The organism is Phyllobacterium sp. YR531 (genome assembly GCF_000282595.1).
Classification (GTDB): Bacteria; Pseudomonadota; Alphaproteobacteria; order Rhizobiales; family Rhizobiaceae; genus Phyllobacterium.
Genome location: NZ_AKIZ01000019.1, coordinates 1 through 115,343 on the forward strand (window position 1 = coordinate 1; position 115,343 = coordinate 115,343).

Consider the following 115,343-nt stretch of genomic DNA (forward strand, 5'->3'; position numbering starts at 1 on the left):
CCAAAGCTGTTGGATAAGTTTCGTGATTTATTTCAGGACGACTGTTATGCGCGGTTCGCCCTTCGACAAGCTCAGGAGGGCTCACCATGAGGAGGGTGGGATGGGGGCAGGGAGACCCGATTTGCAACGGTGGCGACAATCTATGCAATCGACATACCTTCCTCATGGTGAGCCCTCCTGAGCTTGTCGAAGGGCGAACCACGCACCAAAGAAATGCGAACCCGCCTAAACTGGTCGAAGGGCAGACCATCCATAGGGCATATACCTACTTTTTACTGAGCAATGCCACGGCTTCTACGTGCGATGACCAGAGGAACTGATCGATTGGCACAACGCGATCGATCTTGTACCCGCCTTTGACGAGGATGCTCAGATCACGGGCCAGCGTAACGGGATTGCAGGAAACAGCGGCCACTTTTGAAACAGACGATTTCGCGATCTCGATTGCCTGTGCTTCAGCACCGGCGCGCGGGGGATCAAAAACAAGACCATTAAACGGCGCAAGTTCTCGCGCCAAAAAAGGTCTGCGGAACAAATCGCGTCGCTCCACGCTGACCGGCTTCAATCCCTGCACATACCGCACACTGCGATCAATCGCTGCAACAGCACCCTGATCATTTTCGACAGCGTGAACGGAAGATTTTTCAGCGATTCTGAATGCAAAAGTGCCCGAGCCGCAAAACAAATCCAGCGTCTTCTTGGCTTTGGCGAGATGTGCTGTCACCAGATCGCACATGGCCTCTTCCGCATCCGCAGTCGCCTGCAGGAAGCCGCCCGGCGGTAGAAAGACCGGCACTTTGCCAAAGTGTACAAGTGGCTTTCTAGGTTCAACGATGATCTCCCCTTCGAAAGAGAGCCGTGCAAAACCTTTTTTGATTACCAGTGCCGTCAGAGCCTGCCGCTTAGCAGCGTCAGGGGCACCACATCCGGATGCGGTGATGTCGAGCCCGGACGCAGTCGATGTCACCGTCAGCTTGAACGGCTTCATTCCTCCGCCCAAAACTGCCACAAGGTCTCGCAAATCATCAAGACGGGAAACGATTTCCGGCACGGTAATCGGACATTCGGCAATATCGATAAGTTCGTGGCTGAGATGCCTGTTGAAGCCGAGCACGGCTCCCCGCTCGCTGGTGCGCACTGCAAAAACGGTGCGGCGACGCGTTTCCGGAAGGCATGGCACCAAGGGATCAAGCTTGAAAACCAGTCCCCTGCCGCCCAGCGCATCCTGAACCAGCGATCTTTTCCATTCCTGATAGGCGCTATCCTGCCAATGCTGCAATGTGCACCCGCCGCACTCCTCGAAGTGCCGGCACGAAGGAGCAACACGCTCCGGCGAAGGCTCCAGAAGCGCCATCATCGTCGCACGGCCATTTTCAAGCGCTACATTGGCGACCTCACCCGGCAGCGAAAAGGGCACATAAGCGCTTCCAGCAGCCGTGGCAGCAATGCCATCGCCACCGGCGCCCATCCGTTCAATTATTACGCGCGTGCTCATTGATATGTCTTTTCAGTTTTTGCTTTTAATGCCGGCAAGAAGAAATTCGCGATTGCCGTCACCACCCTCTATGGGTGAAGGGCAAAGCCCTAGTGCTTCCCAGCCCGGCAATTGATCCAGCCAGTCTCTTAGATCATTTGCAACGCGAATCCCATCCTCTGGATTGCGCAAAATGCCGCCCTTGCCAATTGCCTCCCGTCCAGCTTCGAATTGCGGCTTGACCAGCAGCACACAATGAGCACCTTTTTCTGCCAATTCGAGTGCGGGTGGTAAGGCCAGCTTCAGAGAAATGAAGCTCACATCGGAAACCACAAGGCTCACTGGCATCCCAACCAGATGATCACGCGTCAGGGTACGCGCATTGAGATTTTCAAGGTTGGTAACTCGCGGCTCAGCCTGAAGGGTTTGATGCAATTGACCAGACCCTACATCAACCGCAATCACATGTTGCGCACCTCGTTCAAGCAAAACCTGCGTGAAACCACCAGTTGACGCACCGATGTCCAAAGCCGTTCCTGTAACCTTGATCGCAAACTGATCCAGTCCTGCAATGAGTTTCAAGGCGGCGCGGGAAACATAGGCGCTTGCAGGATCGTCCACGGCGATCGCTGCCGTCTCCGCAATCGGAGCGCCGGGCTTGGTGAATACAGCTCCATCAACCTTTACGGTACCGCGCACAATTGCATCCCGTGCCCGCGAGCGCGTGGCAAAAAGGCCCTTTTCGACGAGAAGTTGATCGAGCCGCATCAGCCGATCTCAGGCACGGGCCGGCGCAACCATATAATCCCGTCCGAGCGCCCCAAACACCGCTTGAACTATGCCGGCACTGTCGAGACCAGCACGAGCATAAAGAACCTCTGGCTTGGCATGATCCAGATAAATATCCGGAAGCACCAGTGTGCGGACACGCAGGCCATGGTCAAGAAGACCATCGCGACTGAGGAAATGGAGGACGTGGGAAGCAAAACCACCAATAGCTCCTTCTTCCACAGTCACCAACACTTCGTGTTCACGAGCTAGACGGCGTATCAAATCCTCGTCCAGCGGCTTTGCGAAGCGTGCATCAGCCACAGTTGTGGAAAGACCTGACGCGCTGAGCTCATCAGCGGCTGTCAGACATTCGGCCAAACGCGTACCAAATGACAATAGAGCAACTTTGCTGCCCTCACGGACGGTGCGTCCCTTGCCAATTTCGAGAATGCTCCCGCGTTCAGGCAGTTCAATGCCAATTCCATCACCGCGCGGATAACGGAAGGAAATCGGACCTGCATCATATTCAGCTGCGGTACGCACCATGTGACGCAGCTCGGCTTCATCCGAGGCCGCCATGACAACAAATCCTGGAAGGGCTGCAAGAAAGCCCGTATCAAACGAACCCGCATGCGTTGCTCCGTCTGCACCGACAAGTCCTGCGCGGTCAATCGGAAAACGTACCGGCAGGTTTTGCAGGGATACATCGTGCACGACCTGATCGTAACCACGCTGCAGGAAGGTAGAGTAGATTGCCGCGAAAGGCTTCAGCCCCTCGCTGGCAAGTCCGGCGGCAAAAGTAACCGCGTGCTGTTCTGCAATCCCCACATCAAATGTGCGGTCGGGAAAGACTTCACCAAACAAATCAAGTCCCGTGCCCCCCGGCATGGCGGCAGTGACAGCGACGATCCTGTCATCATGGCGCGCTTCTTCTATCAGGCTGGTCGCAAAAATCTTGGTATAGCTTGGCGCATTTGCAGGTGGTTTTGCCTGCGCGCCGGTGATCACATCGAACTTGTTTACACCGTGATATTTATCCGCAGATGCTTCGGCAGGAGCGTATCCTTTGCCTTTCTGTGTCACCACATGAATAAGGACAGGGCCATCCATGGTGTCACGCACATTCTTCAGCACCGGCAAAAGATGGTCCAGATTGTGACCATCGATAGGACCTACATAGTAAAATCCCAGCTCTTCAAACATGGTGCCGCCAGTCCAGAAGGCACGGGCATATTCTTCCGAGCGCCGCGCCTTTTCCTGCAGAAATTTTGGCAATTTCTTGGCTAGCTGCTTTGCTGTTTCGCGGAACGAACGATAAGCTTTGCCTGAAACGAGCCGCGCCAGATAGGCACTCATGGCTCCCGTGGGCGGCGCGATAGACATATCATTATCATTGAGGATCACGATAAGCCGCGCGTCCAGTGCACCCGCATTATTCATCGCCTCATAGGCCATGCCTGCTGACATAGCTCCATCACCAATCACAGAGACGACATTGCGCTTGATGCCGGCAAGATCACTTGCGACGGCCATGCCAAGCCCAGCTGAAATCGAAGTCGAGGAATGCGCGGCCCCGAAAGGATCGTAGTCACTTTCGCTGCGCTTGGTGAAACCGGAAAGACCACCCTCCTGTCGCAAGGTACGAATACGCTCACGGCGGCCGGTCAAAATCTTGTGCGGATAAGCCTGATGACCAACATCCCAGATAATGCGATCATGCGGCGTGTCGAAAACATGGTGCAAGGCAACCGTCAGTTCGACAACGCCCAGCCCGGCACCAAGATGCCCGCCAGTTGTCGATACCGCGTCGATCAGCTCTGTCCGAAGCTCTTGCGCCAGTTGTGGCAGATCGGATTCCGGCAAAGCTCGTAGCTCCGAGGGAATATTCACACGATCCAACAGTGGCGTTTCAGGCTTCTTGTTCACTATCCAAATTCCAGTTTCAAATTCTAAAGTCTACCGGATGGGCGTTGTCCTAGAGCAATTTTCAGAGACCGGCAAGCAGACGGGTTAACGACAGCTCACGTCAATTTTCAGGCAAGGGTATAAACTCTTCCTCGTCGCCGGGCACGATATCAAAGCGGCCAGTCCGCCATTCCTCTTTCGCCTGCTCGATACGTTCTTTTGAAGAGGAGACAAAATTCCACCAGATATACCGCTTCGAGGACAAGGTGGCGCCGCCGAAAAGCATGAAGTGTGCGCCTTCGGGTGCAGAGATAATAATTTCGTCGCCGGGCCGGAACGCCAGGAGGCGATCTGCAGGAAAAATCTGGCCTGCAATCTCAACCGGTCCATCCAGTGTGTAAATGGCGCGCTCTTCTGCAGCATGTGCAGGTATCTGGATATGCGCGCCGGGCTGCAGGCGAATATCCACATAAAGCGTTTCCGCATGCTGTTTTACCTTAGAGCTTGCGCCGTGGAACTCACCCATGACGACGCGCCCGTTAAAGCCTGCCTCTTCCAATGTTGGCAGTAGGCCTGCTTCCGTATTTGCAAAGGTTGGATCAATCTCTTCCAGATGATCCGGCAGCGCAAGCCACGTTTGCAAACCCGAGATGGGCAATGGCTGGGTGCGCAATTCTTCCGGGGAACGCTCGGAGTGAACGATCCCCCGACCGGCTGTCATCAGATTCACGTCGCCGGGCTTGATGACCATTTCCGTTCCCAGACTGTCGCGGTGGCGTATATTGCCATCGAACAGGTACGTTACGGTCGACAAGCCGATATGAGGATGCGGACGGACATCCAGCGGATCGGTTGGGCGCAGAATCGCCGGGCCCATGCGGTCAAAAAATATGAATGGCCCGACCAGACGGCGCTTTGCCGTGGGCAGCGCGCGGCGTACTTCCAACCCGCCAATATCACTGGTGCGCGGTATGATCAGCGTTTCGATAGAATCGACGGCGATGGCATCGCCGGGTTCGGGATCGTTGCCGGGGAAAAAGCTCATAAGGCACAGCTCCAGACTGTTGAAGCCTTACCATAACCGCAGACGGACAAGCTGAACAGAGCGCCCTGATGTCACTCCGGATCGAGCGGCTCGGTTCCTACAGGCTGGCCATCGCGGCCCAGCTTGATCTTCTCCACCTTGTCTTCAGCGGATTTCAGCAACGCATCGCAATGCTTTTTGAGGGCTTCGCCGCGCTCATAGATACGGATCGATTGTTCCAGCGGAACATCGCCGCGCTCCAGATCATCAACAATCTTTTCAAGCTGATCGAGCGCCTGTTCGAAGCTCATGGCAGCGATATCGGAGTTATTGGGTGTATCGGCCATTGGTCATCCTTCCATCAAGCGTTTGATATGAGCACCCGCTGAGAGCGACATACCCTTGAGGTCGTACCCGCCTTCAAGAAGGCTGACAAGCCGGTTTGATGCGTAGCTCCCAGCTCTTTCCATCAGCTTGCCGGTTGCCCAGTCAAAATCATCCTCATTCAGATTTATTTCTGCCAATGGATCGCGATGATGTGCATCAAAGCCAGCAGAGATAATGATCAGCTCGGGCTGGAAAGCGTCGAGCGATGGCAGAATACGAGTGTTGAACGCCTCGCGGAAGTGATCACTGCCAGTGTCCGGATCAAGTGGCGCATTGACGATATTACCCGCACCCGTTTCACTTTTGGCACCTGAACCCGGATAGAGCGGCATCTGATGCGTAGAACAATACAGCACGGACGGGTCTTCCCAGAAGATGTCCTGCGTACCATTGCCATGGTGCACATCCCAATCGACAATAGCGACCCGCTCGACCCCATGCAACTTTTGCGCGTGACGGGCGGCAATTGCGGCATTGTTGAACAGGCAGAAACCCATGGCCTTGTCACGTTCAGCGTGATGACCCGGTGGTCTTGATGCCACAAATACGCTGTCTGCCTTACCTGTAAAAACATCATCAACAGCCGCGTTTGCAGCCCCGATGGCCGTAAGGGCGGCTTGCCAGCTTTTTGGGCTGACGGTTGTATCCGAATCAACCCTCGTTAGCCCCGCTTCCGGTATCGTCGCACGTACACGTTCCAAATAGGATTCGGGATGAGCATAAAGAATGGTCGCTTCATCACCCATCGGAGCTTGGACCCGGTCCAATCCGTCAAACGCGCTATCACTCAAAACCTTGCCGAGTGCACGCAAGCGATCTGGCCGTTCGGGATGTCCCGCAGGCGTCAGATGTTCAAGATAGATTGGGTGGGTATAGAGACGTGTGACCATGAGCACTCCCGGCAACAAATACGAAGGGGCCATGCAAATCTGCACAGCCCCTCTCAACTATACAAGTACCAAACTGCGAGTTTTATTTTTCAGGCCTGTTCCAACGCGTGAGCCAGATCCGCAATCAGGTCGTCTGGGTGCTCAATGCCGATGGACAAGCGGATAGTTGAATCGAGCACCCCAATACGCTGGCGGACATCAAGCGGCACGCCGGAATGAGTCATGGTTGCCGGATGACTGGCCAGCGATTCCGTACCGCCAAGACTGACCGCCAGCTTCAATATCTGCAATGCGTTGAGAAATTTAAAAGCTGCTGGCTGCCCGCCGCGAATATCAAACGAGAATGTCGAGCCAGCACCCGTGCATTGTGCGGCAAAGGTTTTACCCAGCGGCGATGACGGGTCATGGTAGGGCAGATAGTGAATTTTCTCGACCTTGGGGTGATCGCGCAAAAAGTCAGCGATTGCCAGCGCATTGGTATTGGCTTTTTCCATGCGGATGCTGAGGGTTTCAAGCGAACGACCCAACATCCAGCAGGAGTGCGGATCAAGCTGCGTGCCGATGGCACCACGTAGGGCCTTCACCTGTTTCATGACTGCTTTGGAGCCGAGGGCAGCGCCTGCGATAAGATCAGAATGGCCGCCGACATATTTGGTCAACGAGTAAAGTGAAATGTCTGCGCCATGTTCGATTGGACGCTGAAACACCGGGCCGAGCAAAGTATTGTCGCAGGCGATGACAGGACGGTGCCCCTGCTGCTGCCCAATCACTTCTGCAATACGGCGGATCATCGCAACGTCGACGAGGCTGTTGGTGGGATTGGCGGGAGTCTCGATGAGAATGACCGAAACCCGTCCCTTTTTCATAGCTTCATCCGCCGCGCTTTGAACTGACGCTTCGTTGACACCGTCCGCAAAGCCGACAGCAGCGACGCCCATATTCAGGAAGGTCTTGGCAAGCAGAGTTTCCGTACCGCCATAAAGCGGTTGTGAGTGCAAGACTGCATCCCCTGGACGGACAAAGGCCAACAAAGTTGTCGCTATTGCCGACATGCCGGACGAAAACAATGCGCAGCTTTCCGTACGCTCGTAGACAGCAAGCCGGTCTTCGACAATCTCGCTATTGGGATGGTTGAAACGAGAGTAGACCAGACCCGCACCAGTACCTGCTGGCGGTTCGCGCCGGCCTGAGACGAAATCAAAAAAGTCCCGCCCCTCTTCTGCTGACTTGAAGACAAATGTGGATGTGAGGAATACGGGCGGCTTCACCGCCCCTTCGGACAATTCTGGATCATACCCGTAGTTCAGCATCAGGGTTTCCGGATGCAATTCGTGATTACCGATACGGGTCTTTGAAGGATGTGGTGCAGTCATAATGCTTCCTCGCTAAGCGTGGCGTTCGCGGCGAGGTTATAGCAAAGCTGGCGACTATTCCTTGCAAATATGCTGCCAGCTTCGCAATTCTACGAAAGTTTAAATGATATCGGTTTTGGTGATCTGGATGCCAAAGCCTTCGAGCCCTACATAATGGCGCTCACGCGAGGCCAGAAGCCGGATCGATGTTATTCCCAGATCTTTCAATATCTGCGCACCAAGACCAATCTGCCGCCATTCTTCGTCACGCACGCGCGCTTCCGCATGGGCCTCGCGCTCTTGCAGCGAAGCACGATTGCGATCATCTTCACGCCCAACCCCGACAGAGCCCTCGCGCAGATAAACAATCACTCCGCGCTTCTCCTCGGCAATGCGCTTCATGATGCTATCCAGCGTGTTGCGCGTGCCGAAAACATCACTGAGCACATCTTCGCGCTGCAGGCGGACAGGCACGTCTTCGCCATCGCGAATATCTCCATAAACGATGGCGGCGTGGTGCATAGGCTCCCATGGGAGTGCATAGGTGATGGCTTTTGCAGTTCCTGCACAAGTATCGATTTCGTATTCGCCAATACGTTCGATCAGCGTTTCCTTGCGCTGGCGGTAGGCAATGAGATCAGCGACCGTAACCTGTTGCAGATTATGTGTTTCGGCAAAGCTCGAAACCTGTGGTCCGCGCATCACGGTTCCATCATCGTTCACCAATTCACAGATTACGCCCACGGGCGGCAGACCGGCAAGTTTACACAAATCCACTGCAGCTTCCGTATGCCCGGAACGCATCAAGACACCGCCTTCACGCGCTACCAATGGGAAGATGTGGCCCGGCCGGACGAAATCCACAGCGCCCGCATTGGGGTTTGCCAGATTGCGGGCAGTCAGCGTGCGATCTTCGGCAGAAATGCCGGTCGTCGTGCCGTGCTTATAATCGACCGTTACGGTAAAGGCCGTGGAGTGCGGCGCATCATTATCGGCTACCATGGGCGCAAGATTCAGACGCTTGGCATGTTCCCTGGTCATTGGCGTGCAAACGATGCCCGATGTATGACGCACGATGAACGCCATCTTTTCCGGCGTGCAGTGAACTGCGGCAACGATCAAATCACCTTCATTTTCGCGACCGTCATCATCCATGACAACGACAATTTCACCACGTTCGAAGGCACGAAGTGCATCGACGACCCGCTTCTGATTATAGGCCATGGACCAATCCTTTGATTAAATGCGGCCGGTCTGGCCGCGATGTCTGAGATAATGATCTGCAATTGCACAAGCAACCATCGCCTCGCCGATTGGGACTGCCCGTATGCCAACGCAAGGATCGTGCCTGCCCTTGGTCATCACATCCACCTGCTTGCCCTCGGCATCAATGCTTTGGCGAGGTGTGAGAATCGATGATGTTGGTTTCACTGCAAAACGAGCGACGATTGGTGCACCGCTGGAGATACCACCAAGAATGCCGCCTGCGTGGTTTGAAAGAAAAATGGGATTACCATCATTGCCCATACGCATTTCATCAGCGTTTTCCTCGCCGGTCAGCGTTGCCGCATGAAAACCATCTCCGATCTCGACGCCTTTGACTGCGTTGATCGACATGAGATAGCTGGCAATATCCTGATCAAGCTTTGCATAGACGGGCGCGCCAAGACCTGCGGGTACGTTTTCTGCTATCACCTCAATGACTGCACCAATGGACGAGCCAGCCTTGCGAATACCGTCAAGATAAGCGGCGAATGTATCCACCGAACCGGGGTCTGGCGTGAAGAAGGGGTTATTGTCGATTTCTTCCCAGTCCCAGCGGCTGTGATCTATCGAATGGACGCCCATTTTGACCAGCGCACCGCGAACGACAAGTCCGGGAACGACTTTACGGGCGATCGCTCCGGCAGCGACGCGTGCCGCAGTTTCGCGCGCGGACGAGCGCCCGCCACCGCGATAGTCGCGAATGCCATATTTGACGTCATAGGTATAATCGGCATGGCCGGGCCGATATTGCCGGGCGATATCCCCATAATCCTTCGAGCGCTGATCGGTATTCTCGATCATCATCGATATGGGCGTACCGGTCGAAATCATCGTGACGCCGTCGTCCTGAAGCATCACACCGGAAAGCACACGCACCTGATCGGGTTCGCGGCGCTGCGTCGTATATTTCGATTGCCCAGGTTTGCGCTTGTCAAGATAAGCCTGAATTTCGGCTTCGGTAAAAGCAATGCCGGGGGGACATCCATCCACGACACAACCAAGTGCAATTCCGTGGCTTTCACCCCAAGTAGTAACCCGAAAAAGATGACCGAATGTATTATGCGACATGAGCCTACCCGTCTTTTTATCAGGGGGTTTTATGAGCGTTTACACCTGCGGTCAAACCCGTCTCTGAAATTCCTTCATTCATGACAAAAAAAGCAATTGTTTTGCCACAAATGAACGGTCTAACTTGACTGATTGACCGGTCGATATTGATTTGAAGGAAATCTCAAATGCGCTTCTTCGTTGCAGCATTCATGTTCGTCGCTTCCCTGTTTCCAGTTGGCGCGCTGGCCGACGATGCCCAAGGAACGATCACCAAAATCGACGAAGACAATTCCACGATCACACTGGACGATGGCAAGGTTTATAAATTGCCGGGCGAGTTTGATCTGAGTGTCATCGAACAGGGCATGAAAGTGACTGTGATGTTTGACGTGGTGAACAAGGAACGTTTCATCACTGATATTGAAGAAACAACCGACTAAACGATTGTTACATCCAGGTCAGCTTACCGTTTTCAAGCCGGAGAATATGATCTTGCGTAATGGCAAGGTTTGCAGCGTCGTGTCCATCAAGACCATTGATCATCTGGAAGATGGTTCGCAGGCAGCCGCCATGGGTGACGCAGACGGTCGGCCCTTTTACTTCGGATAACCAGCTGGCAACCCGTTTTCCGAGGATTGCATAGCTTTCAGCCGTGGCGCCCGGTGGAACGAAGTTCCATTTGTCACGCGCCCTCGCCTCGACCAGTTCCGGAGTCTTGGCAGCGATATCTTCAATCATGAAGCCCTGCCAGTCTCCAAAGCTCACTTCCATGAGCCGTGGGTCAGTCCGGTAAGCATGGGGATCCACACCCATTCGAGTGCGTATGCGCTCCATCGTTTCCCGCGTACGCCGCAAAGGACTGGCCACGAAATCAAACCCCTCGCCGTCACCGATAAGGGATTTCATCAGATCGCCATTGCGGTCGGCCTGAGCACGGCCGCGCGCATTGATGTCGATGTTTTCCTGGCCCTGAATGCGTTCAGACACATTCCAGTCCGTCTCGCCATGACGCGAGAAATAGATAATCGTGTCAGGCAAATTCACTTTGGGATTAATCCTTGACGACTGATATGTCCGGAGCATCGACGGCCTTCATGCCAACCACATGATACCCGCTATCAGCATGATGTATCTCGCCCGTGACAGAGCGCGACAAATCCGAGAGGAAATAGAGCCCCGCATCGCCAACTTCTTCAATTGTGACGGTACGGCGCAACGGTGCGTTGTATTCGTTCCATTTGAGGATGTAGCGGAAGTCGCCTATGCCGGATGCAGCCAGTGTCTTGATTGGACCAGCGGAAATCGCGTTGACGCGAATATTGTCCGGGCCAAGGTCGACAGCCAGATATTTTACACTTGCTTCGAGAGCCGCTTTTGCAACGCCCATGACATTGTAATTCGGCATGACTTTCTCTGCGCCGTAATAAGTCAGCGTAAGAATAGAGCCACCATCGGTCATCAACTTCTCAGCACGTTTGGCAACTGCCGTGAGCGAGTAAACCGAGATCAGCATGGTCTTGGTGAAATTTGCTTCCGACGTGTCGACATAACGGCCAGTCAGTTCATCCTTGTCGGAGAAACCAATCGCGTGAACCAGAAAGTCAATCTTGCCCCAATGCTTTTCGAGCGCTTCAAAACACGCATCAATTGTCGATGCGTCCGAAACGTCGCAATGGCCGCACAAGAAAGCATCCAGCTCCTGTGCAAGCGGCTCGACACGCTTCTTCAGCGCATCGCCCTGATAGGTGAACGCAAGTTCGGCGCCGGCATCGTGTGCTGCCTTGGCGATACCCCAGGCGATCGACCGATTGTTGGCGACACCCATTATCAGGCCGCGTTTACCCTGCATCAAACCAGTTTTGGCGGTCATATACCAACCCTTCATGAGACTTATGATTGTTTTGCGGTATCGCACAGCCCGCGCCGGGCTTCAAGCACACTGTCACCCCGGATTTGGTTTTTCAGACGTCAGATTGGCGTAAAAATGCCTCCAACGCCGGATCGCCCTCCTCTGGAAGCATGATCCGGACATGCGCAAAAAGGTCACCGTGGCTGTCAGGTTTTTTGGGCAAACCCTTGCCTTTGAGCCTTAAAACGCGGTCAGAACTAGTCCAAGGCGCAATTTTCATCGCTACGCGACCACTTAAAGTTTCAACTTCCTGTCTCGAACCGAGTGCCGCGTCGCGCAAACTTACGGGCAACTCCACATGGAGGTCTCGACCCTCTACGCGAAATTTAGCGTGCGGTTTGAAGCGGACTGTGACCAAAGCGTCACCCGATGTCCCGCCCGGAACAGCCTCACCCTGTCCTTTAAGGCGAATCGTTTGTCCATTTTCAACTTGTGCGGGCAGCTTGATGGCCAAGCGTTTGCCATTCGGAAAAACCGCTTCAACCTTGTCAGCACCTGCGGCCTGTTCCAGTGTCACATCAATCGTGGCCTGAAGATCAGCGCCCTTGCGCGTGCTCCCGCGGCGCGCACCACCCATGCCGGCAGTCTCACCAAAAAGGCTACTCAGAATATCTTCTGCTCCGAAACCGGAAGTGCCGCTGCGAAATTCGAAGTTGCCCGGACGTTGCCGGCCACCGAAACCTGCAAATGGATCGCCACCGCCGCCCGAGAATCCCTCGAATCCCTGCGGAGCGCGCTGCTTGCCTTCATTGTCAATCTCGCCGCGATCAAACTGACCCCGGCGATCCTTGTCGCCGACGATTTCATAAGCCTGATTAATTTCAGAGAATTTTGCCTGCGCCTTTGGATCGTCCTGATTTTGGTCGGGATGGTACTTTTTGGCGAGTTTGCGAAACGCCGATTTTATTTCGTCTGGTTTTGCCGTTTTGGCGACGCCCAGCACGGTATACGGATCGCGCATGTGAGTGCCTTTCCTCGCGACATGCGAACAGGTTGTCAGATTGCTTTTTGCCTATATGGGCTTAAATAGGAAGAAATTCCAGATTTTTAACGCAAAAATGAACAATGACGTTCAGATTTCTTTGCTACATTGGTGCAAAGGACTTCAGCGCCCACTGTCCGCCATTCTGCATGCAGGTCTCGCCCTTATAGAGCATCACTCCGTCAAACGATTCGCGCGATGTCTGGAATTCGCGGCAAAGACCAGCTTCGTCCTTTTTTTCTGCAATTGCAGTGATCGTGCCCTGACTTCCGGTTTCCGGATTGGACCAAGGCAATGGCTTATTGCCCCACTGCGTGAAATTGAGGGCCGAAACAATGTTGCGGATCGTGTTCTGATCGGAGGAACTCTTGGTATCCACCTGCTGTGCAGGACTGACCGAACCGGTTATGGTCGCCTTGTCGGGGACAGCTTTTTCGATGCTGAAATCTTTCATTGCGCAGCCCGAAAGCGCACAAAGAACAACAGCGACGGCGAGGCCGGTAAAGGCACCAAAACCTTGCTGTTTTTTTGCAACGAACTTCTTGCTATCGGATTGTAGAAACGCCAAACACATATCTCTCTTTAACAAGGTCAATTCGAAATGACTATGGGACTATGGATTAAATGAAGTTAACAACAGATGACTTCACTGAAAAATCTGAACCATTCGCCCTCTTCGACGAATGGCTCGGCGACGCGGTAAAAACGGAACCCAATGATCCCAACGCTGTGGCCCTTGCCACTGTCGACAAGGATGGACTGCCCGATGTTCGCATGGTTCTGCTCAAGGGTTTCGATAGCCAAGGCTTTGTTTTCTATACTAATTTTGAAAGCCAAAAAGGCGTCGAGATACTAGGCTCCATGAAAGCGGCAATGTGCTTTCACTGGAAAACATTGCGCAGACAAGTTCGCGTACGGGGTCCAGTCGAGGTTGTCAGTGACGAGGAAGCCGATGCCTATTACGCAACACGTCCGCGCGGCAGCCGTATCGGAGCATGGGCTTCAAAACAGTCCCGCCCACTGGAGAGCCGCTTTGCCTTGGAGAAGGCGGTGGCCGAATATACGGCCCGCCACGCAATCGGTGAAATCCCTCGTCCTCAATACTGGTCCGGCTTTCGTATCCGCCCGACATCGATAGAGTTCTGGCATGACAGACCCTTCCGGCTGCACGATCGGGTGGTGTTCAGCCGCGCGACGCCGGAAGCGGATTGGGGCAAGGAAAGACTCTATCCCTAGATTTCAGGGTTTCTTCCTCGAGAAGAAATTGACCATGGCATTGCGGGCCTCCTCGGCCTGCAACCGCTCGCTGAAGTGCTTTGCCTCAAGCTGCATGCGTTCAACTACCGCTTCGCGCGGCATACGCAAGAGATCGCGGGTTATCCGCATCGCTTCCGGTGGCTTGGCAGCAATATCGGCCGCAGCTTTCAGAACAGTCGCCTCAAGATCGGCAGCCTCGACGATCCTGTAAATAAGCCCGGCATCCTTTGCTTCCGCCGCGTTCCATCCATCGCCATTGGCGAGAAAAGCGAAGGCGCGTTGCGATCCCATCAAGGCGGGTCCCAGCAAGCTGGAAGCCGCTTCCGGTACAAGCCCGAGATCGACAAAAGGCGTCTTGAACAGGGATTGCGGTGTCGCGAATGTCAGATCGCAATGAAAATGGATCGTCGATCCAATGCCTATCGCCAGACCATCGACACCAGCAAGCAATGGCTTTGTCGAATTAGCCAAGGCTATGAGGAAATCGAACACTTCTGTGCCCATCTGGCCTGACATTGCAAATGCCATGAAATCCTGCAGGTCGTTGCCCGCTGAAAAAGCTCCAGGGGTGCCAAAAAACACATTCGCCCTGATTTCTTTGTCGCTATCGCTCTCAACCATAGCTTTGGTCATGGCGGCGTACATGGCACGAGTGAGCGCATTTTTCTTATCTGGACGATTAAGGCGAATGATCTGGACAGCACCTTGCCGTTCGACCTGAATATGTTCTGACATAAAGCTTTCCTTACAGACTGAGAGCCGCGCGCGCGCCGAGCACACTTGCAGCGCCATTAATAACGCGATCTTTCAAAGCAGCAGTTTCGCCAAGAAGGTTCTCTGCAAAATATCGCGCCAAAACCTTGTGGCGGCTGTCGCTGTCAGCCAGCGCACCTTTTGCAAGATATGTTGCACCTGCAGTTAAACCGAAAAGCCGCAAATATGGCGTCGCACCCGCCAGGGCTTCGCTGATGTGCCCATTTGCCAAGGCATCCCGCAACCAATCGCCAGTGCTTTCCAAATCGTTCAATGCAGATTGCAACCGGATTGCGGTCTCTCCAAAATCCGAATTATTCGACACAGCAACAGCATCGGCGATTGTACGAAGCTCGCCAATATAACCCTTGATGTGTTCACCGCCACCCAAAGCCAGTTTGCGTTGGACAAGATCAATAGCCTGAATGCCGTTTGTGCCTTCGTAAATCGGCGCAATGCGGGCATCGCGCAGAAACTGGGCTGCTCCGGTTTCCTCAATAAAGCCCATGCCTCCATGAACCTGTATGCCGATTGACGCGACATCTACGCCTATATCTGTTGAAAAAGCCTTCGCAACCGGGGTCAGCAAATTTGCCCGATCCGCCCAGTGGCGAGCCTCATCAGCAGTGCCGGTCCTTGCCATGTCCAACGCATGCGCACAGGCGTAGGAAATCGCGCGGGCTGCGCCTGTCAGGCCCTTCATCGTCAGCAGATTGCGTTGAACGTCGGGGTGTTCGATGATAGGGCTCATGCCTTCACCAGTCCACCCCGGCGCGCGCATCTGGCGACGCTCACCGGCGTAGGTCAGCGCTTTCTGATAAGCAGCTTCCGCGACGGCCACGCCCTGAATTCCTACCGCAAGACGGGCATTGTTCATCATGGTAAACATGCAGGCCAGCCCGCGATTTTCTTCACCAATCAGCCAGCCGATTGCACCGGGTTCACGACCTTTTGCAAAACCGTCGCCGTAAATCATCGTGCATGTCGGGGAGCCATGGATGCCCATTTTGTGCTCAATACTACTACAGAACACATCATTGCGTGCCCCGAGGGAGCCATCATCGTTGATGAGAAATTTCGGCACAAGAAACAACGAAACGCCTTTGGTTCCGGCTGGGGCGTCGGGCAGGCGTGCGAGAACCAGATGGACAATGTTGTCCGTAAGATCATGCTCGCCATAGGTAATGAAAATCTTGCTGCCGAAGATGCGGTAGGTGCCATCGTCAGCCCGCTCGGCACGCGTACGAAGCGCTCCGACATCTGAGCCTGCCTGCGGCTCGGTCAGGTTCATCGTGCCCATCCATTCGCCGGAAACCAGCTTCGGAAGGTATTTGTTCTGCAACTCTTCCGTGGCATGCGCTTCGAGCGCTTCGATGGCCCCGAGTGTCAGCGTCGGCCCGATGCCGAACGCCATGGAACCAGAGTTCCACATTTCAAAAGTCGCAATAGCGAGCATCATCGGCAGGCCCTGCCCACCAAACTCTTCCTTGCCGGTTAAGGCATTCCAGCCTCCCGAAATCCATTCCTGATAAACGTCCTTCCAACCCGGGGGCATGGTAATGGCAGCGTCTTTCAGCGGGGTGCCGTGTTTGTCACCAAGCTGCAGCAGAGGAGCAACGCGCGATGTTGCAAATTTCCCTGCCTCTTCAAGGATAGCATCCACCAGATCATCGGAAAGATCGCCAAAGCGGCCCTGCTCCACAGCAGCAGCCAAACCAGCGACGTTTTTCAAAGTATGGGCGATATCCTCGACAGGCGCGCGATACATACACAGTCTCCTCATCCGGTAATGCGACATGACATTGCAACCGCTGGGTGCCTAAAGGCAAGAGGATTTTTACGTAAACGTAAGTATTGGTCGGTTTTATATAGCTCTCCCATAGTGTTAAGAGGAAAAATATTTGATCAAAAGTGGAATTTATTCAGCCTGCCAAGCCAGAATCCTATCGCGCAATCGAGAATCTGCGCATTGCAAACAGACCTACCCAAGCGCCAAAACTGCAAAAAACGAGGAACACCCATCCGGATAAAGCTCCAGCATGAACGCCGGAGAGGAGTACACCCACTGTGCAGCCCAGCCCAGTCATGGCGCCCCAGCCCATGAGGATTCCCCCCATACTTCCGCGTATCACATCCCGCAGCGTTGGCCGTTTCGGCTGAAATTGCCCCGCACCGAAAGCGGCAGCAAAACTTGCAAGTACCATCCCGAGCACGAACAGCCCATTTGGTGAGAATACAGTATTCTTTATGATCGTCGCACATCCACGCAATGTATCGAGGCCCAAAAGCGTATCCGGTATGACAGCCGCCGCCGTTCCCGCAGTGCGAACAATGCTTCCAAGTTCCGCAGTAACGCCAAGTGGCGCGATGCGTAAAAATGCAAAAGCCGAAATGAGTGCCACGAGAATCCCCACGGTGATGGGTGGCCATCGCTCAACGAAGACTGCCTTCATCGCACTCGCCAGATCAATAAAATCACTCTGGGCAGTATGCCGTGCTGAAGCCAGTTTAAGCGCAATTACGGCGAGGAAGGCACAAACTCCAAGGCTAAGCGCGATTGTTGCTGGATAGCCGATGGAGTGCGGCAGCCAGACAGATGGGGAATTTGCGACCGATGCCAAGTATAGCGGATTCCATGTCATAAAGCCTATCAGAAACCCGATTGCCGCTCCCCCCAGCGCAAATGGCGACACAGGCGATCCTTCACCCAATCTGTATATATGCGCGGAAAGACACGACCCGGACATAGCCATCCCCAAACCAAACACAAATGCTGCAAGCCCAAGCACAGGACCAACGGGACCTATATGAGCGTTAGGTGGTAGACGACCTAATATGGGCACCGGCACCCAAGCCATCATCACGATGTGGTAGAAAACAACGCCTGCTGCCAAGGCTACGAGAATAGCGATTACACCCTTGGGATCACGCTGCTCTACAAGATCGCGAAAGTTGCAAAGAAAACAAAAACGGGATCGCTGCAGGACGATGCCGAATGCAGCGCCTGTCAACAAAGAGAAAGCAAGGCTCCTCCCACCCTCCAGCCCTGAAATGCTGTTGGCCAAATATGCCAGGCCAAAAAGAATCAACAGGGGAACAATGACGCGCGTACTGAGTAAATTCATTGATCAACTCTCGTCAAAAAGCAGGCGATGTTCTCGCCTGCTTTGATCTGATGTCGAAATCCCGAGCTTATTTACCCGTCCAAACTGTCCCGGAAACGTTGGTAATCGGGACACCCACGGCATTGCCATATTCCGTCCAGGAGCCGTCATAGTTTTTCACATCGTAACCAAGGATACGCTTCAATGCGAACCAGGTGTGCGAAGACCTTTCGCCGATACGGCAATAGGTAATGACGGGTTTCGAGCCATCAATTCCCTTTGCCGCATAGATGGCTTTGATTTCATCAGGTGATTTGAATGTTCCGTCTTCCTTGACGATTGTTCCCCATGGCACGTTTACCGCGCTTGGAATGTGACCTGCACGAAGTGACAACTCCTTCACACCTTCCGGTGCGAAAACCTTGCCGGAAAACTCATCCTTGGAACGAATATCTATAAGGTGATGATCGTTTTTGCCTTCAGCAACTGCCAGGACATCGGTAAATCGTGCTCGAAGCTTATTGTCACGTTCCGGCAACTCCAGTTTTGTAACCTTGAACTCGGAAGTATTCGTTTCCAAAGGAAGTCCCTTGGCTTCCCAAAGCTTACGACCACCGTCCAGTAATTTCACCTGATCCCCAAGACCGTAAACGTCGAAAACCCACGCGCCCCAAGCGGCAAACCAATTGTTGTTGTCGCCATAAAGAACAATGGTCGTATCCTTATCGATACCCAATGACTGCAATTTTTCCTGAAATTTTTCACGTGTAGCAATATCCCGCCTAACGGGATCGACAAGATCCACATGCCAGTTGAGATTGCCTGAGCCGGGAATATGTCCGCGTTCATAAACACCGGTATCGACGCTAACCTCAATCACCCTCACCGAAGAATTCTTGAGATTGTCCTGCAGCCATTCCGCAGTGACCAAAGGTTCTGATGCTTGCGCTGTGGCCGCCAAAAGCAGTCCACTTACGAATATGAAAGCCTTATAAAACCGTTTCAAAACTGCTCTCCTTGATTAAATGATCTCGCTCGTATCTTTGCGAAAGAGGACAGCCGTTAAAAGAAACAAAACTCCAAATTTCTGGCGCACGATAAAAATCATCAGGTATAGATAAGGCGAAAAGCGATAAAACCGCTTTGGTTCATGCGGATGTAATAGTTATACCTTCAATATCAAATCTGGATTCACTTGAAATACTTACATCAATTTGGCGCTGAACCAGACCTAATCCGCAGCTTCTCCAATACGTCATGTCCGTATCAACACTCTGTTAACATTAACGCCATGTTAACCCAATGACGCCACCATCCTCATTGGTATCCAAACAGCATTCCCTTACGAGGCAGCATATTGAATATCCGGCGATCCACATTTGCTTTTGCAGCAATCCTGTTGGGATTGTGGTTCAGCAGCGGTGCGCATGCGGCTTCAGAATTTGCCACACCCTGGTCAAATAAAGCCCGCGCGATAGTGCTTGATGGATACGAGCATAATTCGTTCAATCTTGCTGAAATCGTCAAAGATCCCCGCATAGCAGCTTTCATTCACAAGGGCTCGGATGGTCTGCCCGCCAATTACCATTGCAAGCGCATCACTGATGCTACGCAACAGGAATTGTGCATGCGCATCTGGCGCAATTATGCGGTTTCGCGGGAGCTTTATCAGACCAGGCGAACCTTGGCCAAAGCTCTTGGGCTTAAATGGGGTGCATATCATCTTGGCCGCCCCGGCAATCCGATAGAACAGGCCAATCACTTTATCGATTATGCCGAGCCAAGCGATGACGAGCTGATCGCAATCGACATTGAAGACAATGATCCCGAACGTTTCATGTCATTACAGGACGCTCAGACTTTTGCCGAGCAGATCAAGTTGCGTACGGGCAGGTATCCGGTGCTCTATACCAATGGCACAACGGCGAAATATATTGCTGACAGGCGACTAGAGTTTCCGACTCTATCCCGCCTGCAGCTTTGGTACGCGCGATATGAGGCAGACATTGCACCGCATTTTCCAAAAGGGAACTGGCAGGATTACGCACTGTGGCAATTCACATCACAAAGCAATTGCACCAAACAGCGCTGCCCCTATAGGCCCGTAGGAACCAATCGCGACATTGATGTCAATGTTGCTGACATGACTGTGGCGCAGTTGAAGAACGCATGGCCGTTGGGAGAATTGGTGCGCGCGCTTCCACCGGAAAACCTGCCTATGCCCGGCAACCGCCCTTACCCGCAAGATGATGTGATCATGGCCGCGGCAGAAGTGCCTCTGGTTGATTACCGGGCACTTTGGGAATTGGCACAGACAATAACAACAGAGAATTTCATTGCCGGTATCGGTCAGCTTTTTGTTCCTGCGGATATCGACATGACCATGACAGCTTCTGTCGAAAAGCCACAGAACAAATTCTTCGCATCGGAGAAGTTACAAGTTGTAACGGTCACGCGAGGCTTGAAACAAACAGTTCAACAGTTGCCTTGGTCACCTTTGGCTGCCCCCGTCAAACATTGCGTCGCCAGTCGATAGATTAGCCGCGCTCCCGCTCAATTGCCCGCCAGCCAATATCGCGGCGGTAGAAGCCTTCGGGCCAATCAATCTTCGCGATTGCCGCATAGGCTGCATTTTGCGCCAGCTGAACGGTTTTTCCGCTGGCAGTCACATTCAACACGCGTCCACCATTGGCGATAAGATTGCCGTCTTTCAGTGCCGTGCCCGCATGGAAAATTTCCACGGAATCGTCGGCAGCAATTCCATCGATGCCTTTGATGATACTGCCCTTCTGCGGGGAAGCAGGGTAACCCTTGGCAGCCATTACGACCGTCAACGCCGGATCATCATTCCACCGCACTGACATCTGATCCAGTGCACCATCGGCAGCGGCTTTCAGCAACAGGAGCAGATCGTCTTTCAAACGCAGCATCAGAACCTGCGTCTCCGGATCACCGAAGCGCGTATTATATTCGATCAGCTTCGGACCGTCCCTGGTGATCATAAGCCCGGCAAAAAGCACACCGCTGAACGGAGCACCTATTTCAGCCATTCCGCGCATGGTCGGCTCGATCAATTCGCGCATGGTTCGATCAATGATTTCCTGGCTCATGACAGGTGCAGGCGAATAGGCGCCCATGCCGCCCGTATTAGCGCCGGTATCGCCATCGCCGACACGCTTATGATCCTGAGCTGTGCCAAAAGGCAGGGCTATTTTGCCATCGCAAAGACAGAAGAAACTTGCCTCTTCTCCGTCCAGATATTCCTCGACAACGACTTCCGCGCCAGCTCCTCCAAATACACCTTCAAAGCAGGCATCAACCGCATCCAGCGCGTCCTGAATCTCAAAGGCTACAACAACGCCTTTACCCGCTGCCAGTCCATCGGCTTTCACAACGATTGGAGCACCCTGCTGCCGGACATAGGCTTTAGCTGCATCCGCCTGGGTGAACCTTTGATATGCGCCCGTAGGTATATCAAACCGGGCGCAGAGATCCTTGGTAAAACCCTTTGACCCCTCAAGACGCGCTGCCGCTTTCGATGGACCAAATACAGATAATCCTCCAGCACGCAGATCGTCCGCAATGCCGGCGACCAGTGGCGCTTCAGGACCAACAACCACAAAATCTATCGAATGCTCTTTGCAGAAAGCGAGAACCTGCGCATGATCGGATGGATCAAGGGCAACACATGTTGCCACATTGGCAATACCGGGATTGCCCGGCGCGCAATAGAGTTTTGTCAGAGCGGGCGATGCAGCCATTTTCCATGCCAAAGCATGTTCGCGACCACCGGAACCTATCAGCAAAACATTCATCGAAATTCCGCTCCAAGAAACAATTATTGCCGTGTCGGTATGGCCTTGAGGCGCAAGGGTCAAGCACGCAATAGAAATTTGCCCTGAAAATACGCACAGAGTGCTTGACTGCGCCCGTCGTCGCTGCAAGGTCAAATCATGATTACGGAAAAAGATGATGTTCAGTCGCGGCAGGCCCGTGGCCGTGTGTTCGATGCGCCTTCGGGACATTGGGTCTATCGCACCTTGCCAAACTGGCTCTGGCCCTATGCACAATTGGCGCGCTGGGACCGGCCAATCGGCTGGTGGCTTTTATTGTGGCCTTGCTGGTGGGCAACCGCACTCGCGGCTACGGCAGGTGCGAAGGTTGGCGATGCGATTTGGTCGGTCCTACCCTCGCCCTATCATCTTGTGCTTTTTCTTGTCGGCGCAATCGCCATGCGCGGTGCCGGCTGCACCTATAATGATCTTGCCGATGAAGACATAGACAATAAGGTCGCGCGCACCCGCTCACGCCCCCTGCCATCGGGTCAGGTGACCCGCAAGCAGGCTAAAATCTTTCTTGTGCTGCAGGCATTGGTCGGGTTGGCGGTGGTCGTTCAACTGAACTTTTTCACCATTGTACTTGCCATCGCATCGCTGGCTATAGTTGCCATCTATCCTTTCATGAAACGTATAACGAATTGGCCGCAATTTGTGTTGGGGCTAGCGTTTTCATGGGGCGCACTGGTGGGATGGTCTGCTCATTTCGGTTCACTGGACTGGCCTGCAGTTCTGCTTTACGCCGGATCAATCCTTTGGGTCATCGGCTATGACACAATTTATGCCCATCAGGACAAGGAAGATGACGCGCTGGTCGGGGTACGCTCCACGGCACGGCTGTTTGGCAGCCGCACACGGGAAGCGCTGATGGTGCTTTATGGCGGAGCGTTGGCGCTGTTTCTGGGCGCCTTTGCCGTGGCCGAAGTCCCTATGCCTGCCGTTGCCGGTCTGTTGGCAGCAGGGGCGCATATGTATCGTCAAATCATGACCCTCGACATCGACAATCCGGATGAATGCCTGAGGCTGTTTAAATCGAATACTGTTGTCGGATGGCTGATCTTTCTCGGTCTGGTGGGTGGTGGCCTCTGGACTGTGGTCAAACCGATGTTTTGACAATGGCAGGGCTATTTCGAGCCCTGTGCAATTATTTCTTCGCCACTGATGACCAGACGCAGGCCGAGATCGCCCATCTTCCGGCGGGCAAGAAAGCGTGGGCGGCGACGGCGTGGTTCCCGACCCTGACGGCGTGGTGTCGGCGCGGAGACGGCAACAGGCCCGATGCTGTGATCAAGCTGGCGGGCGACACCATCTTCTTCCACCATCATCATCGGCAGCTTGAACATTGACGACCAGGCACGCCAATCGGCAGCAATGTCATTGAGATCATGCGCGACAAGCAATGGCACCGAAAGATGCGGGTCCGTATGCATGAGTTCCAGAGTGACAGTAATGTCGCCTGCATCATCTTCCGTTGCGCGTGCGGTAACACCGCGAAAAGCACAAGGCGGAAGAGCAAGGGAGACAGGCAGGTTACTCGTTGGCAGAATACGCTTCACCACCGCACCGCGTTCGTGCAACGTGAAGGTGATGTCACCACGGTCATCGCGCGTGGCATAGGTTACTGTCTGTGGCAGGTGGAATGGGTCAAGCCGGAATTCCCGACCTGCCCAAACCGGCTTTACTCCGGCTTTGTTCATTTGACGCCTTCTGTCGGTCCTGAGAGCCGGTTTTCCGGTCTTCTCTGATTTTTATTTCCCTGTAAGGACGGACCATTTTCTGGTCTCGTTAGGGACACAGTAGCGCCAACTTTCCCAATACCGCTTAACGAACTGGGTTAACTCTTTCTGATTAGACTAAATGGTTATCGAAACCCGACCAGCCCCAAGACTTTGGTAAGGTGGATGAACAAATCATTGCGATTTCAGATAACTTTCCCGGGGTTCATAATGCCTGCCGGATCAAAGGATTTCTTGATGCGGCGCATCAGATCAAGCGCCACAGGAGACTTGGTTTCAGACAGCTCTTGCCGTTTCAACTGACCGATCCCATGCTCTGCCGAGATCGAGCCATTATAGGCCCGAACGATGTCATGAACGCTTTTATTGACTTCCACCCAGCGATCAAGAAATGCCTGCTTGTCGGCGCCAACAGGCTGCGAAATATTGTAATGCAGATTGCCATCACCCATATGGCCGAACGAAACAATACGGGCACCTGGAATGAGAGCGAGGACCGCCGCATCGGCCTCCTTTATGAAATCCGGAATTCTCGCGACAGGCACGGAAATATCGTGCTTGATTGAGCCGCCCTCCGGCTTCTGTGCGTGAGACATGGCCTCGCGCATATGCCAGAAAGATTTTTCCTGCGCGGTGCTCTCTGCAATGGTCGCATCATCGACCAGACCTGCTTCGAATGCCTCGGTCAGAATTGTCTCGATGGTCTCACGCGCATCTTCTGCGGAACGGGATGATGAGATATCGAGCAGCACATACCAATTATGAGGCTCCTGCAAGGGATCACGTACGCCTTCTGTGTGGGCGACTGAAAACTCGACGCCAATACGCGGCATGAGTTCAAAACCTGTCAGGGATGCGCCAGCATGGGTCTGAGCCATATTCAGCAATTGCAGGGCATTCTCGGGACTGGAAAGCCCGACATAGGCAACGCCCTTGCCCTTTGGCAATGGAAACAGCTTCATAACGGCGGCGGTAATGATGCCCAGCGTGCCTTCCGCTCCGACGAACAAATCCTTCAGATCATAACCGGTATTGTCTTTCTTGACTGTGCGCAGATCATTCAGGATTTCGCCGGTAGGCAGGACAACCTCTACGCCCAGGCACAGTTCACGTGTATTGCCGTAAGCCAATACCGCCGTTCCGCCCGCATTGGAGGAGAGATTTCCCCCAATCTGGCAAGAGCCTTCTGACCCGAGCGACAAGGGAAACAGCTTGCCCGCCTGGGCAGCCGCTTCCTGTAATTTCTGCAGAACAACGCCCGCTTCAACGATTGCAAGATTGCCGGCAGGATCGACACTGCGAATTTTGTTCAGACGTGCCAGCGACAGGATTACCTGATTTCCGCTTCCATCCGGTATCTGACCACCAACAAGGCCCGTATTGCCACCCTGTGGTACAATCGCAATTCCTGTTTCGGTCGCCAGTTTCAGAATGCTGGAGACTTCATCCACATTGGCAGGACGCAGGACCAGTGAGGTTTTACCGCCGAACTTATCGCGCGGCTCAATCAAATAGGGCTCAATGTCATTCACATCGCGCAATGCATACGTCTCGCCGACCAGTGCAACAAAGCGTTCGATCAAATCCTGCGTCAGTGTCATTTTATTTGTTCCATTTCGGCTACCGACAACGAACGGGGCGCTGCGGCGCGGATAAGACGATCATTGATGGCCTCGCCAAGGCCGTTGAAAGGAATGGGCTCCACCGCAATTGTTGAACTGCCGGTGATATCGAGCCGTTTCATGAAGTCAAAAAGATTGGTTGCTGCCTCATGCAGGCTGCCAATTTCACTGAGATTAAGGATGGCGACTGCGTTTGCATGGCCAACTGCGCGTTCCGGCCCAAATGCCAGCAAGGCTTCGCCTGCTCTGACTTCGTGTACATTCAATCGCATTCCGGCAGATGGTGCATAATGGGAAGCCATCATTCCCGGTGCTTGAATAGCTGCGCGCTGGTCAACCCGGCCGAGCGTCTGGCGGGTGACGGCCTCAATCTCTTCGGCTGCAAGACCGCCCGGGCGAAGCATTAGAATCGTATCGCCATCCACTTTGACAATGGTGGACTCCAGCCCGACTTCCGACGGACCTGCATCAAGGATCATTGCAATCTTTGCACCAAGATCCTGATCCACCGCAATGGCACTCGTGCCACTGATCTTTCCGGATGTATTGGCGCTTGGCGCTGCCAGAGGCCTGCCCAAAGCCGCGATGATTTTTCCGGCCACACCACGCGGCATACGCAAGGCAATGGTATCAAGCCCAGCCGCAACCAAGGGGTGAATATCCGCGTCAGGCTTTAACGGCAAAACAAGCGTAAGCGGTCCTGGCCAGAAGGTATCAATCAACAAGCGCGAAACCGGGTCAATCTTGGCATAGCGCTCAGCCATGGCGATATCGGAGACATGGCAGATGAGTGGATTGAAATGCGGTCTGCCCTTTGCTTCGAAGATACCCGCAACTGCGTTTCCGTTCGTCGCATCGGCGGCGAGGCCATAAACAGTCTCCGTCGGGATAGCCACGAGCTCCCCCCGAGCCAGCATTTCTGCTGCTGCAAGGATTGCCCGTTCATCTATTCCCAAAACTGTAGCCACAAAAGCCTCCAATGGTTGCCACTGACTACACGAATGAGATAGCGCGCCGCAAGTATCGGCTGATGAACAGCTCGAATGATGTCATGTCTAAAATTGAATCCATCGCGAGGAAGGTTTGGCAATGAATCACAGGTAGAGAGGTGCAACTGACCACGGGATTGATCCGCCATGCTTCGACAGTTTATTACAGCTTCCGTTATCGCCTTGATAAGCACATCCGCATTGGCCGATTCGATCATCGCCACCGGATCAACGGCCAAGCCGAACTCCGTGTCCTACATCGGCTATGACAGCTTCGATGCCCAAGGCAATCCGGTTTGCACCCCGTGCCTGGAAAAGACAGCAGAGGAAGCCGCGCGCGAAAAAGCTTATGCAGAGAGACGCGCCCGCTCACGTGAGTATATGGCGCGCCTGCAAGGGAATGCTGTACCGACAGATTCATTGCTTGCCGCCAGGGCATCGGAGCTTATGGCTTCGGGCGATGCAACGCCTGACAAGCCAAAACCGGAAGCGGCAAATACTCCATTACGCGCAGGAATGAACTAGAGCAGGCGAAAACCTTCGCCTATCTTCTTGTCAGCCAACAATTTTCGAAAAATCCGCAACGGTATTGGTTGCCGTGCGAATACGTGAAAGCAGAGCCAGACGATTGGCGCGAATATCCGCATTATCGTCGTTAACCAGCACTTTCTCAAAAAATGAATCAACTGGTTCACGCAAAGCACTAAGTGCGATCATGGCTCCCGAAAAGTCTTCATTTTGAATCGCTTGCGCTGCTTGGCTCTCAGCTTGATTCACCGCCGCATAAAGATTCTTTTCTGCCGCTTCGTTGAAAAGCTCAGGCCTTACATCGTCTGAAATTGCAGTGCCCTTCTTCTCTTCCGCGCTCAGGATATTTGCGGCGCGCTTGGTCCCTGCCACGAGATTCCTGCCATCTTCCGTATTAAGGAAAACCACCAGCGCTTCGACCCGCCGTGCAATGAGCAGCAGATTATCGGAGTCCGGCTTGAGCACAGAATCGATAAGGTCGTGACGGGCACCGAGGTCACGCAGATGCACTTTCAGACGTTCGTGGAAGAACCCCAGAAGGTCGAGCAGGATCGGTTGCGAGCGTTCAGACAACTGGCCGCGTATGCGCTTTTCAAATCCGGAAATCGCATTGGTGACATCTTCCTCACCATCCACATCGCCGGAATTCTGCGCTGCCTGAGCTTCCTCGAAATGCTCGATTCGCTGCTCGATTTTCTCTTCGCGCAACTGGATAAACGCGGATTGGAATATCGGCAAAAGCTCTATCTTCCAGTCGCTCGAAAGCAAAAGCCGGATAACACCAAGCGCAGCTCGCCGGAGGGCGAACGGGTCTTTCGAACCCGTTGGCTTTTCATCGATTGCCCAGAAGCCGACCAGCGTGTCCAACTTGTCGGCCAAGGCGACGGCAACCGAAACAAGATCGCTCGGTACGAAGTCAGATGGACCTTGAGGTTTGTAATGCTCCTCGATTGCCGCCGCTACCGATGCATGCTCCTTTTGCAGGAGCGCATATTTGCGACCCATCCCACCTTGCAATTCCGGAAACTCACCAACGATTTCCGTTGTCAGATCAGCCTTGGCCAGAACAGAAGCGCGTGTCGCCAATGCGGGATCAGCGCCTATAAGCGTGGCAAGTTCACGAGCGAGATTCTTGATGCGTGTTACACGTTCACCCTGAGTGCCAAGCTTTGCGTGGAAAGTGACATTGAGTGCATCCAGCCGGGCCATACGCTGATCGAGTGGTTTCGCCAGATCGAGATCAAACTTGATCGCAGCCGGCGCAAGTGTGTGCATATCCGGCAGATCATGTTGGTCGGTGTTCCAAAAATACAAAGCATCTGAAAGGCGTGCACGCACAACCTTGCCATTGCCGTGGGCGATCTCACGGCCTCCATCCTTCGCTTCAATATTTGAAACAAGAATGAACTTGTTGGAAAGCTTGTCCGCTTCACCCTGCTTGCGTGTGACGAAGCACTTCTGGTTAGTCTTGATGGTGAGGCGGATGACTTCCGGAGGAATGGCAAGGAATTCTTCCTCGAACTCGCCCATCAAGACTACCGGCCATTCGACGAGACCTGATACTTCTTCAAGCAGCGTTTCGTCTTCAACCAGCTCCAACCCTGATGCGAAAGCAATGTTCTGTGCATCGGAAAGGATGATTTCCTTGCGCCGATCCGCATCAAGAACAACCTTGGCCTTTTCAAGCTTGGCGACATAATCGTCAAAACGGCGAACATTTATCGGCTTGCCGTCGCTCAGGAAACGATGACCATAGGTTACATTACCGGAACGAAGTCCATCGACTTCGAAATCGACGACCACAGGCTCTTCGGTTTCAGGACCAAAAGTGCACACAATCGACTGTAGCGGCCTGATCCAGCGCAAACTGCCTGATCTGGAGGAAGCAGCACCCCAGCGCATGGATTTTGGCCACGGGAATTCGCGAATGATCTTCGGCATCAATTCCGCAATGATCTCTTCCGCAGCGCGCCCGCGCTTTGTCAGATGTGCAACGTAAAAATCGCCCTTCTTCGGGTCCGTATGAACGTGGGCTTCGGAAATATCATTCAATCCTGCGGAACGCAGAAATCCTGCAATGGCCTGCTCTGGCGCACTAACGCTTGGCCCTTTACGATCCTCATGAACATCCTTGGAACGTGCTGTAAGGCCGCGTATGTCCAGTGTAAGGCGGCGCGGTGTCCAGTAGTCGCCTGCAGCTTCATAGGTCAGGCCGGCATCCACCAAAGCATCGGTAACCAGCTTCTTCAAATCACCAGCGGCCTTGCGCTGCATGCGTGCGGGAATTTCTTCCGAGCGGAGTTCGAGCAACAGATCAGGCATTATACGGACTCACTCTTGAAATTCAGGCCACCCGCTTCCGTCAGAAGGAACGCCTCACCGCACTGCCGGGCAAGATTACGCACGCGCAAAATATAACTCTGACGCTCAGTTACCGAGATGACGCCCCGCGCGTCGAGAAGATTGAACGCATGCGAGGCCTTGATACATTGATCATAGGCGGGAAGGACCATTTTATGCTGAGGATTATTGTCGCCATCTTTCGGCGCGCCCGCACGCAGCAGTGCTTCACATTCCGCTTCAGCATCCTCGAAATGCCGCAACAGTGTGCCCGTATTCGCATGTTCGAAATTGTGCCGGGAATATTCCTGCTCTGCCTGCAGGAATACGTCTCCATAGGTGACTTTCTCATCGCCTTCTAGACCATTGAAATTCAGGTCATAAACATTGTCCACGCCCTGCACATACATGGCGAGACGCTCAAGACCATAGGTCAACTCGCCAGATACGGGGGAGCATTCGATGCCGCACACCTGTTGGAAGTAGGTGAACTGTGAAACTTCCATGCCATCACACCAGCACTCCCAGCCGAGGCCCCAAGCTCCCAGTGTCGGACTTTCCCAATCATCTTCAACAAAGCGCACATCATGGATCAACGGATCAAGACCAATGGCCCGCAAGGATCCAAGATAAAGCTCCTGCAGATCGGGCGGCGATGGCTTCATGATTACCTGATACTGATAGTAATGCTGCAGCCGGTTTGGATTTTCACCATAGCGGCCATCCTTGGGGCGGCGCGAAGGCTGGACATAGGCTGCTTTCCAAGGCTTCGGCCCGAGCGAACGCAATGTCGTTGCCGGATGAAACGTGCCCGCACCAACTTCCATATCATAGGGTTGCAGGATCACGCAGCCATGCTGCGCCCAATAATTATGGAGCGTCAGGATGAGTCCCTGAAACGAGCGGGTCGGGTGCATATGATCTGGCAAGGGAGAAGTCACCGTGCGGCCTTTATGACTGGAATAAACAGAGAATGCGTGTTTCGTTTAGAGCATGATTTTGTCCGAGAAAGTCATGCAACTTTTCGGGATCATGCTCTAAGACGTGCATTCTGGCCGGTCAAGTAAAACGACGAAATCAACCCTTCTTGTCGGGCGCGGGAGCAGGCTCAACAGGCTTTGGTGTTTCAACACCGTTCTTTGCTACTCCCGGATTCTTCTCATCAGGAAGTCCGTTTTTCAACTTTTCCTCGATCTTGACTAGATCTTCGGGTTCAGGCTTGGAATCACGTGCGTGAGCCCACTGGAAGGTGGCTTCAAGCTTTCGCCCTACGCGCCAGTAAGCATCGCCGAGATGGTCATTGATGGTGGCGTCTTCCGCGAGCAGTTTGACCGCCTGTTCAAGTTGCTGAACAGCTTCGTCGTACCGCCCCAGACGATAATATGCCCAGCCGAGCGAGTCGATGATATAGCCATCCTGCGGCTTGCCAGCGACGGCCTTCTTAATCAGGTCCAGCCCCTGCTCCAGCTTGATATTCATGTCGATCCACGAATAACCAAGATAATTCAGAACCTGTGGCTGGTCAGGATACAACTCCAATGCCTTCTGAAAGTTCGGCTCTGCCTTGTCCCATTCTTTCAGGCGCTCATAGGAAATTCCGCGTTGGTAGAAAATTGTCCAGTCATTGCGAGTGGGCTGTTTCAGTATGGCGACAGCCTTGTCGTAGGTTTCGGCAGCCTGCTTGTAGTTCTTGTCCTGCGCGTAAATGCTGCCGATTGCGAGGTAGGTCCGCATATCCTCCGGGTTGCTCGCAAGCAATCCGTTCAGATGCTTGATGGCCTCATCGTTCTTTTTCAAAATTGCAAGATTGATGGCGAGTTGCATTTCAGCATCGCGGCTATAGGCAGAATCCTTGGCGATCCTGCCAAAATATTCGATTGCCTTGTCCGACTGCTGAAGTTTCGCACTGAGGTCACCCAGTTGATAAAGGGTGGCGTCATGATCCGGGCGAAGCGGTAGCGACATCTGCAGGTAGAGCTTTGAGAAAGCCTCCGCGCCGTTATTATCAATGGCCGTCGCTACGGTGTACAACACCTCTGCAGCGCCCTGTTGCGGGGTCTGGACGAGAGGCTTGATGGTTTTGGCATTGGCAATCTGCTTGCCAAACTCGACGAGAACCATGCGGCCTGACAGCACATTGGTCGCTTCCTTGACCAAAGCTTCAGCACCGGCCTTGTCACCATTGCGGATCTTAAACGAAGCGAAGGCCTCAACGAGACGCTCATATGTGTCCGGCGCGGCAGCGACATTTGCCCGGTCATCAAGAGCGCTTTGATAGAATGCAGCCGCCTTGTTTTTCTGGCCAGCCATGTCGGCAATCAGTGCAGAGCTGTAGGTTTTGAAAAGTGTGAAACCTTCAGGGCCTTTCAATTTGTCAATCATCGCCAAAGCCTCGTTGGGCTTTCCGGCACCGGCTTTGGCAAATGCTGCAATGAGTCCCGTTACCATACGATCCAGATCAGACTGGAGCGAAAGCATCATCAATGTATCGACCTGGCGGTATTGCTTTTTATTGAGAGCATCAATTCCAAGCGCGAGACGCGAGAAACGCTCTATTTCCGGCACTGCCTTCAGCTCAGTGGCCAGCGGCAAGGCTTCTTTGAACTGACCATTGGTCAAAAGCACCAGAAGCAGGCTCTGGCGCAACTCTGTATTCTTGGGATCATAAGACAATGCCTGGCGGTAAAACGCGATGGCACTGTCAAAGTCGTTGTCGCGCTCCGCGGTACGGGCCGAAAGAAAAGCACCTGACAGGTTTCCGGTATTGATGACCGGCGACTGTGTTGTGGTAGCCGTGGCGGGAATTGCACCACCTATCAAGGCAGCCAGTGTAGCTCCCAGAATGGAGCCAAGCATCTTACTGCGCTGCATAACAAATCCCTCTTCATTGCCCAAACGTGGAACGATATTGCGAATCCTCAAGGAAACCATGGCCTTTTTACGGTTTCTGCTCAAGTTTTCCCGAAGACTGAAACAAGAGGTAATTCATGCCCCTCGGTTTACCAGCCTTCAATTCACCCGGCTAATGCAGAAATCGATGACCTCAAGCAAGGCATCCTTCTGCGGCGAGTGATCAAGCGGGGCCAGTGCATCGCGCGCGATTCCGCCGAAATGCCTTGCACGTTGAATGGTGTCGCTCAATGCGCCATAGCGGGTCATCAGACCCTTGGCTTTTTCCAAGCCCTTGTCATCATTCACACCGTTTTCAAGCGCTTCCTTCCAGAACTGCCGCTCTTCCGAAGTCCCGCGCCGATAGGTCAGGACGACAGGAAGCGTAATTTTGCCCTCGCGGAAATCATCGCCGGTGTTCTTGCCGAGATCTTTGGCATTGCCACCATAATCCAACGCATCATCAACAAGCTGGAAGGCAAGACCGAGGTTGAGACCGTATGATCGCAGAGCCTGACGGTCGGTTTTAGACGCGGAGGCAATGATCGGGCCAACTTCCGCAGCTGCCGAGAAGAGTGCCGCCGTCTTTGCCTTAATCACCGCCAGATATTCATCTTCTGTGGTTTCAAGGTTTTTAGCGGCAGAAAGCTGCATGACTTCACCTTCGGCGATAACCGACGCAGAGGTCGCAAGCACATCAAGTGCATCCAGCGAGCCTACCTCGACCATCATCTTGAATGCCTGGCCAAGAAGAAAATCCCCGACAAGAACGCTTGCCTGATTGCCCCAGATCATACGCGCTGTGCTCTTGCCGCGACGCAGGTCGCTTTCGTCAACCACATCGTCATGCAGAAGCGTTGCGGTGTGCATGAATTCAACGCTGGTAGCCAATTTCACATGACCATCACCCTCGTACCCAAACATGCGGGCGGCAGCGAGCGTAATCATCGGGCGCAGGCGTTTGCCGCCAGACGAAATCAGATGGTTGGCAACTTCCGGGATCATTTCCACGTCCGACCCGGCTTTTGACAAAATCAGTTCGTTGACACGGCCCATATCTGCCTTGGTCAAATCGACCAGAGGCTGGACCGAACCGGCACCACTTTTTTTATCTCCGAGACTGACAACAACGCCCAAAATGAAACTCCTACTGCTCTGGCCCGGCGCTCAATTCCAAGGACCGAAATCAATCTCTATATAGGATTGTGGCCAAATCAAAATGCAACTGCGCCCGGCATGATACCGAAAAGATGCGTGCCGCAATAACGCGGCGCCACCTTATTTTGACTGCCTATAACCCGCAAGCGGCGAATTGGCGCGCAGAATTTGGTGCGAGCCACAATATCGTGATAAAGCCCGTTGGCCATGCCCCTGCGATCTTTCCAACGGTAGTTCAAATGATTGAAATAATGCGCCTCAATGACCCCGTCCTTATTTCATTTGTCGAATCATTGCTGAAAGACGCGCAAATCAAATATTTTATCGCTGACGCCAATATGAGCGTGCTTGAGGGTTCGCTCGGCGTGCTTGCACGGCGCGTTATGGTTGATTCAGAGTTTGAAAAAGAAGCACGTCAATTGCTGATTGATGCCGGGATTGAGCAGGAGCTTCGCGGCTGATCCATGTCTCACCCGGACATTCCCCACACGATTGACGCTTTTCATCGCGGCCGGTTCCACCTCATTCAACCGTCTGCAAGAGGTCACAGGTCCGGCATCGACGCCATGTTGCTGGCGGGTGCCGTTCCCGATGACTTCAGCGGCGCTGTCGCTGATCTCGGGGCTGGCGCCGGAGCTGCCGGACTTGCTGTTGTTTCCCGGTGCAGCAGAGCAACTGCCACCCTTATCGAGCGTTCTCCGATAATGACAGATTGCGCGCGATTATCATTGGCTTTGCCAGAAAACAGCGCTTTTTCAGGACGTTGTGAGATCATTCAGGCCGATGTCACATCAACGGGCAAGGCTCGTATGGCTTCAGGACTCCTAGATAACAGTTTTGATTTTGCCATTATGAACCCGCCTTTCAACGAAGCAAAAGACCGCGCAACGCCTGATGCGTTGAAGGCTGAAGCCCATGTCATGACCGAGGGAATGCTGGAAAAATGGGTTAAAACCGCCGTTTCCATTGTAAAACCCGGCGGTTCAATTGCGATTATCGCACGGCCTGCATCAATCCAGGACTTGCTTGCAGCACTGCAGAGACGCTTTGGCGGACTGATCATAGTGCCAATCCAGCCAAGACCGCAGGACGCTGCAATCCGGATTATCATAACAGGCGTGAAAGGCAGTCGCGCCGGGCTGACATTTCACCCCGCATTGGTCATGCACCACGAAACCGGGAACGAGTTTACCGAACGTGCAATATCAATAACCAACGGGATCGCTTCGCTGTTTTAAACTTTCGTACCATTGTGATTTTTTCTGCATCGCCTACATGGTCTGGAAGTAAGCACGCAAAAGGAGACCCGCTTGGCTCGATTTATCCGGAAGTTACTGCCCCGCCGTTGGCGCCCAGACCATATCGAGATTCCTGTGGTGCGCCTGCATGGCGCTATCATGTCTGGAGGCAGCCGCTTTCGCAACGACCTGTCTTTAAGCTCAACGGCAGGCATGCTTGAAGAAGCATTTGCCAACAAGGATGCCCCGGCCGTCGCACTTTCCATCAATTCTCCAGGTGGTTCGCCGGTACAATCACGGCTGATCTATCGCCGTATCCGCGATCTGGCCGCTGAAAAGAACAAAAAAGTCTATGTTTTTGTTGAGGATGTCGCAGCTTCCGGCGGCTACATGATTGCCGTGGCCGGTGACGAGATCATTGCCGACCCGTCGTCAATTGTGGGTTCCATAGGTGTTGTTTCTGCGAGCTTCGGGTTTACCGAATTGATCAAAAAGATCGGCGTCGAGAGACGCGTTCACACAGCCGGCTCAAACAAGGCCACACTTGATCCTTTCAAGCCGGAAAACAAGCAGGATATCGAGCATCTGAAAGCCCTGCAGCTGGAAATTCACGAGACCTTTATCGATCTGGTAAAAGAGCGTCGGGGCGAAAAACTCACGAATAATCCTGATCTGTTTACCGGCCTTTTTTGGACCGGAACGCGTGGGTTGGAACTTGGGCTCGTTGATGGTCTTGGCGATATGCGCTCGCATCTGCAAGCGCAATATGGCCCCAAGACCAAGTTGAAGCTCATTTCACAACCGCGCGGACTATTTGGCCGAAAACTCCCTTCAGCCGAGATCAAGTTTCAGGGTTTTGGGGCTGGCCTTGCCGATGGTATTGTCAATGCCGCAGAAGAACGGGCACTTTGGTCACGTTTTGGCCTTTAACCTGCTGTGTATTTTGGCAAGGACATCGCGCCGTGCTATAATTGGCGAGAATAGCGGCGCCAGAATATTCGGGGATTATGGACGATGCCACAACTGATCTTTTTCCTGCTTGTCGGCATCGCCGCCTATTACGGATATCGTTCGTTCAAACGCGAAGCTCAGCGCGTATCGAAACGTGTTCGCGAGGCGGAGAAGGAAGTCCAGAACAGTGCCCAAGGCACGCTGGTTCAAGATCCGGAAACCGGTGAATACCGCCTGCGCAAAGACTGATCCAAAATGCTTGCCAGCATTGATCAGACAATCAGCCTGATTGCACCCGCAAAAATTAATCTGGCTCTCCACGTTACCGGGCGCCGGAATGATGGTTATCATTTGCTCGATAGTCTTGTGGTGTTCGCCGGATTCGGCGACAGGATCAGCGTGAGCGCGGCTGATATAGACTCCTTCCATATGTCAGGCCCCTACGGTCACGCCCTCCGTGCTGACGGTTCAAACCTTGTATTGAAGGCTCGTGACAGCCTGCGCGTGGACTTTCCTGAACAGGCATTTCCCGTTGCAATCACGCTCGAAAAACATTTGCCAATTGCTTCCGGCATCGGTGGCGGCTCCAGTGACGCAGCGGCAACATTGCGGGCATTGATCGACTTGTGGGACATAGAAATTCCTTCCCCGAACCTCACAAGGTTGGGGCTGGCTCTCGGTGCTGATCTGCCTATGTGCTTGCTTGGCAAACCGTTGATTGCCCGAGGAATTGGGGAGGAACTTGAGCAGATTGCAAAGTTTCCTCACCTGCCAATCGTACTGGCCAATAATGGCGCGGCAGTTTCAACCCCTCAAGTGTTTGGTGCACTCAGGAAACGCAATAATCCGGCATTGCCTGCCCTGCCCGAATTGCACGCCATCAGCGATGTTTGCACCTATCTCGATGGGACGCACAATCATCTGTTCCCCGCCACAATGGAACTTATGCCGACCTTGAACGACACCATGACAGCGCTACATTCCACCAAACCATTGCTTGTCAGAATGTCCGGTTCTGGTGCGACCTGTTTTGCAATTTATGACAGCGACGAGGCGGCAACTGCTGCTGCTTCAAAGCTGCGAGCAACCCATCCAACATGGTTTATCGCTGACACATATTGCGGTGAAGAAGGATATTAAATTGGGCCAGAATGCAGAGAGAGCTTTCGTCTCCATTAAAATTGCTGTTCTCACCGTATCAGACACGCGCACGCTAGCGGATGACAAATCTGGCAGCACACTTGCCGAACGCATCACTGGAGCTGGTCACATATTGGCAGATCGCGCCATAGTGACCGATGACGTGACCAAGATCCGCGAGCGCGTGCTTTCATGGTCAAACGACTTGGAAATCGATGTCGTTATCACAACGGGCGGCACTGGATTTACCGGAAGGGATGTAACTCCGGAGGCACTTGAGCCAATATTTGAAAAGCGGATGGATGGATTTTCGGAGGTCTTTCACAGGATTTCCTATGACAAGATCGGAACCTCTACCATACAGTCCCGTGCAACGGGCGGCGTTGTAAATGCCACCTTTGTTTTTGTTCTTCCCGGGTCACCGGGTGCCTGCAAGGATGCTTGGGATAACATCCTTCAACATCAGCTTGATTACCGGCATATGCCCTGCAATTTCGTCGAGATCATGCCAAGACTCGATGAACACCTCAAACGGGGCGTTAAAGCCTGATTCAGAGCGCTTCGCTGTTCAATGAATGCAGCTTGTCTTGCGGAAGCACAGTGCTAGCCCGCAGGAATTATTTCTGCGCGCAAGCGTTTCATCGCAAGGCCGCGAGCCAGATCAGCAGCTTTTTTGTCAGGCTTCAACAATGCCATTGCCTGACGTTTTGAAATCAGCAAACCATCGGCAATAGGGCTTCGCTTTGAAAAAAGCCGGTTGAACAGGGGCTTGCGATGCGCGTGCGAGCAACTAAAGCAGGCAGGCCCCTGCGCACGCTCCACATGTACTGCAACAGGCTCAATCCAACCATCCAGCAGCCGTGCGCCGGGCTCCAGCAACAGGAACCACTCACTTCGGGCTCGCCTGAAACCATCAATGAGCGTCTGGTCCTGCAGGAAAATACCGCCCGCAGCATCGGCCACTCTGTGAGTTTGGTCAGATGAACCATAGTCCACAACAATCACGTCGCTAAGCAGCCCTTCAACAGCCCCACCTACCAGACCGGCAAGGGTTCTGGCCAACAATTCGTCTGAGTTTTGGGTTTCAATCAGGACGGAGATCATCACTAGCCAATATATCAATGTGACTAGAATATCCATAAATCGTTTTGCCTAAATTGTTCTTGCTTTGTTCTTATTATTTGATAGGAATAGATTCACGTTTGAAGGTGCCGTCGAATCGGTTTTGCTTCAGGGAGAATGCAGATGAACATTGTGGTGCAGGCAGATAAAGCGGCTTTTGGAAGTGGCCGGGCACAACATGCCAACGCTCTGATTGAAGATGCAGGTCTGCGTATCGATAGTGAACGTAGACGCGGACGCGGAGCCGGGATGAACCCGACAGGGCGCTTCGAAGCGGAGAGCCGTCATGTCTATGATGATGGCTGGGAAACGATTGAAGACCTCCCACCCTTCAAGACGGAAGTGCAGCTTGAAAAGCCCCGCACCATCATTACACGCAACGACTCGCCGGACATCAGCTTCGACAGGTCCATCAATCCGTATCGCGGCTGCGAACACGGCTGCATCTATTGTTTCGCCCGGCCAACGCACAGTTATATGGGACTGTCTGCAGGGCTGGACTTTGAGTCCAAGCTCTTTGCCAAACCTGATGCAGCGAAGATGCTGGATAAGGAGCTTTCCAAACCCGGTTACACTGCCAAGACAATTGCCATAGGCACCAATACCGACCCCTATCAGCCCATCGAGAAGAAATGGCGTATCATGCGCGAGATACTCCAAGTGTTGGAGGAGCATCAGCATCCTGTTGGAATCGTTACAAAATCAGCGCTGGTGGTACGGGATCGGGACATCCTCTCCCGTATGGCGGAGAAGGGTCTGGCCAAGGTTTGTCTTTCAGTGACGACCTTGGACGGAAAGCTTGCCCGTACAATGGAACCCCGCGCCTCAACGCCCACGCGGCGGCTGCAAGCCTTGCGAAGCCTTTCTGAAGCGGGGATTCCCGTTGGCGTTATGGTCGCTCCGTTGATCCCCGGACTGAACGATCATGAGATCGAACGCATTCTTGATAGTGCCCGCGCCATGGGCGCACTGGAGGCCGGCTATGTTCTGCTCCGCCTGCCACTGGAAGTCAGCCCGTTGTTCAAGGAATGGCTGCTGCGCAACTATCCGGATCGCTACAGGCACGTGCTTTCGCTGGTTAGATCCATGCGCGACGGCAAGGATTACGATGCCGAATGGGGCAAGCGGATGCGGGGCGAAGGCCCCTATGCCTGGCAAATCGGGCGGCGCTTTGAGATCGCTGCAAAACGGCTCGGGATCAATGTAAACAAGAAGCGCCTGCGGACAGACCTTTTCGCGGCAACGCCCGGAAGCGAGCAATTATCGCTGTTTTAATAATCCTCTTCCATCAGGTGCGATCCCCATCCCCACCTGATGGTACCCTTGGGTAGCTTTGCCCCATCAGCTACCCGGGGACTTGCAGAGAATCAGGACGAATGCGAGAGTCGCCGCAAGATGTCTCGATCACGTTCTGATTCTCTGCTGCTTCCTTTGACTGCTGACAAGCCAGATTTTGCCAGTGAGCGAAAGCTTATGCGTTCCGGCCTCCACTTTATTGCCGGTATTGATGAAGCAGGCAGAGGGCCGCTGGCAGGACCTGTGGTTGCCGCTGCGGTCATTCTCGACCCAAAGAAAATTCCTGTCGGCCTTGATGATTCAAAGCGGCTGACTGCCAAACGGCGTGAAGAACTGTTTGAAATCATTACAAAAACTGCCTTGGCCTGCTCCATATCGAGCATTTCGGCTCCGGCAATTGATGCAACCAACATTTTGAAAGCCGCGCTTGAAGCCATGCGCCGCGCGACATACGGTCTGTCGATTATTCCGCAGCACGCATTGATTGATGGAAGGGATGTCGCTCCCGGTCTGCCTTGCGAAGCAACGGCGATGATCAAGGGCGACCAGCGCTCGGTTTCCATCGCTGCTGCATCCATACTTGCCAAGGTGACTCGAGACAGAATGATGACCCAGACGGGACAATACTACCCGCTATACGGACTTGAAGCCCATGCGGGCTATGGCACGGAAATCCATCGCAATGCGATGGAAGAGCACGGTCCCGTTTTAGGGCTGCACCGCTTCAGTTTCTCGCCGCTCAAAGAGCGCCAAGCCTGATTTCAATCTAGGGCAACCAAATTACAATCAACAATAGCAATTTTGCTCGTAAAATCTCTGATTTTGCTCACGGTCTTCAATTTTTTGCTCGCATTTCTCTACATTCTGCTCGATGTCATTCGGGCATTGCAGAATTTTCCCACCAAGCAAAAATAAAGCCGCCTTGCGGCGGCTTCGTTCAGTTTAAAAATCAGTCTTCTTTTAGTTCAAACGGGATTTGACTTCCGAAAGCGACGACTTGAACAGATCGGCAGATGTCTTGGCATCAACCTTTTCCGACAAAATCTTGCTCGCCGCTGCAACAGCGATATCTACAGCCGAAGAGCGAACTTCGTTAACTGCCTCAACCTCTGCCTGTGCAATCTTCTGCTCGGCAAGCTTGTTGCGACGAGCAACATAATCCTCGGTTTTCTTCTTGGCTTCCTCAAGGAGACCCTGTGCTTCACGCTGCGCAATGGCAACGATATCGCTGGCTTCCTTTTCGGCTTCCTTGCGCTTGCGCTGATACTCGGCCAGGAGCGATTGAGCTTCTTCGCGCAGGCGACGAGCTTCTTCAAGTTCATCGCGAATTTTGTCGGCACGCGCATCCAGAGATTTGCCGACGACGCCAGGAACCTTCAGGTAGACGACAAGCGCCAAGAAGAGAATGAGGCCAACGAGGGCATAAAAGGTTGCATCCAATTCCATGACGGTTCTCCTTAGCCGCGCACTGCTTTAACAGCAGCGGAGATTGCAGGCTTGTCGACGGCGCCGCCAAAAATCTTCTTGACGATTTCCGCAGCCGTATCTTCCGCAATGGAGCCTACTTCCTGCATGGCCTTGTTCTTGATGGTGGCAATGCTGGCTTCAGCGTCACTCAGCTTCTTTTCGAGAGCTGCAGAAATCTCGGCCTGTTCAGCATCGGCTTTCGCCTTTGCCTGATCACGGGCTTCCTGTGCAATGGCACCGGCTTTGTTTTTTGCGTCGGCGAGTTCCTGGGTATAGGCAGCCAGAGCCTCGTCGGATTCCTGTTTCATGCGTGCTGCCTGATCAAGATCGGTAGCGATGCGGTCACGTCTCGTTTCGATGATACCACCGATACGCGGCAGAACTACGCGGGACAGAAATACATAGAAAACTGCAAATGTGATTGCCAACCAAAGCAGCTGAGAAGCAAAATGGTTGGAATCAAAGGGAGGGAACACGGCTTTGGCATGACCGGTTTCCGAATGCGTTCCCGCTGTCGGATCTGCCGGAGCGTGCGCATCAGGCGTTGTTCCGGGCGCAACCGTATCGGTATGGGCCGGTGCTTCGCTCTGAGCGACTATTATATCTGTTGTGGATGCGGCGTTAGCCGAAGACACGAACATGCGTTGTCCCCTTGATTGAACTTCAAATCATACTGGCTGCGCTGGCCCCATAGCGACCGGGCGCAGCCAATATCGTAAGCCGTTATTATACAGCGAAGAGAAGCAGAAGAGCGATGAGCAGCGAGAAGATGCCCAGAGCTTCAGTAACGGCGAAGCCGAATACCAGACGGCCGAACTGGCCATCAGCTGCGGATGGGTTGCGCAATGCACCGGAGAGGTAGCTGCCGAAAATGTTGCCAAGGCCAAGTGCTGTACCGGCCATACCAAAACAAGCTAGACCTGCGCCGATGTACTTTGCTGCTACGGGATCCATATTAAACTCCTTGAGGATAGATCGTTAGAATAGATTTGCGTTAGGCGGACATTCCGCCGGTGAACTGTTTAGTGACCGCCGGGATGAACTGCGTCGTTCAGATACATGCAGGTAAGCACGGTGAAGACGTAGGCCTGAAGGAAAGCCACCAGGAATTCCAGACCCGTCAGTGCGACAGTCATAGCCAGCGGCAGAATTGCGCCACCGATTCCAACTGCACCGAATGCGCTGAGCGAAGCCACGAAACCGGCAAACACTTTCAGTGTAATGTGGCCAGCAAGCATGTTGGCGAACAAACGAACCGAAAGGCTGATCGGACGGGAAAGGAAAGAGATAATTTCGATTGGGACAACGAGCAGCAGAAGCGGCCCGGGCACACCGGAGGGCACAAACACTCCGAGGAACTTGAAACCGTGCTTGGCAAAGCCATAAACAAGGACTGTTCCAATAACCAGAACCGCAAGAGCAAACGTCACGATGATCTGGCTGGTGATAGTGAAGAAGTACGGGAACATGCCAAGCATGTTGGCAACGAGCACGAACATGAACAGCGAAAACACGAAGGGGAAGAATTTCATTCCCGCACTGCCCGCCGATTCTCGCAATGTCGAAGCCACAAATTCATAGGCCATTTCCGAAACCGACTGAAGACGGGTTGGGATCAGACCGCGATTTGATGAGGTGAGATAGAGAAATGCCGATGCAACAGCAACCGTGGCAACCATGAAGGCAGAGGAATTGGTGAAAGACAGATCAACGCCGCCAACATGCAAGGGAACCCATTGCGCAATGTGGAATTGATGAATCGGATCGTTGGACACTATTACCTCGTCTCTAATTCTGTTCTCACGAACGATGACCCTCAGCGAGCCCTATTCCGGTTTGTCATGGTCAGACTTTTTTGAAAAGTCCAGCCCTTGATTTTCCGCCACATGCCCTGCAGAGCGCAGGATATTGAGCGTTCCAGCACAAAAGCCCAAGAGGAGCAAAATGATCAGCCCCCACGGCGATGTACCCAAAAATCGGTCAGCTAACCAGCCCAACCCCGCACCGACCAGAACACCGGCGATAAACTCGCTGGACAGTTTCATGGCTTGCGCGACACCGGAGGCGGTTTCCGTCCCCTTGTCTTCCGAACCGGCTTTACGGACTGCACCCTTGGAAACAAGTTTCGATTCCAGATTGCGGCGCCGAAGCTCCAGTTCTTCCGAAGTTAGTCCCCTGCCAGCACCCGGCGTGTCACCGACAGAACCTGACTTATCGGGATCGTTACCCGTTGCCAATGGCATGTCCTTTACACGCTGAATGCGAGGCTTCATCCCCGCTTCGAAGTCGCGCGCAACATATTGTCCCGATCCCCGCTAGTCAAGGCGAAGAGTCGAGACTCTCCAAGGTAATTTTTTTACTAGAATTCAATGCCTTAGATAAATATGACTTTCCCGCTCATCTCTGACAGTCAATTTTCTCCGCGAATCTGGCGTTTGGCCTGAAGATGCAAGTTATGTAATTTGGTTATTTCCGGCGTCATGCCCATCAGTTTAAAGAGCCCGTACGGGCAGGAAATGGAAGATTTTCTTCTTCAACCACCGCCAGAGATGACTTAGCAAATAGGCCGACAGTTTTGACCGCCGCCTTCGAGCCCATCGGTGCAATTTGTAGCTGCTCCAATGGGCCAAGATTATACCTCGGGAAATCTTAGCGTGAAGCGTTGCTCAAGAACTTCCGTCCCCCACTGACGGCCCGGCTGCTCTTCAGTGAGAACAAAACCATGAGCCTCATATAGACGTCGGGCTGCGTCCAATCCTTTGAATGTCCAAAGCTGGACCTCCAGGAATCGCTGTTCTACACAAAATGAGATCGCCTTATCCAGCAATCGTTTGCCAATTCCCGCACCGCGATAGCCATCTTCCATGATGAACCAACGCAGATGCGCCGACCGCCCACCAAGATCTTCACCATCAATTGCAACTGTACCTATGATTTTGTCCCCGTCCTTCGCCGACCATATCCGATTGACAGGGCGCTCCAGCCTGCCGGAAAATTCGGCAATTCCGGCCGCCACCTTGCTTTCAAAGAAATAACCAAAGCCATTCGTGCGAGCATAGTAACGACCATGCATCTCAGCACATCTACCAATGATTCCGGGCTGATAGCCGCTTTCGATCGTAATTGCTGTTGGTGGAGATGAGACCTTACCTGCGCGGCGATGTTCCAGCGCACCGGCATAAGCGACCAGTCCATCACGGACCCCGGCCTGCATGGTTGCGGGGAGATCGCCCAGCGCCGATATTACCACATCGTCGGCATAAGCATTGATTGCTGCAAGAGTGCTGCGCCCCTTCCCTGTCAATGACAAGGATTTGGAACGGGCATCTTCTTCGTTTGGTTCTTCGCTCAACTCGCCCGATAGAACGAGTTTTCGTACCATACGACTAACGCTGGATTTTTCGAGATCAAGTACAGTACATAGATCAGCAGCAGTCAGTGTTTCGTTTCGGCCAATTTCAATCAGAGCGTGAACGGAGGATGGAGCAAAATCAGTTCCCGCCAAAGTTGGCCGCATGAAGCCAAGTTCACGGACGATCCGACGCGATGCATCACGTATCAGAGCAGTGTCAGGCAGCTTGTCCATTCGATGGCTCATCAATATAGTTGTATAATACAACTATATTCCAACGGTGTTATGTTGTAAATGGGCATGTTGGACGACCATTTTGGGTAGTTCGCGTCAGTGCAGAAGTCCCGCAACCCCGTTTCAACCCAGCGTTTCTTGCGGAGTGCAAACTTTTTCAGGAATAAGCTGATGCAGCTAGCAATTTGAGAGCAAAAGCAGCAGGCACCGAGCCAGCCGGTGTATCGGAGAAGATTGGCCTCTCCGACCTTGGCAAGGGCCTTGCTTTCAAAACTGGAGGTGAATCTATGTGGTACAAGCCATTTAGCTTCACCCTTACAATAAAGAAAACCCGGAGCAGCTGGACACTGATCTTCCGGGTCAACTTTATTAGATAAGGAAACGAGGATGGGTGAAAGCCCATCCTCAACTCCAGAAACATTTATATCATTATTTGCGATATTTCCAAGCCACACGTCACCGCCCCGTGCAGATTCAACCGCGCGTTTCTTGCGGGTTGCAGAATTTCCAAGAATAGACTGCGCAGGTCCAAATCAGAGATTTGAGAGCAGAAACAGCAGACACCGAGCCAGCCGGTGCATCGGAGAAGATTGGCCTCTCCGACCTTGGCAAAGGCCTTGCTCTCAAACTGGAGGTGAACCTATGTGGTACAAGCCATTTAGCTTCACTCTTACAATAAAGAAAACCCGGAGCAGCTGGACACTGACCTTCCGGGTAAACTTTAACAAGTGAGAAAAGGGGGCGGACGAAAGTTCGTCCCCGCTCCAGAAACATTTATATCATTATTGTAAAAATTTCCAAGCGCTCATTAAATCCAGCCGCCACCATATGTGCGATAGAAAATGTGCTGACCAATCTTGTCGATACGTTTCATGGTGTGAGCCCAGTTCGCCCGCACATAGGTCGCGTGGTAATGGGTAGCTGAGCCAATTTCCGGTAGGAATATGCGCCCGGAAGTAACCGCCATGGCAACTTCCTGTGCCACCTTCCACTGTTTTGGTTCGGTAACGCGCAGCTTGCGCCCCTCACAGGCAAAAGAGAACTGGCAGCGGTTGATCCAATCATCGTTCTGATAGACCACATTGCAGATTGTCTTTGGGTAGGCCGGATTACGAACACGATTGAGGATAACCTGAGCCACCGCAGCCTGTCCCTTGACGCTTTCGCTTCTTGCCTCAAAATAAATGCCTGTCGCCAGGCATTTTTGTTCTGCAGCAGTAAAGACAACTGGTGGCAAGGGGGTAGCCAGCCAATCATGGTCGCCTTTGCCGAGTTGTGGAATGAACCGCCCTGTTTGTTTGGGCTCGGCCAGAATGGAATCGAATGGCGACGTTTTCGAATAATCCGGCGCAACCGGAGCGTAGCCAAGCGCCAGTATATCCGGCTGGTTATTATTGATCAGCTCCGCAAGCATTGGAGCATCCGGCTCGATTTTCTCAGGCACGCGATTATGGAATGCGAGAGCAATCTGGATTTCCTTGCCAGCGATCTTCGGCTTGGCAAAAGCCATATCGACTTCAATGCCATGGGTCGGCCGGACAATCATGCTCTGGCGCTGCAATATTGAACCTGCGCTGAAAGCTTTCGGTGGAGCCTTCTTGCTGATGGAAACAATACGCCCCTGCTTCTCTGCGCGGTTTATGCGTGTTTCGTCCGGGGTGGCGCCTGGCGCTTTCTTCGAGCCGTTGATGGCAACAGACCCTATTCCGGGAGCATTGATACCGCTGTCGGGTATCGATCCAGTTGCGATTCTATCGACAAAAGACATGTTGGCCTTTTGTACCGAGCCCGCCGGTGATTTTTCAAGATAGGCGGTCCAGCGGCCTTGCCCCGATTCAGAGCCGGAAAGCAGGCTTGTCATATCCTGATAAGCAACGACTGTAGGGGACAGCAGATAGAGTGCTGCACCTATCAGGATTGGACCAATATATTTGCGATTTGCCTGTTTAAGATAAGGCCGGCCTTTGCGGCGGGAACTCGTATCCCGCAAAACCTGATAGAAACGCACGCCGATACCCCACACTCACGACCGAACACTATGGCCATAAAAATGAAGCATTAACCTTGATGGAGAGTTAACAAAGCACGGCAGAAATTATTGGAATTAAAGTTTTGCGTGATTCGACGTCCGGTCGCACCACGCAAATGCAAGATATTTAACGCTTCTTCTTGGCGCGGCCCGCGAAAGGATTGTCCGAAGTGCGCAGAACAAGCCGGATAGGCACACCATGAATATCGAAAGTTTCACGGATGCCATTGGCCAGATAGCGCACATAGGAAGTCGGGAAAGCATCCGGGCGTGAGCACGAGATGACAAAACCCGGCGGGCGCGTTTTGACCTGCGTGATATACTTGATCTTCAGGCGGCGACCAGCAACAGCGGGGGGTGGATGATGGGCGAGAACGCCTTCCAGCCAGCGATTGAGGCGGCCGGTAGAAATACGGCGGTTCCAGATTTCATCTGTCGACGCGACAGCAGCCATCAGTTTGTCGATGCCCTGATTGCGCTCGCCGGAAATCGGCACGGCGCGGATGCCGCGAACCTGCGGCAACAATCGCTCTGTCTTCTCGCGCAAATCGGCAAGGACCATCTGGCGATTTTCCACCAGATCCCACTTGTTGAAAGCGATGATCGGCGCACGCCCCTCGCGAATGATCAGATCGGCGATCTGCAGATCCTGTTTTTCGAAAGGAATGGTGGCATCAAGCACAATAATGACAACTTCAGCAAAGCGGATGGCGCGCAAAGCATCGCCGACAGACAGTTTTTCCAGCTTGCCCTGAACACGTGATTTGCGGCGCAGACCCGCCGTATCGAAAAGCTTGATCCTGCGGCCATTCCACTCCCAGTCAACGGAGATGGAATCGCGTGTGATGCCTGCTTCCGGACCAGTCAGCAGACGATCCTCGCCAAGCATTGTATTGACCAGTGTCGACTTGCCGGCATTTGGCCGCCCGACAATTGCGATACGCAAAGGCTTCGACGAATCATAGGCCGGAATTTCTTCAGCATCAGGATCGTCAATATCGTCGCCGATCAAATCATCCATGCCGCGCGGCGCAGCCGGTATCGTCACAGTTACGGAATCATCCGTATTCGCATCAGCGGGCAGATACTCATCCGGGAAAACCCGCTCTTCGCCCATGGCATCGACAATAGCGTCGCGCAGGTCAGGAAAGCCCTGGCCATGCTCAGCGGAAATGGGGCAAGGCTCGCCAAGGCCAAGCTGATAACTGTCATACATGCCGGATTCGGCACCACGTGCTTCGGCTTTGTTTGCAACCAGAATCACTGGTTTGCCGGAGCGGCGCACAAGATCGGCAAAGGTCACATCGGTAGGTGTTACACCGGCCTTCGCATCGACAATGAAAAGAATGAGATCTGCTTCACCAATGGCTAGTTCGGTCTGGGCCCGCATGCGGCCTTCGAGCGAATCGGATGCCACCTCTTCCAGACCGGCCGTATCAATAACGTCGAACTTCAGATCATAGAGCTTGGCGGCATTGACACGCCGGTCACGGGTAACGCCGGGAAGATCGTCGACGAGCGCTATTTTCCGGCCCACAAGCCGGTTGAACAGCGTGGATTTTCCGACATTCGGACGGCCGATAATTGCAAGGGTAAAGCTCATCGGCTTAACGTTCCTAATCTTTATTAGCCGGCAGCTGCTGCAGGCGTAGCGCCGGTGCTTCTGAGCATGTCCAGCATTGTATCGGCAAATTGACGGATATTGGCAGGCGCTGCCTGATCGTCCGAAATCTGCTTGAAGAGTTTGGTTGCGTCTGCACCACGACCGGCTTTCCACGCGGCCAGACCAAGGGCTTCGCGGGCGGAATGGCGCATTGGATTGGTATCCGAAGACAAGGCTTCAACGCGGCCTGCCACATCATCATAGGAACCGGTATCGACCAAAATCAGCGCTGCACGCAATTTCGCCAGATCGCGTATTGATTGCGGCACCGAATTGTCTGCGGACACCTTATCAAAAGCTGCAACTGCTCCGGCAAGATCACCCTTCTGGGCAATCACACCAGCGGCGCGCATCCGGGCCAGTACGGGATAGGCTCCGTAACCATCTTTCTCAAGCTGATCGAGGGTCTTGAGCGCTTCATCGTTCTTGCCGTCACGAACAAGGTTGAGCGCAGCCAGAAACTGATCGCCGGACTTCGAGGCTTCTTTTTCAGTCCAGTATTCATAGAACGCGAAGGCTGCCGTACCGATGACGATTGCAACCACGCCGCCTATCAGCAATGTGCTGTAGCGTGCCCAGAACGCCCGCATCTTGTCGGAGCGCAGTTCCTCATTTACCTCACGGAAAAAGCCGTCGTCAGTCATGGTGCCTCATGAATAGTTATCGCGCGACCGCCAGAGGCAGTCACGCAAGGAGTTCAGGGGGCTTTTAGTCGGAAACTGCGCGCGATGTAAGGGGCTACATCAAATTAGCCGTCACATTGGCGAAACGCCGATCAAAACTGCGTGCAACTTCCAGATAAACAGGCCGTAAAGCACGAGGCCGATAACCACTGCAATCACATCATTGGTCACGGGACCGGGGGTAATTGCGGTCGGCGCAAGGCCCGCCCGCGCCTGCCGCTTGAGCGCTATACGGTCGAACACCGCCCAGGCGAGAAACGACAGAAACAGGATAAGCGAGGCAAGATCGCCATTGGCAAGCAGGTGCGCCAGCGCCCAGGTCTTGATGGCAATCAGCATCGGATGCTTCAGCGCAGGTTTCATACGGCCGGGCGGCGCAATGAAGACGCCAAGGAAAATGAACGCGAAAAACATCAAAAGCAAAGTGATGTGTTTCATCCAGACCGGCGGTTCGTAAAGGATGGGTGCTTCCAGCCGGGCCATGCCAAAGCCCCATATCAGCAGCGCTAGGCCGAGAATGGACAAGACCGAATAAAGGCCCTTCCACTTGCCCTCGCCCCACTCATTCATCTTGGCAAGCCGCCAGCGCGGCGCGACGATGCGCACCGAATGTATTCCCAGAAAAACGATGATTCCGATAATCATGACCAACATGGCATGCTCCCCCTAGCTGGCCGCACTCTACAGCTTGATTAGAATGCTTCCAACGTAAAGCATTGCGGTGGATCGCCGCGTCCGATCATCGCCACAATTGACCTGTAGCGACATTGCTCCCTGTGGAGCTGCCCTGACATCATGAATATCGTTACCCGTATCCTCGCCGTATCGGCGGCCTTTGCAATGGCTGCACCAGCCAGTGCCGATGGCATTAATGGGCTGCGCGGCACTATCGGCGCAAAGCCGCAATATGTGCTGATCTCATTCGACAATGCCGGCAGCAATGCGCTTTGGGATCGGGCGCACAATCTTGCGCAACGATCCAATGCCAAGTTCACCTATTTCCTGTCCTGCGTCTTCCTGATCGATCATGCGGATCGCAAGAGCTATCAGGCCCCGGGCAAATCACCCGGTCGCTCGAATATCGGTTTTGCCACGTCAAAAGAGGACATCGCCAAGCGCCTCGACAATATCTGGCGTGCGCGTAATGAAGGTCATGAAGTTGCAAGCCATGCCTGCGGTCATTTCGACGGCAAAAGCTGGACAAAGGCTGAGTGGGAAAGCGAGCTGGTTACCTATCGCAAGGTGCTCAGCGGCGCGTGGGCCAAGTATGGCTCCAGCCCCGAGCCGGATGACTGGAAGAAATTTGTGGCAAAAGAGATTCGGGGTTTTCGGGCCCCTTATCTTTCGGAGAGCCCTGCCCTGCTCGCCGCTTTGAAAGATCAGGACTTTACCTTTGATGGGAGCGGTGTTTCAAAAGGCCCCGCTTTACCGCTGCACGCGGGAGGGCTTTACCAGTTCGGCCTGCCGACAATTGCCGAAGGTCCGCAGAACCGGCCTGTCATTGCTATGGATTACAATATGTTCGTGCGCCATTCAGGCGGATTTGAACGCACCGATCATATGGGCGAGTTTGAAAACCGCGCCTATGAAGCATTCAAAGGTGCTTTCGAACGGGAATATCAGAGCAAACGCATTCCCTTCCAGATCGGACTGCACTTCACTTTGATGAATGGCGATGCCTATTGGCGCGCGCTTGAACGCTTTACTGCGGAAGTTTGCACCAAGTCCGATGTGCGCTGCACGACCTATAGCGATTACCTGAAAGAAACAGGCGGTGTAGAAGCCGCCGCTGCACCTGATCCAACACAGCCGCAAACGGGCGGCGGGATTTAACCGCCGCCCCGTTTTATCACACTATGCTTGGCTCGCTTCTCTCTCCAGATACCGCTGATCAATTGCTGGTAGGGGCTCGTCATAGATGACGGCTTCAAAGGCGCGGAGACGTTTGTAGATCGAAATCAGTTCAACGATGACAGTCCATGAATTGACGAGATACTGAAACGAGCCACTAACTTGCCCAAATACGTTCTGGATTTGTGTCATCAATCCAAGACTAAGCTTACCTGCTGCAATGGATGGAATGAGAATAAGGGTGAAAACGATGTTATCGGCTTGCAGATAGAAAATGCGGGCAACATTGAAATAGAGATAATGAAAGTACAGGCGGAAATAATTCTTCCGGACATTTGAGAAAAGCTCTGCAACAGTTGGCGGCTGCGCACGATCAGCATGATCCTCGCCGTAAACCAGTTCCTTGCGATAAGCCGCCTCCACACGCTGGTTTTTGAACTCCAGACCAGGCAGTTTATATCCCGCAACAGCCAGAAAGATTGTTCCAAAAAGTGACCAACCTACTGCCGCCACGACAAGAGCGTATGGTATCGCCCCAATGACCGGCAAGTCTGTAACTTCTTTGGAGAGCATAAAAAGAATGGGTAAGAACGCAATCAAAGTCATGACCGCTCTAACCAAACTCACCCCAAGACTTTCCACGGTCGTAGAAAACCGCATCGTATCGTCTTGAACACGTTGCGACGCACCTTCGATATGCCGCAGTTGGTCCCAATGTTGCATGAAGAAACTGTTCATGGCAGTTCGCCAACGGAAAATGTAGTGGCTGATGAAAAAGGCATTCAGCGCACCTATTGCGACGGCTACGAAAAGGATTCCGGAAATATCAAGGATGCCCAGATAAAGTTGTTCAGCAGTTACTGGCGCAGTTTTGGCAAGCGCAGCTTGAATAAGATCGTAGTAGGGTCCGTACCAAGCATTAACGGCAACACCTACCTGAACCGAAAAATAGGTAGCGAAAATTATTATCGACGAGCCTAGAACCGACCATCGTTGCCAAGCATGGGGGCTATAAACAGCCCAGAATGCGTAAAAAATCAAAACCACCGTCGCGTAGTAAATGTAAAACCAGAGAAATGGCTTGGATAGAAAAAGCGACACGCCAATAAGCGGCGGCGCATCAGGTGCCGCCGGCGGTAACCCGAAAAAAGCACCTAGCTGTTCGCCACCGAAGTACCAAAAAAATATTGCTGCAAGCGCCCAGATAACAGCTGATGTGAAAAACAGCTTGGGCTTGGGGAAAAATGAAACAAACACGGCAGTGGCCCTCGAATAAAAGTTTGCACGACGCAATTGCTACGAGTTGCACAACTTTATCACTGCGAATAGGCCTTGAAGCATGGAGGCGTAATTAAATTACCGTAATGATGATAGGTGATTGCAAGTGTGCGTGGAAACAATCGCTGATTGTGCAGTCGGCACCCGTCGCGAGTTACTTGCGAGCGTGGTTCACCCTGCAACAAGCTCAGACGGCTTGCACTAGAGTTTTGCGTGGTTCGACGGGGCTCACCATGAGGAAGGTAGATTGATTGCATAGACAACCGCTGTCGTTGCAGATCAGTCTCCCTGCCAGACACAACCTTCCTCATGGTGAGCCCCGTCGAACCACGCACAAGGCAAACGTAAGCTAAACTTATCTTATCGACGGGTAACCACGCACTAGAATTGCAGCCCTACTCAGCCGTTCACCTTGCGCCCGGCAGAAAATGCAAAGAAAGCTCCGACCACAAGTCCTCCAGCCGCGAGCAGCGTTGACGAGGTGAAGTTGCCGCTAAGGTCAGCCAGATATCCGGCAATGAGGGGCCCTATGATTTGCCCGATGCCGAATGCCGCCGTGGTGATTGCCATCATCCGGCGCGGCGATTGTGGAACCAACTGGCGTCCGGCCTGAAACACAAATGCGGTGATGACCATAATGGTCAAGCCCAGCAGCAAGCCTCCGATCAAAGGACCGACCGGCGATGGCAGGATGACGCTGGCTGCAACACCACCCGCCAGAGCAAGCAGGCTGAAAGCCAATGAAGTGAAAGGCCCTGCCCGGCGCAGCACGGGATTCCATATCCAGACAGAGAATATTCCGGCAAGGCCTGTGCAAAGCCAAACAAGTGCTTCTGTTGAGGCACTGCCCTCACTGGCGCGGACAATGGCCATGATGAAGGTTGCGGTAATCACATAGCCAATCCCGAACAATGCATAGGCGATGTTGAGTTTGATGAACTCCGCCGTCCACGCGATAGCGGGCTCATTTATATCCCGACCATCGCGAAGCGGACCCTCGCTGATCAATAGGGCCACTGCGATGAGGCCAAGCGTTGACAGAATGGCAGCCCCAATCCAATCGGCGCGCCAGCCAAAATCCGTGAGTGACACAAGTGCCACCAACAAGGCCGACAGCGCAATGCCCGTGCCGACACCGCCAAAATGCACCGCCTGCAAATCCAGTCTCCCGGCAGCACCCAGGTGACTGAAGACAATGGTTGCTGCAAAAACCAGCATCAAGGCGCTGGCCATGCCAGCCAGAAACCGGATGACCGAAAACAGCAACACATTGTCTGTAAGGCTCATGGCAAGACACAGGGCAGCGCTTGCGGCCAGCGCTGCAAGCATGACTTTGCGTTCAATGCCCGCAGCCCAACCATAGCCCGCGACAATTGCTCCCACGAGATACCCAAGAAAATTGGCTGAAGCGATGATGCCAGCATCACCAGCCGAAAGGCGCAGGTCGCCCATCATGCCGGGGAGAATGGGGGTATAAACGAAACGCCCGATGCCCATCCCTATAGCCATGGCGACAAGCCCGCCAAAGGCGAAGCGAAACGGGGATGCACTATCTGATTTCATGCGCGGACATTATCCCGCGTGCCTGCCGTGACAAGACAATAAATTTGATAGCTGCATCGACCGCGATTGATGGTTGCTTGCAGCAACCAGTTGCAATGCCTTTGTTCCGGCGAAAGGCCAGGTCAGTTTTAATTTTAGGGCTTGCCAATACTTAGGTATTATCCTAAGTATTGTTTCATTGCGTTGCCAACAGGACATGAAGCCATGACGCCCGCTACCGCACTTGCCACACCGCCGGTTCCCATCGATGCCGTCTTTCGTGCATTGGCTGATCCGACGCGGAGGGGTGTGCTTGAACGCCTTGTCAATAGTCCTGCTTCTGTCAGCGAACTGGCCGAACCTTTCGATATGGCACTGCCATCTTTCGTCGAGCATTTGCGAGTGCTTGAGGGCAGCGGACTGGTGAGTTCGCAAAAGACCGGCAGGGTCAGGACTTATCGCATTTCAACCGAACCAATGAAGCTTGCCGAAAACTGGCTCTCCAAGCAGCGCACGCTGTGGGAGCGTCGTCTCGACCAGCTTGATGAATACATGCTTACACTCAAGGAGGAAAATAAGTGACCTATAAATTGAAAGCCGATCCCAAGCTTGATCTTGTGCTGGAGCGCACAATCGACGTCCCGCGTGAACTCGTATGGAAATGCTGGACGATGCCCGAGCATGTCAGCAAGTGGTTCACGCCAAAGCCCTGGTATATTTCCGACTGCGAGATTGATCTGCGGCCCGGAGGCATTTTCCGCACGGTCATGAACGGACCAGACGGCGAGCAGGCAATCAATTACGGCTGCTATCTAGATATCGTACCGAATGAACGCCTGATCTGGACGGATGCGCTGCGGCCGGGATACAGGCCAGCAGAAAATCCATTTCTGACGGGCGTTCTTTTGTTGGAAGATGAGGGCAAAGGTACTCGCTACACCGCCATGGCAATCCACCGGGACGAAGAAACGCGTAACCGCCACGAAGAAATGGGCTTCCATGATGGTTGGGGCACCGTGCTGGACCAGATGATTGAGTATTCCAAAACAGTCTGATCAGGAAGGAATGGCGCTGCACAGGCGCAACAGTGCCTGTGCAAGAGCCCGCGCAGCCGGTCCCAGTGGCTCATCGCTCCGGTGCGCAAGATAGGCTTCGGAGATGACCTGACTATCACGGCCAAGCGATCTGGTCGCCAGACGCACGAGGCGCTTTTCCTGAAGATCGCGATCAACCTGCCAGAGCGGCAAACGCCCCCAGCCAAGCCCGGCAAGGATCAGCGCATGTTTCATGTCCTGATTGCTGACCCGGCATGTCTGGGGCGAGATTACGCCAAAATCGCGCCCCTCTGACAAGGGTGAGGGATCGGACTGAACGATCTGGAGATGATCGGCAAGATCGGATGCAGCCAGTGCCTGCGAAACGTTGGCCAATGGATGCTCTGCCGAAACCACAGCCACCATTGCGACAGACGACAATGCCTGCAGCGCGATTTGCGGATCGCGGAAGTGCTCGCCAACGGTGATACCGATCTTGCAGCGCTTTTGCAGCAGGGCATCAAGCGGCCCGCCAAGTGGCTCGACAGCCACGCGGATGGCGACTGACGGATAGTGCACACGCATTTCCGCCAAAGCCTTGCCGAGGATCACGGTAGGAAATAGCGTATCCACAACCAGCGGTAGTTCGAGTTCCACCCCCTCACCCAAACCCCGTGCGCGTGCGCGCATTGCGTCAACGCGCAGAAGAATATCGCGCACATTTGTGAGCAACGTCTGTCCCTCGGCAGTTAGCACAGGGCGATGGCCGGAACGGTCAAAGAGGAATACGCCAAGCTGCCCTTCCAGATTGGCGATCGAATGACTGACCGCCGACTGGACACGCAACAATTTTGCGGCACCGGCGCGAAAGCTGCCGCTTTCTGCAACAGCCACGAATGTGCGCATCTGGTCGAGGGTCAAGGCATCCAGCATGATTACTCCATTCGATCATTCCGGCAAAACTTATGCTTGTCAGGCAGATCGGTCAAATGGCGTAACGCTGCAGAAATTCAGGCTTTCCAAGCAGAATTGCGGATAACGCTGCAGAAATTGCCGCGGTGGAAATGCGGATCCTTGTCGGCAAGAACATCGGCTTTGACATTGCCGAAGGTGGTATCGGGCTTGTGTTTGATGCCGTCATAGAAGGCTTGAATAATATCCTCCTTGAAGTGCGGCGTGCGCGGGAAAGCTTTGACGACCGCCTCACGTTCCGCATCGCTATATTGCTTGTAGGTCAAGCCAAGCACGTCCATCTCCACGCCTGCCGTAACCAGCGCCACAACCGGATGCATATGTTGCGGAATACCGGGGGTCGTATGCAGGGCGATTGCCGTCCAGACCGTATCGATATCAATCTGCGCGATGCCGTGAGATTTGAGAAAGTCTCGTGCAGCATTAGCCCCATCGACTTCGAACCGCTCATGCTCGCTGCTGTGCTGATGAGTGAGACCCATATCGTGGAACATTGCGCCGGTGTAGAGCAGTTCCGGGTCGAATTTCAGTCCCTTCTGCTGTCCGGCAAGTGCACCAAAATAATAGACGCGGCTTGAGTGATTGAACAAAAGCTCCGATGCGGTGTCGCGCACCATTTGCGTGACCGCCCGCGCCAGTTTCGAATCGGGAATAGTGATGCCTTCGACTGAGATGCTCATATCGATGTCTCCTTTGTGAGTGACCAAAAATAGCAACCACAAAGCTTGTCAGCAATTGACGTAACACGTCTAATTCTGCCAATATATGACGCGAAAGGTCATGGAGCTGAGTTATGCGAACGATCCATATGCTTGCCATGCCGGGGGTGCAGCTTCTCGACGTTTCCGGCCCCATGGATGTTTTTGCCGAGGCCAATGTCCAAAGCGGACTCGAGGAATACACCTTGCGCGTCATAGGGCTGGACGCTGCGCCGATACGCAGCTCGTCCGGCGTAAGGCTCGTGCCGGATCATGCGATTGGCGACGAACTTCCAAAGGTGGATACGGTGCTCGTTGCCGGTTGTCCGCATGCCCCTCAAATCGAACTGGCTAATGAGCTGAAGCAATGGCTAAGGCGCTCCTGCCAAGGCGCAAAGCGCTATGGTTCGGTGTGCAGCGGTGCTTTCATGCTGGCGGCTTCGGGGCAGCTCGATGGGCGGAGCATCACGACCCACTGGGCGGTTGCAGATGAACTCGCTGCGGCCTACCCGGCTATCCATGTCGATGCCGATGCGCTGCATATGCGTGACGGACCGGTGCGGACAGCTGCGGGTGTAACTGCGGGTCTTGATCTCGCTTTGGTTTTGGTCGAGGAAGATCTCGGCCGTGAAATTGCGCTGAAGGTTGCCGCGCAACTGGTTATGTTCTTCAAGCGTCCCGGCGGCCAGATGCAGTTCAGCCGTCACGGTGAAGCAGAACCCGGCGGACGTTCCGCTCTGCAGCAGGTGCAGCGCTGGGTCATCGCCAATCCCGGCGATGATCATTCCGTTGCAAACCTGGCCGAGCGTACCGGCCTCAGTCCACGTCACTTCGCGCGCATATTCCAGCAGGAACTGGGCGTGACACCCGGAGCATGGGTGGAAGCCGCGCGCGTTACCGCCGCACGTCAAATGCTGGAAAATGCCCATCATCTGCCAAAGCAGGTTGCGGCGGCTTGCGGCTTTGCCGACGTGGATACATTGCGGCGCGCCTTCATGCGCCAGATCGGTGTTACGCCTGCGGCATATCGACGGCGTTTTCTATAGTTGTCGTCTTTCGCGTCGGAGTTGTCGCTGCACGGATTGACCTTGGCGATGGCGTGCCTATATTCAAGCTGCACGTTCTCAGGGCGGGGTGTAATTCCCCACCGGCGGTAGCAGGCAGAAATGCCTGAAGCCCGCGAGCGCTTCCAGCTTCTGCTGGAAGGTCAGCAGATCCGGTCAGATTCCGGAGCCGACGGTATAGTCCGGATGAAAGAGAGCAAGCATCGGCAAGACCTCGCACCCTGCGAGGTGGAGTCTGTGCGTGTTCGCCCAAAGGGATCATTGAAAAATGGCAAAACCCTGAAAGGCCTGATAAATGACTATCGTTTCCCACCCTTCTACAAAAATCGCCATCATCCGCGCGCGCTGGCATGCGGAAATCGTCGACCAATGCGTCAACTCATTCGTTGACCAATGGGCGGCTCTTGGCGGGGATCGTTCCGACGTCGAAATATTCGACGTACCGGGCGCTCTCGAAATTCCACTGCATGCGCAGACATTGGCTTCGACCGGACGCTATTCTGCGATCCTTGGCACCGCTTTCGTGGTCGATGGCGGTATCTACCGGCATGATTTCGTCGCTGGCACAGTGTTGGACGCGATGATGCGCGTTCAGCTAGACAGCGGCATTCCCGTCCTGTCAGCGGTCCTCACCCCGCATCACTTCCAGGAGTCGGCACCGCATATAGCCTTCTTCAAGGAGCATTTTGTCGTCAAGGGTGTGGAAGCTGCCAATGCCTGCTCGCAGATATTGCAGGCCCGCGCTAAGCTTGCCATGATCAACGCCTGATAAGGCGCATACGCATCTGGGAGGATTGACGTGAAGACCAAGAAAATCATCAATGACGGCGCAAATGCTGTCGACGAAATGCTGGAAGGGGTGCTTGCCGCCCATTCCGCAAAGGTCTTTGCGCTCGATCATTCTCCCCGCTCGATTATTGCCCGGGACGGCGCCCGTCCCGGTAAAGTCGGCATGGTTATTGGTGGCGGCTCAGGACATGAGCCGTCATTCCTCGGATTTGTCGGCAAGGGATTGGCGGATGCAGCGGCTATCGGCAATGTCTTCGCCTCCCCTCCGCCAGACCCGATCATCGAATGCACCAAGGCAGTCAATAACGGCGCCGGGGTGCTCTACATGTACGGCAATTATGCCGGTGACGTAATGAACTTCGACATGGCCGCCGAAATGGTCGCCATGGACGACATTGAAGTACGCACCGTACTGACCACGGATGACGTTGCTTCCGCTCCCGCTGATCAGCGCGAGAAACGGCGCGGCGTTGCGGGCAACGTATTCGTGTTCAAGGCCGCAGGAGCGGCTTGCGACAAGATGCTATCTATCGACGAATGTGAACGCGTTGCACGCAAGGCCAATGACCGCACCTTCACATTTGGCGTGGCACTTGCTCCCTGCTCGCTTCCTCAGACACTAAAGCCCAATTTCACACTCGGCGAAGACGAAATGGAGGTCGGCATGGGTATCCATGGCGAGCCCGGAATTTCACGCGAACAGTTAAAACCCGCAGACGCCATCACCGATGAATTGATGGACAAGATACTGGATGAAATGGCTGCGCCCAAAGGCGACCGCGTGGCCGTGATCGTTAATTCGCTCGGATCAACGCCGCTGATGGAGCTTTACATCATGATGCGTCAAGTCAAAAAGCGGCTGGATCAAGCCGGACTGGAACTTCACTTGAGCCTTGTCGGCAATTATTGCACATCGCTGGAAATGGCTGGTGCTTCGATAACCGTCATGCATCTTGACGATGAACTGCAGGAAATGATCGATCATCCCTGCGATTGCGCCATGTTCCGGGCGGGCTGAACCATGAGCGAAATTACCTCCGCCAATCTCATTGCTATGTTTGCCGAGATTGCCAAATCCATGGCTGAAGCAAAGGCGCATCTTTGTGAACTCGACGGCGTTATCGGCGATGCGGATCATGGCATTGCCATGGATTTGGGCTTTTCAACCGTCGCAACAAATCTCGGCGCGCTTGATGCCGGGACTACCGATCCTGCCGCCGTATTCAACACGGCTGCAAAGTCTTTCCTCAATGCGATTGGCGCTTCATCCGGCCCGCTTTATGCGACGGCGTTCATGCGCGCCGGGGCGAGCGTGAAAGGCAAGAACGTATTGAGCGATGACGATTTTGCCGATGCTTTCATCGCCATGGCCAAGGGTATTCAGGATCGAGGCAAAGCGGAAATTGGCGACAAGACCATGATTGATGCATGGGTGCCTGCGGCTGAGGCTGTTGAGGCTGCAAAAGCGCGTGGCGCTTCATTGACCGAACTGCTGGATGCGGCTGGCAAAGCAGCGGAAACCGGGGCGGAAGCTACAAAAGCGATGATCGCCTCAAAGGGCCGCTCTGCACGGCTTGGTGAACGCGCCATCGGCCATATAGACCCCGGAGCTGCCTCCGCAGCTATACTGATTAGAGCAATGGGTAGAGGATTGGGGTAAACGCCTCTAACAGATGCCGCCTTATCTCTCCCCTTGTGGGAGAGAAAGCGATTTCAGCATCTTAGCCTCTTCGCTAAGTGCTAGAAATCGCAAGAGAGGGGATTGCCAAACTAAACTACCCCCTCTCTTGAGTTTTCCAAGAATTTAGCAAAGAGGCTAAATTCAGGAAAACTCTTTCTCCCCCACAAGGGGGAGATGGGCAGAGCTACTTCCCCACATCCAACCTATCGATTGCCTCTACATTCCCCGCTGATGCGCCATTGGGATCAAACTCCGACTCCAGCCATTTATCAACAATAGCCTTGGCAAGTTCCGGTCCGATTACGCGCGCGCCCATGGTTATGATTTGTGCGTTGTTGGATTTGGCAGCGCGTTCGGCAGAATAGGTGTCGTGTGTGAGCGCTGCGCGAATGCCCGGCACCTTGTTGGCTGAAATGCTAACACCGATACCCGTTCCGCAAATCAGAATGCCGCGCTCGTTTTTGCCATCGATGATCGTCTGTGCCAACTTCTGCGAAAGGTCTGCGTAAAAGCCGGACTGGCTAAGATCGCTGACTTCATGCTCTGATTTCGTTGCAAGATGCGCGGCAATCACATCGAGCAGAGGCTTTCCTGCACTGTCGGCTCCAATTGCTATTTTCATGAACTTTCCTTTTTAAATCGCGCGTGAAACGCGTTGCAAAATATCCAGATAGCCTTCCGCCGCCCATGCAGAGCGGCCAATGAACAGGCCATCAATATTGGGGCAGGCAATGAGTTCGGCACAGTTTTCAGGATTGACGCTGCCGCCATAAAGCACCGGCACAGCGACGCCGAGTACTGATTTCGCCACTGCTGCGATATTCGCATGGCGTTCGTCGGCATATTCCGATGTTGCGGGAATACCGTTGACGCCAATCGCCCAGATGGGTTCGTAAGCAAGAAGAATCGGGCTGGTTTTGGCGTTGCCTTCGAGCAAGCCCAACGCGCCTTGCACCTGCGCAGCGAGGACATCATCTGCCTCACCCGCTTCGCGCTGGGCGAGGCTTTCGCCAATGCAGATAAGTGGCGTCAAGCCATGACGCACCGCCGCCGCGACCTTGAGGCCAACGGTGCGATCCGTCTCGCCAAAAAACTCGCGCCGTTCAGAATGGCCAAGCTCGACGAGATCGAGATTACAATCTTTGAGCATTAGTGGCGAGATTTCACCGGTCCATGCGCCGGCATCGTCCCAATGCATGTTCTGCGCACCAACTTTTACGCTGGTGTCTTTCAACACGGCTTTCACATCACGTACAGCCGTGAAAGGAGGAATAACGAAGCGCTGAAAGCGCTCGTCGCGGCTTTCATCACTGGCCGCAAGCGCTCCGGCAAAAGCCAGCGCCTCGCCCAATGTCTTGTTCATCTTGAAGCTCGTACCGACCCAGAAACTCGTCATATTTGGTTCAATCCTGTATCGATGTAAGGCTCCCAGAACTCGACAGACTCGCGGATCATATCCACCACCAGATGATCGGTCGGTTCGCGCTCGCGGAATGATAGTTCAAGGCAAATCTCGTTATCTGTGCCACCACCGCGCCGGACAGTCTCAAGAAATTTCTCCGGCGTAATCCTGCCATCCTTGTTATGCGCGGCAATGAAAGGCCAGTGACCGCCCTTGTTCATGGAAGACTGCTTGATGTGGATGATCGGCGATTCTTTCGGGAAAGCTTCCGCCCAGGCATAGGGATCAATATCGGCAGGGTTGCTTGATGTTACATCGCCATGATCGATATCGACCATCATCAAGAGCGGTATAGGAAGGTGCGACGACTGCAAACGATTGTGAAGTTCACGGCAGGCGGCAATTGTATGGCCAAACTCGCGTCCTACCGACATAGGCTCCCAAAAAAGATAGGTCAGACCCGCAGCCTTGGCGTGTTCAGCGACATCCCGCCAGCAATCAATGGCGATTTTCATCAACTCTTCGCGTCGGGCGGGGTCGTCGTAGTCCTTGTGGGTGAAAATGGCGAATTGAGTACCAAGCGAGGTCGCGCCAAGATCAGCTGAAATATCGGCGAATGTCTTGAACCAATCGACATAATATTGCCGGACATCGGCATCCGGATGGCCGAAATGATTGAGGCGGCCATAAGGTCCAGTCATGCCGGATGTGACTTTTACGCCCGTGCGGGCAAGCGCATTCTGGAACTGCTTTACATGTTTGGAGATCGTCGGCTGCGGCCAGGACGGATTGATGAACTCATGCGTCAGCTGCACGTAACCAATGCGGATTTTCTCAGCAATTGTTTCAATCAGGTCATCGGCATCGGCGAAGCGGTTCACCAGCGGATTGGTATTGAGCGAGAGGGTGAAAGCCATATTCTCCTACCAGATAAAGCGGTCAATTGTATAATCGGGCGTTGCACCATGTTCGACAAACAGCGCCTGCAACTGCTGCGGGGTTGAACCCGCCAGAATACCGGTCTTGACCAGCATGGATTTCAAGCCAGCGCCCGCAGCACCTGCAATGTCGTGCTCGATACTGTCGCCAATGCAGCAGACACGCGCAGGGTCAGGATTGCCGAGAAAATCCAGCGCCGAAGCGTAAATATCTGCGAAAGGCTTGCCGATCCATCGCACCGTGCCTCCCATTTCCTGATATAGCTCAGCGATGCGGCCCGCACCAAATGCAGTGCCTTCAGCAGTCAGCATGATCTTGTCCGGGTTGGTACATAAGCACGGAACACCGCGCTTGGCTGCCGGTTCCAGCAGATGCCGATAATGATCCAGATCGTGGATATCGCCTTCGCTGGCAGCGATCAGCACTATATCCGCATCGGTGCCGTTGGCGGTGCGCTCAAGCGCAAGGCCATCCAACGGCGATGTATCACCATCACGGCTGATGAGCAGGCAACGCGTCGTGTGTTTTGCAGCCGTGGATTCAGCGGCCAAAATCTGCCATGCCACCTCGCCCGATGTGAGAAACCAGTCCCAGCTTGCCGGATCAAAACCCAGCTTCGCCAGACGCCGGTCGTTTTCGGCAGAACGCTTTCCGGAGTTGGAGAGGATGACAATGCGCGCGCCAGTCTGCTTCAGCGCGGCAAGGGTTGCCGCAGCTTCCGGGTAAGGGCCGCGACCATCGCGGAGCACGCCGAACTGGTCAATCAGAAAGGCATCGAAATACCCTTGAAGGTCACGCAGGCCGGATATGTGTTTTGGGATCTTCATAAAAGACCTGCCGCTTTCGCACCCATGATAGCAAGCCGTGCCGTGCCGGATGCAGCTTCCTCGGACAGGACTGACGGCATGGAAACACCAAGCTTACGTGCGCGGATTGCCGACCAGACCTTGTTTTTCGCTCCACCGCCAACGCTTCGGACAGAGCGAAGCTTTGGCGCGCCAAGTTCCGCCAGCCTGCTATAGGCAAGCTGCTCGACATTTGCGATGCCCTCGAAGATTGCCTTCAGAAATTGTGCATCATCATCGGGACGCGGCTGCATGCGCGGCTTCATTGCCGGGTCGTTCTCCGGAAAGCGTTCGCCATCCCTGACCAGTGGATAGTAATCCAGACCTGTATCCGTCTTTGGGTCCATGGCGGAGGATAGTTGTTCGATCCGGCCATTATCAAAATAATGGGCAAGTACGTTGCCGCCCGTGTTGGATGCTCCCCCGGCCAGCCACATATCGCCAATGCGGTGACTGTAGAGCCCGAACTCCGGCGCAAAAAGCGGATGATCCGAGAGCATCTTGACGGTTAGTGTTGTGCCAAGTGCACTGACGCCATCCCCGGGCTTGTCAGCGCCTGTTGCCAGAAAGGATGCACAGCCATCCGTGGTTCCGGCAACAATGAGAACCGACGGGGGGAGATCAAAGGCGGCCGCAGTTTTTGGGGAAATGGTGGATATCGGCACGCCGGCTGGAAGGACATGCGGTAGCATTTCCATATGCGCTCCGGTATTGCCGATCCATGTGGGCCAGCGCCGGGCCACAGGATCATAACCGGTTTTCAGCGCGTTGTTTTCGTCGGAAACATCGTAAAGGCCGGTGAAATGTCCCGCCAGCCAATCGGCCTGGTGTATGATATGCGAGACGTTACCGATGCACTGGAAATGCAGAAGCTTGGCGAGGCCGGATGTGGCACCATGGGCGGCACTGGTGGCTGGCGCATAGGCCGCTACCGCATCAAGAATTGCGCTATCCTCCACCGGGTCATTATACATTAGTGGTTCAGCCAAAGGCTCACCCGAGGAATTGACCGGCAGGACAGTCCCGGAAGTGCCGTCTATGCTGATGGCGCGAACCTGTTTGCGATCAATCTGCTCCAGCACCTGCGAAAGTGCCGACTGCACGGCAGACCACCAGCCCGCCGGATCACGATGATTTGCCGAGAAGGCGTCAAGGCGTGCTGCACCGCTGGCGCGAATATCGAATGAGCCGGTCATCGCCACGGCACGTGCGCCGGAGGTGCCAATATCGATCCCGATGAACAGCGCCTCTTTCGTCATTGCAATGCCTGCCCTGCGCGGTTGAGTGTCTGCCGATATTTCTCGGCGTCCCAGCCAAGCAGCTCGGCATTCTCCTCATCTGTCAGATAATTAAGGCGCGTGCCTTGCGGAATGCGGGAGGTCACGTCCGCAAGGCAACGCGCCATGGCAAGTGCACCTGATGTTGCTTCTTTCAACACCAGAACACCCTTGCCGGGGAACAGGATGGCGGGCGGCAGCGCCATGCCGTCTTCCAGTTTTTCTTCGATTGTCAGGGCAGTATCCAAAGGCGCTGCAATGACCGAGCCCTTGCCGAGAAAAATGACATGATCCGGGTACAGACTTCCGCCCGCTGCGATGCGGCAACTGGCAAGATCGGTCGCTACCCTGTGGATCGCAACATCATCCGGAAGTTTATACTGGCTGTTGACTGCAAGCCGCTGCAGCGCGGCAATATCCGTGACTGGCGCTTGACGCGGAGCAATCGAAAGAAGTTTCGAAATCTGAGCCAGCAACGCTTCCGCTTCATCGACAGTTTCCGCCGCAACAGCAAGCCCATGGTTGCCAAGAACAAGCACTGACGTGTCATCTTCGAGACGTTCCGCTATGGCTCGGGCCAGTGGCAGTCCGGGACGGGCATAGGGCACGAAGGCGTGGGGAATATCGCCAAGACGTGAGGCAACCAGCGCTGCTGCATCTGTCTGAACGGCGAGCGCGATGGTCTCGACACAATGGACATGCACAACCACTTTTTGCGGCATCAGTGCATGGACGGTGGTTTCGATCGAAGGGCGCAAACCGGAGGGATTGCTTTCAGCAATCACATAGTCCTGCGCTTTTTCGGCGGAAGGGTCAAAACGCGCCAGTGCGTCAAGCAGAGGATCAAGCGCGACCGGCACCATGATGTCGGCGTTGCGGGCATTTTTCAGCCAGAGCCCGGATGCCTTGATCCACAGCGTGCCACCCTCCTTGATGGAGGTATTGCCACCGGCCGCCTGCACCAGAGCCGGGTCGGCACCGATGCGGGCAGAAAGATCGAGAAGGGCTTCGAACTCTGCGCTTCTCATGCCGCCACCTGCTGACGTGTCCACCAATTGATGAAACTTTGCCGCTGCTCCTCGGTCATGTGCAGACCGTGCTTCGTGCGTCGCTCCAGAATATCCTGAGGTTGAAGCGCCCATTCGGTGTCACGGAGAAATTGCGCTTCGCGTTCGTACAGCAGTTTGCTGAAGGCAGCGCCAAGGTCGGCGAGCGATTGTGCAGAGCCAAGTAAGTCGTGCATGCGGGTGCCATAAAGCCGGGCATAGTGTTTGGCGAGATCAAAAGGCAGCCATGGATATCTGGCCCGCACATCGCCGAGAAACTGTTCGAAATCCGCATTGGCCATATCACCGCCAGGAAGATGCGACTTTGCTGTCCAGCCCGGGCGCATATCCGGAAAAAAGGTTTTCAGGCGATCAAGCGCATGTTCGGAAAGCTTGCGGAATGTGGTGATCTTACCGCCGAAAACCGAAAGCAGCGGCGCCTTGTCATTCTCAGCATCAACCTCAAAAATATAATCGCGGGTGACGGCACTGGGGTTTTCCGCACTATCATCATAGAGAGGTCGCACGCCGGAAAAGCTGTGCACTATGTCGCTGGCAACGAGTTGCTGCTTGAAGTAGCGATTTACGGATTTCAGCAGATAATCGATTTCATTGCTGTCCGCGGCGACATCTTCGGGGCGACCATCATAAGGAATGTCAGTTGTGCCAATCAGAGCCAGATCATTTTCATAAGGGTTGATGAAGATCACACGCTTGTCCGGATTCTGCACCAGATAAGCCTGCCTCCCCTCCCAGAATTTGGGCACGATAATATGGCTGCCTTTGACCAGCCGGACGCTGCGGCTGGAATTCATGCCCGCCACGCGGCGGATAATATCATTGACCCATGGACCGGCAGTGTTGACCACACAGCGGGCTTTGACAATTGTCTTTGCTCCGGAAATCGTATCGGTCATTTCCACTACCCAGAGCCCCGCTTCGCGTCGGATGGAACTGCATGCAGTGCGCGTGTGGATTTCAGCGCCACGACTGGCAGCGTCAAGGGCGTTCAAAAGCACAAGCCGCGCATCATCCACCCAACAATCGGAATATTCAAACGCCTTGCCATACTCATCTTTTAGCGGTGCACCTTCCGGTGCCCTCTTCAAGTTCAGTGTGCGTGTACCCGGCAAACGTTTGCGCCCGCCAAGATTGTCGTAGAGAAACAGGCCAAGACGAACGAGCCAAGCCGGGCGGTCCGCCGGATTATGCGGAAGGACAAAACGCATCGGCCATATGATATGCGGTGCGGATTCCAGCAGCACTTCGCGCTCAATCAGAGCCTCGCGAACCAGCCGAAATTCGTAATATTCGAGATAGCGAAGGCCACCATGGACAAGCTTGCCGGAACGCGAACTCGTGCCCTGCGCCAAGTCATCCTTTTCGCACAGGATCACCGACAGTCCGCGTCCTGCTGCATCGCGGGCTATGCCAGCGCCATTGACGCCACCACCGATAATAAAGAGGTCAAATATGCATGTTTCTGCGTTCAATGTTTTGCCTCCTGCTGTGCAGGCTTGTCCTGAAGGCCGTAGCTGGCAAAGCCACGGCGGACGCCTTCAATTTCTTCGGGCGGCAGAACAACCGCTCCACCCAAAAGCAGCGCATGATAATATTGCTTGGCAATTGTTTCCAACTCGACAGCTGCCCACATGGCTTTTTCCAGGCTTCCGCCCGTTGCAATCATGCCATGATTGGCCATGAGGCAGGCCGTGCGATCTTTCAATGCCTTCAACACATTGTCGGAAAGCTCTTTGGTACCGTAGCGCGCATAATCACATAAGCGCACATCATTGCCGCCAAATGCGGCGACCATGTAATGACAGGCCGGAATGGACTTGTGAGCAATGGCAAGGATCGTCGAGAAAGTCGCATGGGTGTGGACCACAGCATTTATTTCCGGACGCGTCCGCAGAATATCCAGATGAAACCGCCATTCAGTGGAAGGTTTTTTTGGGCCTTCCCATGAGCCATATTCGCCATCGAGCGGCATTGAGGCAATCATGTCCGGCGTCATTTCGTCATAGGGCACTGCTGACGGTGTGATGAGCATGCGGTTTTCAAAACGCACGCTGATGTTTCCTGATGTACCCTGATTGATGCCCGAAGCATTCATCTGACGGCAGTGATCGATAATCGATTGTCTAAGCTCAAGTTCTGGCATGATGGCGGCCTCAGCAGGGATTGACCGGCGGCAAGCCGGCTATATAGCGGCGCACTTCTTCGGCAGCCATCTCAGCGGCATAGGTGACAGTGCGCACTGATGCTCCAGCGATATGCGGCGTGAGCGTTACATTCGGCAATTGCAGAAGTGGCCAGTCAGCTGGCACGGGTTCAACCGCGAAGGTTTCGAGCATGGCACTGCCGAGATGACCATTGGTCAGCGCTTCGTAAAGTGCATCATAATCAACCAAGGGGCCACGCGCCGTGTTCACGAAAATGGCACCCTGCTTCATCTTGGCAAACGCCTCGGCATTCATGATGCCCTTGGTTTCGTCCGTCACGCGCGGATGCAGCGTAACCACATCGGAGCGTGACAAAAGATGATCGAAAGCCACCAATTCGACACCTGCGTTACGGTCGTCAGCCGAGAGCTGCACATAGGGATCGTAAACAATGACCTTCGTGCCAAAAGCCCGAAGCAGGCGCACCACTTTTGCGCCTATATTGCCATAACCGACAACGCCGACTGTCATCTCGGAAAGCTCGCGGCCTGTTTTGTCGGCACGGTACAGCTCGCCGCGCCATTCACCCTTGCGCAAGGACTCATGACCGCTGCGGATAAGGCGTGTTTCAGCCAGAATGGCACCGAGCGTAAACTCGGCAACCGCGCTGGCATTGCGGCCGGGCGTATTGACGACAAGCACACCGGCATTGCGCGCCGCCTTCATGTCAATATTCACCGGACCGCCACGGGAAACAGCAACGAATTTCAAGGCAGGCAGGCGTTCGAGCATGCCTGCAGACATCGGGGCAAGCTGGGTAATGAAAAGCTCGGCATCTCCTATAAACTCGACAATCTCGTCCGGGTCACCAAGATATTCCTTCAGGCCATCCATGCCCTTGACCGCATAGCCGTGCTCCATCGGCATATCCGGCCAGGGTTGCTGCAGCGTGCGGATATCATGCTCGTCGCCACATAGCTCCACGATCTTTTCCTGAAACACTTCCGGGAGCATGAACCGATCGCCGATGATGGCTATTTTTTTGGTCATTGCAATTTTCCTATTCGTCGCTTGCCGCTATTATCGGGCTGGCGTATTTCATTTTTCCGGCGTTGCCATGGTGTGCCACGTATCCTGCAAAGCCAGCCTTGACTGGCGATAGGCCGGAAAGGCTTCTTCATAGATCGCGGATAGTTCCACATCGATGGGTTCAGGCGTACGCTGGGAGGGCGTTACCCAATCCTTCACGCAGTCGGCCATGGAGCCATAGATTCCTAGAGAAACAGCTGCGATCATGGCTGTGCCAGCTGCTCCAGCCTCTTCACGTTCGCTGGTCTGGATAGAAGCACCCAAGGCACCGCCCAGTATCTTACGCAATGAAGCGCTCCGGGCCGCGCCACCTGTTACTCGGACACGTTCTGGCAAAGGTCCCATAGCGGCATAACAATCGCGGGCGGCGAGTGCCAGGCCGTCAAAAACTGCACGGGCCATATCGCCAAATCCATGGCTGGTTGAAAGCCCGATGAACGAGGCGCGAGCCGTTGCATCAACGAACGGGCCCCGCTCTCCCGCGTCGGAAATATAAGGGTGGTAAATCACCGAAGCCGCCTTGGCTTCAGAAAGCCAAGTGTCCATATGGGCGAGCAGTTCCGGCTTGGATTTTTCCACACCGATGCTTTTGAACAGATTACCCGCAACCGACAATATCCAGTCAATGTTCAGGGTCGCAGCCATGTTGGACTGCATCTGCGCATAGACGCCGGGAATTGGCATGCACATGGTATAGCCCGTCAGATCGCGATTAAGCTCCACATCATCCGGGCTGCTTGCCAGACGCATATGCATACCGGTCGAACCGATAATCGAACAACCTGTGCTTGTCCCGGGTTCGTATAACCCGGCACCAAGTGCGGTGCAGGCGACATCTACATAACCGAGAACGACGGGCGTGCCTTCAAGCAATCCGGTCAGCCGCGCGGCGTCCATGTCCAGCTTGTGATGGGTGGTCGCGCCATCGACGATTTCAGGCAGCAGGTATTTGAGTTTTTCCAACCCGAGAAACTCAATCACACTGTCCGAATAGCTGCGGGTACGGAAATCGCCAAAAGTAAAAACCGCTTCCGATGGATCGGTGGCCCGCTTGCCGGTAAGCTTGAAATAGAGCCAGTCCTTGCAATGAAAGGACGTGGTTGCGCCGGAGTAAAGTTCCGGAGCCTCATCCATCATCCAGCGCAGTTGCGAACCTTGCTGGCATGCAGCCAGACCACTGCCTGTATGGGTGAAGCGGCCAAGATCGCCACGATCTTTACGCAGATTGTCGACCGTATCGCCCGCACGGGCATCAAGCCATAGCCAGCCCTTGCCCACGGCCTCACCATTCCTGTCTATCATCCACGTGCCATCGCCCTGCCCTGTCACGGAGACGGCCACAGTGCGGCCAGCAAGGTTTTCGACTTTTGCGGCGAGATCGATCAGCGTCTTTGCGGTATCCGCCCAGGTACGGGCAAGATCCTGCACGGCCCCTGCCCGCCCAACAGTTTCATAGTTGTTCGGTGTTGAGGCCACGGCAATCTGGCGACCGGACAGGTCAAAAGCCACCGACTTGATGATGGAAGTGCCAGCGTCGATCCCTATGAGGATATCGCGTGTCATCACGCAAGCTCCTGACCATGGCTGACAGCGACGCCGGTTTCGCCATTGAATACATGCAGGCTGGCAGGATCGAGGCGAACGGCAATCGTATCGCCAATAGCCACATCAGTCCGGTCGTGCTCAACCAGAACCAGCGAACCACCCGCAAAATCTGCAGCAATATGCGTCTGATCGCCGAGCCATTGATTGACCGAGACCCGCGCATTGACGCCGCCCTCGCTGCGACGGACCGCATAGGGACGAATGCCGACAACAACCTTTTGATGCTTGTTCAGCTCTGCCCGAACAGCAGGTGAGAAATCGGAGGCCGCATATTCAAGCTTCACGCCCTGATTGAGACCGAAAGCTATTGCACTCTCGCTTGCGGAAACGGTCGCCTCGAAGACGTTCATTGGCGGTTCGCCAACGAATGTACCGGTAAACAGATTGGCCGGACGCTCCTTGATCATCTGCGGCGTGTCGAATTGCTGCAACTGACCGCCTTCCATGACAGCAATGCGATCTGCAAGCGCGTTCGCTTCGGTCTGGTCATGAGTCACCAGGATGGCGGTAAGCCCACGCTCCTTGATGTAGTGCTTGATACGACCACGCAGCACCGCCCGCAATTGCGGCTCAAGCTGCCCCATCGGCTCATCCAGTAAATGCAGGTCGGCATCGCGAATAAGAGCGCGACCTAGCGAAGCGCGCTGCTGCTGCCCACCGGAAATTGAACTCGGGTAGCGGCCGAGAATATCTTCAATCTCCAGAAGCTTGGCGATATAGGCGACTTTTTCCTCGACTACGGATTGTGAGAGCCTGGAGGATTTCAGCGCGAAGGCGATGTTTTCCTTCACCGTCAAAGGCGGATAAAGCGAGTATCCCTCAAAGGCCATGGCGACATTTCGCTTTACCGGCGCGAAGGTTTGCACCTCGCGGCCTTTCAGCGAGATCGTACCGCGCGATACAGCTTCAAAGCCCGCCACCATCCGTAGCGTCGATGTCTTGCCACAGCCGGACGAACCGAGCAGCGCGATGATTTCGCCCTTCTTCACATCCATGCTGACGTTGCGGACCGCGTGGACACCATGGTCGATAGGTCCATAAAACTTGTCGACGTTTTTGATCAACAGAGCAGTGTCACTCATGCTGCTACTCCCTGCTGTGCTGTACCTGCCTTACGGATGAGTGCACCGCTGGCCTTGTCGAAAAGGAACGCGGTCCTGCCATCAATCACGATATGAGCCGGGCCGGATACCGGACCCGGTGTTCCTGCAGGTCGTGAAACCAGCACTTCGCGTTTGCCCACAGTCAGCACCAGCGTGACAGTTTTCTCGTTGAGCGGCGTTTCTGCCTCAACCTCGATGGGAACGGCACCTTTCGCGGTATCCTTGGCGAAACTGATCGATTCGGGTCGAATGCCAATCACGCAAGACTGTCCTGCAACGCTGTCCGGCATGCCCGGCAAAGCAACCCTGACTTTGGAAATCTCGACATAAACGCCTTCAATGTCTTTTTGCGGCGTCACATCAAGCAGGTTGATCGTCGGGTCACCGAACAGGCTGGCGATCCCGATATCCGCCGGTGCGTTATAGATTTCTTCCGGTGTGCCGATCTGGCGGATTTTGCCATTGGCCATAACGGCTATGCGATCACCAAGCGCCATGGCTTCCTTATAGTCCTGCGTCACATAGACGACAGTTGCGCCCTGTGAGGCGAGCAGGCGCGGCAGTTCCAGCCGCATCTCAAAACGTAGCTTGGCATCGACATTGCGCAAGGGATCATCAAGCAGAAGCAGTGGCGGCGAGCCCGCAAGCGCGCGAGCAAGTGCCGTGCGCTGCTTTTGCCCGTTCGACAGCGCTTTGGGATGATGCGACAGCACATGATCAATCTTGAGCAGCTTCGCCACCTTACCCACACCGGACTTTATGGCGTCGGCCGATGACCGCGTGGCTGTCAAAGGGCTGGCGATATTGTCGTGGGCGCTCATATGCGGAAACAGCGCGAAGTTCTGAAACGCCATGCCGATACCGCGATGCTCCGCATCCACATCGGTCATGTCTTCGCCGCCGATGAGGATTTTGCCCTCATCCGGATCGATCACACCGGCGACGAGACGCAGGAGGACGGTCTTTCCAGCCCCGGAAGGGCCAAACAGAACCAGCGTCTCGCCATTTGCAACATCAAGCGACAGATCATCGAGAACCGTATTGGTCTTGTAGCGCTTGACGATATTCCTGAGTTCTAAAGTGGTCATATGATTATCCCTTCACCGCGCCAAGTGACAGGCCTTCAACGAGGTAACGCTGGGCATAAAGAGCGAGCGCCAGCGTCGGCGTGACCGAAAGCACAATGGCCGAGGCGATCTGGCCGTACTGGATACCTGACGAAGTGACGAAAGCGAGCGCACCTACTGTGACCGGCTGCTTGTCAGCCGAGGCAAGCACCAGCGCGAAGACGAAATTGTTCCAGGCAAAGATGAAGGCAAGCAGGCCAGCAGCAGCAATGCCCGGACCAGCAAGCGGCAGAGCGATCTTGCGGAACGTGGCAAACCATGAGTGACCGGCAATGCGATAGGCATATTCGACATCAGCCGAGATATCTTCGAAGTAGCCGCGTACGATCCAGAGGATCAAAGGCAGGCAGATCAGCTGATAGACCCAGATGAGACCGAAATAAGTATCGGACAGGCCAAGCCACTGGAAATACTGCGTCAGCGGTAGCAACACCAGAAGCGGTGGCGCAAAGCGGAACGACAAAAGCGTAAACGCAATGTCTTCCGAGCCACGGAATTTGTGCCGCGCAAAGGCATAAGCGGCAGGCACGCCAAGCACGAGCGACAGTGCAACCGACGTCACGGAAAGGAAGACGGAATTGCCCAGATTGCGCATGAAGGCAATATCAAGCGTACCGGCGGATGTAGTCAGCTTGCCTGTAATCAACGCAGCATAGTTGGAAAGTGTCGGCGTGAAAACGATGGATGGCGGTATCTGCAGGATGGTCTCGTTCGTCTGGAATGACATCAGGAATATCCAGAAGATCGGGAACATGAAGAAGATGACAACCAGCGACAATGCGAGGAAGCGCAGGCTTTTTTCGAGTGTGGATGTGGTTTCCATAATGTGCTCCTCACGCCTCGCCGCGTGCGCGTTCACGCAGCCGTAGCCAGTTCTTGATGAAGATGTTGGACAGCAGATAAGTAATGGCCCAAAGGATGACCATCAGTGCCGCTGACCGCCCGACATTCGTCGACTGGAAGAAGTTCAGGTAAGCCTCGACCTGAAACACCGTAAGTGCATTGCCGGGACCGCCCTGCGTCATCGCATAGATGATGTCGAACTGCTGGATGGAATCGAGCAGGCGGAAAAGCGTTGCGGTGAGGATATAGGGAGTCAGCATCGGCAGTGTGATGCGGAAGAACACAAAGGTGCGTGGCACACCGTCAAGTGCGGCAGCTTCAAAAGGCTGGGTTGGCAGCGAACGCAAACCGGCCAGAAGCAGGATCATGATGAACGGCGTATAGACCCAGATATCGACAAGTACGACCGTCAGAAGAGCCGTATCGGGCGACGATGCCCAGCGGAAATTCTGCAATCCAACCTGATTGGCCAGATAACTGAGAATACCAAAACCCGGGTTGGTCATCAGCTTCCACATCAGTGCAGCAAGCGCCGGCGCTATCATCAGCGGCAGGAGAAGCATGATCGAAATGAAATTATTGACCCGCGAACGCTTCTGCAAAAGCAGGGCAATGCCCAACCCGAGAAGCAGTTCCAATGTCACGGTGATACCGGCATAGAGCAACGATATCTTCAGTGTGTTCCAGAAACCCGGGTCATTGAACAGGAAGTTATAATAATTCTCGCCCCAGTTGAACTGGCGGCTCCATGGCTGACTCAGCCGGTAGCGCTGAAATGAGTAGATGACTGCGGTTACAAACGGAATGAGAATGCCGATGCAGACGAGCAATGCGGGCAAGCTCAGGACATAGGGCAGCATCTTTCTGCTGATCCTGAACCTTGAAGCCGGCTTTCGGGGAATGGATGGGGAAGCCAATTTAAGCTCCTTATCGTTTAATGAAACACGCATGCCGCGCACTGGAATACCCGGCGCTCGCAGCGCCGGGTATCGACAGAAATGGATCAGCCGAGGCCAGCTTCCTTGAGCTGACGATCAATGCTCTGGGCAAGCTGGTCCAGCCCCTCATCGATCGGCACTTCCTTGGCAACCATCTTCTGCAATGTCGAAGCCCATTCAGTCGTTACGTCGAAGAACAGCGGCTGCGGTGTGAACTTGATGCTTGCACCGGCAGCCGAGGCATCGAACATTTCGACATAGCCCGGATATTTCTTGTTCAGCTTTTCGCGGAACATTTCGTCCTTCCAGATCGACTGGCGAACCGGATCAACAAAGTCCATTTTGGTTGCACCGAACAGAGCGTGTTCCGGTCCGGAAGCCCACTGCAGGAAGTACCAGGTAGCATCCTTGTCCTTCGAGAAGTTGGACATGGCCAGTGACCAGATCCAGATATTCGGTGTTGAGGCCTTGGCTTCCGGATTGGCGGTAAAGGCGGCATAGGAGAGTTTCCCGGCCATCTTGTTGTCGCCGCCATTCATGAAGTACCCGAGGCAATCGGCATCGAAGATCATGGCTGAAGCACCGGCTCCAAGATCGGTACCGACCTGATACCAGGTATAGGTAGACCAATCCTTCGGACCGCTTTCCTGAATCATCTGCACCCACTTGGTATGGTATGCCTTTGATTCAGCCGTATTCATTGCTGCCGAAAGCTTGCCGTCAGCAGAAACATTCAGATCTTTCTGATTGAAGTTGGCATAGCCGGACAGGAAGCCCGGATGGATCGTAGCCCACGAGCGGGAGCCACGTACGCCGATACCGTAAATGCCGCCAATATCCTTCTGGAGCTTGGCAGATGTCGCGATCATTTCATCAATGTTGCCGGGAACCTGAACACCGGCCTTGTCGAACATTTCACGGTTATAGGTAATGTTGTTCTGCTCGAATGCCCATGGAATACACCATTGCTTGGCGTCTTCCGAACCGAGCGCGCCGCCGGGAATGCCGTTCCATGCGCAGGAGTTCTTCACGCCCGGCAGGAAGTCGTTCCAGGCATAATTCGGGTTAGTCTTTTCCGGATCGTTGATCCATTCTTTCAGGTCGGTGATCCAGCCTGCAGGACCATAGGTCCAGGTCATATATGCGCCGGTCATGAACGCATCATATTCGGTCGAACCAGATGACAGGGCCGCAGTCACCTTGTCAAAATAAACGTCTTCGGGAAACACGTCATACTTGACGTCAATACCTGTCAAATCCTTGAAATTCTGCAGATTGGCGATCATCGCATCGGCGTAGGGATGCTTGTTCAAGAGCAGCTTCAAAGACTTGCCGGAATGTTTCTTCCAGTCAAAATCAGCTGCCTGTGCGTTGGTCGACATCATATTCATCAGGGTGCCGGCAGTCGCTGCCGTAATACCCATCGTTCCGAGACCTTTCAACAGGCCGCGACGATCAACTGATCCGCGCAGGAAAGCGCTGATAAGGTCTTTTTCCTTGTCATGCATTGGTCTTCTCCTCCTTTATCGGGTATTATGAACCGGATACCCCACCGGTATTTCTCCCAGAATGCGGCCTCCCCGCACCCACCTGCCATTGCTGTCAGGTATTGCTAGCGGCAAGCTGCCGCGCTGTTTTTTCGTCTGTAATCAACCCGTTCAGGCACCGGCTTTCGAGCACCGCGCGGATTGCCCGGACTTTCATGGTGCCACCCGCCACCGCGATCATTCGCTGGTTCTTCAAATCCTCACGACTCAAGGTAAAGGTGCGATCCGACAGCGTCGTCTGGATCGCCTGTCCGGCATCGTCAAAGAAATGCCCAAGCAGCTCGCCGGCTCCCCCTGCCTTCTTGATATCCTCGATCTCGACCTTTTCGATCATGCCCGTGGAAACCAGCGAAGCTTCACGCTCCGCCGTACCAATACTCACAAGGGAAAGGTTGGCGCTTTTGGCCATGTTGAATATCTCGCGCACGCCACGCTGACTGAAGAGCACATCCATATCCTCGACCGTATTGGCGAAGAACGGAACCGGCATGACATAGGCTTCAGCGCCGATACGCTCGGCAAGCCTATGGATCACGTCATGAGGGTTGGCGGAAAACTTGCGGGTCAAACCGCCAAGCAGAGAAACGAAACGTACATTGTTGCTGGCTATGCGAGGCAGATAATCAACACAGGCTGCCAGTGTCCGGCCATGCCCCATGCCAATGAGCAATTCTCCGTCACGCTCAATCTCACGCTTCAGAAACTGTGCTCCGGCGATGCCGAGCGCCTTCAACGGTAATTCTTCCGGATCGAAATCAGGCACGACCTCGCAATAATCAAGGCCGTAGCGGGTAGACAGTGCCTGTTCCAGCTCCACGCATTCCGAAATTTCACCATCGATATAGACCTTCACCAGCCCATCCTGATTGGCCTTCATGATGAGTCGGTGGGCTTTGAGGGATGTCAGGCCAAGGCGCTTGGCAACTTCGGATTGGGTGAGACCGCCTGCGTAATGCAACCAGGCAGCGCGTGCTGCCATGCTGGACTCTTCCTCGCGAAGAGAACTGCCGTTCGCCATTGCCTTGTCTCCACCCTGCATGCGTTTTTTGATATTTTTATCTCTTATTGAAAATAATTTCACGTACTGAAAAATTTGTCAAGCAAGACCGGGATGCTTTCAATGCTCCTGGCGGGTGATCCTGCGCGATGGCTTTTCGGTAAATACGTGCTGCTTGCCAAAAGTCATGACAATTCACATGCTTGCCGCAATGCAGCAAACCACCAGGCGGCATGTCCGATTGTGAAATCTTTTTGAGGAAAAGTTGGCATATGCCCGCGAAAGTGGCGGGTGGCGTCACATTTAAAATGAATTGCCTAAAGTTGGCGGTGAACTCAGTTCCAAGGCCTGACTATGGTTTGACGCAATCGAGAATGCTTGTTCGGCAAACAGGCGTTTTCTGACGCTCACCCGGATTGTTCAGCCAAGAATCGTAGGCAAGGCGGAACTCTACATCTTTGTATTGATAGACCTTGGCTTGCTTCCCGCTCCTGCTGGCGGCCAAAGCTTGAGGTGTGACCACCAAATGCAAGGCCAGCAATTTGAATACCCACGGCTTGGTGCCCCGATCTTTCTCGAAGACCTGAACGTGATAGAATGGATCGCCGGTCTGCGGGCTGTTGTAAATGGCGGCCCAACGCACTTTGTGCGGGGTCACCGACAGGACAAGGTTTTTATCCTGTTCAGCCGCAAAGGCTGTACTGCCCATCCAGAGAAGCAACAGACCGGCACAAGCTCTCAGGCATATCGTCATGCTGCTCATCCCATATCAGACGTGGTGAGGTATTACTCCCACTCAATGGTGCCTGGCGGCTTTGACGTGACGTCGTAGACAACGCGGTTGATGCCCTTAACTTCATTGATGATACGGGTCGCGGCCTGACCAAGGAAGTTCATATCGTAATGATAGAAGTCTGCTGTCATGCCATCAACTGATGTCACCGCACGCAATGCGCAGACGAATTCGTAAGTCCGGCCATCGCCCATGACGCCAACAGTCTGAACAGGCAGAAGAACTGCGAATGCCTGCCAGATGACATCGTAAAGCCCGGCCTTACGGATTTCATCGAGATATACGGCATCGGCTTCACGCAGGATTTCCAGCTTCTCGCGGGTGATGCCGCCCGGGCAACGGATTGCAAGACCCGGACCCGGGAACGGGTGACGGCCGATGAAATGATCCGGCAAACCTAACTCCTTGCCGAGCACGCGCACTTCATCTTTGAAGAGTTCGCGCAATGGCTCGACCAGCTGCATGTTCATGCGTTCTGGAAGACCACCGACATTGTGGTGCGATTTGATTGTCACCGACGGACCGCCAGTGAAAGAAACGCTTTCGATCACATCCGGATAGAGCGTGCCCTGGGCCAAGAAATCTGCCCCGCCGAGCTTTTTGGCTTCTTCTTCAAAGACTTCGATGAAAAGCCTGCCAATTGTCTTGCGCTTCTTTTCCGGATCACTTTCGCCCTCAAGCGCGCCAATGAAACGGTCCTGAGCATTTACGAGAATGAGCGGCAGATTGTAGTGCTCGCGGAACATCGCGACCACATCAGCTGCCTCGTTCTTGCGCATCAGACCATGATCAACCAATATACATGTGAGCTGGTCGCCAACGGCTTCGTGGATGAGCAAAGCTGCAACGGAAGAATCGACCCCGCCTGAAAGCGCGCAGATGACCTTCTTGTCACCGACCTGTTTACGGATGAGATCGACGGCCTTTTCGCGATAGGCGGACATGGACCAATCGCTCTCGATACCGGCAATATTATGCACGAAATTCTGGAGCAGCTTGGCACCATCCGGCGTGTGCACTACTTCGGGGTGAAACTGTACCGCATAGTATTTTCTGGCTTCGTCAGCGATGGCAGCAAAGGGTGCGCCAGTCGATGTACCAACAACCTTGAAGCCTTCCGGTATGGAAACAACGCGGTCGCCATGGCTCATCCAGACCTGATGACGCGTGCCCTTGGCCCAGATGCCGTCAAACAGTGCGCACTCTTCCTGAATATCAAGGAACGCACGGCCAAACTCGCGATGATGGCCACTCTCTACCTTGCCCCCGAGCTGGGCGCACATGGTCTGCTCACCATAGCAAATGCCGAGCACCGGAACATTGGCGTCGAAGACATCCTGCGGTGCTCGCGGACTGCCGATATCGACTGTCGAATGCGGGCTGCCTGACAGGATGACAGCCTTCGGCTTGATGCGATGAAACGCTTCCTGCGCTGATTGGAAAGGAACGATCTCGGAATAGACACCGGCTTCGCGAACGCGACGCGCAATCAGCTGCGTTACCTGGCTGCCGAAATCGACGATGAGGACTGTATCGGGATGAGTGGGTGTGTTCATGGCGGGCCTTTAAAGCAAATGTCGAGTCGGCGCAATGGGTTGCCGGAACCTACTGACAAACTGATTCCGATTGTTAACAGAGCGGGTGAAGAGATTGTGGCAAACTGTTAGCGCACGGAACGTTCAAGGGTCGCAACCACCCATTTGTTCAAGCTTACACCGGCGCGTCGAGCAGCACTTGAAATAGCCTTATGCAGAATGGGCTCCGTGCGGACAACAAATTGCCCTGAAAATGGCTTCTCTGGTTCTTCGCCGCGCTGCTTGCAAAACTCGAGATAGTCCTCGACAGATTCTGCAAATGCCTTCTTCAACGTTGCTGCTGATGCACCCTGAAAAGTAATCACATCACGCAGATTGACAATCTCACCGTGGAATAAATCGGCATCCTCGTCGAATTCAATGACTGCTTCATATCCCTTATAGTGCATGGTCGTCATGGCTTTATATCCGCCTCCTGTAGAAAACGCCGGACTGACTTTACGGCGCCTTTATCTGTTTCCTTTTGCGGATGCGGGCGATGAAACACAGCGCGCACATTGTTGAGTGCCACACGCACGCGGGACCCACTTCCCTCACTGATCTCGGCACCACACGCCAGACACAATGCTTCGATATCTCGCCAAACAATTCCTGCAAGAACAGGGTCGGCGAAGATTGCTGCAAGCGTTTCCGCATGCCTCTTGTTGAGCTTCATATAATAGTATCACTTTTCAGTATCAATAAAATAGTGTGTTATTGGAAAATTCAGATTGAAATTGTCCCGTCTTCGATTGCCCCTGCCATGGTTTCGACGGCGACGGCCAGCTTTTCGTCGATAATATGCAGATACTCGGTCCAATCGCCCAGATGCTGAAGTTCCTCTGCACCATCGGAAATACCGCGCAGGCCAATCAACGGGAGATTAAAGCGGTGGCAGGCGCGCAATATGGAAAAGGTTTCCATTTCGACCATATCTGCATCAACAAGATCGTAGGCTTTGCCGGAAACGATATTGGCCCCGCTGGAAAGCGTCGCTTCCTTGATGCCGGGAATGCGATAATCAAGAGGCAGCTTTACCGGCAGATCAAGAAATGGCGTAGCGCCCTTGGTGAAGCCGAGCGGCGACGCATCCATATCCCGATAGGATACGCTGGTCGCCTGATAGATTTCGGTCTGCTCGAGAATGCGTGAACCTGCCGAACCGAGCGATACCACCAGATCAGGCAAGGCGGACATTGCGCCAAGATGCGCCAGAACGGATGAGACGCTTACCGCGGACTCCACGGGGCCTACCCCGGTAATCAGCGGCGTAAAAAGCCGTTGCAGATGGTGGCCATATTCAGCAGTTGCGGCCATGGCAAACAGTACGCGTTTTCCGGCGATAGGGGTCACATAATCAAACATTTCAACCTGCTGGGTTCAGCCAATAAAGCGATGCGTTGAGCAGGGTCGCGAAGGCTACCCATGCCAGATAGGGAAGGAAAAGTATTGCCGATGTGCGGTCAGCGTTCCAGCTGACTTTGATGAAGCCAATTATTGAGACAAGCAGCATCACAATCACGATGAGGGCAAGGCCCATCTGGTGGAATCCGAAGAAGCTTGGCGACCAAAGGAAATTGAGTGCCAGTTGCGCCCACCAGCACTGCTGTGAGGATGTCAGGTCACGGTCCCACACGCGCCAGCCCGCCAGAGCTATGAGGACGTAGAGAATTGTCCAGGTAGGTGCGAAAATCCAGTTTGGCGGATTGAAAGACGGCTTGATGAGGCTGGCGTACCATTCCCCCGGCAGGGTTATATAGCCGATCGCAAGTCCACCACCGACGACCAAAACCAAGAACAGCAAAAGCACCATGGAGCGGGACATAGGAACCATCCTGTGAATGACTGCCGCTGGTTGTAGCCTTATTTTTCCCGCCTGAGAACCGAAATGAAGAAACCATCTGTCGACGTTGAAAACGGCGAAAGGATTGCCGTGCCGTCTTTGAACAATGGCTTCAGTTCCGCATCTTCCGACACCGACTGTACCCAGATAGGCTCACTGTCCACCACGGTATATTCCGCGTTTTCAGCCAGAAAGGCGGAGACCTGATGACCATTCTCAGGCGCGAAAAGCGAACAGGTTATATAGACCAGACGCCCTCCCGGTTTCACATAAGCCTTGGCAGCCTCCAGCACCTGGCGCTGTTCCACTTCGCGGCGCTCCAGCTGCTGTTCGCTCAATCGCCATTTTGCGTCCGGCCTACGCCGCCATGTCCCTGATCCGGTGCAGGGAGCATCGACGAGAACCAGATCCATCTGCCCTTCAAACTGGGCAAGATCGCCTATATTGGCATGCGCCTGCGCATTGCGCACCCCTGCCCGCTTGAGGCGATCGAAAATCGGTGCCAATCGCGCCCGTTCGGCATCATAAGCGTGAATTTGGCCCTTATTGTTCATCTCTGCCGCAAGTGCGAGGGTCTTGCCACCGGCTCCGGCACAGTAATCCAGCACCTGCTCGCCCGGTTTGGCGTTGCTGAGCTTGGCTGCAATCTGCGAGCCAAGATCCTGCACTTCGAACAATCCGCGCTGGAACGCCGGTTCAGCCTGAACATTCGGATGACGGCCCATAGCGCGCAATGGTGGAACACGAATAGCCGTTTCCAGCAAAGGTGCAGGGTTTGCTCCAGCACGGGCCAGTTCCTTGAGCACTTTTTCGCGGTCCGCCTTCAAAGTATTCACGCGCAGATCGACGGGCGGGCGGTCGCTCAATGCTGCGGCTTCTTCAACCCATTTATCGCCGAAGATTGCCTGAAAATGCGGAACACACCATTCGGGCACGTCCGCGCGGATATGGTCGGGTGCAGCGCTCAGATCGCGCGATTCCCAGATAGTCAGCCGATCAGCATCAAGTGGCTCCGGGGCAAACTTATCGCCTTCGAGTGCGGCGTTGATGTCGGCAATGTTCAATTCCGCATCGGAAAGCAGAACGCCAAAGGCAATATGGCGCGCCGCATCACTGTCCATACGCCAACCAAGCGACAGTTTCCGGCGTAATGCATCATAGACTATATTGCCAATGACAGCACGATCCCCCGCTCCGGCAAAACGATGCGACAGTCCCCAATCCTTCAAGGCATCCGAGGCTGGACGCTTGCGGTTTTCAATATCTTCGAGAACTTCGATTGCCGCCTGCAGGCGTCCGCCAAGTCGCATAGGAATTCCTTGTATGCCTTAGAGCTCTTCTACTCTTTCACTGTCGCATACATGGCTGCAGCAATAAAAGAAAGCCGGGGCTTTCACCCCGGCTTGCTAATGTTACGAAGGGAGCGTGCCTATTCGGCAGCGACTTCCTTTTCCTCATTGGAGATTGCATTGGCCTCATAGCCATGCGCTTCCTTCAGAGCCGCACGAATTCCTGCCTCGTAATCTGCATGAACACGTCCGAAATGCACCAGCTGACGCTCGATGATTTCGCCCGGAACGCCGCCCATTGCCGCGGCAATGTTGGAGAAAAGGCGTGAGCGCTGACCGGCATCGAACAGATTGAACAGGGCGGTCACCTGAACATAATCATCATTACCGATGCGATGGTTGAAGCGATCGGCATCGCCTGTCAGCTTGAGCGGCGGCTCCTTCGCCGACGGCTGTTCGACGGCACCGGAGAAGCTGTTCGGCTCATAATACGCATCGACATTGCCTGTCTTCTGCCCGAAGAAATTCATCTGGCCATCCTTGTGGTAATGATGGACAGGGCATTTGGGCTGGTTGACGAGAAGCGCTTCATAATGCGTTCCAAGACGATAGCGATGGGCATCCGCATAGGAGAACACACGCGCCTGCAGCATCTTGTCGGGTGAATGACCGATGCCCGGAACAACATTGGAGGGCGAGAACGCCGCCTGTTCAATTTCCGCGAAGTAGTTATCGGCGTTGCGGTTCAATTCCATGACGCCGATCTCGATTGGCGGAAATTCACCGTGCGGCCAGACCTTGGTCAAATCGAACGGGTTATACGAAGTCCGTGTCGCCTGCTCTTCCGTCATGATCTGGACCTGTACTGTCCATTTCGGGAATTCGCCGCGCTCAATGCCGCCGAACAGCTCTTCCTGATAGGTTTCGCGTGACTTGCCAATGAGGGTTTCAGCCTCTGCATTGGTGTAGAACTTGTGACCCTGCTGGGTCTTGAAGTGGAACTTGACCCAGAAACGCTCACCCGCATCGTTCCAGAAGGAATAGGTGTGCGAGCCATAGCCATTCATATACATCGGAGCGACCGGCAGACCGCGATCCGACATGAGAATCGTTACCTGATGAAGGCTTTCCGGCGAAAGCGACCAGAAATCCCACATGGCAGTAGCTGAGCGCATATTTGTTCGCGGGTGGCGCTTCTGTGTGTGAATGAAGTCAGGGAACTTCAGCGGATCACGAACGAAGAAGACCGGTGTGTTATTGCCGACGAGATCCCAATTGCCTTCGCTTGTATAGAACTTCAATGCGAAACCGCGCACATCGCGTTCGGCATCTGCTGCACCGAGTTCACCGGCAACTGTCGAGAAGCGCAGAAGCAATGGTGTTTCAGTGCCAGGCTGCAGTGCCTTCGCCTTGGTATATTGCGAAATATCGCCGGTGATCTTGAGAGTGCCGAATGCACCCCAACCCTTGGCATGGACCACGCGCTCAGGAATGCGCTCGCGATTCTGGTGCGCAAGCTTTTCCAGCAGCTGATAATCATCCAGCAAAACCGGGCCGCGTTCGCCTGCCGTTCTTGAGTTCTGATTGTCTGATACCGGTGCACCGGCAGTCGTCGTCAATATTGGACGGTCAGCCATGGGGCTTCTCCCTTCATTGTTTCGAGCTCTGAAATGGCAGGCGCAGCACTTTGGCTGGCCTCTGCCCTTAGAATAGAACTATTCCAATCATAGTTTCCAATTGTATTTAGAATTATTATTGATAGGATTTACCTATCATGTTTTCAGTCCGGCAAATGCGCTATTTCGATATCCTCGCGACCACGTTGCATTTTCGCAAAGCAGCGGAGGTGGCGCGTATTTCCCAGCCCGCACTTTCGGCCCAGATCGCGGAAATGGAGACCCGGCTTGGAGTAACATTGTTCGAGCGTACGCGGCGCTCGGTTGTGCTGACGGATATGGGGCGGAGGTTGCTTCCGCGTATTCAAAGCATTCTGGACGAGATTCGCGCATTGGAAGACCTTGCTTCCGAAAAGCGCGGCATCCTGCGTGGCCGCCTGCGTCTTGGCATCATTCCAACCATAGCACCCTACCTGCTGCCTATGCTCATTCCCGATCTGCACCGGCAATATCCTGACCTGACCATAGAGCTGCGCGAAGCAGTGACCTCCAAACTGGTGGAAGATTTGCGGCTTGGCGATCTCGACGCGCTGATTGCTGCCCTGCCGATCGACGGGGATGGCACTGCATCCCTGCCACTCTTCCGCGACCGCTTCCTTATTGCCACATCCAGCAACGACACGGATATACTTTCATCGCCCATGACACAGGAGAATGTTGCGGTGGAACGATTGCTGCTGCTTGAGGAAGGCCACTGCCTTCGTGATCAGGCACTGGCAGTTTGTACTACCGTCAAACAAAGGCAGCTTGTCAATTACGGCGCAACCAGTCTGGCAACGCTGCTGCAAATGGTCAGCCACGGCATGGGCCTGACGCTGATTCCGGAAATTGCCGTGCGTACCGAAGCAAGCCGGAACAATGTGCGGATCATATCTTTTGCCGACCCTGAACCCGCGCGTGAGATCGGGTTGATCTGGCGTAAGCAGAGCAAGCGCCGTGATGACTTTCAAGCCCTTGCGGCCGCAATCAAGGATTGCAGCCGCCGTTTGATGATTTCCAAGAAAGAATTGTCCGAGCTTGCCGCTTAAACGGCAGGCGGCAGCAGGAGATGCATTGCCAGCATGATCCAGAGAATGCCGTTGAGAATGAAGCCCAGTGTAAAGATCGGCTGGCGATAACGCAGACGATTGGATGTAACGTGGATAAGTGTATGAGCAAGGCGCGCACCCACGAAGAACCAGGCAATGATCACAGCAACATACGATACGCCGTTTACTGCATAGAGCGACAGGCAAACCACGTAGAACAACATGGGCACTTCATACAGATTGTTCAGGTTGCGGATAGTCGTGATGCTGATTTCCGGTTCATTTGTTGGAATGACAAACTCCTGAATCTTGGCTTGTCCGCTCGTCACAGCCCGCCTGCGCCGAAGAAAGAGCAACAGATAAACGCAATAGATCAAGAAGGTCAGCGCAATCATCGGCCAGAAAATTTGAGTTTGTGACATGGTGTTCTCCTGCTGTCCGTCTATACGCCCTTTTCAGGCATGCGGATCATTTGTAACCCCGATATGGATTTCATTTCCTTAATCAGGTGCTCAATGAATATCTTGGTCTTGCGGGGAAGAAATCTCCTGCTTGCATAGACGACGTGAATATCCATCGGCGCATAGGCATATTCCGGCATAACACGAATGAGTTTGCCATTATCTATCAGGGATTGAACCAGCGGAAGTTGTACTGCACCAATGCCGAGCCCAGCACATAATGCATCATTAAGCACGAAAGCATTGTTGGCGAGGAAAATCGACCTGATGGGAGCATGGACAGACCCATCCGGCCCGATCAATGGAATGACCTCTCCCCCCGGCGACCATATGAAACGCACATAGCCATGGTGGATGAGTTCACCCGGGTTTGCAGGACTGCCATGAGCGGCAAGATAGTCTGGCGAAGCGACCAGAATACGCTCGAATGATCCGAGCTTACGCGCAACGAGGTCAGATGAGTGCATGGTCCCAAACCGGATAGCGACATCAACATTGTCCGCGATCAGATCAGCAATGCGGTCGTCCAGCACCAATTCTGTTCTCAAGTCCAGATGCTGCCGTTGGAAGTCGACGACCATGGCAGCCAGATGCATCTGGCCAAACCCGACAGGTGCCTGAATGCGCAAACTCCCCTTTAGAACGGTAGAATAGTCGCCAGCGCTTTCTTCCGCCTCATCCACCGCCTGCAATATTTCCTGCGCGTGGCGGTAGTAAATTTCACCACCTTCGCTCAACACAAGTTGCCGCGTCGAGCGATTGAACAACCGGACATTCAGATGCCGCTCAAGCGCAGCAATCTGCTGGCTGACCGCAGGTTGTGTCAGACCGAGCTCCCGTGCAGCGGCTGACAATGTGCCAAGGTCCGCCACCCGCACAAAAGTTTTCATCGCCGACAAGCGATCCATAAACCAACCTCAAAGTTTCTCTTATAAATCCTATCACATTGGGCCATCTACGCAAAGGTAAGCGAATAAGCGATATCCGTTTCCGAAGAACGGAGTTTTCAAAATGAGATCGAACAAAAAGGCTGTAGTGGTTGGTGCCAATGGCATTATTGGCGGCAATCTGATTGCGCATCTGGTGGAGCTTGGAGATTGGGATATTGTCGGATTATCCCGCAGCGGCGGTTATTCGAAAGGCAGGCTCAAACATATTGTCGTTGATCTGCTTGATGCGGCAGACGCCAAAGCGAAGCTAGCGAGTCTGACTGATGTGACGCACATATTTTATGCGGCGTATCAGGATCGCCCAAGCTGGGCGGAACTTGTCGCGCCAAATCTGGCAATGCTGGTCAATGTTGTGAACGCCATAGAGCCCATTGCTCCGAACCTCGAACATATCAGCCTGATGCAAGGCTATAAGGTTTATGGCGCACATCTTGGTCCGTTCAAGACACCGGCGCGCGAGACTGACGCCAATCACATGCCACCGGAATTCAATATTGATCAGCAGGATTTTCTCGAGGCTCTGCAAAAGGGCAAGGCATGGACCTGGTCTGCCTTGCGGCCTTCAGTCGTCATAGGATTTGCCTTGGGCAATCCTATGAATCTTGCATCGGTCATTGCGGTCTATGCGTCAATGTCAAAGGAACTTGGAATTCCGTTGCGGTTTCCGGGAAAGCCGGGCGCTTACAATAGCCTGCTGGAAATGACAGACGCGGGACTATTGGCACGTGCAACTATCTTCATCGCCACCAATCCGCAATGCGGCAATCAAGCTTTCAACATCAACAATGGCGATCTTTTCCGCTGGAGTGAGCTATGGCCCAAGATCGCAGAATATTTCCGGCTGGATGTTGCGCCACCCCTGCCTATGTCGCTCAATGTGATCATGGCTGACAAGGAAAAACTATGGGACAGGATGGTCAAGAAGCACAGCTTGCTGCCAACGCCATATTCCGACGTTTCAGCATGGGGCTTTGGCGATTTCGTCTTCGGCTGGGACTATGATTTTTTTGCCGATGGCACGAAGCTGCGGCGTGCCGGTTTTCACGACTATATCGATACGGAAGCGATGTTTCTGCGTGTCTTCGATGATCTGAAGACACGCAAGATTATTCCCTAGGCGGCGTCTTCTGCCGCCTTTGCCACGGCAGCACGCTTGCGCCTTGCTGTCAGGTTTTGAGCCACGACAGGAGCGGCCTCTTCACCTTTTTGCACGTGAACGGTCGGGACCGGCAATTCGATGTTATTTTCCTTGAACGCCTTGCGCACGGCGATGAAAAATTTGCGTTTCATCGCAAAGGCTCCGCCCGGTTTTGTCGTCATCTTCATGCGTATGACTATGCCGTACTCCCCAAACTCCTGAATACCCTGCATTTTGATCGGCTCGATTACCCAAGGGGCAAATTCAGGATCTGCCGCAAGTTCGGCACCCACGCGCTTGATTAGTTTGCGGGCCGCTTCAAGGTCCGTATCAAAGCCAACCGTGATGTTGAACTTGTCCATGGTCCAGTCGCGGCTCTGGTTTTGTACAGCACCCAATTCGCCAAAGGGAATGGTGAAAACCGGACCACGATGGTGACGAAGTTTGATGGAACGAAGGCTGAAGCTTTCTACCGTACCCATATACTTGCCGCTGCTAATATATTCGCCAATACGGAAAGCATCGTCGAGCAGATAGAAAACGCCGGAAATCACATCTTTTACTACGGTCTGTGCACCGAAACCGATAGCCACACCCACCACACCTGCGCCTGCAATCAATGGGCCAATCTGAATGCCAATCGATGAAAGTATCATCAGGATTGCCATGATCAACAGCGAAGCGAACAGAATGTTGGAGATGATGGGCAGCAAGGTGCGCAAGCGCGCCTGTTGCGGATCGATCTCCGCATGCTCATCCTGCGCTGTATGATGGTGGACACCGAGCTTGCGCTCGATCAACGCTTTTATGATGCTCCAGCCAAAGTCTGCGGCCAGAGCAATAACCAGCGTATTGACGAGGCCGCGAACGATCAGCGACGTCGTCGGATTTTGCATATTCTGTACACTGGACATGCCGACGCCCCACATGCGGGCAGTGATGTAAATCGCAAGAACAATCAGCGCTACACGAATACCGCGATCTACCACGGCCAACGTAACGGCGGGAACAGTTGCGCCACCTGTTTCTGCTGTGCCCGGACGCAATATGAAATGGACCGCCTTGTGCGCGATGATTACGAGCAGCGGGATAACGAATGCCAGCGCAACAATCGAGAAAAGCACCCATGCACCTGTCAGCTGCAACAACCATAGGCCTATGAAATAGACTGTCATCAACCAGGTTGCGGCTACATGACTTACCAGTTGCTTTTTACCCTCCACGACAGAGCTGCGTGGACGGCGCCATATAGCGACTAACCCCAAGCACAGCAGAACAAAACTTGCTGGTATCGCCAGCGCGACAATGCCATCAGCGGTCAGGCCCAAGAGTGGAAGCAGCGAGAATGTTGCATCCACGAAAAGAAACCAGCCCCCTATAATGACAAGCCAGCGGCTCCAGTGATCGGCTGTTTCATTGGAAATGGGCAGCGCGCGAACCTCCTCAGCATGTGCGACATTCATTCTGGAGGTGATCAGCCCCGCTTTGCAGAACATGTTCACCGCCCATGTACCAGTAGCGGCAGTCAGATAGGCCAGCACGATTTCCCGCAGCAGCGGCGGCCACTCAAAGATCATGAAGGCGCCGGTACTACCAAGACTGAATGAAAGGATCATTAGAAAGGAGTACAGAAAGCGAGCGCTTATTTTCTTGGCGCGACCTTGCGGTGTGTCTTTTGACAGGCTGATCAGCCATCTGCGATATCGAACGGTCAACCGGAAGACCAGTTTCTGCAATGCAAAGCCGGCTGCGATGAAAATTGCCACCAGCATAAACACGCCCAGAAGACCGCGATCACTCAGTTCCGACATAACCGTCGATCGGGCCTGCATGAATTGACGGGGCAGATCGGGTATGGTTCTGGCAGTCCGCTCGATGTGGAGCTTCACATTGTCCAAAGACGACGACACCATGGATTTTGCCATGGGATTTGTTTCCGGCGACTGGGTATCGGCAGAGGCAGGCGCATCCGGCTTGGCCAGTTCCTTTTCAAGCCATGTTTTAACTTCCGGGTCAGACAGCAACTGGATAAATTGATCAATTTTTGCCGGTGCAGGAGGCGCTTCGGCGGGCGCTGTCTGAGCAAGGACATGGGATGTCATCAAAAGCAGAGCAGCAAAAATGCCGATCAGTGTTTTCAGCAATGAAGAATGAAATGCGGTCATGGGCTGCCATCAGGGAAAAGAGTGACACGCCTGCCTGGATTGGTTGTGGCCGCCCCCGGCAGTATTATTGATTTATCTAGCACAATCCGGAATGTCTTGTCTGTTACCAAAGACGGGTTTGACACACTCAACTATAGGGATCGCCCTGCCTTCGCGGCGCATCGTAATTGAGGAAAAACTCGTCCAGTTGTGGTGGCGGAACTTTTGTCCCTGCCAGCATGGCGTGAGCCTGTCCGCGATGGTGGATCTGATGCACGAAAAGATGCGACAGCAAGTTGCGAATAGACTCGCGTGACGTATCACCTGTTCCCCAGCTTATTGAAACGATGCGATCAAGGTTTGCCGGACCCAAGCCATCGCAAAAGGCGATGAGCGTGTCATCAAACTCCTGCTGCGCTTTTTTAAGATCAGATGCATCCGGAAAGGGGACATCACCTTCCAACCCTGTATTCGCACGTCCGACACCAATCATGTCGGCCATATAGATATGGTCGACAATCAGGTTGTGATTAAGCGTCAATTGTATTGAGGGGAAAAAACTCGTGCGCTCTTGGGCGAATTCGGCAGGTGTGAGCTGCTCGCAGGCAATCAGCAATCTGTGGTTTGACCAAGCGCTGTTGCGCGCCATGGCCGAGAAGTGGTCGCGGAGGGCGGTGTCAGACATCGCCCTCTCCTGCTGTGTTTTTAGTTGCCGCCCGGATAGTTCGGGCTTTCGCGGGTGATGGTAACATCATGAGTGTGGCTCTCGCGCAGACCAGCATTGGTGATGCGCACGAATGTAGCCTTTTCCCGGAATTCTTCCAGATTTTTCGCGCCGACATAACCCATGGAAGCGCGCAGACCGCCAGCCAATTGGTGCAGGACACCAGAAACCGGGCCCTTATAGGCAACCTGACCCTCAATACCTTCCGGTACGAGCTTCAGCTCATCTCGTACTTCCGCCTGGAAATAACGATCTGCCGAGCCGCGTGCCATGGCGCCGACCGAACCCATGCCGCGATAGGCTTTGAACGAGCGGCCCTGATAGAGATAAACTTCGCCGGGGCTTTCTTCCGTACCCGCGAGAGCGGAACCCGCCATTGCAGCGGAAGCGCCAGCTGCGAGCGCCTTGGCGAAGTCACCCGAATATTTGATACCGCCATCCGCGATAACCGGAATGTTGGACTTATGGGCGGCTTCAACAGCAGACATGATAGCGGAAAGCTGTGGTACGCCAACGCCAGCAACAATACGCGTTGTGCAGATTGAGCCCGGTCCAATACCTACCTTAACCGCATCGGCGCCCGCATCGATCAGCGCCTGCGTTCCAGCAGCAGTGGCAACATTACCGGCGATGATACGCACGGCATTTGACATCTTCTTGGCGCGGGTAACCGCATCAAGCACACGTTGTGAATGGCCGTGGGCCGTATCGATGACGAGAATATCGACACCTGCCGCAATCAAGCGTTCTGCACGCTCGAAACCATCCTCGCCAACGCTGGACGCAGCCGCAACGCGTAGACGGCCCTGCGCATCCTTGGCCGCGTTCGGGTTGAGCTGTGACTTTTCCATATCCTTGACGGTGATCAGGCCAACGCAATGGCCCTTATTGTCAACGACCAGCAGTTTCTCAATGCGATGCTGATGCAGCAAACGCTTTGCTTCTTCGTGCTGTACGTTGTTTTCGCGAACCGTAATGAGGTTTTCGCGGGTCATAAGTTCATAGATTTTCTGTGCAGGGTCGGAAGCAAAACGCACATCGCGGTTGGTGAGAATACCAACAAGACGTCCGGGCTTGCGGCTGCCCTCACCCGCATTTTCAACAACAGGAATTCCGGAAATGCCATGGGCACGCATCAGCGCCTGTGCATCGGCCAGAGTTGCATCGGGTCCGATGGTAACGGGATTGACCACCATGCCCGACTCGAATTTCTTGACCTGCCGGACCTCTTCGGCCTGTAGTTCAGGAGTCAAATTACGATGGATCACGCCCATACCGCCAGCCTGTGCCATGGCAATGGCAAGGCGCGATTCGGTGACTGTATCCATGGCTGCGGAGAGCAGAGGCAGGTTCAGTTCGATATCGGCGGCAATACGTGTGCGGATATCTGTCTGGCCGGGCATGACTTCCGAATGACCCGGTTGCAGCAGGACATCGTCAAATGTCAGTGCCAGTGCGCCTGTTGCGGATTCAACGATTTTTGCCATTACCAATTCCTAACATACGGCTAATACGACTAAAGGACGCGCCACGTGGAGTGGAGCGTCGATCAAGGTCTATTCAGGTGAATTGGCACGGGCTGGTAACATGCTTATGTCAGTTTGAAAAGCCGTAAACGCAATTACTGGCCCTTCAAAGCCTATTCGGACACATAATATTGCAATTGCTGTACCCTTGCCTTGATTGCATCGACGTTGAACGATTCAATATCAAGGCTCGCCAATGTTCCGCGATCCGCACGCCACGCCCCATTGTCAGCTTCCCTCTGGGCATCGCGCCACGCAATCCATTTACGCTGGGATTCACGAATTTTGTCGGCAGATGCCTTGTCGACTCCCACCAGCGCCTTCTTGTAAACGTCGTTCAATTGTTTGTCATAGGCCATATAGGCATTGTGGGTGCACTCAACCATGCCGGCTGTTGTCTGGCCTTCCGGAGCTTCCAGACATTTGTCGAGTTCGGCAGTGACCACATCTTTTTCCTCATCGGCAGATACCGCCATTGCTGGCGCGGCGGCTGCGGCGATCAGTGAAAGCGATAGAAGAGCAACAGACAGTTTCATGATATTTATTCCCGGCATGTGAGTACAAGCGGTGCATAGTGCCGGGAATAATGGGTTTTTCAAGATCGACTGTTACTGCCGCCTTTAAACATCAAACTGGTAGGTGACCGGAACGAAACGGTAGCCTGTTTCCAGCTTCTCTGCATAGCCGACACCCGGGAACGGCATGTGATATCCAATAAAGGGCACCTTATCGGCCGAGATCTTGTCGAACACCCGTTTGCGCGTTTCGGCAGCCATTGCCTTGTCGCCATCGAAACTCACTTCCCATTCAGGACGTTGCAACGATGCCACGTAGTGATTAGCCGTGTCAGCAGTCAGGACAAGGCGTTTACCAGCAGACTCGACATGAAAAATCATGTGCCCCGGTGTATGGCCGTAAGCGGCTTCACTGGTAATTCCGGACACGACCTCATCACCAGCCTTGATAAAGGTGAACTTGTCCGCAAGTGGCTTGACCTTGGCATTGACGGCTTTTGCGTTGTTTTCGGCAGGTGTGCCGGTACGCGCGGCATCTGTCCAGAAGTCGTACTCGATTTGACCGCCGACATAACGAGCATTGGCGAAAGCTGGTGTCTCACCGTTCATGAGACCCCCAATGTGGTCGCCATGCATATGGGTAATAAGCACAACGGTAACCTGATCGGGCGTATAACCCGCCGCCTTCAGATTGTTTTCCAATTGACCCAAGCCATTTTCATGCCCACCAGCGCCAAAGCCTGTGTCAACGAGCACCAATTCGGAACCGGTATTGATCAGCACCGGAATAAAGCCGTTGACGAACTTGGTCTCCGGCAGGAAATTATTGCGCAACAGTTCAGCGACTGTCTCCTGCGTCTGATTGGCTCCGAACGTCGGATGTGGGCCATCGCCTGCACGCAAACCATCAAGCAGTGTCGTTATTTCAAAGTCACCAAGTTTGAAGCGCTTGAAGCCGGGAGATTTGACATCCGACTTTGGCGTTGCAGCTTCAGCGGTGCCCGTAATAATACTTGTTGCTGCCAGCCCACCAGCCATTGCGGTAGAAGCCAAGAACAGATCGCGGCGCGAAATCTCAAATGTCGACATGGATCAATCTCCTTGAGGTGCGGGTTATAACCCTAGGTTGTAACGCGGAAAGGTCGAAAACAAACGCGCCGTCAGATCACTTCTGTTTGATCGGTGCTTGAGCACAGGCAGTGTGAGTGCTATCGCAACGCCCATGAGTTGTTATCCGGCATCGGATGATGCTCTTCTCAAAGCATTGAGAACTGGAATAGATTTTGAACAACCGCATTGTTCCACTCGTCCTCGCCGTCGCCCTTTTCATGGAGCAGATGGACTCGACCGTTATTTCAACATCACTGCCGGCCATTGCAGCGGATATAGGAACGAGCCCGATCGCGCTGAAGCTGGCACTGACAGCATATCTTGTTTCACTTGCGGTTTTCATTCCCGTAAGTGGCTGGATGGCCGACAGGTTCGGCGCAAAAAATGTATTCCGGGCAGCCATTGTCGTGTTTGTATTAGGTTCGATAGCTTGCGCTGTTTCCAATTCGCTACTGGCTTTCGTCGTATCGCGTTTTCTTCAAGGCGTGGGCGGTGCGATGATGACGCCGGTAGGGCGTCTCGTCCTGGTGCGATCTACACCGCGCAACGAACTTGTTGGGGCCATGGCCTGGCTAACAATGCCCGCGCTCATCGGGCCGCTGTTAGGCCCGCCTGTTGGCGGCTTTCTGACAACCTATTTTAGCTGGCACTGGATATTCCTGATCAATGTGCCGATCGGCATAATCGGCATATGGTTTGCCACGCGCTATCTACCCTCCGTGGAAACGCTTGTGCGGAGGCCGCTTGATGTCATCGGATTTTTCCTGAGCGGTATCGCTGCGTCAGGCGTTGTGTTCGGATTGTCCGTGGTGAGTTTGCCTGCACTGCCATCATGGATTGGCTTCACGACACTTGCAGTCGGCATCCTCTCCACCATTCTTTATCTACTGCATGCGCGTAACAAACCTGAGCCCCTGCTTGCGCTCGACCTGTTCAAGAATCAGGTGTTCCGCGCATCTATCGTCGGTGGAAGCCTGTTCCGCATCGGCGTCGGTGCTGTTCCATTCCTGCTGCCGCTGATGTTCCAGATCGGTTTTGGAATGACACCCTTTCAGTCAGGCATGATCACATTCGTTTCTGCGCTTGGCGCAATGAGCATGAAGCTCGTAACAAAATGGTTCTATGCCAAGACCGGCTTTCGCAACTCGCTGATGTATGGCTCTGTTGTTGCGGCTGGCTTCATTGCTGTAAATGGATTGTTCACACCAGCCACGCCCTATTGGCTGATGATCGTTTTGCTGCTCGCAGGCGGCTTTTTCCGTTCGCTGTTCTTTACCGGCACAAACGCATTGGCCTATGCGGATATTCCCAATGAACAAACCAGTCAGGCAACGCCGATCAGCTCCGTAGCGCAGCAGATATCCATTGCGCTTGGCGTGGCAGTCGCAGGTGGCATATTGGAAGTATCGACGAAGCTGCATGGTGGCCCGCTGCAACTATCAGACTTTCACATCGCGTTCTTTATTGTAGCGGCGGTTTCAGGCTTGGCCTGTCTTTCATTCCGGGGCTTGCGGGCTGATGCCGGTGCCGAAGTATCGGGACACCGGCCGCTGATCAAGGCAGCATCGCCCGCAGAATAAGGGTCAGACGTCCCGACCCTTGAAGTCACGAGCCAGCAGATAAAGCTCGACAGATTCCGCACGTGATGCGGGTGGCTTGACGTGATGCACTGATTTGAAATGCTTCTTCAGCAGTACAAGGACCTCATTTTCCGTACCGCCCTGAAAAGTCTTGGTGAGAAAGTGTCCACCCGGACGTAAAACGGACACTGCGAAATCAGCGGCAACCTCGCAAAGATGCGTGGTGCGGATATGATCGGTACGGCGATGTCCGGTTGTTGGGGCAGCCATATCGGACATGACAATGTCCGGTTCACCTCCAAGGGCTTCCATCAGCTTTTGCGGTGCCGTGTCATCCAGAAAGTCCATCTCAAGCAAAGTCACGCCCGGCAATGGATCGATATGAAGATAATCAATGCCAACAACTGTCGGCTGTTCATCGGGTGACCCAACAATCGAGGCGGCAATCTGGCTCCACCCGCCGGGGGCTGCGCCAAGATCGATAATACGCTGGCCCTTTTTCAAAATCTTGTAACGGTCATCGATTTCGATGAGCTTATAGGCAGCGCGTGAGCGATAACCGTCTGCTTTCGAGCGCTGCACATACGGATCATTGATATGACGCTCAAGCCAGCGGCGCGAGGATTCCTTGATCGTCCCTGCCTTCTTCTTGATCTTGGTGTGCAGTCCGCGCGTACCTGTGCCGCCGCGTCCACCTGTGGTCGTCTTAGCCATCTGGGCCCCTGTTTTCCGCGCTACGTCCAGCGTCACGCATAGTCTTGTTTATGCGCTGGGACGAAGCCAGCGATTGCGCCACGCGCCATCGCGCGACATCAGTTCAGTCAAAATACCTTCGCGCAGGCCACGATCAGCAACACGCAACTTCTGGCTGGGCCAAACATTGCGAATTGCATCGAGAATGGCACAGCCTGCCAGCACGAGATCAGCCCGGTCAGCACCAATGCATGGATTTGCAACCCGTTCATCAAAACTCCACGAAAGAAGCCTGCTGGTCATTTCCGTTACATCGTCATTCTGCATCCAGATGCCATCAATCCGCCGGCGATCATAGCGCTCCAGACCGAGATGAATCCCGGCGAGGGTTGTTACCGTTCCGGATGTGCCTAAAAGGTGGAAATTCTGGCTTTTTACGAGATCGCCCAACTTGTGACGCTCTGTGAAATCATTGATCAGTTCCGCAACGTGATCGACCATCACAGCAAAATTGTCAGTCGTCACATCCCGCCCGCCAAAACGTTCGGCAAGGGTGACAACTCCAACGGGCAGCGACGTCCAGGCTATAATGTGCTCTGCCAGCCGAGGTGAGCGGCGTTCGGAAACATCTATCAGGGCTATTTCAGACGAACCGCCACCAATATCGAACAGGACAACCGCATCCGTCTCCCGCTCCACGAGAGTACCGCAGCCGGAGACGGCAAGCCGCGCCTCGGTCTGGCGATTGATGATTTCAAGGTCGAGCCCGGTCTCTTCTTTCACCCGCGCCAGAAACTCTTCACCGTTCGTTGCCTGACGGCAAGCCTCGGTGGCGATCAGTCGTGCACGCCGTACATCGTGACTATCAAGCTTATCGCGGCAGATCTTCAATGCCTCGATGGCACGATTCATCGCATTCTCATTCAGCAGTCCAGTTGCACCGAGCCCCTCTCCAAGGCGCACGATACGCGAGAATGCATCAACAACCCGAAACTGGCCTGGTCTTGTAGGCGAAGCAACCAGAAGACGGCAATTGTTTGTGCCAAGATCCAATGCCGCATACAGACCTGCACCGGCATGCCGGTTTTCTTTGCGTATCGTATCTCGAATGACAGGTTGTGGTGCCACCAAAGGTTGCGCCTGCGCTGCCGCTGCGTTGACTTCAGCGTTCTGCGCCGGCGCTTTATTACCCGAACGTCCACGGCGGCGATAACGATTGGGACGGCGCTTCTTTGCTGATTTGGCAGAAGGGTTGCCAGGCTCTGCAGGAGAGACTGGAGCGGCAGCTGACAAAGCATTTTCAGCCGGAACAGCAGACTGCTTCGACTTGCCGCGCCGCCTGCGACGCGCACGTTTCTTGGGGTTCTGGTCGAAGCGCCGTTCTTCGGAGCCGGACTGGCCGCCCTGTGCATCCTGCACGGTTTTGCCATGTTGTCCGAGCCCGTTTTTGGCAGAATTGCCTGCACCATTTGGCACATTGCTTCCGCCAGACGCCCCATGCGGCGCAGATGATGCGCCCGTTTCGGGGTCTTTCACTGTTTTATCCTTCGAGCGCCGCGCGAACCTTGGAAGGACGCAAAGCAAGGCGCTTTTTAATTAACGTTGGCGATAATGTAACACGGATTGGCGAATATCCAAGAGACGTTTTACCCGCCTAACAGTCTTGGCAATTTGCAAAGAGCCTTTGCACCTGTTCAACCAACCAATTTCTCGATCTCAGCAGGGGTATTTTCCACCGCTTGCCAACCGGTGGACTGCAGCAGTTTTGAACTGGCAACAAGGTTGCCGCTCAAGGTATCCCACCGGCCACGTTGCCCGGTGATACTCGCCAGAGCGTCCATGACCCAAACCGGACATGCGAATAGCAATGAGCGTCGCTTTTTAGCGCGTCGCATGGCACCAACTATCTGGGGCACTGTCACCGGACTGGTATCCGCGACAATGAATGTGCCACCGTTGGTTTTTGGCTGATTGAGACAGTGGATAACAGCATTACAAAGGGATGAGCGATCAACGAGCGAGCGTTTGCCGACGAGCGATCTGAATGGAAGCGGTATGGGCAGGGCCGCCAGTTTCATCAAGGCCGCCATATTACCCTTGACGCCAGCGCCATAAACCAGAACCGGCCGCAGAATGGTGTAGTTCCGGCGTGGCATGACTTCTGCAATCCCGATTTCCGCCTTGAGTTTTGCCCGACCATAATCATCGGTCGGTTTCGGCTCATCGGTTTCAAGGGCAACCCCTTGATGAATACTGGCGCATTGCGCGCGGATTGAGGACATGAACACGAACTTGCCCCGGATTGTCTTATCCGCAGCTCTGGCCAGTTTTACCGGCAGCACGAAGTTCACCGAGTTGTATACCTCGGTAGCATTCTCAAGATTCGCGTGTGCAATTGCTGCCAGATGCACGACATGATCGACGCCTGCGAGTATGGCTTCAAATGCGGCATCTGGTTCATCCGGAGATGGCAAGCGCGCAATTTCGGGCCCATGCCCGGCATTGCTGTCATCCCTCGCCGCAGTGATCACGTCGTATCCGACGGACTTCAACTTTGAGGTGAGTTCAACCCCGACAAAGCCGGTGGCCCCGGTAATCAGAACGGTCTCCGAAGCCATGTTTCTCATCCTCAGTTGAGAACCTCATATCAAGCATCAAGCGCCACCAGCAATAGATGGTCGATGCATTAGTTCAATTTCCTGGCGATTCTTCTGGAACGTAATGAGCCATACTGCGTTCTTCGATGCTTATACGGCTAGGTGAAAGCCGTCATTTGATCCTGAAGATTGACAGATGTTCTGATTGATAATTCACGCATAAGTTGTATTAAACCATTGTCACAATCTTGAGACGAACTCCATGCTCGATAATGATCATCAGCCAGTAAAATTGACTGGATTATTAGTTTTGGCTGCAATCGCTGTAATATTTTTAATTATTGTGTGGTTGATTGGTTCGGCTTTTGTTCAGCCTGAAGACGCACCTGCATTACAAAGCTGGAACAAGTTTGACGTTATTCGCGTTGTTGTACGCTGAACGCTCCGCATCGGATTAGATTTCTCTATCGTGTCGTCGCGGATAGTCAGGAGGTCGAAATGTACTCAAGAGCAGCGAACTTCTGGTTCAATTTTGCAATATTTGCAGTGTTTATAACGCTTCTTCTTATGCTTAATCCGTAAGTTACCCCGAATTGAACCGATCAGACATCGAGAGTTGAATGGTGCAGGCTGGACAGATCATTATCTTGAACGGTGCACCACGCTCAGGCAAATCATCCATTGTAAAAGCCATACAGGAAAGTTTCGATGGCATATGGATGAATCTGGGCGTGGACAATTACTCTGCAATTACTCCTGAAGCGCTGAGGCCGGGAATAGGACTTCGCCCGGGCGGTGAACGCCAGGATATCGAGCCAATCATCCCGGGGATGTATGCCGCGCTATACGAATCCATTGCTGCACATAGCCGTCTGGGGTTTAATGTCGTTGCTGATTTCGGGCATCATGACGCCTATGCGCAGCCCCGACATATTCTGGCCGACTGTGCCCCCCGACTCCTAGACCTGCCCGTCATGTTCGTCGGGATACACTGCCCTATCGAAATCATCATGGAGCGGCGCAATGCAGGCCACCCCGGTCGCGAAGGTCTTTATGCGATGGGATCGGCCAATGAAGAAATTCCGGAGCCAGTCGCCCGATGGCAGAAGGAAGTGCACAAATCGCTCATTTATGATTTCGAGATCGATACTTCGACCGCAAGTCCGGCTGAATGCGCAAAACGCATAGGGCAAGCGCTTGCGGAACAGGGAAACAGGCCATCAGCATTTGAAAAAATGAGTTTTAGCAGAGCTGCAAGCTGATTATTGATGGGCAGGCTACAGAGCCCGTGACAGGCTGGAATTTAACCTTTAAGGTCGTGGCGTAATCGTAAATCGTCTTTTGGCCAGGCTTGGCTTTTCGCGGCGTCAGAGGTTTCGGCCGCCAATTCACTCCAAACGACCGATTCCGTGAAGTATCCTGTTACAACCGGTAGGAGGCACCATGGCCAAGGGTCAGCAACGCAGCAACAAAGAAACGCGCAAGCCGAAGAAGGAAAAAGTAGTCGCCAAGGCAGACGCTCCTTTCAGCTCAATGATGAAAAAGGCAGAGGCAACCACACCCAAGGGTAAGCCGAAAGCCTGATTTTTATATATGCCGGGCGATGCAAGACACACCCATCGCCCGGCAAGTTCTCATTTTTCAATACAAGAACAAAAAGAGAACAAAATCCTTTTCAAATATGTTTGGTTGTGGCAGTATTTTTGAAAAGGAGATTCCAGATGAATGCGATCCTGAGACAACCGGAAGACGAAATTGATGAGGCGCTCGCCTATCATCAGGGTGATGCCAGAGCCACAGTCGCAGCCCTTCTTGCCGAGCGCGACTTCCTTTTGCGCGAGATCGAATACGCAACTCTCGCGATGTCTTACGGCTTTGCCCGGGGGTGGAAGCCCGCCGGCGAAAAGATTGCGCGATAGACTTGGCGACCTTCGCGTGTCATGATTGTAAGCTAACAATGTGAGACACGATGAAACATAGCCCAAAACAACTGCCGGAAGTCGGCGTGCGCCCAAAGCGGGTGCTTAGCCCCTCGGAGCAGAAAAGTCTGGCTACTACAGCCGCTGCCTCCGCCATCATCAATGACGAGACCAATAAGTGGGAAAGCAAGACTGCACGCTTGAAGGCGCTTCGTCTTGCGAAAGAGGCTGCTGACGAGGCAGAGCTTGCGGCACAGCCGCCAAAGGCCGCATCAAAATCCAAAGCAAAGACGCCTCGGACGACAAAAACCAAGTAACTATACTGTCGAAGTGAGCAAGACAGAGGCTGACGCGCTGTATTTATGATTTTCTGTATTCAGAATTCAGGAAATAGTATTCAGTTAAAATCGCGTCGCTCTGATTGATATATTACGCTTGGGAAAGTCTTTGTATTTATTTCTGACGGCCTGCATTGACGAAACAGGTGCTTCGCCTTATATGTCTGGTATCGGTATTTGGTAGTTAGTTAATAGTTTTATTGCGTCACAGGCGCTCTGAAAGATCCTTCTTCAAAAATCGAGCTAAAAACTGCATGGCGCGTCGTGCCCTGTATTAAAATATTTCCATTGAAAGGGTTCATCATGAGCACTGGAACAGTAAAGTGGTTCAATTCCACAAAGGGCTTCGGCTTCATTCAACCTGATGACGGTTCGGCAGACGTGTTCGTTCACATCTCCGCAGTTGAGCGCGCTGGTTTGCGCAGCCTCAATGACGGTCAGAAGATCACATTCGAATTGGTCCGTGACAACAAGTCCGGCAAGATGACTGCTGATCAGCTTCAGGCTGGTTGATTATAATTCGTCTTCGCGGTCTTTGACCACGGATGTACTGGCACTGATAGCAAAGACGAGTTTGAGAAGGTCGGGTTTTCCCGGCCTTTTATTTTGCCCGAATTCTGGACTCGAATATCCATCTTTGGCGATACACCAACCTCGTGTCAGTAATTCTCTCTGGACGATACGATTTATGGGTGGGTGGCTGGATAACGCCTACACGCTTGTGGCGCGAGATCGTGCTGGCAAATCTGGAAAAGCTGTAATTCCTTGCCATTTCCACGACATTTCAGCGCAACGATCAAGAAACCACTGGAAAGACCGGCGCTGAAATCACACAGTATGATTCGGTTTTGGCAGGCCTTTGTTGATGGTCTGCGGTTCGAAGGAGTACCCGTTCATGAAAGTTCTTGTCCTTGGCAGTGGCGTCGTCGGTGTCACATCAGCGTGGTATCTTGCGCAGGCAGGACATGAAGTCGTGGTGGTCGACCGCCAGCCCGGACCTGCACGGGAAACCAGCTTTGCCAATGCTGGCGAAATTTCTCCAGGATATTCTTCGCCTTGGGCAGGTCCCGGCGTTCCAATAAAAGCCATCAAATGGATGCTGATGCATTTCGGACCGCTCGTCGTCAGGCCGAAGTTCGATCCCTACATGGCACTGTGGCTGGTAAAGATGCTGCGTAATTGCACATCCGCACGCTATGCCCGCAACAAGGCCCGCATGGTGCCTATCGCGGAATATAGTCGCGACAGTTTGAAAGCCCTGCGCGGAGAGACTGGCATTGCATATGAAGAACGCACGCAAGGCACGTTGCAGCTTTTCCGCACCCAGAGCCAATATGACGGCACAGGCGGCGATATTGACGTCCTGAAGCAGTTCGGCGTGCCCTACAATCTGCTCGACCCAGAAGGCTGCATAGCGGCCGAACCGGCGCTGGCCAATGTGCGCGGAAAATTTGTCGGCGGTTTGCAACTGCCGGGCGATGAAACCGGCGACTGCCAGATGTTTACCGAAAAGCTTGCAGCACTATGTGCCGAAGCTGGCGTAACGTTCCGCTACAACACCACCATTACGTCGATCAACACAAGCACGAACAAGATCGCCAGCGTTTCAACGGAAACGGAAGAGCTGACCGCTGATGCCTATGTAATGGCATTCGGCAGCTATTCGCCATTCCTTTTGCGGCGGATCGGCGTCCACATTCCTGTCTATCCGGTAAAAGGTTATTCCATCACTGTTCCGATTACCGATCCGGAGGGTGCTCCGGTTTCTACCGTCATGGATGAAAGCTACAAGGTTGCGATCACCCGCCTTGGCGACCGTATTCGTGTTGGCGGCACCGCAGAGATTTCCGGTTACGACCTGACATTGCGTGAAGCGCGGCGCGGAACACTGGCCCACTCTGTCGGCGATCTCTTCCCCAAGGGCGGCGATATTTCAAAAGCGAGTTTCTGGACCGGCCTGCGCCCGATGACTCCAGATGGCCCACCCATCATTGGTGGCGGGACAAAATATTCCAATCTCTATCTCAATACCGGTCACGGAACATTGGGGTGGACAATGGCATGCGGATCCGGCCGTGTTCTCGCCGATCTTGTCTCGGGTAAATCGCCGGATGTCGATGCTTCGCCGCTCAACATCAGTCGATATGTATGAGGCCAGAAACAACTAAGTGCTTTAAAACATTACAAATTGTTTAGGTTTGCGTTCAGTTTTCGTTCATTTCCCGAGGCATACAACCATTGCGTGTCTGAATAATCATGGTCTTCCCCCAAGCCATGCAGCTCACGAGGAAACGAAAATGAAAAAGATCGCTCTGGCAGCAATTGCCATATCACTCCTGGCCACCCCAGCCGCTTTTGCTCAGCAACGGCACGATCAGGGTCGCCACTACGACCAGAAGCGGGAACATGTCGTTAAGAAGCGCATCGTTACCAAGAAGGTTGTGGTCAAGAAAACCCGCTGGTCTCGCGGCCATGCATTGCCTTCAAACTACCGCCGCAACGTGGTGCGCGACTATAATCGCTATCACCTGCGCACGCCGCCACGTGGATATCACTGGGTTAGAGCAGACGATAATTATGTGCTGATCGGCATTACGTCCGGGATCATCTCAGCGCTGGTTCAGGCGCGATAATCACAAAACAGAAAAGCGGCGGCCTCCAGCGCCGCTTTTCCTAATCTATGAATACGCGAACCGTTGCGGCTCGACCGATGGAATCAATCACAGTCAATGTTGAATAACCTCCTCCATCTGGCGTCCATTGATTGACACGCCGTCGCGACATATCCGGTAAAGGCTTGCCGTTGGCGAGCCAGCGAAACGGCGCTCTACCCCCCTGCAATTTCAACACAAGCGGATTGATTGCGCTGCCTGATTTCGCGCCAAGATCAACCCGTGCTCCTTCCGGCGGATATACTATCTGTGGGGCGGGCTCACGCGTCGTGGACGCCAAGAGACCGCTTGGCGTCATGGAAAAGCGGCGCTGGCTTATGGGCAACTCTGCCTGCGCAATTCGCACGGCCCCGGCCGGAGCACGCGGCAATGGCGTTATTGCAATGCCGGATTTTGCAAAGCCTTCAAACAGTATTGGCGCTGCGGAGCCAAAGCCGGTTATGCCGGGAACAGCGCTATTATCCGGTCGTCCGACCCAGACACCCAAAACATAGGCGCCATCAAAGCCGACAGACCATGCGTCGCGGTAGCCATAGCTTGTACCGGTTTTGTAGGCGATGCCACGCTGACCAGCGCCAAGAGGTGGCATAACGCCAGACAGGATATCGGCAATGTGCCAGGCGGCCACTGGTTCGAGCAATGGCTCACCCTCGATCACCGCCGGCTTCTCCCGAATACCATCACCTAAAAGAACCGGCCTGCCCTGATTGGCCAAAGCGGCATAGAGTTGGACAAGATCTTTCAGCGTTGTACCGACACCACCAAGACCAATTGCCAATCCGGGCGCTTCATTGACAGGTAACACGGGCCGCACCTCGGCACGTCGGAAACGAACCATCAAACGTGTCGGGCCCACCACGTCAAGCAGGCGCACAGCCGGAACATTCAGCGACAATTGCAGTGCCTGCCTGACACTGACATCACCCTGATAGCTCATATCGAAATTGCGAGGCCTGTATCCGAAAAAGTCTGTCGGACGATCCTCGATCATGGTTTCCTGACTGACCAGACCATCCTCAAAGGCAAGCCCGTAAATGAAGGGCTTCAATGTGGAACCCGGCGAACGGTTGATGCGGGTCATGTCGATCCATCCGGAACGGCTCGCATCAAAATAGTCGGCAGAGCCAACTTCGCCGACGATCTCGCCGGTCCGCGCATCGGCCATGACCATGGCTATCGAAAGTTTTGGCCCGAGCTTTGTTGCTGCATCACGCGCAACCGTCTCAAGCCCCTGCTGAATCTTTCGGCGCAGTGTGGTCTGGTGGCGTTTGACTTGCGGTTCTTTTCGTAATGCCGCCTCAGCGAGATGTGCGGCTAACGCCGGCAGCTGTAACCGGCGGGACGAAACAGCAATGAGGCTGGCGCGTTCCGCCTCGCCCTCGCCCACGATCTTTTCAACTGCCATACGTTTCAGAACACGGTCGCGTGCATTGGCAGCGGCAGCAGCATTACGATCTGGACGGCGTTTTTCAGGCAGTTGCGGCAAGGCAACCAAAAGCGCGGCTTCAGAAACCGTGAGCCGTCGTGGTTCCTTTCCGAAGTAACTGAGGCTTGCCGCACGCACGCCTTCAAGGTTACCACCATAAGGCGCACGGCTGAGATAAAGATCGAGAATCTCCGACTTGCTCAGTCGGCGCTCAATCTGCAATGCACGCAAGACCTGCTGGAACTTTGCAGTCAGTGACCGGCCTTCACGCGGCTCGATGAGGCGGGCCACCTGCATGGACAGTGTAGAAGCGCCGGACACGATACGGCCATGAGTTACAAGCTGATAGGCGGCCCGGCCCAAGGCCAATGGATCTACACCACGATGATCCCAAAAACGCTGATCTTCATAGGCAATCAGCATGCGGACAAATTGCGGATCGACATCTTTCGTGGTTGTGCCCAGCCGCCAGCGGCCTTCGGCAGTAGCGAAAGCGCGAAGCAACTGACCATCTGCGTCAAGAACTTCAGTCGAAACTTCGCGTGCTTTTTCCAGAGGCGGCGGAAAAGCGTGATCCGCCGCATCAAGGCCAAAAGCCATTACGGTGGCCAATACGAGATTGGCCGAGACGCCGATGCAAAATGTCCGCCAAGTGAACATTATTGTGCTTCGACGACCTCCATACGGCCTGACGCGGTGCGAGCCGAGAACTGTGGACGATACATGTCCTCCACACTGGCCGCAGGATGGCTATAATTGCCCGGTGTCACTGCGCGGACCACATAAGCCAACGTAATCTCGCTATTGTCACTGGGAACGCGATCAAAGGCAGCGACAAACCTGTCGCTGCGGAACTCGGTATGAGCCGCCTCAACTTCACCTATCCAGTCAAAATTGGTCAGGCTCGCACTATTGACCAATCCGGGATTGTCGATTTCAAAACCGGCTGGAAGCAAGTCGGTTACCAGAATGCGCGAGGGCCATCTATTGTTCTCGGTAACTTTCAGAACAACAACGTAGCGCTCATTCTGCTTGGCTTCGCTGACATTGGCCTCAGTGCCATCGAGCGTATAGTAGGTCCGCTGAATGTTGAACCCATCGCCGCCTGCAGGCAGAGGCTGAGATGGCGCCGCAACTGTTGTCACAACCGCAGCAACCGGTGCAGAACTGGTGTTCGTAACCGTTATGGGCGATGCCAGAAGCTCATCACCAGTAATCCGCGACGTGTAGCCGCCTGTATGGGCAGTGCCGTTGATATCCAGCCTCAGATCGCTGTCGCCATCTTGAATGGCACGTGCGGCCAGCAGCATCCATGTCTGCTCCTGTGTGCTGGTATAGCGTTTGCTTTCCCACTGATCCGCAACGATTTTCGAAAGCTGTGGAATGATTGCAGGAACCGGACGGCTCTCTGCCGCCAAGGCCAGCACTGCGGCCCCATCGCGCAGTGATGAACCGTAGTCCGAGCGCGAAAGGCTGACATTGCTCAACAGCGATGTCTGGCCGACAATGCTGGTGAAGATGCTTTGTGAACGCTGACCGTCGCCATAGAGCGAAAGTGCAGCCGCAATATGCGCTTTCGCCAGAGGCGTCGGGAACTCAGACAGCATCGTATCGGCATAGTAACGCAGGTCGCTGATTGCGGCCTTGCGATTACGTGCCAGCACATAGAGCGCATAGGCAATCTCATTACCCTGATCCTTGATATTAACATCATAGCTCAGCGAATTCTGAAGATTATCCAGCGCCTGTACCAGTGCCTGTTCCGGCACTTCATATTTCTGTTCGCGTGCACGGGTGAGGAAGTCGGTGACATAGGCGTCGAGCCAAAGATCGCCGGAACCCGGACCCCACAAGCCAAAGCTGCCCGACGAAGACTGATAGGCGAGAACACGATAAATCGCCTCCTGCACGCGCTTCTGCACTTCGCCGTCTTCACCCATGCCTGACTTTTTTGCCAGTTCACTCATATAGAGCAGCGGCAAAGCCCGGCTGGTGGTCTGCTCGGCGCACCCGTATGGGTAACGATCCAGAGTCATGAGGATGGCAGGAATATCGAATGCTGCCGATCTTGTAACATTGAGACTGATTGAAGCGCCTTCAAGAATATTACCGGCAAGCAGTTCGCCATCAACCTTGACGCTCGCATTCGGTGCAAGCTTGATGGGCTTGCGAACAGTCATTGGCAAGGTTGCAGGGCGAACAGGCAGATTAAGCGTTTGTTCGAGCGAGAGTCCTGCAGTGTTTGACAGTTTTACTGAAACAATGCCGTCACCCGGGTGAATGCCGACAAGCGGCAGGGTAAGATCGAATTTTCCGCCAGCGGTCAGGTTGATCGCCTGTGATGCTCCTGGTTGCTCCACTTGAACAGCAGGGTTACTCGTGACCTGTACCTGATACTCGCCAGCCGGTGCATCCGTATTTGCGATATCCAATCGCAGGGAAGCCCTGTCGCCGGGGGTAAGGAATTTCGGCAAGCTGGCCGTGACAACGACAGGGTCGCGAATGATCACATCCGAAGTAGCATGACCTACGCCAGACTTGGACCAAGCAACCGCCATGACGCGTGCCGTGCCATTAAATTGCGGAATGTCAAAGCTGACATTGGCCTTACCTTCCGCATCCAGCTTTACCGGACCGGAGAAGAAAGCGACGAGTTTTTCGGTCGGCGGATTGCCCTGCACAGGCATCTGCGCGCCGTCACCACCTGTCCGCAGCTTGCCGGTTGCGCCCTGCGAGCCGTCAATCAGACGCCCGTAAAGATCACGAATTTCAAGACCAAGCTGACGCTGACCAAAGTACCACGTATCGGGGTCTGGAGCTTCGTAGCGCGTCAGATTGAGGATACCGACATCGACTGCGGCAACCGTAACGAAAGCGTTCTCATTCGCGCCCGCACCGGTAACCTGCAAGGCGACATTCAGTTGCTGTCGGGGCTCAGTCTTCTGCGGTGTATCGAGCTTGACGGCGAGCTTGCGATCTCCGGGATTCACATTAAGCCATTTGATGCCGATAGCACGCATAGGCATATGGGATTCCTGCGCATCGCCCGGACGGAACAAAGTCGCCGTGACATAAGCGCCTGCACCCCACTCAGCCGTAACTGGAATATCAACCTCACCACCTTCGGCACCAATGCTGGCCTTTGCCGTCGTCAAAAGACTTTCAGCGCCGACCGTAACCAAAAGCTCGCCAGCAAACCGCGAGGAAACCTTAAGCTTAGCGATGTCGCCGGGAGCATATTGCTCCTTATCCAGCGCAATTTCCAAGCCGTCAGGCGTTTCAGTAGAAGTCGCTTCAACATAGTAGCCAGCATCGAACTCGACGCTTGATGTCGGACCATCAGCAGCGGCAGTTTCAACTTCCAGCCGGAAGCGCCCCCAAGTGACCGGAACCGAGATGGCACCACCATCGGTCGTAACGTCGACGGTGCCATTGGCAACCTGCTTGGTAGACAGGATAGGCTCGTATTTCCACGAGCTGCCATCGCGGTACCACTGGTAGTTCCGCTCGACGCTCAGCAACTTCCATGAAAGGCCTTGCGTGGCCTGTTTCTGACCGTTCGCATCAAGAGCAATAACATTGAACTTGCCGATGGAATTCTCGCCAAGATCACCGGAAAACTCCGGCTTGATGCCAATCATAGAGCTTTCAGACTTGATAGGCAGCGTCAATGAACGTTCGACAGCGCGGCCGCCCGCTTCTTTCAAGCGCACAACGACATTTGCATTCAGCAATTGTGTCGTTGAAGGCGCATCCGCAACGGTTACATCAAACGTCGCCTTGCCCTCATCGTCCAATGCATCTGCTGCCTCAATCGGAACAGAGGTGGGTTCGCTTACCTGCTCATCCGCCAGACCGAAGAAATAGCCTTTGAAATCGTCCCGTTCCCGCGTTGGCTTGATGACCACATCGCCTTCGGCAAACAGACCTGCTGCCGGCGCGCCATAAAGATATCGCCCGTCAATCGTCACCTGTGCAGGCTTTCCAATCTCCAGCGATTTGGCTTCGGTTGTCAGATCAAACTCGATCCTGTCCGGCACAAAATCTTCAACCATGAACTGCTTTTCAGCAATCGACGAACCCTTGGGATCAGTAAATATCTGCATGATCCAGGTGCCACGCATGGCATTGGCCTGCAATTCAAGATCGAGATTATGACCACCGAGAGTCTCGCCATCACTGACCATGCGGCGGTCTTCGACACCATCGGGACGCCTGAATATGAAAGTAAGCGGCAATTTCTCGATAGCATTGGCGGCGTTGTCACGCGCGAGTGCCGAAACGTGGACCGTCTCGCCTGCACGGTAAATGCCGCGCTCTGTCCATGCCAGAATATCAATGGCACCGGGCGCAGCGCGTCCGGTGACACCGCGATCCGAAAGATCGAAACCGGCGCGAGTCATGTCAAGAAACACATAATCCGCGTCACCATTCTTGGCAGTAATAACAGCCGGAACCATTGCCGCAGTTCCACGCATCAAGCCTGCGCTGAATGTTGCGCGACCATCCGTATCGGTAACGGCTGTTCCGAGGATTTCATTGTTCTTGGCAAGAAGCTGCAGCTCAACGCCGATAAGTGGTTGAGCGCTGGCCAGAGAGCGCACAAAAACATTGAGGCCATCCGTACCTGTGTAGGTAGACAAGCCAATGTCGGAGACAACAAACCATTGGGTTGCCTGTGTTGCCCAGTCATCCTGTTTTGACTCAGCCGATACAGCGGTCAAGACGTAGACGCCGGGCTTGCGCTGCGGCAGAGCCTCATCCACCGGGAAGCTGGTAACAACATCCTTGTTGAGGTCGGGCTGAATATCAATCGTGCCTTCCCAAACGGCCTCACCGGCTTCGTCCTGAAGCTGCTGCGCGCTGTAACCTTCTAGTTGTGTGAGGAATTGTGATCTTGCAAGCAAAGGGGCAATGCCACGATCGCCAATGCGGTAGAGTTTCAGCTTGGCGCTTCCGGTATTGACCGAAACGATTGGAATACCGCGACGCGCTGTGCTTGGCAAAACAAAACTGTCGCCGGTAAAGCGAACCATCGCCGAGCGATCCTTGACGTAAATATCAAGGTCGACCTGCCCTTCAAGAGATTCACCAACGGATGAAGGAAGCCCTGCACGCAGGGCAACCTTGTAGCGCTCACCATGCGTCAAGCCTTCAACGCAAATCTCGCTGGCCTTGGCTTCAACGCTCTTGGCCGGTGCACCATTCAACGTAACGAAAGGCGTGTAATCCGTGCCCATTTTCACCAATGGTTCAGAAAACTGAACGCAGGCGCGCGCTGTAGCGCTGTCGGCATCAATCGTATGGTTGATGACACGGAAGCCCTGACGCCCTTTCAAGTCATTGTAAGCGGCGCGAACCGTCTTTGCTTCGACGATTTCGAGGCTAGCCTTGTAGGCATTGATGGCTGCCCGGTAATTCTGTGCAATCTCAAGGGATGTTCCGAGGACGGATAGCGCTTCAGCACGGCTTTGTGTGGTGCGGGACAATTGATAGGCGTTGAACGCCGCCAAGGCGGACTGGCCACCCCTGTAACTGTCATTTCCTATGTTTCCGGCCTTGGCCAATTCCAGCCAAACATCACCATTGCCGGGTGCGATTGCCAGTGCGGCCATATAGCTGGCAATCGCCGGTGTTACTGATCCGTTAGATGCTTCATTTCTCGCCATACCAAGCAGCTTGTCAAAGCCGAGCATCTTATCCGATTCACTTGCGCGGAGATTGGATTTGACCTCGCGCGCATCAATAATGAACTGGTCCGATACGAATTGCACTTTTGGGGCAGCACCAATATCTGGCTCGACGGAAGTCTCAACCACCTTTCCGGCAAACACCCCCGGAAAACTCTTCAGCTCTTTGAAATCGGACTTGAGGAAGCACCATTTCACCTTGGGGTTGTAGGTGAATGCCTTACAGGCCTGATCTGCAAGGCAGACAGTCTCGCACTGATCCAGCGTGACATCTTCTTCGGTGCGCAGATCGAAACCGAAATAATCGCTATCCTTTGTCGTCACGATATCGCGGTTAATTTCCGCAGCTCCCACCGGTAAAACGGCGGTAAAGAATGTGAGGAGAAGAGCAAGAAGCCCAAACCTTGCGCGCATAGACATATCGTCCTCCCAACGCCACTGCTGATCCTGATGGAGGGCACTCTTTAAACTTCATCATGACTTGTCAACAGAGCATACGATTTCTGGTTGAAATCTCAGCACAATTCCCAACAAAAAGGCCCCGTAAACGGGGCCTTTTTTCATCTTGTGTGAAATGTTTACTGGAACAGGATAATTGCCTGTTTGATCGTGACCCAAACGCCCCAAAGAATAGGAATACCGACCGCAGCCCAAGCCAGCGCTGCTTTGGCGTCGAGGCCGCCGTGGCCAATGCCGAATGACCCGCCTGCACCGGCATCCGCAACCTTGGTCTTGGCCTGCAATGCTGCCACTTCCGCATCTGACATGAACCATTTATCCGCCAGAGGACGCACAAACAGATTGGCGATCAGTCCAAGAGCCAGCATGCCTGCCAAAATATACATCGTCCGGTCATAGACCTGATCGCGCGGCACACCCGCATTGATCTGAAACTCGCGGATGTAATTGACCACCACCGGACCGACGATACCGGCTGTCGCCCAAGCTGTCAGCAGACGGCCATGAATCGCGCCAACGAACTGTGTCCCGAAAATATCAGCAAGATAGGCCGGAATGGTCGCAAAGCCACCGCCATACATCGACAGGATCACACAGAAAATGGCAACGAACAGGGCTTGGCTGCCAATATGAGCAGCAGTTGGCGCGAAGGCGTAAAGCGCGATGCCAAGCGCAAAAAAGGTGAAGTAAGTTGCCTTGCGCCCGAGCCGATCCGACAACGATGCCCAGAAGAAGCGGCCACCGATATTGAACAGCGAAAGCAGACCCGTGAAACCGGCCGCTATGGCTGCTACCGCAGTTTTCTGCGATGCATCGAGCTGCGTAAAGCTAACATCCGGAAAGCCGATCAGCCTGCCTGCGAAGATTTCCTGCAACATGGGCGAAGCCATGCCGATAACGCCGATACCTGCAGAAACATTCAGGCAGAGGACGGCCCAAATCAACCAGAACTGCTTTGTCTTGTGGGCATCACGCAAATGAACATGCCGCGTGGTAATCATGGCCTTGCTGGTTGCAGGTGGTGACCACCCTTCAGGACGCCAGTTTGCAGGCGGGATACGATAACCGAACGCACCGCACATCATGAAAACAAAGTAACCTGCGGCCATTACAAGCAGCGTCTGCCAGACACCAACAGATTCCGGCGTCTTGAAGTAATTCATGAGAAGATTGGCGAGTGGAGCACCGATCATCGCGCCGCCACCAAAACCCATGATTGCCATTCCTGTTGCCATGCCGCGACGGTCGGGAAACCATTTGATCAGGGTCGAGACCGGCGAAATATAACCGAGGCCAAGGCCAATACCGCCAATAACGCCCGCGCCGAGCCACATCAGCCACAGTTGATGCGTCATGATGCCAATAGCCGCGATGACCATGCCGCCGCACCAGCATAGAGCAGAGACTACGCCAGCCTTGCGAGGCCCTGCCCGCTCCAGCCAGCCGCCCCAGATAGCTGCAGAACAACCAAGAAGAACGAAGAACAGCGTATAAATCCAGCCAAGGTCACTGACGCGCCAGTCACAGCTGGTTGTAAACAAGGCAGTAACGAGATTGAGATCAGCGCAGGCAACAGATTGCTCTATCCCAATAGAACGGGACAGAGGCAGCCAGAAAACACTGAAGCCATAGGCCATGCCAATACACAAGTGAATCGCCAAGGCAGCCGGTGGAACCAGCCAACGGTTGAAGCCCGCTTTGGCGACAATTCGCTCGCGGTCAAGAAGTCCGGGAGACCCTACCGAGCCTCCTGCAGTTTGGTCAATTGCTGACATGCTATGCCCCTCCCAAGGTTTGCATTCAAAACAAGATGGATATTTAGGGTCAGGCCCCATTAATATGATCAGACGGGAACGGGACCGGGCTTGCGTATCTGCTTCGCAGCCTCAACGACCAATGCATCCAGGCCGTTATTCTGCTGTTCCAGAATGTCGAAGAACTGCTGACGCATGCGCGGTTCCCAAAAATGATTGATATGATCTGCGACAGCCGCTGCTGCCTCATCTTTTGGCTGAGAGTGGAAAAAGGTCGCGATCTGATTGGCCATGTAGACCAGTTTTGTTGCCGTGGATTTATGGCTTTCACTATCCATATTGCACCAGTCTTACAGTTGGACTTTGAATTAGTGTAGACGCTGCTGGATCAGCATTGAGATGCGGCCTCTGTGGCTTTTCATCCGTCCCGGGCCGAATCTGCGCCGCCGCAACCGGAATGCGCTCCGGCCGTGTAAACACATCGAATTCATCGCCACGAACCAATGCAACAAGGGTAAGACCAGCGGCATGCGCTGTTCGGATCGCCAGCGCTGTCGGAGCTGAAACGGCTATGAGGACGGAAGCACCAATGATCGCAACCTTCTGGACCATTTCGATAGAAACACGGCTGGTGATGACAATAGCACCACTGCCTCCTTCAATGCGCGAACGGCAAAGACTTCCCGCCAGTTTATCCAGTGCGTTATGCCGCCCTACATCTTCGCGCGCAACAAGGATGCCTTGTCCCGGCTGATAAAATCCGGCGGCATGTACTGCGCCTGTCTCCTTGTGGAGTGGCTGTAGCTCCGAAAGCAGACTGACGGCTTGCGCAATATCATCCGGAGTGAGTTCCAGCTTCACACTCTCGACCGAGGATACAGGTTTTAAAGCCTGCTCGATGGATTCAATACCGCAAAGGCCGCAACCAACGGGGCCTGCCATGCGGCGCTTGCGGTCACTCAACTCCTGCCCCGCTTCCCCCGCGAGCCTGATCTGAATGTCTATGCCTTCCGCATGATCCTCCACATTGATCTCATCAATCTCTTCGAGGCTCGAAATTATACCTTCAGAGAGGCTGAAACCAACCGCAAAATCTTCCATATCCGCCGGCGTCGCCATCATGACCGCATGGGTGGTGCCATTATAGCTGAAAGCGACTGGCGTTTCTTCGGGAACAGCCCGGTCACTGCGCGCATAGTTGTCAACCACACCTTTAAGACGGCGGGTGATCCGCGGTACAGGCTGGAGTGCTGGGCGCTGCTCCACCTCTATTCCGCCGCGTCGAGTACTTTGATCCGACGGCTTTGGCGGGCCTGTTCGTCATATTGAACCTGCCAATCGCTCGGACCGTTCGAAGCGCCCACCTGAACCGCCGTGACCTTGTATTCCGGGCAGTTCGTCGCCCAGTCAGAGAAGTCGGTGGTGATCACATTTGCCTGCGTCGTGGGATGGTGGAAGGTCGTATAGACGACGCCGGGTGACACGCGGTCCGTAATAAGCGCGCGCAAGGTGGTTTCACCGGAACGGCTGTTAATCTTCACCCAATCGCCGTCGCGGATACCGCGATTTTCCGCATCATGGGCGTGAATTTCCAGCCGGTCCTCCTCGTGCCACATGACATTATCCGTACGGCGGGTCTGCGCGCCCACATTATATTGCGAAAGGATACGCCCGGTTGTGAGCAGCAGCGGGAAGCGCGGTCCTGTACGCTCATCGGTTGCGACATATTCCGTGCGAATAAACTTGCCCTTACCTCGCGCGAATCCGTTGATGTGCATGATCGGTGTGCCAAGCGGAGCCTTCTCATTGCATGGCCATTGAACAGAACCTTCCTTTTCAAGAAGATCATAAGTTACGCCTGCAAAGCTCGGTGTCGTTAGAGCAATCTCGTCCATGACCTGTGATGGATGCGTATAGTTCCAGTTGAGACCCATTGCCTTGGCAAGGTTTTGTGTAACCTCCCAATCCGCATAACCGTTCAGCGGGCTCATAACCTTACGCACACGATTGATGCGGCGCTCGGCATTGGTGAAGGTGCCATCCTTTTCTAGGAATGTAGAGCCGGGCAGGAAGACGTGAGCGTAATTTGCAGTTTCGTTGAGGAACAGGTCATGGACAACGACGCATTCCATCGCTTCGAGCCCGGCAGCGACATGCTTTGTGTCCGGGTCCGACTGCAAAATGTCTTCACCCTGAATGTAAATGCCCTTGAACGTACCATCGACGGCAGCATCCAGCATGTTCGGAATGCGCAAACCCGGCTCATCCTGAATTTTGACGCCCCAAAGCTTGTCAAAAATGTCCCGTGTCGATTCATCGGAGACGTGGCGATAACCGGGTAGCTCGTGCGGGAATGAACCCATATCGCAGGAGCCCTGCACATTGTTCTGGCCACGTAGCGGATTAACACCAACACCCTTGCGGCCGATATTGCCGGTTGCCATCGCAAGATTGGCGATTGCCATGACCGTTGTAGAACCCTGACTGTGCTCTGTGACGCCAAGACCGTAATAAATCGCTCCATTGCCACCAGTGGCAAACAGGCGTGCAGCTTCGCGAAGGGTTTGCGGATTTACACCGGTCAGTTCTTCAATTGCTTCAGGGCTGTGTTCCGGGCTGGAAACAAAAGATGCCCAATCCTGAAACTCTTCCCAGTCACAGCGCTCGCGAATGAACTTTTCGTCGAACAGGCCTTCGGTGACAATCACATGGGCCAGCGATGTTACAACAGCCACATTTGTGCCGGGACGCAGCTGCAAATGCTGCGCTGCTGAGATGTGGGGCGAACGCACAAGGTCAATCCGGCGGGGGTCGACAACGATCAGCTTCGCGCCCTTGCGCAAGCGCTTCTTCAGACGCGACGCAAAGACGGGATGACCATCGGTCGGATTTGCTCCGATGACCATAACCACGTCCGTATGTTCAACGCTGTCGAAATCCTGCGTACCGGCAGACGTGCCGAAAGTGGTCTTCAGACCATAGCCGGTTGGCGAGTGGCAGACACGGGCACATGTATCGACATTATTGTTGCCGAAACCGGCGCGGATCAGTTTCTGGACAAGGAACGTTTCCTCGTTGGTACAGCGTGACGATGTGATGCCGCCGACAGAATTGCGTCCATACTGGTATTGGATGCGGCGAAACTCATTGGCGACATGTTTATAGGCCTCTTCCCAGCTTACTTCGCGCCAGGGATCGGTGATTTTCTCACGGAC

111 protein-coding genes and 1 riboswitch (1 of these 112 running past the window's edge) are annotated in these 115,343 nt (G+C 54.0%); of the genes, 31 read left to right on the plus strand and 80 right to left on the minus strand.

What is annotated here, in order from left to right:
• Positions 1-265: 265 nt before the first annotated feature.
• The 9 genes from PMI41_RS12415 to aroC all read right to left on the minus strand — a co-directional run bounded on the left by PMI41_RS12415 (position 266) and on the right by aroC (position 10,137).
• A complete protein-coding gene (locus PMI41_RS12415) occupies positions 266-1,495 on the minus strand; it encodes a class I SAM-dependent RNA methyltransferase (RefSeq protein WP_008125252.1) in 1,230 nt (409 codons plus the stop codon).
• Between the two features lie 12 nt (positions 1,496-1,507).
• Positions 1,508-2,242, minus strand: a complete 735-nt coding sequence (locus tag PMI41_RS12420) for a TlyA family RNA methyltransferase (RefSeq protein ID WP_008125253.1) — start codon at positions 2,240-2,242, stop codon at positions 1,508-1,510.
• 9 nt (positions 2,243-2,251) lie between these two features.
• On the minus strand, positions 2,252-4,171 hold the full coding sequence (gene dxs / locus PMI41_RS12425) for a 1-deoxy-D-xylulose-5-phosphate synthase (protein ID WP_008125254.1): 1,920 nt from the start codon (positions 4,169-4,171) through the stop codon (positions 2,252-2,254).
• A gap of 100 nt (positions 4,172-4,271) precedes the next feature.
• Entirely contained in the window at positions 4,272-5,195 is a 924-nt protein-coding gene (locus tag PMI41_RS12430) for a pirin family protein (RefSeq protein WP_008125255.1), read from the minus strand.
• A gap of 71 nt (positions 5,196-5,266) precedes the next feature.
• Positions 5,267-5,521 carry an exodeoxyribonuclease VII small subunit gene (locus PMI41_RS12435; RefSeq protein ID WP_008125256.1) on the minus strand — a complete coding sequence of 85 codons (255 nt, stop codon included), beginning with the start codon at positions 5,519-5,521 and terminating at the stop codon, positions 5,267-5,269.
• A gap of 3 nt (positions 5,522-5,524) precedes the next feature.
• On the minus strand, positions 5,525-6,451 hold the full coding sequence (locus tag PMI41_RS12440) for a histone deacetylase family protein (RefSeq protein ID WP_008125257.1): 927 nt from the start codon (positions 6,449-6,451) through the stop codon (positions 5,525-5,527).
• Positions 6,452-6,540: 89 nt separating this feature from the next.
• Positions 6,541-7,824: a cystathionine gamma-synthase family protein gene (locus PMI41_RS12445; protein ID WP_008125258.1), complete on the minus strand. Its 1,284-nt coding sequence runs from the start codon at positions 7,822-7,824 to the stop codon at positions 6,541-6,543.
• A 99-nt stretch (positions 7,825-7,923) separates the two neighbouring features.
• Positions 7,924-9,027 carry a 3,4-dihydroxy-2-butanone-4-phosphate synthase gene (gene ribB / locus PMI41_RS12450; RefSeq protein WP_008125260.1) on the minus strand — a complete coding sequence of 368 codons (1,104 nt, stop codon included), beginning with the start codon at positions 9,025-9,027 and terminating at the stop codon, positions 7,924-7,926.
• A gap of 15 nt (positions 9,028-9,042) precedes the next feature.
• Positions 9,043-10,137: a chorismate synthase gene (gene aroC / locus PMI41_RS12455; RefSeq protein ID WP_008125263.1), complete on the minus strand. Its 1,095-nt coding sequence runs from the start codon at positions 10,135-10,137 to the stop codon at positions 9,043-9,045.
• Between the two features lie 167 nt (positions 10,138-10,304).
• On the opposite strand from aroC, the gene PMI41_RS12460 reads away from it, so the two are divergent.
• Positions 10,305-10,559 (plus strand): DUF1344 domain-containing protein, encoded by a 255-nt coding sequence (locus PMI41_RS12460; protein WP_008125264.1) that lies wholly within the window; start codon positions 10,305-10,307, stop codon positions 10,557-10,559.
• A gap of 7 nt (positions 10,560-10,566) precedes the next feature.
• On the opposite strand, the gene PMI41_RS12465 is transcribed toward PMI41_RS12460, so the two are convergent.
• The 4 genes from PMI41_RS12465 to PMI41_RS12480 form a co-directional block, all read right to left on the minus strand.
• The gene (locus PMI41_RS12465; RefSeq protein WP_040854790.1) at positions 10,567-11,157 is read right to left on the minus strand and encodes a histidine phosphatase family protein; all 591 of its coding nucleotides are present in this window, start codon (positions 11,155-11,157) and stop codon (positions 10,567-10,569) included.
• Positions 11,158-11,170: 13 nt separating this feature from the next.
• Positions 11,171-11,989: an enoyl-ACP reductase FabI gene (gene fabI / locus PMI41_RS12470; protein ID WP_008125268.1), complete on the minus strand. Its 819-nt coding sequence runs from the start codon at positions 11,987-11,989 to the stop codon at positions 11,171-11,173.
• Between the two features lie 91 nt (positions 11,990-12,080).
• The gene (locus PMI41_RS12475; protein ID WP_008125270.1) at positions 12,081-12,989 is read right to left on the minus strand and encodes a DnaJ C-terminal domain-containing protein; all 909 of its coding nucleotides are present in this window, start codon (positions 12,987-12,989) and stop codon (positions 12,081-12,083) included.
• Positions 12,990-13,113: 124 nt separating this feature from the next.
• Positions 13,114-13,578 carry an RT0821/Lpp0805 family surface protein gene (locus PMI41_RS12480; protein ID WP_244423936.1) on the minus strand — a complete coding sequence of 155 codons (465 nt, stop codon included), beginning with the start codon at positions 13,576-13,578 and terminating at the stop codon, positions 13,114-13,116.
• Between the two features lie 56 nt (positions 13,579-13,634).
• Between PMI41_RS12480 and pdxH the strand changes: the two genes are divergently transcribed.
• Positions 13,635-14,246, plus strand: a complete 612-nt coding sequence (gene pdxH / locus PMI41_RS12485; RefSeq protein ID WP_008125275.1) for a pyridoxamine 5'-phosphate oxidase — start codon at positions 13,635-13,637, stop codon at positions 14,244-14,246.
• Between the two features lie 3 nt (positions 14,247-14,249).
• On the opposite strand, the gene PMI41_RS12490 is transcribed toward pdxH, so the two are convergent.
• The 4 genes from PMI41_RS12490 to PMI41_RS12505 form a co-directional block, all read right to left on the minus strand.
• Complete coding sequence (locus PMI41_RS12490; protein WP_008125277.1) at positions 14,250-15,002, minus strand: crotonase/enoyl-CoA hydratase family protein; 753 nt, start codon at positions 15,000-15,002, stop codon at positions 14,250-14,252.
• A gap of 10 nt (positions 15,003-15,012) precedes the next feature.
• Complete coding sequence (locus PMI41_RS12495; RefSeq protein WP_008125279.1) at positions 15,013-16,788, minus strand: acyl-CoA dehydrogenase family protein; 1,776 nt, start codon at positions 16,786-16,788, stop codon at positions 15,013-15,015.
• Between the two features lie 175 nt (positions 16,789-16,963).
• Positions 16,964-18,145 (minus strand): YeeE/YedE family protein, encoded by a 1,182-nt coding sequence (locus PMI41_RS12500; RefSeq protein ID WP_008125280.1) that lies wholly within the window; start codon positions 18,143-18,145, stop codon positions 16,964-16,966.
• 67 nt (positions 18,146-18,212) lie between these two features.
• Positions 18,213-19,130, minus strand: a complete 918-nt coding sequence (locus PMI41_RS12505) for a sulfurtransferase (RefSeq protein WP_008125281.1) — start codon at positions 19,128-19,130, stop codon at positions 18,213-18,215.
• Positions 19,131-19,481: 351 nt separating this feature from the next.
• On the opposite strand from PMI41_RS12505, the gene PMI41_RS12510 reads away from it, so the two are divergent.
• Positions 19,482-20,660, plus strand: coding sequence for a GH25 family lysozyme (locus PMI41_RS12510; RefSeq protein WP_008125282.1), 1,179 nt, complete (start codon positions 19,482-19,484; stop codon positions 20,658-20,660).
• 1 nt (position 20,661) lies between these two features.
• Here the strand turns inward: PMI41_RS12510 and purD are convergent, their stop codons facing one another.
• Positions 20,662-21,939, minus strand: coding sequence for a phosphoribosylamine--glycine ligase (gene purD, locus PMI41_RS12515; RefSeq protein WP_008125284.1), 1,278 nt, complete (start codon positions 21,937-21,939; stop codon positions 20,662-20,664).
• A gap of 138 nt (positions 21,940-22,077) precedes the next feature.
• Here purD and ubiA point away from each other — a divergent pair, with 138 nt between their 5' ends.
• The gene (ubiA, locus tag PMI41_RS12520) at positions 22,078-23,073 is read left to right on the plus strand and encodes a 4-hydroxybenzoate octaprenyltransferase (RefSeq protein ID WP_008125286.1); all 996 of its coding nucleotides are present in this window, start codon (positions 22,078-22,080) and stop codon (positions 23,071-23,073) included.
• Between the two features lie 11 nt (positions 23,074-23,084).
• On the opposite strand, the gene PMI41_RS12525 is transcribed toward ubiA, so the two are convergent.
• The 3 genes from PMI41_RS12525 to PMI41_RS12535 all read right to left on the minus strand — a co-directional run bounded on the left by PMI41_RS12525 (position 23,085) and on the right by PMI41_RS12535 (position 26,286).
• A complete protein-coding gene (locus PMI41_RS12525; protein ID WP_008125288.1) occupies positions 23,085-23,657 on the minus strand; it encodes a DUF6101 family protein in 573 nt (190 codons plus the stop codon).
• A gap of 224 nt (positions 23,658-23,881) precedes the next feature.
• Positions 23,882-25,297, minus strand: a complete 1,416-nt coding sequence (locus PMI41_RS12530; RefSeq protein WP_008125290.1) for an FAD-binding oxidoreductase — start codon at positions 25,295-25,297, stop codon at positions 23,882-23,884.
• Positions 25,294-26,286, minus strand: coding sequence for an L-threonylcarbamoyladenylate synthase (locus PMI41_RS12535; RefSeq protein ID WP_008125292.1), 993 nt, complete (start codon positions 26,284-26,286; stop codon positions 25,294-25,296). Before PMI41_RS12535 ends, PMI41_RS12530 begins: the two co-directional genes overlap by 4 nt.
• Before the next feature lie 168 nt (positions 26,287-26,454).
• Between PMI41_RS12535 and PMI41_RS12540 the strand changes: the two genes are divergently transcribed.
• Positions 26,455-26,832 (plus strand): hypothetical protein, encoded by a 378-nt coding sequence (locus tag PMI41_RS12540; RefSeq protein ID WP_008125293.1) that lies wholly within the window; start codon positions 26,455-26,457, stop codon positions 26,830-26,832.
• Positions 26,833-26,862: 30 nt separating this feature from the next.
• Here the strand turns inward: PMI41_RS12540 and glyS are convergent, their stop codons facing one another.
• From glyS to PMI41_RS12560, 4 genes are all read right to left on the minus strand, one after another.
• Positions 26,863-29,157 carry a glycine--tRNA ligase subunit beta gene (gene glyS, locus PMI41_RS12545; protein ID WP_008125294.1) on the minus strand — a complete coding sequence of 765 codons (2,295 nt, stop codon included), beginning with the start codon at positions 29,155-29,157 and terminating at the stop codon, positions 26,863-26,865.
• Positions 29,157-30,092, minus strand: a complete 936-nt coding sequence (locus PMI41_RS12550) for a glycine--tRNA ligase subunit alpha (protein ID WP_040854761.1) — start codon at positions 30,090-30,092, stop codon at positions 29,157-29,159. Before PMI41_RS12550 ends, glyS begins: the two co-directional genes overlap by 1 nt.
• A gap of 160 nt (positions 30,093-30,252) precedes the next feature.
• Entirely contained in the window at positions 30,253-32,046 is a 1,794-nt protein-coding gene (locus PMI41_RS12555; RefSeq protein ID WP_008125298.1) for a tetratricopeptide repeat protein, read from the minus strand.
• Between the two features lie 138 nt (positions 32,047-32,184).
• On the minus strand, positions 32,185-33,201 hold the full coding sequence (locus PMI41_RS12560) for a polyprenyl synthetase family protein (protein ID WP_008125300.1): 1,017 nt from the start codon (positions 33,199-33,201) through the stop codon (positions 32,185-32,187).
• 260 nt (positions 33,202-33,461) lie between these two features.
• On the opposite strand from PMI41_RS12560, the gene PMI41_RS12565 reads away from it, so the two are divergent.
• From PMI41_RS12565 to moaB, 6 genes are all read left to right on the plus strand, one after another.
• Entirely contained in the window at positions 33,462-33,683 is a 222-nt protein-coding gene (locus PMI41_RS12565) for a DUF2007 domain-containing protein (RefSeq protein WP_040854800.1), read from the plus strand.
• 3 nt (positions 33,684-33,686) lie between these two features.
• Positions 33,687-34,460: a methyltransferase gene (locus PMI41_RS12570; RefSeq protein ID WP_008125303.1), complete on the plus strand. Its 774-nt coding sequence runs from the start codon at positions 33,687-33,689 to the stop codon at positions 34,458-34,460.
• A 72-nt stretch (positions 34,461-34,532) separates the two neighbouring features.
• Entirely contained in the window at positions 34,533-35,390 is an 858-nt protein-coding gene (locus tag PMI41_RS12575) for a S49 family peptidase (RefSeq protein ID WP_008125304.1), read from the plus strand.
• An 84-nt stretch (positions 35,391-35,474) separates the two neighbouring features.
• Positions 35,475-35,660, plus strand: a complete 186-nt coding sequence (locus tag PMI41_RS12580; RefSeq protein WP_008125305.1) for a hypothetical protein — start codon at positions 35,475-35,477, stop codon at positions 35,658-35,660.
• Positions 35,661-35,666: 6 nt separating this feature from the next.
• Positions 35,667-36,551 carry a 4-(cytidine 5'-diphospho)-2-C-methyl-D-erythritol kinase gene (locus PMI41_RS12585; RefSeq protein WP_008125306.1) on the plus strand — a complete coding sequence of 295 codons (885 nt, stop codon included), beginning with the start codon at positions 35,667-35,669 and terminating at the stop codon, positions 36,549-36,551.
• Position 36,552: 1 nt separating this feature from the next.
• A complete protein-coding gene (gene moaB, locus PMI41_RS12590; protein WP_008125307.1) occupies positions 36,553-37,101 on the plus strand; it encodes a molybdenum cofactor biosynthesis protein B in 549 nt (182 codons plus the stop codon).
• A 53-nt stretch (positions 37,102-37,154) separates the two neighbouring features.
• Here moaB and PMI41_RS12595 read toward each other — a convergent pair whose 3' ends face one another.
• The gene (locus PMI41_RS12595) at positions 37,155-37,691 is read right to left on the minus strand and encodes a hypothetical protein (protein ID WP_008125308.1); all 537 of its coding nucleotides are present in this window, start codon (positions 37,689-37,691) and stop codon (positions 37,155-37,157) included.
• Positions 37,692-37,796: 105 nt separating this feature from the next.
• Here PMI41_RS12595 and PMI41_RS12600 point away from each other — a divergent pair, with 105 nt between their 5' ends.
• Both PMI41_RS12600 and PMI41_RS12605 read left to right on the plus strand, forming a co-directional pair.
• On the plus strand, positions 37,797-38,948 hold the full coding sequence (locus PMI41_RS12600) for a PA0069 family radical SAM protein (protein ID WP_008125310.1): 1,152 nt from the start codon (positions 37,797-37,799) through the stop codon (positions 38,946-38,948).
• 120 nt (positions 38,949-39,068) lie between these two features.
• The gene (locus PMI41_RS12605; RefSeq protein WP_040854768.1) at positions 39,069-39,728 is read left to right on the plus strand and encodes a ribonuclease HII; all 660 of its coding nucleotides are present in this window, start codon (positions 39,069-39,071) and stop codon (positions 39,726-39,728) included.
• Positions 39,729-39,929: 201 nt separating this feature from the next.
• On the opposite strand, the gene PMI41_RS12610 is transcribed toward PMI41_RS12605, so the two are convergent.
• From PMI41_RS12610 to PMI41_RS12660, 10 genes are all read right to left on the minus strand, one after another.
• Positions 39,930-40,409 carry a F0F1 ATP synthase subunit B gene (locus PMI41_RS12610; protein ID WP_040854805.1) on the minus strand — a complete coding sequence of 160 codons (480 nt, stop codon included), beginning with the start codon at positions 40,407-40,409 and terminating at the stop codon, positions 39,930-39,932.
• Between the two features lie 17 nt (positions 40,410-40,426).
• A complete protein-coding gene (locus PMI41_RS12615; protein ID WP_008125313.1) occupies positions 40,427-41,077 on the minus strand; it encodes a F0F1 ATP synthase subunit B in 651 nt (216 codons plus the stop codon).
• An 85-nt stretch (positions 41,078-41,162) separates the two neighbouring features.
• Positions 41,163-41,390 (minus strand): F0F1 ATP synthase subunit C, encoded by a 228-nt coding sequence (locus tag PMI41_RS12620; protein WP_008125314.1) that lies wholly within the window; start codon positions 41,388-41,390, stop codon positions 41,163-41,165.
• Positions 41,391-41,458: 68 nt separating this feature from the next.
• Positions 41,459-42,211, minus strand: a complete 753-nt coding sequence (locus PMI41_RS12625; protein ID WP_008125315.1) for a F0F1 ATP synthase subunit A — start codon at positions 42,209-42,211, stop codon at positions 41,459-41,461.
• A gap of 51 nt (positions 42,212-42,262) precedes the next feature.
• Positions 42,263-42,673, minus strand: coding sequence for an AtpZ/AtpI family protein (locus PMI41_RS12630; RefSeq protein ID WP_052025894.1), 411 nt, complete (start codon positions 42,671-42,673; stop codon positions 42,263-42,265).
• 395 nt (positions 42,674-43,068) lie between these two features.
• Positions 43,069-44,022 (minus strand): helix-turn-helix domain-containing GNAT family N-acetyltransferase, encoded by a 954-nt coding sequence (locus PMI41_RS12635; RefSeq protein WP_008125319.1) that lies wholly within the window; start codon positions 44,020-44,022, stop codon positions 43,069-43,071.
• Between the two features lie 808 nt (positions 44,023-44,830).
• A complete protein-coding gene (locus tag PMI41_RS12645; protein WP_052025895.1) occupies positions 44,831-46,012 on the minus strand; it encodes a cell wall hydrolase in 1,182 nt (393 codons plus the stop codon).
• Positions 46,013-46,178: 166 nt separating this feature from the next.
• The gene (gene der, locus PMI41_RS12650) at positions 46,179-47,654 is read right to left on the minus strand and encodes a ribosome biogenesis GTPase Der (RefSeq protein ID WP_008125324.1); all 1,476 of its coding nucleotides are present in this window, start codon (positions 47,652-47,654) and stop codon (positions 46,179-46,181) included.
• A 23-nt stretch (positions 47,655-47,677) separates the two neighbouring features.
• Positions 47,678-48,358 (minus strand): tetratricopeptide repeat protein, encoded by a 681-nt coding sequence (locus PMI41_RS12655; protein ID WP_008125327.1) that lies wholly within the window; start codon positions 48,356-48,358, stop codon positions 47,678-47,680.
• A gap of 111 nt (positions 48,359-48,469) precedes the next feature.
• On the minus strand, positions 48,470-49,051 hold the full coding sequence (locus PMI41_RS12660) for an NnrU family protein (protein ID WP_008125330.1): 582 nt from the start codon (positions 49,049-49,051) through the stop codon (positions 48,470-48,472).
• A gap of 141 nt (positions 49,052-49,192) precedes the next feature.
• Here PMI41_RS12660 and PMI41_RS12665 point away from each other — a divergent pair, with 141 nt between their 5' ends.
• Positions 49,193-50,230 (plus strand): polysaccharide deacetylase family protein, encoded by a 1,038-nt coding sequence (locus PMI41_RS12665; protein ID WP_008125331.1) that lies wholly within the window; start codon positions 49,193-49,195, stop codon positions 50,228-50,230.
• A 21-nt stretch (positions 50,231-50,251) separates the two neighbouring features.
• Here PMI41_RS12665 and sbmA read toward each other — a convergent pair whose 3' ends face one another.
• Positions 50,252-51,505 carry a peptide antibiotic transporter SbmA gene (gene sbmA, locus PMI41_RS12670; protein ID WP_008125333.1) on the minus strand — a complete coding sequence of 418 codons (1,254 nt, stop codon included), beginning with the start codon at positions 51,503-51,505 and terminating at the stop codon, positions 50,252-50,254.
• A gap of 420 nt (positions 51,506-51,925) precedes the next feature.
• Positions 51,926-53,089, minus strand: a complete 1,164-nt coding sequence (locus PMI41_RS12675) for a YbfB/YjiJ family MFS transporter (RefSeq protein ID WP_008125335.1) — start codon at positions 53,087-53,089, stop codon at positions 51,926-51,928.
• A 204-nt stretch (positions 53,090-53,293) separates the two neighbouring features.
• On the opposite strand from PMI41_RS12675, the gene PMI41_RS12680 reads away from it, so the two are divergent.
• Complete coding sequence (locus tag PMI41_RS12680) at positions 53,294-53,650, plus strand: metalloregulator ArsR/SmtB family transcription factor (RefSeq protein ID WP_008125337.1); 357 nt, start codon at positions 53,294-53,296, stop codon at positions 53,648-53,650.
• Complete coding sequence (locus tag PMI41_RS12685) at positions 53,647-54,123, plus strand: SRPBCC family protein (RefSeq protein WP_008125339.1); 477 nt, start codon at positions 53,647-53,649, stop codon at positions 54,121-54,123. Before PMI41_RS12680 ends, PMI41_RS12685 begins: the two co-directional genes overlap by 4 nt.
• Here PMI41_RS12685 and PMI41_RS12690 read toward each other — a convergent pair whose 3' ends face one another.
• Together PMI41_RS12690 and PMI41_RS12695 are read right to left on the minus strand one after the other, a co-directional pair.
• The gene (locus PMI41_RS12690) at positions 54,124-55,035 is read right to left on the minus strand and encodes a LysR family transcriptional regulator (protein WP_008125341.1); all 912 of its coding nucleotides are present in this window, start codon (positions 55,033-55,035) and stop codon (positions 54,124-54,126) included.
• Between the two features lie 77 nt (positions 55,036-55,112).
• A complete protein-coding gene (locus PMI41_RS12695) occupies positions 55,113-55,754 on the minus strand; it encodes an HD domain-containing protein (RefSeq protein WP_008125344.1) in 642 nt (213 codons plus the stop codon).
• A gap of 113 nt (positions 55,755-55,867) precedes the next feature.
• On the opposite strand from PMI41_RS12695, the gene PMI41_RS12700 reads away from it, so the two are divergent.
• From PMI41_RS12700 to dhaL, 4 genes are all read left to right on the plus strand, one after another.
• Entirely contained in the window at positions 55,868-56,818 is a 951-nt protein-coding gene (locus PMI41_RS12700) for a GlxA family transcriptional regulator (RefSeq protein WP_008125346.1), read from the plus strand.
• Between the two features lie 70 nt (positions 56,819-56,888).
• Positions 56,889-57,038: riboswitch (FMN riboswitch) on the plus strand.
• 93 nt (positions 57,039-57,131) lie between these two features.
• Positions 57,132-57,605, plus strand: a complete 474-nt coding sequence (locus PMI41_RS12705) for a 6,7-dimethyl-8-ribityllumazine synthase (protein WP_008125348.1) — start codon at positions 57,132-57,134, stop codon at positions 57,603-57,605.
• Between the two features lie 30 nt (positions 57,606-57,635).
• Positions 57,636-58,643 carry a dihydroxyacetone kinase subunit DhaK gene (locus PMI41_RS12710; protein ID WP_008125349.1) on the plus strand — a complete coding sequence of 336 codons (1,008 nt, stop codon included), beginning with the start codon at positions 57,636-57,638 and terminating at the stop codon, positions 58,641-58,643.
• Positions 58,644-58,646: 3 nt separating this feature from the next.
• Positions 58,647-59,285, plus strand: a complete 639-nt coding sequence (gene dhaL / locus PMI41_RS12715; protein ID WP_008125352.1) for a dihydroxyacetone kinase subunit DhaL — start codon at positions 58,647-58,649, stop codon at positions 59,283-59,285.
• A 205-nt stretch (positions 59,286-59,490) separates the two neighbouring features.
• On the opposite strand, the gene PMI41_RS12720 is transcribed toward dhaL, so the two are convergent.
• The 24 genes from PMI41_RS12720 to katA all read right to left on the minus strand — a co-directional run bounded on the left by PMI41_RS12720 (position 59,491) and on the right by katA (position 83,365).
• A complete protein-coding gene (locus PMI41_RS12720) occupies positions 59,491-59,928 on the minus strand; it encodes an RpiB/LacA/LacB family sugar-phosphate isomerase (protein WP_008125354.1) in 438 nt (145 codons plus the stop codon).
• 12 nt (positions 59,929-59,940) lie between these two features.
• Positions 59,941-60,702 carry a triose-phosphate isomerase gene (locus tag PMI41_RS12725; RefSeq protein WP_008125356.1) on the minus strand — a complete coding sequence of 254 codons (762 nt, stop codon included), beginning with the start codon at positions 60,700-60,702 and terminating at the stop codon, positions 59,941-59,943.
• A complete protein-coding gene (locus tag PMI41_RS12730; RefSeq protein ID WP_008125358.1) occupies positions 60,699-61,625 on the minus strand; it encodes a TIM barrel protein in 927 nt (308 codons plus the stop codon). Before PMI41_RS12730 ends, PMI41_RS12725 begins: the two co-directional genes overlap by 4 nt.
• A gap of 6 nt (positions 61,626-61,631) precedes the next feature.
• Positions 61,632-62,474 carry a TIGR01459 family HAD-type hydrolase gene (locus tag PMI41_RS12735; RefSeq protein WP_008125359.1) on the minus strand — a complete coding sequence of 281 codons (843 nt, stop codon included), beginning with the start codon at positions 62,472-62,474 and terminating at the stop codon, positions 61,632-61,634.
• On the minus strand, positions 62,471-63,751 hold the full coding sequence (locus tag PMI41_RS12740; RefSeq protein ID WP_008125361.1) for an FGGY-family carbohydrate kinase: 1,281 nt from the start codon (positions 63,749-63,751) through the stop codon (positions 62,471-62,473). Before PMI41_RS12740 ends, PMI41_RS12735 begins: the two co-directional genes overlap by 4 nt.
• Complete coding sequence (locus PMI41_RS12745; RefSeq protein WP_008125364.1) at positions 63,748-64,797, minus strand: class II aldolase/adducin family protein; 1,050 nt, start codon at positions 64,795-64,797, stop codon at positions 63,748-63,750. Before PMI41_RS12745 ends, PMI41_RS12740 begins: the two co-directional genes overlap by 4 nt.
• Positions 64,794-66,308, minus strand: a complete 1,515-nt coding sequence (locus PMI41_RS12750; protein WP_008125366.1) for a glycerol-3-phosphate dehydrogenase — start codon at positions 66,306-66,308, stop codon at positions 64,794-64,796. The genes PMI41_RS12745 and PMI41_RS12750 overlap by 4 nt, the downstream gene beginning before the upstream one ends.
• Positions 66,305-66,979 carry a class II aldolase/adducin family protein gene (locus PMI41_RS12755; RefSeq protein WP_008125368.1) on the minus strand — a complete coding sequence of 225 codons (675 nt, stop codon included), beginning with the start codon at positions 66,977-66,979 and terminating at the stop codon, positions 66,305-66,307. Before PMI41_RS12755 ends, PMI41_RS12750 begins: the two co-directional genes overlap by 4 nt.
• Before the next feature lie 10 nt (positions 66,980-66,989).
• Complete coding sequence (locus PMI41_RS12760; protein ID WP_008125369.1) at positions 66,990-68,030, minus strand: 2-hydroxyacid dehydrogenase; 1,041 nt, start codon at positions 68,028-68,030, stop codon at positions 66,990-66,992.
• Positions 68,031-68,078: 48 nt separating this feature from the next.
• Positions 68,079-69,632, minus strand: coding sequence for an FGGY-family carbohydrate kinase (locus PMI41_RS12765; RefSeq protein ID WP_008125371.1), 1,554 nt, complete (start codon positions 69,630-69,632; stop codon positions 68,079-68,081).
• Complete coding sequence (locus PMI41_RS12770) at positions 69,632-70,756, minus strand: ABC transporter ATP-binding protein (RefSeq protein WP_008125373.1); 1,125 nt, start codon at positions 70,754-70,756, stop codon at positions 69,632-69,634. The genes PMI41_RS12765 and PMI41_RS12770 overlap by 1 nt, the downstream gene beginning before the upstream one ends.
• Positions 70,753-71,865, minus strand: coding sequence for an ABC transporter ATP-binding protein (locus PMI41_RS12775; RefSeq protein WP_008125375.1), 1,113 nt, complete (start codon positions 71,863-71,865; stop codon positions 70,753-70,755). The genes PMI41_RS12770 and PMI41_RS12775 overlap by 4 nt, the downstream gene beginning before the upstream one ends.
• Before the next feature lie 4 nt (positions 71,866-71,869).
• On the minus strand, positions 71,870-72,727 hold the full coding sequence (locus tag PMI41_RS12780) for a carbohydrate ABC transporter permease (RefSeq protein ID WP_008125376.1): 858 nt from the start codon (positions 72,725-72,727) through the stop codon (positions 71,870-71,872).
• Positions 72,728-72,737: 10 nt separating this feature from the next.
• Entirely contained in the window at positions 72,738-73,607 is an 870-nt protein-coding gene (locus tag PMI41_RS12785; RefSeq protein ID WP_008125377.1) for a sugar ABC transporter permease, read from the minus strand.
• 143 nt (positions 73,608-73,750) lie between these two features.
• On the minus strand, positions 73,751-75,193 hold the full coding sequence (locus PMI41_RS12790; protein WP_008125378.1) for an extracellular solute-binding protein: 1,443 nt from the start codon (positions 75,191-75,193) through the stop codon (positions 73,751-73,753).
• A gap of 94 nt (positions 75,194-75,287) precedes the next feature.
• Positions 75,288-76,250 carry a sugar-binding transcriptional regulator gene (locus tag PMI41_RS12795; RefSeq protein ID WP_008125379.1) on the minus strand — a complete coding sequence of 321 codons (963 nt, stop codon included), beginning with the start codon at positions 76,248-76,250 and terminating at the stop codon, positions 75,288-75,290.
• A 331-nt stretch (positions 76,251-76,581) separates the two neighbouring features.
• Complete coding sequence (locus PMI41_RS12800) at positions 76,582-76,983, minus strand: DUF5086 family protein (RefSeq protein ID WP_008125380.1); 402 nt, start codon at positions 76,981-76,983, stop codon at positions 76,582-76,584.
• A 32-nt stretch (positions 76,984-77,015) separates the two neighbouring features.
• The gene (gene guaA, locus PMI41_RS12805; RefSeq protein ID WP_008125381.1) at positions 77,016-78,578 is read right to left on the minus strand and encodes a glutamine-hydrolyzing GMP synthase; all 1,563 of its coding nucleotides are present in this window, start codon (positions 78,576-78,578) and stop codon (positions 77,016-77,018) included.
• A 107-nt stretch (positions 78,579-78,685) separates the two neighbouring features.
• On the minus strand, positions 78,686-79,015 hold the full coding sequence (locus PMI41_RS12810) for a type II toxin-antitoxin system HicB family antitoxin (protein ID WP_008125383.1): 330 nt from the start codon (positions 79,013-79,015) through the stop codon (positions 78,686-78,688).
• The gene (locus tag PMI41_RS12815) at positions 79,012-79,272 is read right to left on the minus strand and encodes a type II toxin-antitoxin system HicA family toxin (RefSeq protein ID WP_008125386.1); all 261 of its coding nucleotides are present in this window, start codon (positions 79,270-79,272) and stop codon (positions 79,012-79,014) included. The genes PMI41_RS12810 and PMI41_RS12815 overlap by 4 nt, the downstream gene beginning before the upstream one ends.
• Positions 79,273-79,322: 50 nt before the next feature.
• Positions 79,323-79,961 (minus strand): 5'-methylthioadenosine/S-adenosylhomocysteine nucleosidase, encoded by a 639-nt coding sequence (locus PMI41_RS12820; protein ID WP_008125388.1) that lies wholly within the window; start codon positions 79,959-79,961, stop codon positions 79,323-79,325.
• Between the two features lies 1 nt (position 79,962).
• Positions 79,963-80,421, minus strand: coding sequence for a TspO/MBR family protein (locus tag PMI41_RS12825; protein WP_008125390.1), 459 nt, complete (start codon positions 80,419-80,421; stop codon positions 79,963-79,965).
• A 38-nt stretch (positions 80,422-80,459) separates the two neighbouring features.
• Positions 80,460-81,749 carry an RsmB/NOP family class I SAM-dependent RNA methyltransferase gene (locus PMI41_RS12830; protein ID WP_008125392.1) on the minus strand — a complete coding sequence of 430 codons (1,290 nt, stop codon included), beginning with the start codon at positions 81,747-81,749 and terminating at the stop codon, positions 80,460-80,462.
• 119 nt (positions 81,750-81,868) lie between these two features.
• Positions 81,869-83,365, minus strand: a complete 1,497-nt coding sequence (katA, locus tag PMI41_RS12835) for a catalase KatA (RefSeq protein ID WP_008125395.1) — start codon at positions 83,363-83,365, stop codon at positions 81,869-81,871.
• 137 nt (positions 83,366-83,502) lie between these two features.
• Here katA and PMI41_RS12840 point away from each other — a divergent pair, with 137 nt between their 5' ends.
• Positions 83,503-84,432: a hydrogen peroxide-inducible genes activator gene (locus PMI41_RS12840; RefSeq protein ID WP_008125397.1), complete on the plus strand. Its 930-nt coding sequence runs from the start codon at positions 83,503-83,505 to the stop codon at positions 84,430-84,432.
• Here the strand turns inward: PMI41_RS12840 and PMI41_RS12845 are convergent.
• Together PMI41_RS12845 and PMI41_RS12850 are read right to left on the minus strand one after the other, a co-directional pair.
• Positions 84,429-84,854, minus strand: a complete 426-nt coding sequence (locus PMI41_RS12845; RefSeq protein ID WP_008125398.1) for an MAPEG family protein — start codon at positions 84,852-84,854, stop codon at positions 84,429-84,431. The genes PMI41_RS12840 and PMI41_RS12845 overlap by 4 nt on opposite strands.
• Positions 84,855-84,874: 20 nt before the next feature.
• Positions 84,875-85,801 (minus strand): LysR family transcriptional regulator, encoded by a 927-nt coding sequence (locus PMI41_RS12850; RefSeq protein WP_008125400.1) that lies wholly within the window; start codon positions 85,799-85,801, stop codon positions 84,875-84,877.
• A gap of 103 nt (positions 85,802-85,904) precedes the next feature.
• Here PMI41_RS12850 and PMI41_RS12855 point away from each other — a divergent pair, with 103 nt between their 5' ends.
• Positions 85,905-86,960, plus strand: a complete 1,056-nt coding sequence (locus tag PMI41_RS12855) for an SDR family oxidoreductase (RefSeq protein ID WP_008125403.1) — start codon at positions 85,905-85,907, stop codon at positions 86,958-86,960.
• On the opposite strand, the gene PMI41_RS12860 is transcribed toward PMI41_RS12855, so the two are convergent.
• The 5 genes from PMI41_RS12860 to PMI41_RS12880 form a co-directional block, all read right to left on the minus strand.
• A complete protein-coding gene (locus PMI41_RS12860; protein ID WP_008125405.1) occupies positions 86,957-89,146 on the minus strand; it encodes a mechanosensitive ion channel family protein in 2,190 nt (729 codons plus the stop codon). The genes PMI41_RS12855 and PMI41_RS12860 overlap by 4 nt on opposite strands.
• A 127-nt stretch (positions 89,147-89,273) precedes the next feature.
• Positions 89,274-89,810 (minus strand): DinB family protein, encoded by a 537-nt coding sequence (locus PMI41_RS12865; RefSeq protein WP_008125407.1) that lies wholly within the window; start codon positions 89,808-89,810, stop codon positions 89,274-89,276.
• A gap of 20 nt (positions 89,811-89,830) precedes the next feature.
• Complete coding sequence (gene guaB / locus PMI41_RS12870; protein WP_008125409.1) at positions 89,831-91,336, minus strand: IMP dehydrogenase; 1,506 nt, start codon at positions 91,334-91,336, stop codon at positions 89,831-89,833.
• Positions 91,337-91,488: 152 nt separating this feature from the next.
• The gene (locus PMI41_RS12875; RefSeq protein ID WP_008125410.1) at positions 91,489-91,911 is read right to left on the minus strand and encodes a lysozyme inhibitor LprI family protein; all 423 of its coding nucleotides are present in this window, start codon (positions 91,909-91,911) and stop codon (positions 91,489-91,491) included.
• Positions 91,912-91,995: 84 nt separating this feature from the next.
• Positions 91,996-92,979, minus strand: a complete 984-nt coding sequence (locus tag PMI41_RS12880) for an MBL fold metallo-hydrolase (RefSeq protein WP_008125412.1) — start codon at positions 92,977-92,979, stop codon at positions 91,996-91,998.
• 239 nt (positions 92,980-93,218) lie between these two features.
• Between PMI41_RS12880 and PMI41_RS12885 the strand changes: the two genes are divergently transcribed.
• Positions 93,219-94,580: an MFS transporter gene (locus PMI41_RS12885; RefSeq protein ID WP_052025896.1), complete on the plus strand. Its 1,362-nt coding sequence runs from the start codon at positions 93,219-93,221 to the stop codon at positions 94,578-94,580.
• A 3-nt stretch (positions 94,581-94,583) separates the two neighbouring features.
• On the opposite strand, the gene PMI41_RS12890 is transcribed toward PMI41_RS12885, so the two are convergent.
• The 3 genes from PMI41_RS12890 to PMI41_RS12900 all read right to left on the minus strand — a co-directional run bounded on the left by PMI41_RS12890 (position 94,584) and on the right by PMI41_RS12900 (position 97,891).
• Complete coding sequence (locus PMI41_RS12890; protein WP_008125416.1) at positions 94,584-95,294, minus strand: RlmE family RNA methyltransferase; 711 nt, start codon at positions 95,292-95,294, stop codon at positions 94,584-94,586.
• A 48-nt stretch (positions 95,295-95,342) separates the two neighbouring features.
• Complete coding sequence (locus tag PMI41_RS12895) at positions 95,343-96,809, minus strand: Ppx/GppA phosphatase family protein (protein ID WP_008125419.1); 1,467 nt, start codon at positions 96,807-96,809, stop codon at positions 95,343-95,345.
• A gap of 158 nt (positions 96,810-96,967) precedes the next feature.
• Positions 96,968-97,891, minus strand: coding sequence for an NAD-dependent epimerase/dehydratase family protein (locus PMI41_RS12900; RefSeq protein WP_008125421.1), 924 nt, complete (start codon positions 97,889-97,891; stop codon positions 96,968-96,970).
• 241 nt (positions 97,892-98,132) lie between these two features.
• On the opposite strand from PMI41_RS12900, the gene PMI41_RS25060 reads away from it, so the two are divergent.
• The 8 genes from PMI41_RS25060 to PMI41_RS12930 all read left to right on the plus strand — a co-directional run bounded on the left by PMI41_RS25060 (position 98,133) and on the right by PMI41_RS12930 (position 102,760).
• The gene (locus PMI41_RS25060) at positions 98,133-98,309 is read left to right on the plus strand and encodes a hypothetical protein (RefSeq protein ID WP_008125423.1); all 177 of its coding nucleotides are present in this window, start codon (positions 98,133-98,135) and stop codon (positions 98,307-98,309) included.
• Positions 98,310-98,490: 181 nt separating this feature from the next.
• A complete protein-coding gene (locus PMI41_RS12905; RefSeq protein ID WP_008125426.1) occupies positions 98,491-99,132 on the plus strand; it encodes a chloramphenicol phosphotransferase in 642 nt (213 codons plus the stop codon).
• Positions 99,133-99,313: 181 nt separating this feature from the next.
• Positions 99,314-99,454, plus strand: coding sequence for a hypothetical protein (locus tag PMI41_RS25250; protein ID WP_008125428.1), 141 nt, complete (start codon positions 99,314-99,316; stop codon positions 99,452-99,454).
• 137 nt (positions 99,455-99,591) lie between these two features.
• On the plus strand, positions 99,592-99,789 hold the full coding sequence (locus PMI41_RS12910; protein WP_008125430.1) for a hypothetical protein: 198 nt from the start codon (positions 99,592-99,594) through the stop codon (positions 99,787-99,789).
• 50 nt (positions 99,790-99,839) lie between these two features.
• Entirely contained in the window at positions 99,840-100,106 is a 267-nt protein-coding gene (locus tag PMI41_RS12915) for a hypothetical protein (RefSeq protein WP_008125432.1), read from the plus strand.
• A gap of 324 nt (positions 100,107-100,430) precedes the next feature.
• Positions 100,431-100,640, plus strand: a complete 210-nt coding sequence (locus PMI41_RS12920) for a cold-shock protein (RefSeq protein WP_008125434.1) — start codon at positions 100,431-100,433, stop codon at positions 100,638-100,640.
• A 382-nt stretch (positions 100,641-101,022) separates the two neighbouring features.
• Positions 101,023-102,279, plus strand: coding sequence for a D-amino acid dehydrogenase (locus PMI41_RS12925; protein ID WP_008125436.1), 1,257 nt, complete (start codon positions 101,023-101,025; stop codon positions 102,277-102,279).
• A 145-nt stretch (positions 102,280-102,424) separates the two neighbouring features.
• Positions 102,425-102,760, plus strand: coding sequence for an RcnB family protein (locus PMI41_RS12930; RefSeq protein ID WP_008125437.1), 336 nt, complete (start codon positions 102,425-102,427; stop codon positions 102,758-102,760).
• Positions 102,761-102,800: 40 nt separating this feature from the next.
• Here PMI41_RS12930 and pbpC read toward each other — a convergent pair whose 3' ends face one another.
• From pbpC to fdhF, 6 genes are all read right to left on the minus strand, one after another.
• On the minus strand, positions 102,801-104,885 hold the full coding sequence (gene pbpC, locus PMI41_RS12935) for a penicillin-binding protein 1C (RefSeq protein WP_008125439.1): 2,085 nt from the start codon (positions 104,883-104,885) through the stop codon (positions 102,801-102,803).
• Entirely contained in the window at positions 104,885-110,329 is a 5,445-nt protein-coding gene (locus tag PMI41_RS12940) for an alpha-2-macroglobulin family protein (RefSeq protein ID WP_040854825.1), read from the minus strand. Before PMI41_RS12940 ends, pbpC begins: the two co-directional genes overlap by 1 nt.
• Positions 110,330-110,493: 164 nt before the next feature.
• Entirely contained in the window at positions 110,494-112,149 is a 1,656-nt protein-coding gene (locus PMI41_RS12945) for an OFA family MFS transporter (RefSeq protein WP_008125443.1), read from the minus strand.
• 68 nt (positions 112,150-112,217) lie between these two features.
• Positions 112,218-112,466, minus strand: a complete 249-nt coding sequence (locus PMI41_RS12950; protein ID WP_008125445.1) for a formate dehydrogenase subunit delta — start codon at positions 112,464-112,466, stop codon at positions 112,218-112,220.
• A complete protein-coding gene (gene fdhD, locus PMI41_RS12955) occupies positions 112,459-113,358 on the minus strand; it encodes a formate dehydrogenase accessory sulfurtransferase FdhD (RefSeq protein ID WP_157179386.1) in 900 nt (299 codons plus the stop codon). The genes PMI41_RS12950 and fdhD overlap by 8 nt, the downstream gene beginning before the upstream one ends.
• A 38-nt stretch (positions 113,359-113,396) precedes the next feature.
• A protein-coding gene (gene fdhF, locus PMI41_RS12960; protein WP_008125449.1) for a formate dehydrogenase subunit alpha crosses the window boundary here: on the minus strand, positions 113,397-115,343 show its 3' portion. 930 nt of this gene lie beyond the right edge of the window; 1,947 of the gene's 2,877 nt are visible here — the last part of the coding sequence; the start codon falls outside the window, past its right edge; its stop codon occupies positions 113,397-113,399.

What these genes read in the sequence shown, in the direction of transcription:
- PMI41_RS12665 (WP_008125331.1), top strand. Translation starts at nt 49,193, where the DNA reads ATGAATATCGTTACCCGTATCCTCGCCGTATCGGCGGCCTTTGCAATG.
- PMI41_RS12880 (WP_008125412.1), bottom strand. Translation starts at nt 92,979, where the DNA reads ATGTCGACATTTGAGATTTCGCGCCGCGATCTGTTCTTGGCTTCTACC.
- PMI41_RS12940 (WP_040854825.1), bottom strand. Translation starts at nt 110,329, where the DNA reads ATGCGCGCAAGGTTTGGGCTTCTTGCTCTTCTCCTCACATTCTTTACC.
- PMI41_RS12550 (WP_040854761.1), bottom strand. Translation starts at nt 30,092, where the DNA reads ATGCACCCGACCCGCTCGTTTCAGGGACTCATCCTGACGCTCCATAAT.
- ribB (WP_008125260.1), bottom strand. Translation starts at nt 9,027, where the DNA reads ATGGCCTATAATCAGAAGCGGGTCGTCGATGCACTTCGTGCCTTCGAA.
- PMI41_RS12555 (WP_008125298.1), bottom strand. Translation starts at nt 32,046, where the DNA reads ATGCAGCGCAGTAAGATGCTTGGCTCCATTCTGGGAGCTACACTGGCT.
- PMI41_RS25250 (WP_008125428.1), top strand. Translation starts at nt 99,314, where the DNA reads ATGGCCAAGGGTCAGCAACGCAGCAACAAAGAAACGCGCAAGCCGAAG.
- PMI41_RS12865 (WP_008125407.1), bottom strand. Translation starts at nt 89,810, where the DNA reads ATGTCTGACACCGCCCTCCGCGACCACTTCTCGGCCATGGCGCGCAAC.
- PMI41_RS12430 (WP_008125255.1), bottom strand. Translation starts at nt 5,195, where the DNA reads ATGAGCTTTTTCCCCGGCAACGATCCCGAACCCGGCGATGCCATCGCC.
- PMI41_RS12780 (WP_008125376.1), bottom strand. Translation starts at nt 72,727, where the DNA reads ATGGAAACCACATCCACACTCGAAAAAAGCCTGCGCTTCCTCGCATTG.
- PMI41_RS12500 (WP_008125280.1), bottom strand. Translation starts at nt 18,145, where the DNA reads ATGAATTTACTCAGTACGCGCGTCATTGTTCCCCTGTTGATTCTTTTT.
- pbpC (WP_008125439.1), bottom strand. Translation starts at nt 104,885, where the DNA reads ATGTTCACTTGGCGGACATTTTGCATCGGCGTCTCGGCCAATCTCGTA.
- PMI41_RS12910 (WP_008125430.1), top strand. Translation starts at nt 99,592, where the DNA reads ATGAATGCGATCCTGAGACAACCGGAAGACGAAATTGATGAGGCGCTC.
- PMI41_RS12840 (WP_008125397.1), top strand. Translation starts at nt 83,503, where the DNA reads ATGTTTTCAGTCCGGCAAATGCGCTATTTCGATATCCTCGCGACCACG.
- PMI41_RS12745 (WP_008125364.1), bottom strand. Translation starts at nt 64,797, where the DNA reads ATGAGAAGCGCAGAGTTCGAAGCCCTTCTCGATCTTTCTGCCCGCATC.
- glyS (WP_008125294.1), bottom strand. Translation starts at nt 29,157, where the DNA reads ATGCCTGATCTGTTGCTCGAACTCCGCTCGGAAGAAATTCCCGCACGC.
- PMI41_RS12690 (WP_008125341.1), bottom strand. Translation starts at nt 55,035, where the DNA reads ATGCTGGATGCCTTGACCCTCGACCAGATGCGCACATTCGTGGCTGTT.
- PMI41_RS12770 (WP_008125373.1), bottom strand. Translation starts at nt 70,756, where the DNA reads ATGAGTGACACTGCTCTGTTGATCAAAAACGTCGACAAGTTTTATGGA.
- PMI41_RS12795 (WP_008125379.1), bottom strand. Translation starts at nt 76,250, where the DNA reads ATGGCGAACGGCAGTTCTCTTCGCGAGGAAGAGTCCAGCATGGCAGCA.
- PMI41_RS12700 (WP_008125346.1), top strand. Translation starts at nt 55,868, where the DNA reads ATGCGAACGATCCATATGCTTGCCATGCCGGGGGTGCAGCTTCTCGAC.
- PMI41_RS12695 (WP_008125344.1), bottom strand. Translation starts at nt 55,754, where the DNA reads ATGAGCATCTCAGTCGAAGGCATCACTATTCCCGATTCGAAACTGGCG.
- PMI41_RS12420 (WP_008125253.1), bottom strand. Translation starts at nt 2,242, where the DNA reads ATGCGGCTCGATCAACTTCTCGTCGAAAAGGGCCTTTTTGCCACGCGC.
- PMI41_RS12570 (WP_008125303.1), top strand. Translation starts at nt 33,687, where the DNA reads ATGTCTCACCCGGACATTCCCCACACGATTGACGCTTTTCATCGCGGC.
- PMI41_RS12755 (WP_008125368.1), bottom strand. Translation starts at nt 66,979, where the DNA reads ATGCCAGAACTTGAGCTTAGACAATCGATTATCGATCACTGCCGTCAG.
- PMI41_RS12605 (WP_040854768.1), top strand. Translation starts at nt 39,069, where the DNA reads ATGTCTCGATCACGTTCTGATTCTCTGCTGCTTCCTTTGACTGCTGAC.
- katA (WP_008125395.1), bottom strand. Translation starts at nt 83,365, where the DNA reads ATGGCTGACCGTCCAATATTGACGACGACTGCCGGTGCACCGGTATCA.
- PMI41_RS12680 (WP_008125337.1), top strand. Translation starts at nt 53,294, where the DNA reads ATGACGCCCGCTACCGCACTTGCCACACCGCCGGTTCCCATCGATGCC.
- purD (WP_008125284.1), bottom strand. Translation starts at nt 21,939, where the DNA reads ATGAATGTTTTGCTGATAGGTTCCGGTGGTCGCGAACATGCTTTGGCA.
- PMI41_RS12905 (WP_008125426.1), top strand. Translation starts at nt 98,491, where the DNA reads ATGGTGCAGGCTGGACAGATCATTATCTTGAACGGTGCACCACGCTCA.
- PMI41_RS12615 (WP_008125313.1), bottom strand. Translation starts at nt 41,077, where the DNA reads ATGTTCGTGTCTTCGGCTAACGCCGCATCCACAACAGATATAATAGTC.
- PMI41_RS12890 (WP_008125416.1), bottom strand. Translation starts at nt 95,294, where the DNA reads ATGGCTAAGACGACCACAGGTGGACGCGGCGGCACAGGTACGCGCGGA.
- aroC (WP_008125263.1), bottom strand. Translation starts at nt 10,137, where the DNA reads ATGTCGCATAATACATTCGGTCATCTTTTTCGGGTTACTACTTGGGGT.
- fabI (WP_008125268.1), bottom strand. Translation starts at nt 11,989, where the DNA reads ATGACCGCCAAAACTGGTTTGATGCAGGGTAAACGCGGCCTGATAATG.
- PMI41_RS12725 (WP_008125356.1), bottom strand. Translation starts at nt 60,702, where the DNA reads ATGACGAGTTTCTGGGTCGGTACGAGCTTCAAGATGAACAAGACATTG.
- PMI41_RS12525 (WP_008125288.1), bottom strand. Translation starts at nt 23,657, where the DNA reads ATGAACAAAGCCGGAGTAAAGCCGGTTTGGGCAGGTCGGGAATTCCGG.
- PMI41_RS12705 (WP_008125348.1), top strand. Translation starts at nt 57,132, where the DNA reads ATGACTATCGTTTCCCACCCTTCTACAAAAATCGCCATCATCCGCGCG.
- PMI41_RS12415 (WP_008125252.1), bottom strand. Translation starts at nt 1,495, where the DNA reads ATGAGCACGCGCGTAATAATTGAACGGATGGGCGCCGGTGGCGATGGC.
- PMI41_RS12825 (WP_008125390.1), bottom strand. Translation starts at nt 80,421, where the DNA reads ATGTCCCGCTCCATGGTGCTTTTGCTGTTCTTGGTTTTGGTCGTCGGT.
- PMI41_RS12660 (WP_008125330.1), bottom strand. Translation starts at nt 49,051, where the DNA reads ATGTTGGTCATGATTATCGGAATCATCGTTTTTCTGGGAATACATTCG.
- PMI41_RS12775 (WP_008125375.1), bottom strand. Translation starts at nt 71,865, where the DNA reads ATGACCACTTTAGAACTCAGGAATATCGTCAAGCGCTACAAGACCAAT.
- PMI41_RS12845 (WP_008125398.1), bottom strand. Translation starts at nt 84,854, where the DNA reads ATGTCACAAACTCAAATTTTCTGGCCGATGATTGCGCTGACCTTCTTG.
- PMI41_RS12620 (WP_008125314.1), bottom strand. Translation starts at nt 41,390, where the DNA reads ATGGATCCCGTAGCAGCAAAGTACATCGGCGCAGGTCTAGCTTGTTTT.
- PMI41_RS12785 (WP_008125377.1), bottom strand. Translation starts at nt 73,607, where the DNA reads ATGCTGCCCTATGTCCTGAGCTTGCCCGCATTGCTCGTCTGCATCGGC.
- ubiA (WP_008125286.1), top strand. Translation starts at nt 22,078, where the DNA reads ATGATTACGGAAAAAGATGATGTTCAGTCGCGGCAGGCCCGTGGCCGT.
- pdxH (WP_008125275.1), top strand. Translation starts at nt 13,635, where the DNA reads ATGAAGTTAACAACAGATGACTTCACTGAAAAATCTGAACCATTCGCC.
- PMI41_RS12950 (WP_008125445.1), bottom strand. Translation starts at nt 112,466, where the DNA reads ATGGATAGTGAAAGCCATAAATCCACGGCAACAAAACTGGTCTACATG.
- PMI41_RS12720 (WP_008125354.1), bottom strand. Translation starts at nt 59,928, where the DNA reads ATGAAAATAGCAATTGGAGCCGACAGTGCAGGAAAGCCTCTGCTCGAT.
- PMI41_RS12435 (WP_008125256.1), bottom strand. Translation starts at nt 5,521, where the DNA reads ATGGCCGATACACCCAATAACTCCGATATCGCTGCCATGAGCTTCGAA.
- PMI41_RS12760 (WP_008125369.1), bottom strand. Translation starts at nt 68,030, where the DNA reads ATGACCAAAAAAATAGCCATCATCGGCGATCGGTTCATGCTCCCGGAA.
- PMI41_RS12565 (WP_040854800.1), top strand. Translation starts at nt 33,462, where the DNA reads ATGATTGAAATAATGCGCCTCAATGACCCCGTCCTTATTTCATTTGTC.
- der (WP_008125324.1), bottom strand. Translation starts at nt 47,654, where the DNA reads ATGAGCTTTACCCTTGCAATTATCGGCCGTCCGAATGTCGGAAAATCC.
- PMI41_RS12460 (WP_008125264.1), top strand. Translation starts at nt 10,305, where the DNA reads ATGCGCTTCTTCGTTGCAGCATTCATGTTCGTCGCTTCCCTGTTTCCA.
- PMI41_RS12830 (WP_008125392.1), bottom strand. Translation starts at nt 81,749, where the DNA reads ATGCGACTTGGCGGACGCCTGCAGGCGGCAATCGAAGTTCTCGAAGAT.
- PMI41_RS12675 (WP_008125335.1), bottom strand. Translation starts at nt 53,089, where the DNA reads ATGAAATCAGATAGTGCATCCCCGTTTCGCTTCGCCTTTGGCGGGCTT.
- PMI41_RS12490 (WP_008125277.1), bottom strand. Translation starts at nt 15,002, where the DNA reads ATGTCAGAACATATTCAGGTCGAACGGCAAGGTGCTGTCCAGATCATT.
- PMI41_RS12735 (WP_008125359.1), bottom strand. Translation starts at nt 62,474, where the DNA reads ATGAAGATCCCAAAACACATATCCGGCCTGCGTGACCTTCAAGGGTAT.
- PMI41_RS12540 (WP_008125293.1), top strand. Translation starts at nt 26,455, where the DNA reads ATGCTTCGACAGTTTATTACAGCTTCCGTTATCGCCTTGATAAGCACA.
- PMI41_RS25060 (WP_008125423.1), top strand. Translation starts at nt 98,133, where the DNA reads ATGCTCGATAATGATCATCAGCCAGTAAAATTGACTGGATTATTAGTT.
- PMI41_RS12800 (WP_008125380.1), bottom strand. Translation starts at nt 76,983, where the DNA reads ATGACGATATGCCTGAGAGCTTGTGCCGGTCTGTTGCTTCTCTGGATG.
- PMI41_RS12440 (WP_008125257.1), bottom strand. Translation starts at nt 6,451, where the DNA reads ATGGTCACACGTCTCTATACCCACCCAATCTATCTTGAACATCTGACG.
- PMI41_RS12595 (WP_008125308.1), bottom strand. Translation starts at nt 37,691, where the DNA reads ATGGATATTCTAGTCACATTGATATATTGGCTAGTGATGATCTCCGTC.
- guaA (WP_008125381.1), bottom strand. Translation starts at nt 78,578, where the DNA reads ATGAACACACCCACTCATCCCGATACAGTCCTCATCGTCGATTTCGGC.
- PMI41_RS12850 (WP_008125400.1), bottom strand. Translation starts at nt 85,801, where the DNA reads ATGGATCGCTTGTCGGCGATGAAAACTTTTGTGCGGGTGGCGGACCTT.
- PMI41_RS12585 (WP_008125306.1), top strand. Translation starts at nt 35,667, where the DNA reads ATGCTTGCCAGCATTGATCAGACAATCAGCCTGATTGCACCCGCAAAA.
- PMI41_RS12820 (WP_008125388.1), bottom strand. Translation starts at nt 79,961, where the DNA reads ATGTTTGATTATGTGACCCCTATCGCCGGAAAACGCGTACTGTTTGCC.
- PMI41_RS12740 (WP_008125361.1), bottom strand. Translation starts at nt 63,751, where the DNA reads ATGACGAAAGAGGCGCTGTTCATCGGGATCGATATTGGCACCTCCGGC.
- PMI41_RS12635 (WP_008125319.1), bottom strand. Translation starts at nt 44,022, where the DNA reads ATGGACAAGCTGCCTGACACTGCTCTGATACGTGATGCATCGCGTCGG.
- PMI41_RS12730 (WP_008125358.1), bottom strand. Translation starts at nt 61,625, where the DNA reads ATGGCTTTCACCCTCTCGCTCAATACCAATCCGCTGGTGAACCGCTTC.
- PMI41_RS12945 (WP_008125443.1), bottom strand. Translation starts at nt 112,149, where the DNA reads ATGTCAGCAATTGACCAAACTGCAGGAGGCTCGGTAGGGTCTCCCGGA.
- PMI41_RS12885 (WP_052025896.1), top strand. Translation starts at nt 93,219, where the DNA reads ATGGAGCAGATGGACTCGACCGTTATTTCAACATCACTGCCGGCCATT.
- PMI41_RS12790 (WP_008125378.1), bottom strand. Translation starts at nt 75,193, where the DNA reads ATGCATGACAAGGAAAAAGACCTTATCAGCGCTTTCCTGCGCGGATCA.
- PMI41_RS12860 (WP_008125405.1), bottom strand. Translation starts at nt 89,146, where the DNA reads ATGACCGCATTTCATTCTTCATTGCTGAAAACACTGATCGGCATTTTT.
- PMI41_RS12920 (WP_008125434.1), top strand. Translation starts at nt 100,431, where the DNA reads ATGAGCACTGGAACAGTAAAGTGGTTCAATTCCACAAAGGGCTTCGGC.
- PMI41_RS12900 (WP_008125421.1), bottom strand. Translation starts at nt 97,891, where the DNA reads ATGGCTTCGGAGACCGTTCTGATTACCGGGGCCACCGGCTTTGTCGGG.
- PMI41_RS12600 (WP_008125310.1), top strand. Translation starts at nt 37,797, where the DNA reads ATGAACATTGTGGTGCAGGCAGATAAAGCGGCTTTTGGAAGTGGCCGG.
- PMI41_RS12815 (WP_008125386.1), bottom strand. Translation starts at nt 79,272, where the DNA reads ATGAAGCTCAACAAGAGGCATGCGGAAACGCTTGCAGCAATCTTCGCC.
- PMI41_RS12655 (WP_008125327.1), bottom strand. Translation starts at nt 48,358, where the DNA reads ATGACTGACGACGGCTTTTTCCGTGAGGTAAATGAGGAACTGCGCTCC.
- PMI41_RS12875 (WP_008125410.1), bottom strand. Translation starts at nt 91,911, where the DNA reads ATGAAACTGTCTGTTGCTCTTCTATCGCTTTCACTGATCGCCGCAGCC.
- PMI41_RS12495 (WP_008125279.1), bottom strand. Translation starts at nt 16,788, where the DNA reads ATGTATCGCGCGCCTGTCGAGGATATCGCCCATACTTTGAAAAACGTC.
- PMI41_RS12925 (WP_008125436.1), top strand. Translation starts at nt 101,023, where the DNA reads ATGAAAGTTCTTGTCCTTGGCAGTGGCGTCGTCGGTGTCACATCAGCG.
- PMI41_RS12930 (WP_008125437.1), top strand. Translation starts at nt 102,425, where the DNA reads ATGAAAAAGATCGCTCTGGCAGCAATTGCCATATCACTCCTGGCCACC.
- PMI41_RS12855 (WP_008125403.1), top strand. Translation starts at nt 85,905, where the DNA reads ATGAGATCGAACAAAAAGGCTGTAGTGGTTGGTGCCAATGGCATTATT.
- PMI41_RS12580 (WP_008125305.1), top strand. Translation starts at nt 35,475, where the DNA reads ATGCCACAACTGATCTTTTTCCTGCTTGTCGGCATCGCCGCCTATTAC.
- dhaL (WP_008125352.1), top strand. Translation starts at nt 58,647, where the DNA reads ATGAGCGAAATTACCTCCGCCAATCTCATTGCTATGTTTGCCGAGATT.
- PMI41_RS12530 (WP_008125290.1), bottom strand. Translation starts at nt 25,297, where the DNA reads ATGACACTGACGCAGGATTTGATCGAACGCTTTGTTGCACTGGTCGGC.
- PMI41_RS12915 (WP_008125432.1), top strand. Translation starts at nt 99,840, where the DNA reads ATGAAACATAGCCCAAAACAACTGCCGGAAGTCGGCGTGCGCCCAAAG.
- guaB (WP_008125409.1), bottom strand. Translation starts at nt 91,336, where the DNA reads ATGGCAAAAATCGTTGAATCCGCAACAGGCGCACTGGCACTGACATTT.
- PMI41_RS12445 (WP_008125258.1), bottom strand. Translation starts at nt 7,824, where the DNA reads ATGACTGCACCACATCCTTCAAAGACCCGTATCGGTAATCACGAATTG.
- PMI41_RS12765 (WP_008125371.1), bottom strand. Translation starts at nt 69,632, where the DNA reads ATGACACGCGATATCCTCATAGGGATCGACGCTGGCACTTCCATCATC.
- PMI41_RS12475 (WP_008125270.1), bottom strand. Translation starts at nt 12,989, where the DNA reads ATGCGCGATCCGTATACCGTGCTGGGCGTCGCCAAAACGGCAAAACCA.
- PMI41_RS12810 (WP_008125383.1), bottom strand. Translation starts at nt 79,015, where the DNA reads ATGACGACCATGCACTATAAGGGATATGAAGCAGTCATTGAATTCGAC.